The sequence below is a fragment of the Pseudoalteromonas sp. CH_XMU1449-3 genome (assembly GCF_037027245.1).
Classification (GTDB): Bacteria; Pseudomonadota; Gammaproteobacteria; order Enterobacterales; family Alteromonadaceae; genus Pseudoalteromonas; species Pseudoalteromonas shioyasakiensis.
This window is the reverse complement of record NZ_JAYMDY010000001.1, coordinates 173,015-288,357: the sequence shown is the minus strand read 5'-3', so window position 1 is coordinate 288,357 and position 115,343 is coordinate 173,015. Positions and strand designations below refer to the sequence as shown.

The window sequence follows — 115,343 nt, the reverse complement described above, 5'->3', positions numbered from 1 at the left end:
TTGGTGTTAACGATGCACTCAAAGGGCAATTACCCATGGCGATGATAGTGCTCAAAGACGATTATCTTGGCGATAGCAAAGAAGTTGAGCAACAGTTAGTGCACTCGGTAAGAAATCAAATTGGCGCCATTGCCTGCCTGAAAAACATTTTGCATGTTGAACGCCTCCCAAAAACCCGCTCAGGGAAAATACTCAGAAAGAACTTACGCCAATTGGTCGATGGTGAAGAACTGCAAATTCCATCAACCATTGATGATGCGAGTATATTTGATGAAATCAACCAACAACTTAACAATCGCTGATCTGCGTTTGTAATTTTGTAATGTTACCAAAGGCCTTGTTTAAGGCCTTTATTCGTTTTGGCCTATGGCTTGCAACTTTACATGTAAGTTAGCAAACGAAAAGGTGGTTAACATGGCTGTTATCGCAGGTTATATCCAATTCAATGAATTAGGCAAAACAGAATTTCATTATATTAATCAACTAGCTGATGTATTTAATCGCTATAAAAAAGCAGATGTTCAGCGCTTTGATTGCGATAATGGAGCTATTTTTCACTATGACTTTGATGCTTACCAACAAGCGAGTTGGTTGCAAACTGAGTCGCAAATTGCAACGCTGATTGGTCACCCTTTACTGAGCAGCTCGCGCTGTGATGATTTAAAAACCATGGCCAATACAGCTTCGCTCAACACTTGCTTACAGCAATGTGAAGGGGTATTTAGCTTTTGCCAGTTTAATAGCCAATTAGGCAGCTTAGTACTTGCCACCGACCCACTTGGCTTAAAACCGTTTTACACCTTAAAAACGGCGCAAGGCTTACTGTTTTCAACCAACTTGGGGATATTTAAACAGCTGAGTATTGAGCTTGAAAGCGATGCCGAAGCACTCACAGAGCTTGCTGTGCTTGGTTACCCGCTATTAGATCACACGCCTTACAAAAACATTAAATGCTCATACCCAGGCGAAATATTACGTTTCGATGCCAGCCACGGCGTGGTAAAACAGCGTTACTTTGATTGGGTCGCCCTTGCCAAACAAAACCGAGAGGTGACCGATGCAATTGAAGGCGTTACTCAGGCTTTTCGCAGTGTGGTAACAAAAGCGATGCACACCGATAAAAAAGTGCTGAGCACCTTGTCTGGCGGCCTTGATTCACGGTTAATTAACTGCGAGCTATTACGCCAAGGTGTTGAGCTTAAGTCGTTTAATTTTTCGCAATCAGATAGCCAAGATCTCTACTGCGCAAAACAATATGCTTCGCAAAATGCCCTTAAACTTGAAGTTGTGCAAGTACGCGACACGCAAACGCTCTCTGTTGAGCAGCGCCTTGGCAAATACTGGCGCAAAGCACATCACAATGAATATAAAACCGTTTCAAGACCACAAATTAGTTGGTCTGGTAATGGTGGCAGTGTTGGCTTAGGTGCCGTATTTTATGGCGACGCTATTTATGATGCGGCAAAAGAAAACAATCTTGATAAGCTCATTCAAGCTTATTTAGATCAGCAGTACGCTTATTTGCCAAAGTCAGTGGTACATAATGCGTCTATGCTGCAACAAAAACTAATTGATAACCTAAAACTTAGTTTTAAACCCTTGGCTGAATTACCACTCGAAAAAGCATTCCAATTGTTTTTACTACTCAATGATCAACACCATCATTTGAGCATTCCGAACGAGCAAGTTTGCGAGTTTAAAATGGAGTTCTTCCATCCGTTTTATTCGTGGAAGGTACTACAATATCCTTTAGCTGTCCCTGCTGAATATGTACGTAAACACCGCTTTTATCAGCGCTGGCTAAAAACCAGTTACCCACGAGCTATGCTTGCACCATGGCAAGCCTATCCGGGTCATATGCCTTGCCCTATCAAGGTAAATTACCAATCACAGTGGCAGTTTAACAATAACAATCTGATGCGTTTTGGCGAGCTGTTTAAGCTGTGGTACGAGATCATGCGCTTTGACCGCCATCAATTGATCAAACGCAGTCACTTTACCGCGTTATGCTTATTACAGTTAGCTCACCTAAAAAATGCGCAGCCAAATATTCGCATAGCTCAGCGGTTCTGTCAGTGGTAATTGATAGTCACAATGTCCTCATCTGAGGGCATTATTATGAAATACAAAAACTACTTTCTAAAAAATAATATTACAGGCTAGAATCAAGTCAGTTATTAATAATTTAAGCTGAGACTTTAATGAGAAAATGGACACTTCCTCTACTGCCATTAATCGTATTAGCAGGCTGTACCTCAGTCAGTAAAGATGAATGTTTACAAGCCAATTGGCATAGTATTGGTTATAAACATGGTGCAGATGGCACTGAGTATCGTGATGGCATCGATGCCTTATCACAATGCAGCGAATATGGCGTAAGTGCCGATATTGCTGAATATAAAGTGGGATACGATCAAGGTCTGACAGTGTATTGTGAGCCCGAAAATGGCTTTACTCTTGGTATGCAAGGGGCATCTTACAATGGCGTTTGTAACAGCACAGCGTTTCGTAAAGCATGGCAAGAAGGTAACGACAGATATCAAGTACAGCAAAGACTGATATACATTGATGACCGAATTGACGACATTGACCGCCGCCTAAAAGATATTCGTGCTGAGCTTAACAGCAATCAACTTGATAATGGCCAGCAAAAAGCGCTTTATCGAGAACGAAGAGATTTAGAAAACGAGCGCAAAGACTTACGCAAAGAGCGTGCTTTACTTCCGCTTTTAAATAAATTGCCGAGTGTCGAAATATCAACCGAGTGGTGATGCTTTATGTTTAAGCTTCATCTTGTACATTTGCTCGTCAGCAGTGGCGAGTAACTCTTTGGCATTTTTACCATCCTCTGGGTAAAGCGCGATACCAAAACTAGCACTCACAGGCACTTTGGTTGCGTAGCGCTTTGCTACGCCTTCAACTGCTTTTTGGCAGCGTCCAGCAATGTCTTGGCAAACAGAGAGTTTTGCTAACGTTGGCAACACAATCACAAACTCATCGCCACCAATGCGCGCTAATATGTCTTTATCACGCAGCTGAAGTGAAAGCTGCTCACTGATTTCTAGAAGTAGATTATCGCCCTGCTCGTGACCAAAGGTATCGTTCACCAGTTTAAAGTTATCAAGGTCGACATAAATCAACGAGAACTGGTTACCTTCATTCGCCGCATGATGAGAAAATGAGTGTAACTGAATATCTAAACCACGCCGATTTAACAGCTTAGTCAGTGGATCTTGATTGACTAATTCATCAAGCAGTTGGCGCTTTTCTACTGCCTGCGAAATATCATCAAATGCACCAATGTAATGACTCACTTGGCCATGTTCGTCATACATGGCATCTATGGTTAACAACTCAGGAAAAACTTCACCGGTTTTGCGCTTGTTCCATATTTCACCTTGCCAGCGCCCATTGCGTATTAAACGCTCCCACATCAATTCAAAGAACTCTGTGGGTTGCTGCTTAGCTGAAAGTATAGATGGGTTTTTATCAAGCACTTCTGCCTTACAAAAGCCTGTAATTTGCTCAAAAGCAGGGTTAACATCCACAATTTTAGGCTCAGGGGTGGTGATCAATATACCACGACTTGTTGTGGTAAATACCGCAGTAAGCAGCTGTATTTTTTCGTTGCTTTTAACTTCTTCAGTGACATCTTCTGAATAACCATTCCACTCAACACTGCCATTAGCACGGGCAATAGGTGAGGATTTTCCTTCAACCCAAATCACACCTTTAGTTGGATGATTAACTCTATATACCTCATGCCACTCGCATAATTCGACTCGCGATTTTTCAATGCTTTTTATAACGCGCTTTAAGTCATTTGGATGGATAATATGCATCATTAAATCAGCAGACTTTTTTATATCCTCTGCCGTGCAGCCATAAATGTTGAAGACTTTGGAGCTGGCAAAAGGGAAATATGCGGTGCCATCATTTTCGACCACATACTGATAAACAAACCCCGGTAAGTTATCAGTAAATTTTTGCAACTTAGCATGTAAAAACTCAATTTCACGCTCTTTTAACCACTGTTCAGTAATATCGATATGAACGCCTAACATCCACTGCGGGTTGCCATTTTCATCCCAACTTTGCACTTTGCCTTTATCGAGCACTTTAACCCAGTGCCCTTGTTTATGCTTCATTCGTGCTTCGCAAATATAGCGCTCAGAGTCACCTTTAAAGTGAGCGTTTAATAACTGTTCCGATTTTGACAGGTCGTCAGGGTGAGCAAAGCTGAGCCAAGTTTCAATTGAAACTGGCAATAATTCTTGCAGTGAATAACCGATAATATCGGCCCACTTATCATTAAAAATGGTTTCGCCTGTTTGTACATTCCAAAGCCAGATACCCGCATCCCCACTGTCGAGAATTAGCTGAGCAATGTCTAATCCAAGCTGCGATTTAATCGCATCATACCCTTCACTAAATGCCATAATTAGCCTTGTTAACTAGCTCACCAACAATAAAGGTAAGCCTTTATCATTATTTTAGTTAACAAAATAAAAAAACACTAAAAATCCGTGAAGAATATTGATCTAACGCAGGCTATTACATTTTTGGCCAATCCACCTCATCAACACTGTCGATTGTGCTTACGATGCTTTGATCTCCTTGCCATTTTCGAATGTAACGCGCCAGAGGATCATAAAGGGCTGTTTGCTTATTAATATGAAAATGTCGACCGCCTCTGGGGTCAACACCGACACCCGCAATATATTGCCAATTACCCCAGTTTGCAGCCACGTCGTAATCAATGAGTTGCTGTTCGAAATACGCTGCACCATAGCGCCAATCCAGTTCAAGCTCGTTAACTAAACAACTTGCCGCAATTTGCCGCGAGCGGTTAGAGATATAGCCTGTCGCATTAAGCTCATGCATTATTGCATTTACCAAAGCAAACGGCGTGCGACCTTGGCACCACGCATTAAAGCGCTGGCTATTAAAAGTCGTCAGCGGTGCACTGTGCTTTTGCCCTTTAAACTGGAAGAGTGTTGCGCCAGCCTGCGTTGCATGCCACTTAAAATATTCGCGCCACAGCAATTCAAACTTTATCCAATAGCTCGACTCATTCGCACCGTTTTGTAGCTCATACACTTCAACTTCTCGGTATAGCTGTTTTGCGCTAATTGTGCCACCAGCGAGCCATACACTGAACTTAGTACTGTTACTAAAGCCGTCTAACTCATTGCGTGTTTCTTTATAACTGCTCGGCGCCTGAGATGAAAAGTACGCATTACAATGCTGTTGGGCTGCAACTAAGCCACCTTTAAAACTTCCTGAGTGAACAGGAACATCATCTATAGTTTGCTCAGGGCATAGCTGAACTGGGTGAGGTAAGTAACTAGCAGCTTGTTGTGGCGCTGCTATAAAGGTTGGCTCAGCTTCTACCTTTTTGCGAAAGGCAGTAAAGTTTTTAGGTAGATCATCAAGCTGAAAAGGCAAGTCCGTTGCTTTAAACAAGGTATCTTGTTGATAAGTTTTCACTGTCACTTCTGGGCATAACTCTTTGATTTTATCGAGCTGTTTTTGCTCATAAACGCCAACTTGCTCGGTACAAACCAAAGTTTCAATATCGTACTTTTGTAATCGCTGACTGATTACTTGCTCAGGCTCACCACTTAGCACATGGAGTGTTTGCCCAAGCTTCTCAACAGCTTGTGCAAATGCTGCTAGGCTTTCACGTAAAAAATGGTGTCTATGCGTGCCATACGGTTTTGATTGATAGTTAGTTTGCCTAAACCAGCGCGGCTCAATCACAAACACTAAATCAAGCTCGCCATCAAAATCAGCTAACTCAGATAGAATTTCATTGTCGACTAGGCGTAAATCATTTTGCAGCCAATATAAAACACGCTTTTTCATTATTTACTCTATTAGAAACCTTAAGAAATCATACGTAAGTCAGCTATTTATCGATTAACTTCGCCACAGTTAGTTAGCATAACGTTTATTAATCATGCACTTACAATCTTCAATGAAGTTTAAGTTTTAGTTAAGTTTTTCTTAAGTTAGCGATTTTATGCTGATAACTGTAAAGAATTTAAAGGTTGATAAAGCCAAACATGCTGCGTCTCCTTGGTATTTAGTAGGCATAAAATGATGAATAAAATAACACCTGTTTTATTAATAACATGCACTGCTACAGGGACTGTTTATGCAAACGAGCCTTTAAGCTTAGATGTGGTTTGTGAAGTAAAAAGCAAAACCACTGCAGAATTAAGTGAAGACAAAGACATCACGGTTGATAAACTCAACATTGATACCCATACGATTTTCGATCCAAATGACCCTGAAACAACCGCCCTACATCGCTTTATAAACTGGCTGCACATAGATACCAAAAACAAAGTTGTTAGTGAGCAAATAACCTTTAAAGAAGGTGACCAAGTCAGTGAGCGTCAGCTACAAGAAGCTGAGCGTATTCTGCGCAGCAAAAAATACTTAAGAGATGCCAAGGTTAGCTATACAAAAGATTGCCTTGAAGATGAACCCCGCGTGGTGCAAATCGATACCTGGGATACCTGGAGTTTATTGCCAACCATTAATTTTGGCCGTAGTAGCGGCAATAATAAATACAGCTTAGGCTTTAAAGAAGAAAACTTTTTAGGCTACGGTATTCGCGCATCATTAAAGTACAAATCAGATCATGAACGCTCAGGCTACCACTCAGTGCTGCAAATGCCAGTGCCTTGGCAGCCTCATGCAACCCTCACTTTACAAGCTGATGATTACGATGACGGGCAAGTCTTTTTAGTGGATTATCATCAGCCTTTTTATCAACGCAGCAGTGACGCACTAATGCGCTACTTTGCTAAATCACAAAAGCAAAAAAGTTATATCTATCAAAATGGTATGACCCATTCAGAGTTCTTTACCGATGAATTAATCGCCCAGTTTGCTTACGGCGGAATTTTATCGCAAGACAGTCAGCAAACCTTTCACTGGCTTGCCGGGATTGATTACCAAGATATTAGTTACCGCCCTTTTGAAACAGAACCTTTGCTTGACGGTCTTAACGATTACACCATTGCAGCGCCTTGGGTCGGATTACATTGGCTAGAAGACAATTACGCCGTATTGCACGATATTGACCTAATAAACCACAACGAAGACGTTAACCTCGGTTGGGAGCTAAATTCAAAGTTTGCCATCGATACCGTAAATTTTGGCCAAGGCTTTTTATTTGATACAAATCTTACCAAAGCGTGGTTCAACAATAACACCTTGTATCGATTTGCCGCTGGAATGAAAGGCAATGTCGGAACTGAGCTTGATGACCGTTTAGCGCTTTATTCAAAAGCACAAATGAACTATCGCTGGTCAGACTCATTTGCCTTTTATGCGCATCTAAATGGTCATTGGCAAAACCATGAGTTTGCTGATAAACCACTGGCTGTTGGCGGTGAAGAAGGCATGCGTGGCTTCCCAGAAAGTTACCAACATGGTACTTCAAGCGTACAAGCGACGGCTGAACTAAGAATGTACCCTAACATCAATCTGTATCAGTTTGTAGATGTAGGCTTTGTTGGCTTTGTTGATGTAGGCCAAGCTTTTGGCAGCACTGAAACTGCGAATATTTCAGATTCAATGCTAACCAGTGCAGGCGTTGGTATTCGCCTATATTCATCGCGCTCAAGTAACGACAATGTGATCCATATCGACTTTAGTACGCCTCTGGGCAGTTACCAAGACGTTGATTCATGGCAAATAGGAATGTCGGTTGAAACCACTTTTTAAGCATCTTGCTCTTTACTCATAAGCTCGCCCATGCGCTGCATAAGTTCTTGTTCGGTTAGGTCTTCTTTGTGTGTGCCTATAGTCCAAATGTGACCAAAAGGGTCTTCTAAAGTCCCTGACCTATCACCATAAAATTGGTCATGTACTGGGCGTAGCTCTTTTGCCCCAAGCGACAAAGCTTTAGCAAAAACAGCATCGACATCTTCAACATACAGCATAATGCTCACCGGTGTACCGCCAAGTTGTTGCGGCGACTTAAATTGCACATCAGGGCAATTATCAGAAAGCATAATATGAGAGTCGGCTATTTTTATTTCAGCATGCGCCACCCCACCATCAGGCAGAGGCATTTGCATTACAAGTTCAGCAGCAAAAGCGTGTTTGTAGAACTCTATCGCCTTAGTGGCACCTTCAATAACCAAATACGGGGTTACCGCATGGAAACCTTTTGGGATTGCAGAAACAGCCATGTTACACCTCAACGTTTAATGTGTGAGTTATAAAGGTAGCAGTTGTAGCTAATTTCACTAATCTAATGGTAAAAACGCCAGCGAAATCTTTCGCTGGCGTTTTAAATATAAATACCAATCAACTTAACATAGCGGTGTATTATTCAGGCCAGCTTTGCGCGCCATCTATTGCAACCTCTGTTTGATTTAACGTGGTGCAATAACCTGTGGCAGATGAGGCATAGTAAACATCACCTAATACCGTGTAGTTTTTCGCTTTAACCTGCTGTTTTGCTTTGTCTGACGTTGCCATGCCCCACATGCTGAAATAGTTGCTCAAATCGAGCTCGGTTGCTTCTGAAAGCGCTATTAATAACCAATCATTGTTGCCTATGCTTTGTGCCTCCGACAAGCTGTAGCTTGAAAAGCCAAGTGCATCTTTTTGTGCCAGCCAATTAGTCTCGCTGTTATCAGCTTGATTAAACGCACGCTCCAAAATGTGTAAGCGAGGGTATAAATGCCAGCCGTTTTCAAGCTTATTGTGTGCCTGTGCGGCCATCATAATTTGTAAATAAATAGCGTGGCTTTGCGACCACTGAGACATTGCTAAATCTTGCATATAAGCAAATGCATCTGCGCTTTGTTTACTGGCTTGTAAATGATCAAACAAGTTCTCGAATGGCAAGTTTTGGCACGATGCCGAAAAGCCGGTTTCATCTTCAAACTTCGACTTACTGTAGTAGGAGTAAAAGTTGGTATTTGAATGGCCACCAAACCCTTCGATACGGAAGCGCCCTCTTTCAAGTCCATGTCCTAATTCATGGATATCGCCATGCCCAGTTGGATTAAAATTCCAACCTGCGTCATACGGATTACCAGAACAGCCCCAACCACAGGTCGGTTGGTCTGCATTCATATGTTTTACAATATCAATTGTTTGTACTTCAATATTGCGTTCACTCGCAAAGTCATGAATTTCGCTAACCACATCGATGCCCGGCCCTTTGAAACCAGCAAGTACATGCGGATAGTTATGGGTATAACGCTCTACTGCATGGGCGAAGTCAGACGCTACAGGCCAATAACCATCGTTAATTGAAATACGCATTTTCTCGAGCTTTGAATGCACTTCAAAGCCACCGGTTGCGACCTCGGCCCAATCATAGTCACCTTTTTCAAGCAACTCAGCAAAGCGCTCATCATCACTGCTGCTACGCCAATACGGGTGCTCCCCTACATTGCTAAATTCAAAGCTGACATCTAAATCATTTTGATCAAACTCAATTTGAATTGGCCCACCATAAGGTGACGTAAAATAAACCGTTTCATTTGTCTCTATAGGCACATGAACCGACTGCAATTTAGCGGGTCGATTATAGCCATTACTGCTCATGTAATGTGTTGCGCCATCGCGCAGAGTATTAACAAACACCTTGGTATTCACTGCTTGATTATCGGTGCGTTTAATAGCAAACGTTTGCCCCGGCAAGGCATACACACCCGTTGAGCGAAAATACGCCTTACTCTGCATATTCACGGTGACGGTTTTAGGTGTTACATGACTAAAATCACTACGGCTGAAATTACCCATATCAACTTGAAGTGGGTTAACTTTACGTATATTTAATACCGCATGATCAGTAAACAGGGCACGAAAGAAGCTTGTATTATCAGTGCTTAGCTTATCCATCGGGAAGCTTACAACTTGGCGATAATGATCTGCAAGCAGCGCCAGTAACTGATAAAAGCGATAGCCCTGCTCTGTAAAGATATCTGTTTTCGCTTGGTCAAAACCTCTAAAAACCGAATTAATGATAGTTGCCGCATCACTAAACTGTTGCTGATATTGGCTTTCAGCTGGGCAACTACGATTATCACATGCACTTAAATCAACACTAAATTCGCTGCTTTTAAAGCGACTAAGTAAGTCTTTAATAGTTTGCGCATCGGTTGGCAAGCTGTCGTTAATAGCAATTGGGTTCCACTGTGCCAATTCTAATCGGTGCCAATAGTTATCACCTGCAACACTCACATGGAGTAATTCAAATAACGCTCTACCTAGTGCAGTTTGGCTACCATCACGCTGAATATAGATCACCGCTATATCATTTGCTTGCGCTTGCTTTACTGCAGCTACAACATTATCAATATTTAATCCTTCACGCTCATGCTGAGAGATAATCAGTACATCCGTGTCAGTTGTTAAACACGCCGCTAAAGCGTCGTTGTCACAACTTGTATTGTCGTTATAGCTCACCATGCCTTCATATTGACTATTAAACCATTCTCGCGTTTTGCTCCTATCTTGAAAGTAATAGCTTTGATCAAGTTGCGCTAATACAAGTTTAAGTGGCTGCTCTGTGGTTATTTCTCTACCAGCTAACCATGTGGTGCTGTTTTTCAAAAACTGAGTCATTTGCTCGTTAATAGTATTTCGATATGGGTTACTACCAAATACTAAGTAACGGCCCTGCTCCCCATCACTAGTACCGACAACTGCAAGGTTTCTGACTTTTGTCTCGTAACCATCTTGCCAACTATTGTTGGTAAGTAGAACTGGCTCATTGAATGGATAAGTGGCATTTAATAACGTTGCATCCCATGTTGGATACCAGCTTAATTCATCAAGAGCGGAGCTTGAGCCAAAACCAAATAAGCTATTTTTAATGCTTTGAAAGCGCGCTTTGTGGGTATCAATTTCATTAATGGTCGCATCAAGTAGCAACTCACTGTTTGGAACAACCAGCGCATTGCCAGTTTCGAGTGCCTCGGCCACATAACTTTGGGTGATGTTTAACACAAACTCAAAGCTTGCCTGTACACGTGAATCAGAGGCTGTGATTGTGAGTTTATGTTCACCAAGGTCTTCATTACTCGCGGTGCCAGATAAGATGCTAGTTTGCTCATCAAAACTTAGCCACGTAGGTAAACCTGTTACGGTTAAGCTCACTTCATCGTTGTCTGCATCGGTGCTGATTAACTGCACACTCAAAGCCTGCTCAGCACGTGCTTCACTACTCAGTGGAGACACCACAGGCGCTGAGTTTGCTCTGGTAGCGATGTTAAATGTTTGCTCTGCCTGCTGCGTCACTTCGCCATCTGAATAACGAAAACGAATTTGCTGTTCGCCCGTATTCGCAAACAAGGGCGTGCCGCTAAAACTAAGGTTAGTCGCATCAAAGCTAAGCCAATCAGGTTTACTAACTTCACTTACTACCACAGTGTCATTTTGTGCATCAGTAAATGTTAGCTGGTAAGTATAAGCTTGGCCTTCATTGCTATCTGATGGGGTAGACGTGAGCGTTGCCGGTGTATTTTCAATAAGTTTGGCTTCTACATTAATATCAATCAAAAGCTGTGCAGAGAGCTGCCCATCAGTGACCGTAAACTCAATGTTTGCATACTTACCTACTTGCTCAGGCGTGCCACTGATACTTGCTGAGGCTTCATTAAAACTTAGCCAACTTGGTAAGTTTGTTACAGACAAAGTAAGTGGGTCATTATCTGGATCAGAGACTTCAGGGCTAAAACTCAAGGTTTCACCAACACGTAAAGTCTGTGATTGACCGCTGATTTGCGGCGCTTGATTTTGTGGTGTTTCAGTTACAGGAGGGGTTGTTGTTTGTTTTTCATCTGAGCCTGAGCCGCCACAAGCAGCAAGTGTTAGCAATACAGCCGAGCATAATAGCGAGCGTTTGCACAAAGAGTAAGGTGCGTTCATTGAGTTCTTATCGGTATGGTAAACAATTTTTTAACATTATAAGCCGATACTACAAACTATTATCTCGGAAAAAATACGTAAATTGATATCACTGTCATTAATTGTTAAAGCGTAAAAAGCCCCATAAAGGGGCTATTTAAGGGTTACGAGCTTGGGTTTGCAAAATCGGGTCTGGGTAACTTTTCGAGTATGGCGTATAAGTAAATCACCACAAGGCAAAGCCCTCCCGCTACTAAGAATAAGGTTGGGCCATCGTAATAATCTAAAATTAAACCACCACCGAGTGGTGCTAAAGCAAACCCTAAATCATAAAACGAAGCCGCGCCAAAGTAGGCTCCACGTAAGTGTGATGGTGCGAGCCTATCAAGGTGAACGTTCATCGTCGGAAACAAAATGGTTTCGGCCAAGCTCATCACCACTATCGCACCTATCCAGCCCCAGAATAAATCGATTGGATTAAGTGCGAGCCAAAACTGCGACACCATTAATAGCACCAAACCAATTTGTATTCGTACCGTTAGGCTAAATCGCGCCATCATTTTTAACAGCAGAAATTGACTTGAAATGATCACTATCGCATTGGTAAATATAAGCGCAGAAATCAATGCAAGTAGGTCGGGTGCCTCTGCACGAGTTAGGTATTGTATGAGTGAACTATCCATTTGCGCATAAATAAACATGCACAAAATATTGGCTAAAATTAAACATTGCAGCAGTTTATCTGCAAATAAAATACGTAAGATTTGCTTGCCCTGTATAGCTGGTTTTTTCTCTTCAGGCTCGTCGATTGCGGCAGTATTTTTTGCAGCTTTATCACTAAAATTAAAGCCCCAAACAAGCAGCACCAATAAAATAGCAAATGCCCCTGCGGTAATATAAAAGCTCGACTGCTCACCGGTTAAACCTAGCCATACTCCGGCTAATGGGCCCACCGCACAGCCCACATTAACAATAAAGTACAGCGACTGCATGGCCAACTCACGAGTTTGTGCATCATCAATAATATCGCCAATTGCCGCACTGGTTAGTGGTCGCCAAAGTGCAGTCGCAATCGAGCATAAGGTCATCACAATCACATAACCGGCCACGGTTTCTACCTCAGCCAACAGCGAGAAAGAAATAATATACAACACGCCGGTAATGTACATCAGCGTATGCCGGCCCACTTTATCTGAGAGGCTACTGCCAATAAAACTGGTAAACACAGAAATCACGGCTGCACTGGTAAGTACCAAACCAACTTCTGTCGCCGATAAAGCAAACTTTTCATACAAGATCACCGCAAGAAATGGCCACACCATGTAATAGCTGCCACGGGTAATAAACGAGCCAAATAAGAAGATCCACATAAGCACAGGAAACTGCTTAAAGCGCGCTAAAGAGATATCTGAATTCATTATTTTAATTTTTATGATGATGATTAAAACACTATACAGGAACTGAATCTGCCTTGGGTATTTAATCTAAAACTTGTTTGTAACAGCGTGTTATACCAACCCGCAATAATACTTAATCATTTTGAGGGATTAAACCTGTCGCTAACTGCGTTAAAAATTTCTCATTTAGAACAACTAAATAACGAAATTTTTGCCTTGCTATCAACGAGGTTTTATTGCCTCAAAATAGACTACTTAATTAAGCGGGTTGGTATTAATTAGCTAAAAAACAAACGCAACTTAATTGTGAATAATGTTAAGCCAACTTGAAAAAGATTAATCTAAATAAGAATAGTTATTGATTGTATTTTTCATTTGTGTAGTATACGCAGCGTTCCTCAAAGGGATAACCTACAAAAAGAACTGGAAACCTACAATGAAATCAATAAAACCAAGCTTACTGGCACTTGCCATAGCAACACATTTTTCAGCCTTTGCTGATGACGCTAAGCCGAAACAAGATATTGAACGATTAGTTATCACTGCAACAGGTTTTGAGCAAAAAGTTACCGAAGCACCTGCAAGTATTTCGATCATCACCAATGAAGATATTAAGTCTCATGCCTTCACCTCAGTACTTGATGCTGTGCAGTATTTAGAAGGTATCGACATTGGCACAACTCGTGATAAAACAGGCCAAGGCAGTGTAAGTATGCGTGGTTTAACAGGTGAATACACCCTGTTACTTATTGATGGTAAACGCCAAAATAACCATGGCGACATTTACCCAAACAATTTTGGTGGCAACGCGTTTAACCACGTACCACCGGTTGATGCGATTGAGCGAGTTGAAGTAATTCGCGGTCCTGCATCAACACTTTATGGTGCAGATGCGCTGGGTGGTGTAATTAATATCATCACTAAAAAGCACACAGACAGCTGGAGTGGTGCAGTATCTTTTAGCCGTTCATTACAACAAAACGATGATTTTGGTGATGACATTACCACTGACTTTAGTGTGATGGGTCCGCTTATCAAAGACGTATTAAGCTTAGGTGTACGCGGCAGCGTTTACGAGCAACAAGCATCATCGCCAACATTTGAACCAGCAACCGATCCTAATGGTGTTGTACATGCTCGTTCATTAGGTTTTGGTAGTGGCGGTCGTACCGTTGATAATACAAACGAGCAGTATGGTTTTACTTTAACTTATACACCGTTTGAGTCGCATCATTTACGTTTTGATTACGATAACTCAAGCCAAGTGTACGACAACACGCCAAGCTACGACATCGAATCAGGCACCATTACTTACCCGCTTGGTACTAAAGATAACATTGAATCAATTTGGCAAGACCGCCGCGGCCAAGTAAACCCGCGCGCAGGTTATGCGGCAGACCAAGAGTTTGACCGTGAATGGTGGTCACTCAGCTACGATGGTGAACTTAATTGGGCAACGGTTAAGGCCTCTGTATCTTATGTTGATACGCAAAACAATGGCCGTACTTTACCACTGAGTGTAAGCGAGCGATTAGAGCTACAAGCTATGTACGATGGTACAGGCGAATACGAGGGAATGGACGAACAAGCACGTAAAGACTTAGCCGAAGAAACATTCTTACCGCGCCCTGCTCGCCCACTTGAAAGCAGCCAATATACCTATGACTTACGCTTTGATATTCCTATCACGGGCAGCTTTGGTAGCCATAACCTAGCAATTGGTGGTCAGCTTATCGACGGTGAATTAAAAGACGGCGTATTTGGCCTTGAAAGTGACCAAGCAGGTCGAGTGCAAGAGCAAAACATGTACTCAATCTTTGCCGAAGATAACTGGATGGCAACTGACAACTTCACCTTTACATTGGGTGCTCGTTACGATGACCATGATGTATTTGGCAGCCAAGTATCACCGCGCGTTTACGGTGTATATAACCTCTCTGACACTTGGACCTTAAAAGGTGGTGTGAGTACAGGTTATAAAACGCCGCAAACCACCGATCTTTACGACGGTATCACCGGATTTGGTGGTCAGGGCACAAGCCCATTTGCGGGTAACCCAGATTTAGAACCAGAAACCAGTGTGAACTCTGAAGTTGCACTTTATTGGACTTCGCTTGATGGCGATCACAACATTAATGTGACTTACTACAACACCAAGTTTGAAGATAAAATTGCCCGCGGCGACACTATTTTAAGCTGTGAACAAACTAACGATGTACGCCCTTGTGTGAACTTAGGTCAGTACGATCAACTTGGCTACGATAGCTACAGCCAAAAGATCAATATCGACGAAGTAGACCTTCAAGGTGTTGAAATTGCTGGTCAATACACAATCACTAAAACAGTGTCTGTTAACGGTAACTACACGTGGACTGATAGCGAACAAAAGAGCGGTCCTGAACAAGGTCAACCATTAACTAACTCAGCTGAGCACATGGCAAACCTTACCCTAAACTGGGAAGCGACTGACTTTATGAACTTATACCTACAAGGTGTATATCGTTCAGACCGTTACCGCGGTTGGGATAACGTGCACGATAAAGCGCTGTATTACAAAAACTACAACCTACTTAATTTAGGTGCGCAGTTTTATGTAAATGAGTACGTGCAAATCAATGCCCGTGTAAACAACCTACTAGACGAAGATTTCACCTCATATAGCACAAGCTATACCGACCTAAATGGCGATGGTGAGTATGAATACCTAACAGGTCGCGGTGTAGTTAGCGAAGTCACATTCACAGACGACTACAACGTTAAAGATAAAGGCCGTAATTTCTGGATTGGCGTTACTGCTTACTTCTAAGAAAACTCCCTGAAAATAGACAGCATGCAGTCATGTGCTGTCTATTTTTCTAACTACACTATTACTCCTACTGTCAGTATTCTTTTTACTGTCACTAAACTGCCAACTTCACACACTAAGCTGATGATACCTGCGTAAGCTTATTTGTTAGTCTATGGAACATATCCTTACAGCCAGCGGTATCTGTATTAGTTATCAAGATGAAGGCGATAGTAATGCGCCGGTGATCATTTTAATTATTGGCTTAGGTGCTCAATTTACCGTTTGGCCAGAGTCGCTATATTTTGGCTTGGTAGAAAAAGGCTTTCGGGTTATTCGTTTTGATAATCGTGATGCAGGGCTATCCTCATCGTTAGATGAGTTAGGCAAGCCGAGTCTCGTAAAGCATTGGCTTAGCCGCCGATTGCCCATTCGCTCAAAGCTGCCCTATTCGCTCGATGACATGGCTCGCGATGTAAAAGAATTAATGGATGCACTTGCTATCAAAAAAGCGCACTTAGTGGGGGCTTCGATGGGTGGCATGATTGCGCAAATTGCCGCGGCAAAGTATAAAAAACGTGTGCTGAGCTTAACTTCAATTATGTCGAGTAGCTCGCCGTTATCGTTTTCGGGTTCAAACATTAATCTGCTAGTAAAGCTCGCTAAAATACGCCCCCGAAGCAGTAATAAAGAAGCCGCGATTGATTACAATGTTAGGCTCAACCAACTCATTGGCAGCCCAGCCTACCCACAAGATGAACACGCTTTATACGCCAACGCAGAACGCTATATTGAGCGGGCCCACACGAATCAAACAGGCTTTAAACGTCAGCTTGCAGCCATTGCCGCAACGCCTTATCGCGAGCAATTACTAAAAAAGATTAAAGCCCCCACATTAGTAATTCATGGCAGCGCTGATCCTGTTATGCCACTGTCTGCGGGTATCAACACCGCACTGTTAATAAAGCGCAGTAAGTTAAAAGTTGTGCCTGGTATGGGTCATGATTTTCCGCCCGCTTTAATGAAAAAAATGACTAAGTGGATTGCTAAACACGCAGCTAAAGTCAGCGCCAAAAAAGCCGCTAAAAAACCCTAAAAGCATGATAGAATTATCATACAATTTATAAGGTTAGCGTTTTATGTTGCGTGTATTTTTTAGTCTGTTTTTAATTATCCCTTGGTTAAGCTTTGCCGGTGTGTCACTAAGCGAGCAGCGCATTATTTATCAGGGCGAAATTAGTGCCAAAAACAATCAACATGTTGCACAGCTTTTGGCTGAGCAACCAAGCATAAACAGCATACAAATTACCAGTGGTGGCGGAAACGTTGATTTAGGTATGGACCTCGCCGAATTAATTTTAGCGCATAATTTAAAAGTTCATATAAAACAATTTTGCTTTTCGTCGTGTGCTAATTACGTATTGCTTGCAGGAAACCCTACCACCATAGCTAAGAACGCCATTGTCGGTTGGCACGGCGATGCCGCTTCAGCTCGCTGGCGAGATAGCGATATTGATGCCATGGTAAGCCATTTAAAAGAGCCAGAAAAAACAACCAAGTGGCAGGCTTTACGCACTCATTACGATAAAATAATCGCAAAAGCCGTGGCTCGTGAAAAAGCCTTTTATGCAAAACGCGGTGTTAAGCATGACTTGCTAACCATTGGTTTATCTGAAGAGCTAAAGCGTGCAGCTGTGGCACAAAAAGCCAGAGGCTGGAGCTACTCAAAAAAAGCACTCAATACACTGAATGTCAGCAATATTGAGTTTGCAGATTGGCAGCCCCGCTCGGCAAAGAACTTTCCGTTACTAATAATTAGTGAGCTTGGGGATTAGCTTTTGTAATCACGGATATAACGGTAATCAAATTCGGTGTCATCTAGAATGTCGCAATAATCACGAAAATCATTACTCTGCATTTGCTGAATATCGATGATCACCGACTGCTCTGTTACGAGCTTTTTAAAGCTTTGCAATAGCGTACGTCCTTGCTTTGCATCTATATGGCAACCGAATTGATAAATGTCATATAACCGAGCGAACTGATCACCGCTCTGTCTTGAGCTTGCCATGAGTGCTTCACCACGCTCAAAAGCAAGCATTCTTCCCAGAATAAATTGCGCTCTAGGTTCATTTTTATGTTCAACTAGATAACGTAAAATAGTTTCTGATTTAAATGTATCTTGCGGAAAATTCCCTTGATAAACGCCTCGTTCATCAAAGTGACGACCGGAATAATAGGCAAAAGCATAGCTAAATGCTTTTTTGTCAGACAAGGTTGCAAGAAACTCATCATCTGTCGGAATATGTTTTGCTCTAAACTTAGCAGCTTGATGTTGCTCTTGTTCTACCTGTTTTTCAATAGACAAATACTGCTGGTGAGCAAAGGCACCAACGGCGCCTGCAAAACTCAAACATGATGTAGCAATTAGGGTACTCGGTAATACTACCAACCAATGATTTTTAATTTTTTTATACCCTGCCAGCTCACCGGATTCATACACCTCAGCAAATAACTTATGGTCAATAAATGGAATGCTTTTACGTGCAATAAATGCTGCTGACCAAGAGCCAAGTGCAAATAACAAAGCATAAATTGATAAAGACAATGTACCACTGATCAAAACCTCTGAGCTGAGCGCAACAGCGATTACAGATAGGTATGCAATAAGTGAAATAACTGAAAAGATACGATCATAGCCACGCCCATGAATACGAACGGCTAGGCCAACGAGTACGCCGCTAATCACTAACATTACAGGCCCAATAGCACTTTTAATTGAAAATACTGTGATCCATAAAATAATGATTGGGATACTCCAGCAAGCTACGCCGATTGCGGCTGCAAGTGGACTTTGCTTAACTAGTTTTGCTTTAACTTGCTCTCGACTCTGCTCAGTAACAGACATATCAACTCCGTTTTCGTTTTATTATTTTTTCCTGTAAAACAAAGTGATTCTAACTAGAACAGCTGATTATAAAAAGAGGAACATAAATTTTCGTGGTACAAAAATAGCCACTTCGCAGTGGCTATTTTAAATAGGCTTTAACTAAACACTAAACTGATGCCATGGGCCTGTTATAGCAAGTGTTTTTGACGGTGAGTAAACGTTCACAAATAAAGTGCTACCATCTGGTGAAAAACAGGCACCTGCCAGCTCGGTTTGCGCCACTAAACGGGCAAAATTATAAACTTGCCCTTGTGGTGTCACACCGCGAAGATGATTATCAACCACATCGGTGTATTGGTCTTCACAGACAATTAAGTGACCATTAGGTGACACGGTTAGGTTATCGCCAAAGTTGTAGAGGGTTTTACTAGTACTTTCTACAAACAACGAGATTTTACCTGGTTGCTGTGCTTCTTTATCTGTGCCCTCAAATTCTGATGGCTGATATTTCATAACCTGACCAAGTTGTTTTTTACCGCCATTGGTACAGCAGAAATAAAGCTCTTTATCTCCCCAGTGAATACCTTCACCGCGAGCAAATAGTGCCGCACCTTGTTTGTATCCGCGCAGGCGCAGGTCGTCTTTCGGGCTTTCAGGGTTATCTAGATTGACCCACTCAACCTCACGCTCTTGATGTAGCCCCATAGCTTTATTATTCCAGTTACGGCTATCGAATTGTGGCTTACCTTTTACCACCATAGCTTGTAATTGCCCGCCTTTATGCAGCTTGCCATATTCATTTGGAATAAAACGATAAAAGACACTATCACCTTTATCTTCAGTTAAATAAACAATGCCGGTGCGCGGATCAACGGCAGCCGCTTCGTGATTAAATCGACCCATGGCTTTTAATGGCTCAGGTTTAATTAAGCCTTTGCTATTTGCGGGTACTTCAAAAATATAACCATGGTCTTGGTTAAATCCATCAGCTTTGGTATCTGTGGTTTCTTCGCACGTAAGCCAGGTGCCCCATGGCGTAATACCACCAGAACAATTACGAATAGTGCCGACCAATGACAAGTACTCTTGCTCTTTTTGATGGGTTTTTAAGTTATAAACGATATGACTCGTGCCACCCGGTAACGCCACACCGTCACTGTTAGTATCAAAAGCCAGCGGCGTTTTATGATTGGCAATACTTGCTTCAGCTTTCGCTAAGTCTTTTGGCTTTAGCTCATGGTTTCGCACTAATGCAACACGGTCATTACCAAGCGCTAGACAGCCCATGCCATCGGCTTTATCGGGTACCGTAAACCCATCAGACATTTTCTCACCTAGGCTTGAAACGACTTGATAACTAAAGCCCTCAGGTAAGTCGAGCAATTTATCTGGATCAGGAATTAACGGACCAAAGCCCACAGCCGTTGTTTTTAAATCACCTAACGACACTTTACCTATGGCACTTTTTGATAATCCTAAAAAGGCCAATGTGCCCGCCCCTACTAAAAATTCTCGACGTGAAACCATGCTAACTCCAAGCTAAAAACCAGCTTTATCATACAAATAAAAAAGGCATTATAAAGCAATGAAACGATAAAAAGTTACATTATCACAATATTCACGAAATTGTCATAAAGCACTACTCTTTGATGATTGCTAGTTGCTCATTAGGTAGCAGCACAATTAAGTAACCACGCTGCTCTAAGTTACAAAAATCAAATTCAAAACCTGCAATTTGTAAGTCACTAGCGCAATGAGTTAGCGGTATATAAGCTGTTGCTGTTGCTTCAGTTAATTCACTATTAGCAAGTTTATAGCTGTAGTTCGTATTGCCGATAAAACTAACCAGCCTAACCACAGGGTAATCACCACTACCTACAGCCTGAGTGCGTGCTAAAAAAGCCAGTTTCAGCGTTTCGCCATCCATATAAATGATCACATAATTAGCTATATCACTAACAACCCACTTTTGTAGATGAGCTTTTATTTCAGCATCATAAAAAGCTGCAAAGCCAACCTTTCCGACCACAGACCGCTTAAAGTTAAGCTTTTCAAAACCACCGTAGCCATCGATTGATTGTTGGAAGTTCTGCTCCTTATAAATTGCGCTTGTTGGTGTGTTATTTCGTAGGTTCATCATATAAAAATCAACCGGGTACTCGCTAAAGTTATAAACATAATAGTCACTTTCATAGACACCTTGGTATAAATCGTCTTCGTCAAACACTTCCTCTTCAGCGCTATTACAACCAGTAAGTAAGAGTAAAATGCATAATCTCAGTAGATAATTCATTGCTCATCCCTTTTTCTAAAAACGATAATTTATAGTTGCAGTGAATTGCTGCTTGGCAGTTTCTCCCACTAGCGGGCTTTTTTTGATAGTTGAGTCAAGTTGCTCATACCGCAAGCTCGTAAAAACAGACCACTGCTTATTAAAAACATAAGTCAGGTTTAGCGAGGTGAATGGGTTAAGGGCTGCACTTGGCTGATATTCATATCTGCCAAACTCAGGGGCGATATTGCCATTAGCTATGCCATACAGGTATTGAGTGTATTTTTTATCTTGCCAATAAAAACCGAGATCAGCACTTAGCTGTAACCCTAATCCTTGGCCATAAATCGGTAGGTTATAGCGGGCAAGAAACGTAAGTCCATCGGAATGATTCGAAATATCTTGCGCTAAACGAACAAAAAGCTGTTTATATTGCAGCTGAGTTCTGAAGGTTAGCTCACCTTTGCCGTCTTTATAGTCAGTGAAAACCTCATCATCCGACAACTCATCACTAAAGATTAAACTGCTATCGTAGGTTTCATCTCGGAAACTAAGCCCCATTGACGCTTCAAATTCTGCGCCTTGTAAAAAGGCATATTGCACTAAGCCATATTTAGGCCCAATGCGCCAGTTGCCTTTTCGGGCGTTGAAGTATGGCAAGACCATGGTTTGAATATCGTAATCTCGCCATGCTGTATCAATGGCCAATTGTGCAGCACCGACCTCCATTTGCCATTGCTGTGATTGCTCATCGGCCTTGGCATCATCAACAAATAATGCAGCTAAACAATAAGCTGTGATCAACAGATAAGAAAAAAGACTATTTCGCAGAAATTCATGTTTGGTCATGATAATGTCCCTATATTGGTGTTTTAATGCAGTTTAACGCCTCACCATTAGGGCTGACTTGCTGCAAATGTCACATATTTAATCGTGACATTTGTCATATACATAAACGAATAATTGCGGATTAAACTAAGCGTATGAACAAACTCTTGCAAACGTTGATACATCGAAGCGATTTCATACTCTCAGCTATCACCTGGGGGTTTGTGTTTATTTATACTCTGCACGCTTGGTCGCAAAGAGCAGAATCGGCGCAGCTAAGTTTTAGTACAATAAATACGTTTTTGATCAGTGTGTTATTTATAAGCTTTTTTGCTTTTTTAATTTATTTTGAGTTTTTCAGATCACGACTTAAGCACTATCAAACCCGTATTTTGAACTTCACTATCGCTAATGTTGTGCTATTGATGTGGCTATTTAATATTGGCTTTGTTGCAATTCTATTGATCATTTTCTTAGTTAAATTCAGCGATTACGAGCCAAACAAAGCCAGCCTCTATTTACTCATTTGCCTGCCCTTTTTGATGGCGCTGACGCTTCACTATGGCTTTGATAAGCAATTTGTATTGCTCAACGGGTTGGCTTTCACTTTATACAATAGCTTTGCCTATCGCTTTGCTACTCGGCTTATTTCTGAGCGTAAAGCCAAAGAACAAGCAGCCCATTTATTACGTGAATTAAAAGCAACTCAAGCACTTTTAAACGACACCGCAACTCGCGATGAACGTATTCGTATTGCCAGAGATTTACATGATACCCTTGGCCACCACCTTACAGGACTCAGTATTCACTTAGAAGTCGCCAATCATTGTGCTAACCATGAAGCACCAAAACACATAACTAAAGCACAGCAAATTACCCGCTTGTTATTAAATGATGTGCGTGACTCTGTCTCGTCAATGCGAGAAAACCAAACCATTGATTTACATGCATCGCTGAATTCATTGTGCAGCCATGTTACAGGCTTAAATGTCACACTCAACTACGATGAAAATATAAAAATAAGTGATACGTTATTAGCACAAACGTTATTTCATACTGTGCAAGAAGCGATTACGAATTGTATTAAGCACAGTGATGCGACCGAGCTGTCGGTAAGCTTAGACCTCCAAGCTGATTCAGTGCATCTCACTATTTATGATAACGGCGGCGAAATGCCCAAGCTGAACTTAGGCAATGGCTTAACAGGCATGCAAGAGCGCTTAGCTTTAGTGCGAGGGGCAATCGAGTTTGAACAAAATAATAATGGGTTTGCGATTGCTGCAACGTTACCTCATAAACTTAATCCACATACTTTGGCGTAAAAAATGATTAGGGTATTACTCGTTGATGACCAAACATTATTAAGAGAAGGCTTAAAAAGCTTACTCGCCCTTAAAGCAAATATTCAAGTCGTGGCTGAGGCTGACAATGGTCAAACGGCTCTTGAGATGCTCAAGCAACATTCTATTGATGTTGTACTCCTTGATATTCGCATGCCTATTCTAGACGGTATTGGCGTACTGAAAAGTATGCAAGCACAACAGCTGAGGCAACCTGTACTGGTACTCACGACCTTTGATGATAGTGAACAAGTGCTAGAATGTATTCGCTATGGCGCTAAGGGTTATGCGTTAAAAGATATTAATTTAGAGCGCTTGGTCAGCGCCATCGAAACACTTGCTAAAGGTGGCTCAGCGCTAGCTCCTGCGATCACCGAGCGAATTTTGAATAAGCCCACTAAAACAACCGATACTTCTTTAGCAACTCCTGATAAATTAAGTAAAAGCGAGCTTAGAGTGCTCAATTTAATCGCTGCAGGCTATTCAAATAGTGAAATCGCCGAGGCACTTTATAAGTCTGAAGGGACTATCCGTAATCAAGTGTCTTTTATTCTCAGAAAGCTAGATGTACGTGATAGAACCCGTGCAGCATTAAAAGCAATTGATCTAGGCTTGATATAATTGCAAATCATTTTTAATCTCATTAAGCTTTTATCATACAAGTAAATCGCTTAAACTAAGGCTTAATTTTATTTCAAGAAGCAACCGCTATGTTCCTAAAATCAAAAATATTTATTGCATTCTCATTGGCGCTTTTAAGCTTTAGCCAACACGCCTTTAGCTTACAGTTTGGCAATCCAGTCGACAGTGACAAACTCATTAAAATTTCGACGGTTATGGCCTCACCAGACGATTACCTTGCAAATCCAATTACCGTGGAAGGTACTATCACTGGGGTTTGCGAAAAACGTGGTTGCTGGATGACGCTTGCATCTGACAAACGCTTTGAAAACTTACGTATCAAAGTTGAAGATGGCGACATGGTATTCCCGATGACGGCTAAAGGCAGTAAAGCTATCGTAACTGGTAAGCTCGATAAAATTCAGCTTAGCCTTGGCCGCACTAAAGCGCTACTTGCTCACAAAGCGCAGCAAGCCGGCGAAAGCTTTGATGCAAACTCAGTGACTGAAGCAATGGCTATTTATCAGCTCGTACCGAGCGGAGTTGAAATCATTGAGTAATAAATCAAGTATCAACTGGTTTAAGTTAAACAGAAACTTACACCGCGATATTGGTTACTTTTGTGTTGGTTTAGTAATTATCTTTGCGGTTTCTGGCATTGCAGTGAACCACAAAGATGATTGGAACCCAAACTACAAAGTAAGCCACCAGCAAATCAGTGTGAGCGATGAAACTTGGCAATTAGATAATGACGAGTTGTTGATTGAGCAAATTATCTCCCATGCTGATGTAAGCGAGCCGGTAAAGGCTTCTTATTGGGTGTCGCCGCAAGAGTTTAAGGTGTTTTTAAAAAACGGTAACAACCTCAGCCTTAAACTCAATCAAGATATCATAAACTATGAAGCCATTGAGCCTCGTCATGTATTTCAAGCATTTAACCGCTTACACTTGAACGAGACAACCGCTTCGTGGGTGATTTTTTCTGATATTTTTGCTGGGCTGCTGCTGTTTTTGGCAATCAGCGGCTTGTTTATGATCAAGGGTAAAAATAGCCCATGGGGCAGCCGCTCTGTATTAGTCATTAGCGGTATGCTACTCCCAGCAGCTTATGTATTTTTATAACAATCATTACAAAAAAGGCACTAGCGCTTGCTAATGCCTTTTTCTCGAAAAGCTGAACCTAGAACCTAAATTCAAAGTTTACATTTGCTGCAGTCTCGCTTTCACTGCGATCAAACCAGTTCATCGATTTATAAACCGCTTCACCTGTAATAGCGAACCAATGCGTAAATGCATATTCAAGTGCAATGCTGACACCTGCATTATGACCATCGTAATCAGCACTAAAATCAAGGCACTGCTCTGGCGTATCACTACATGCTCCCGATAAAAATACATCACCTTCCTCTGTACGGTAATACATCTGGGTATAATTAACATCAATAGAGCCTTTTTGATAAAAGACACTGCCGTATAATAAGGCTTTTGAGCTTAAACGGTATCCTGAAATAAGTGCAATATCATAAGTATCGTGCGACAAATCCCAATCATAGGTATCGTCATCATAATTACCCGCTAATAGTGGACCATACCCCGCATCTTCACTGCGAATATAGCCTAGGCTGAGGGCCATAGAGAAGTTTTTCTCGACGGCCGATTCTAAAGGGCTGCCATAAAACTGATGCTTAATAGCGTATTTTTCATAATCATGATCGCCACCAATACCAACCCCTACGGTAAGCTCCGTCGAATAACCTAAGGTCATACTCATCGAAGTCGTTAACGCTGTACTCGTTGATGTACTCTCGCTGGTATCTTTCGCAATGATCTTGCTTGTATCTGTACCGACAGTTGCACGAAAATGAAAAGGATCACTGTTGATCTCTGGGCTCTCAAAGCGGGCCATCGATACACCTGTTTCGGTTGTCGATTGACAGCCTGCTAATAAACCTAAAGCTATAAACGCCAAAAAAGGCTTTAACGTTTTCACGTAATTTCCTTATATATTATTATTTTAACGCGAAGATTCTAGACTAAGGCCTTATAGCTCGCAATAAATTAATAACAAAAAAGGTACAAACTCTATTATTAAGCGCGTTCGTCCTTAGGTGATTCCATTACCACATGAGTTGTAATGGTACGTACCTGTGGTATTGAGCCTAGCACATCAGCATGAAACGCTTTATAGGATTTAAGATCCGCCGTCTCGACTCTCAGCAAATATTCAAACGAGCCAGTTACATTGTGGCACTCTTTTACTTCATCAATAAACTCAAGAGCGTGTTCGAATGCTCGCTGAGATACTGTTGAGTGCTCATTTAAACCAACCCCAACATAAGCGATAAATCCTAGGCCAACAGCCTGATTATTTATAACCGCCCGATACCCCGCAATAACCCCAAGCTTTTCTAGCTCTTGCACTCTACGAAGGCATGCCGAAGGTGATAAACCCACTTTATCTGCCAGCTCGGCATTGGCAATTCGGCCATTGCGCTTAAGCTCACGCAATATTCTGTCGTTAATTTTATCTTTTTTCATTTTTGATTGTGAAATTTAAATACACACAACAACATTAAGCGCAAAAATTGCGCGCATTACAACTTATAATTGCATCTAAATTCAAATGGAGAGATAGCGATGAGTTTTGAAATTTTAACAGCCTTGGCATTATTTGCTTTGGTGTCATCAATTACCCCAGGGCCAAATAACTTAATGTTGATGAGCTCAGGTGCTAACTTTGGCTTTAAAAGAACCACACCACACTTACTTGGCGTGACGCTTGGCTTTATGTTGATGCTGGTTTTAGTAGGCCTTGGCATCATGCAGCTATTTGACTTGTTTCCACCAAGCTATTTGATATTAAAAGTATTTTGTATTGCTTACTTACTCTATCTGGCGTTTAAAATTGCCACAAGTAACGCACAACAAAAAGCCAGTAGTGAGAGTAAGCCGTTTACTTTTATTCAGGCTGCACTATTTCAATGGGTAAACCCAAAGGCGTGGGCAATGGCATTAAGCGCGGTAAGCTTATATGCCCCAGACAAAAACCTCACCTCAGTGTTAATCGTAAGCCTCGTATTTGGTTTAATAAACCTGCCGTGCGTCAGCTCGTGGACACTACTTGGCGAAAAGCTACAACACTGGCTTGCCAGCCCAAAGCGCTTAAAAGCATTTAACTACCTAATGGCAATACTATTAATCGCTTCAGTGATGTTTAGTTTGTTTTAAATGATTATTAAGATTTAAATACCAATTCACTTGATTAAGTGAATTGGCTTGGAACTAAACTACATAAATTCAAACTGCTCAACAGTTGCGAGCTTTAATTTGTCTATGTCTTTTTTGGCCGCTTTACAATGACGACGTAACTTTGAAGGAACATCTTTATCTGCAACAAGGTTTTTTAGCATAGCTTGGTAACGCATCGATTGTGCATTGGCAATAATTTTACAATAGTACGCGACACCATCTAGCATACGCCCATCGACAGTATATTTATTTTGCCATAGCTTATTCGCTAATGCGTCTAGGTATTGCTCTTTGTAAACACCGATATTATAAAATTTCTTACCAAGGATTTGAGTTTCGGTACCATTAGCTTGGTTCACTACATCAACAAACTGATAATGTTCTTGGCTATTAACATTATAAGTTAACTTTGAATAAAACTGCCCATCTGCAGGTGACTTAACCATTTGAACACTGCCAAGATCTGTAAAATGAAATATCTGCATTTCAGGCTGGTTATTAAAAAAGCCTTTTTCAACATAACGAATATGATCAGGCTCACCTAACTTCTTAATAATAGCTTCCGCACTCAGTCCCTGCTCAAGAAAAAACAATGGGTTATCAAATGACTCTGTTGTGATAGCAACCTGCTTTTTAATAGTCGCTTGCGTTTTTGGCGGCTCGGGAAGTACAACTTTGCCCTTAACTAATTTGGCTATTACAGCTGCATTCTTATCAGGATCACCTTTTAAAACCACAGCATCAGATACTTGCTCACCAGCGCTATTTACAAGCCAAACAGACGAAAAGTCACTACTCAAATACCCCTTTACTAGATAGCTTTGCCCTGCTTCTGGAATAAAAGATACATCACCTGTAACGATGTAATTCGTTCCTGAGTTAAACATATAGTTAATAGGTGCGGCATGATGGACCTGCGCTACTAGTGTTAGTGTCATTTCCTCTGCTGGTACTTTTCGACTAAACCCAACAGGTGACAGAACCATACCTTGTCCATAAGTAGCTTGGTTTGTTGCCCTAATAGCGTTATTGACATCTTTGCCATTCACTTTACTCAAGTAAAAGAACCGTCCTGTACTAGTTGCCATGGTTCTGAAGGTGTCATTTATAGTTGCAGTTTCGCCCTGATACCCTTGTGGAACAGGGTTATAAGTTGTCATACAAGCAGCTAAAGTTGATACAAAGAATAAAATAGCAAAGATTTGTATTAATTTTTTCATATTTTTAAATTCTATATTTAATAGTAAATTCTAAATTAAAATGCTTAAGCTATGTGCATAGTGAGGCTTTAAGCATATTAAATACAAACAGAGGCATGATTCTATTTTTCTTAAAGAAAACGTGAGGGACTTACTTAAAAGTGGCACAAGTTGAAACATCCATGTTTTGCGCAACGTACTTTATCAGCTTTCAGCTGCTTGTTCACTAAAACCGTATAATCTAATAAACAATTCTAACCGTAATGAATTAAAGACTATTTTTCACACGGCACTAAAAAGTCGACATGGTAATGCTCATCATGTCGCACCCAGGATGGTTTAGTCGAAAACTGAATATGCTCTTTTAAATAGTCGGCATACTTAGTTTTATAAAGCCCAGCCTGCAAGGTTGGGTCAAAGATCACACGCCACAGATCGTAGCCTTTTACTGTAGCCGATTTATGCAGCTCAACGATATGAGCTGCTAAAGCGGTATAATCAATCTTAAACTGTTCAAACTGGCCTTGTTTATCAAATTCAATATCGTAGCCAAAACGATTAAACACATGTGTAGGCAAATGAACTGATAGCCCCTTTTCGTTAATAACAGGTGTCATAAAATCAACCGACAAACCATTTTGATGGGTTTTATGCGGGCTAAATTTCCCGCCATTTTCTAAGCCCGTTTCAGCGTATTTGTATCGTTTATCTGGATGGGATTTCTGGAGCGCTTGGTAGGCATCAACAATAATGTTTTTTACCTGCGAATGAACATACGTACGCCCTGCCAGCTCAGCCACTTTGCTGAAGCTGGTAAAGTTATCACCCTTGCTGGGTAGTTTTACTGCATTGCGTACATAGCCATTGGCAGTCGTTCCACCACAGACGCTATTAGCCAAAACCGACCCAGAGCAAAATAATAAGGCTAAAAATAAACATGTTTTCATTGCAGTAGCTTCTTTAAAAATTTAAAGCTTAGCTATCAATAAATGAACTAACGATTAAAGCATTTTTGAATCATAGATAGGATTTAAAGGTGAGTAATTTTTCCTGTGCTAAGCTTTATTTACCTAGAGCTTTTCAGTGTGACTCATGGCTAGTAACGTAGAGAATTACTTTTACCACGGCTTTTTTGTCTTCTTACTCATTACGGTAGTAACCTGCTCCATTATAGCCACGCGCCTGATGCGCAGTAGTTTTAATAACCGCTCGATTTACTTATTTAACCTGTTTTTTTACCTTGGTGTAATTGGCTTTGCATGGCTTTGGATCCAAGACTTATTAGACCTTACGCCAAGTTTTCGTTCTGGTGTGGTGATTTATATGATCTCCATGACATTACTGCAATTATCCATTTATAACCATGATGAACCCAGCCGCTTTAATAAGATAATCATTGCGCATGGTGCTATTTTTTCTGTATTTGCCCTCCTTACTCAAAATATAAATCAACTTGCCCTTGTTGAAGCCTGTTTTACGCTAAGCGTTCTACCTGCACTTATTTACTACACAACAAAGCGTGCTGTATGTGAGAAGAACATAGGTAATACAGTGTTGTCGATGGCGCAGTGTATTCTTCTTTTAGTGCCTATTTCGCAGCTGAGTATTATTACCCATGAACACAACTTAGCGACCTTATACTCTCTCACGGTTATTGCCCATGCAACCGTGTTTGTTATGACTGGCCTTGGTCTCATCACTACCCTGTTAGTGGATGAAAAAAAACGCTATTTGGAGCTGTCTTTAAAAGATCCACTTACCGGGCTTTACAATCGCCGCGGACTACAATTCATTATTGAACAGCAGCAACTATTCAGCCCGAGCCAAACTTCTAGCTTATTTGCTTGTGTTGTTGATATTGATTACTTCAAACGTATTAATGATAGTTACGGGCACGATGGCGGTGACCTAGTACTCGAAGTTTTCTCTGATCTAATGAAACACCATTTGAAAAAAGAAGATTTATGTTGCAGGCTCGGCGGTGAAGAATTTTTACTGTTGTTCTTTGCTACCGACATCAAGTCAGCGACACAATTTTTAGAAGGCCTTCGTAAAACCATCGAAGGCAGTCAAATAGCTTATCAAGAGCGCCGTATACCTGTCACCGCTAGCTTTGGTTTAACCAACTGGCAGTCAAATGACAGCTTTGAAAGCTTAGTAAACCGCGCAGACAAAGCTGTTTATGAGGCGAAAGATAATGGTCGAAACCAAATTAAAATAAACGCTTAAAGCATACTCTTTAGGGTCGCATCTTTATCTATAAAATGATGCTTAAGCGCCGCTAAAATATGGATTGAAAGAGCAGCTGATAACACATACCCAGATAAAATATGAATTTGCCAGCCAAAATCGCTTAACCAGGCGCTTGACGCAACGGCCTGACCCGCTTCATTATAATTACTAGCCACTAACTGCCATGAAAAAACCGCAATACCAAAGCCGCCGAAACCACTATAAAAAGCACCAGACAGTAACATTACAGCTAGCAAGATTAGCAAGCCCCAATGATATAAATGCAACCACTTAGTTAAGCTTGTTTGTACAGTAGATTGAAACGGCTGATAGAGCCTATAAACTATTCTTAACAGCCAGACGATGGCAATGATCACCGCAATTGATTTATGCCAATGATACAAACTGTAGTCAGTCACCCAGGTCATGTAGTAACCCAAAACAAGTACGCTAATGACTAATAGCGCACTGAGCCAATGCAAAAACTTATGTGTTTTCTGTGTCTTTATTGTCATGAACTTTATCCTTAAAAACTGTTTTCATGACTCAATAGTAAAGATTAAGCTTTTGTTTTAAATGAGATTGTGACGAAACTCATCATTCTGTGACGAATACACTTGGCTCACTTAATACATTTGCTAATGCTGGCTTAAAAGTTTTGCTAACAGGAATGCTAAACCCTAGTTTCATCTGTAAAGTTGCATTTGCTTTATGAAGATTAAAATCTTCAATATGGGCTAAGTTTACAAGGTAGCTGCGGTGCACTTGCTTAAATTCATTGCAAGGTAAGTGAGCTTGAATGTTTTTGATGGTCTCTCTTTTTAAAAAGCATTCGGCTAATGTTTGTATTTCTACATAGTTACCGGCAGCTTTAATAAATAATATTGATTCTGGGGAGAGTCTCTTAATAACCCCTTTATGGTTTATTTCAATATATTCAGATAGACCTTTCTCAGGCTTGTCGTTCTTTGCTTTTGACAAGAGCGACATGCTGCATACTCGCCATAAAGCCAATACCAAACAACATGCGATTAAGTACTTTGGTAAAAGCTGAATGAATGAAGCCGCAATTGCATAGCCATAAAAAGAGTAATCAACAAAAATACGTAACATCACCAAAGAACAAATAGTCACTGCGCACATAATAACAAAAACAAATAAGTTACTATTAATCCTGGCTTTTAAATCAACAAAAGCCACCAGAACAATATTTAAAGTACATAAAGCCCCCCACTCTTTAAGCCAAAAAATTTGTGAGTCAATAAACTGATATTGGCCTCCCGCAATTAAATGACGCCAAAAAAAGCAATATGCATTAAATAGAATAAAAAAAGCCCCCCATAAAAAAGCGGCCTTTTGCCAAAGTGTTGTTAATTGCTGCCAGTATTTATATATGCTCATAGCCACTCCATTTGAGTCATAAAAGGTAGCAAAAATAGCCGCTTCCCTAAAAAGGCTTTTTCATTATATGTTAAAGCCAGTTGATTGATGCAAATGCTGACTGGTAAATTCGAACTCTGCCACTATAATTAGCTCGTGCTTATACTTAACTTGCAATATGTAGTGCTATGCCTTTAAAAGTATTATTAAATTTTAAATTAAACTGGGTACTTTTGTGTGCCAGTTTTTGGCTTTTTGCCCTGCCAATTCAGGCTAAATATGTGGTAGCTGTTGTGGGTAAAACCAAAAACGATAGCTTTTATCAGCAAGCCTTTAAAGGGTGTGAGCAATTTGCAAAACAGCATCTCGATTTTGAATGTATTTACGACGGCCCCAAAGACTTTCAAGATATTCGCACGCAAGTATTAGTGATCACCGACCTAGTTCGCAGAAACAACATTAGTGGTTTATTAATCGCAACCACAGATTCCAATTACCTTGTTGAAAGAGCATTAAAAAAGCTTAAAGATAACAACATTCCTGTGATCACTTTTGACTCTGATCTGCTTGAGGAAGATCAGCAGTACCGTTTAGCCTATGTGGGTACCAATAATTTTGACTATGGTGTGGCCTTAGGTAACGAATTAAAAAAATTCACCAACAAAGAAAATAACCAAGTTTGTATTCAATCAGGGCACTCAACAACACCTAATTTAAACAAGCGCATTGAAGGTGTTCGCTATGCGTTATCTGGGCAAAAAGATAAACGTTTAAGCGGTGAAAATGGCTGGAGTGAGTTTGATCGATGCCCTTTATATAGCTTAGGCAAGCGAGAAGTCTCCCTCGGTCAACTCGACAAACTGCTTAACCTTGAAAATCCACCACTATTTTTAGCGGTAGCGGGTTTTGCTCAATTTAACTCTAACTATGCAAACGTGATTGCTAAACATAAACAACGCATTGCCAATCAAGAGGTGGTGATCGTTTCTGCTGATACTGAGCAAATGCAATTAGAAGTATTACAGCAAGGATTATCATCGGCCAATATTGGTCAAAACCCATTTGAAATGGGCCGACTTTCTGCAGAATTAATGTATCAATACCTCACTAAAGGTGAACGACCAGCTAAGTCTCACTATTATTTAGACTTTCATTATTGTCAGCAAAATAATGCAGGTACTTGCACCGTTAATCACTAAAACTTTGATCTCACTAAAGTGCAATTAACTCGATAAGCGCTAGACTTACCACAACTTGATTAATTGTAAGGATGTAGCCATGACACACCTAGTTAGTGATTTGATGACGCCAGACCCATTCGCCATAAGTGCGCAAAATACCCTGCATGATGCTCATAATCTAATGAAAGAGAAGAATGTCCGTCATATTCCAGTGATCAATGAGCACGGTGGCTTAGTTGGCATGTTAACGCAAAAAATCATGATTGCTCAGGTAATGAATATCATGGCTAATTACAGCGCCAGCGCCCTTGAACGCAAAGAAAAGCAAACTAAAGTAGTTGATATTATGGCTACCGATTTTACCAGTATCTCGCCAGAGCAACCGCTTCACGAAGTTGCTAAGTTTTTTGTTGAAAACCGTCATGGCTGCATGCCTGTGGTTGATAAAGATAATAACCTAGTGGGCATTCTAACTTCATCTGACTTTGTTCGTTTAGCGGCTGCATTACTTTCTTAAGTCGTAACTTTGTATCTGCACACTGAATTTTTTACAGAAGGTGTGCAGAGTTTTCATACTCATACCTCACCACAACCTCCCCACCTCAAAACAAAATTAAATTAAACATTTAAATTCATAAGGTTAAGGAAAAATCCATTTTAGGCACAACGCTTGCTTCTATATAACTACACACGCTTTTTAATTTAAAAGCGAAAGGAAATTTATAGATAATCTCGGAGGAGTAATGAGTAATTCATCATCAAAAATCGCAGAATTTACAGCACCCGGTGTTAAAGACCAAGCTGCAGCTGACACGATTGCTATTCTAGACCAGCGCATGGTCGCTTTAATCGATTTACACCTCACTTTAAAACACATTCATTGGAATGTTGTTGGTCCTAATTTTATTGGTGTACACGAAATGTTAGACCCGCAAGTAAGCGCAGTGCAAGAGATGACTGACACGATTGCAGAGCGTATTGCAACTATGGGCGGCGTACCTGTTGGCACACCACAATCAATTGTAGAACGCCGTACTTGGCAAGATTATTCAATTGGTAAAGGCTTAGTTACTGACCACCTAACAGCGCTTGATAAAGTGTATAACGGTGTTAATAAAGACCACCGTGCAGCTATCGATAAGCTTGGTGAGCTAGACCCAGTTTCTGAAGATATGATCACCGGCCAACTGGCTGACTTAGAACAATTCCAATGGTTTGTTCGTGCACATATCGAATCGTCTACCGGCGAATTGAAAGGTTAAACCCCCTAGGTCTATCCGAAGACCCCTTGCCCAGCATTTGCTGGGCTTTTTTACATTCAACTAACAGTACTAATAGTTATAATTAGATTAACATCTAAAAAATAACAATTGATACAATTAGATTAACACTTATATTAAAAGTTAGATTTATATAAGGTTAATCAAACATGGAACATTTCTATCACCTCATTGAGACAGAAGATACTATCGACATAGGTTCTGTTTCTATTGATGCCGAACAAGAACCAATCTCTTTCAGTGTTAATAAGCCAATGTCATTTAAAGGTGTTCTCATGCTGTTCACCAATGATGGTAAGCCAGTGTTTGAGCCGAATGCCTATATAATGAGTCGTCGTATTGTAGAAGGGATTAAAGACATAAAGCCCACATGTTTTCATATGCTGCGCTACTACCGATATCTACAAGCTAACCACCTATCTTGGAATGACCAAAACGAAGAGTTACAACGCTATCCAATCTTTCTTTACCGAGCCTTTTTGGATGGTGAGATAGAAAAAGGGAATATAAAACGTTCTGTAGCTGTAACAGCGTTATCGGTAGTTAGGCGATTCTATCTTTTCTGTTATCGGCATGGTTACATTTCGGATTTGCCCTTCGCTGTAACTGGTACAACAAAGTATGGTCAGGTCATTACTGATTGCTCTATTCGTAGTGAGTCAAGAGAAACTAATTTACAGCCACTCAACGACCTAGACCTTAAACATATTCGGGATAATTGGCGCTGCAATGGTTTGTCATTGGAGTTTCGGTTGATGATATCAGTAGCCCTTTGCTCTGGCCTGCGCTCTATTGAACTGACTCATATAAAACCAAAGCATTTTGCCATTCCAAAAGGGTTTGCAGGTAAAACACTCACAGGTATTTGGATTGGGCCATCTCATGAATGTAAAACTAAATATGACGTTGACCGACAAATTTCCATGCCAATATGGTTGATGAAAAAGATAAATGAATACCATCAAGGCGAACGTTATCTGGCAAGGAAAAAATTGTACTTCATGAATACTGGTGATGTGGATGCACCTGCTTTTATCAATAAAGATGGTGATATGTTCACCACCCAAAGTATCAATACGCAGTGGAGTAAACTGAGATCTGCTATACAGGAAAACAGCAATCCGCACTTCAAACATAAGGAGCACGATTGTAGAGCCACGTTTGGGGCGTACAAGCTTGAGTCGTTGGCGAACATTGATGGGCTGACGATGATGCAAGCGTTAACCATGCTCAAGGATGAAATGGGGCATAAGGATTTAGATACGACATTGTTGTACCTCAAACACTACGAGGGCAATCCTGAAAAGAATCTAGTGCCTGAAATCACCATGAACTTGCTAGAGGATGAAACATTATCGTGACGGATGCTATTACCACTGACAGCAAGGAAAACGCTCGTAGTTACCGCTCAATACCCACGAATGAAATGGTGACGGATAATACCCTAGCCAATATTACAAAGTGGAAGTATGTTTGGACAAACTGCCAGGGAGGCGACTCCACTATTGATTTTAAAGAGCTTAAAACGTATGCCACGGATAAACATATTCGGTTACTGATTTCTAAATTTGAGCAGTCAGGGTGGCGCGAGTCTACAAAGGTGGAGCAATTTAAGACTGTCCGAAATGTTTTGCGCCACGCGTTTGGTGCCCAAGATGGTAAGTCCAAAGTTGAATTTTCACCAGAGGCTTGCACTCAGTACATCCATGCAGCCTACCTTTCAATGGCAAGCAAGGGAATGGGGTTAAACGGCAAACCCGTCAGTGCAAAGACGCTCGGTTGGTTAGGTTCGAATTTAAACTCCATCTGTAAAAAGTTTGGCTTTGGCGTAATCCCAAAAGCAGCTCGCAATCTCGGTACCAGTTCAGCCTCGTTAGACTCCGACAATTATACCGCAAAGCAATTACGTTCGATTGCTTTTGCCTTGCTGACTGACCGAAAAGCCTTGCTGAAGCGTTACCATGATGAGTATTTAACTCCAGCTCAAAGAAAGCTTGCGTTTGATAGGCTGGTTTATAATGCCGCTTTTTTGACCATCTACTATCTGGGGACGGGTGAAACTGAAACCCTGAGTATGTTCTTGGACGATGAGTGGGAGTGCAAAAAAACGGGTGCAGGTCGTATCAGCATCGAAGGGTTTAAAACCCGTGGTAATAGCGTTGAGCTGCGCTCATTTACCCCAAGAGCGTCCTGTAAGGGCTTCTTTGAGTCGCATATTGCGCTCTCAAAGGCACATTCTGTCTCTCTAGGCTTAGATAAGCACTTCCTATTCAGAAAGACAAGCGGCAATGCACCAACAAATAATAACCTGAGTGGCTATGCAAAAGATTACTTACCGAAACACTCCAAGCGTATTCAAGACCTGATATGCAATAACCCTGATTTTCGTTTGACTACCAATCTTTTGAAGTCATCCATAAAGCAGTATGCAGAGCAAAAGTTGGGGAGAGATAAAGCTGCAACGAATACTCGTAATGCCCCTAGGACATATGATAACGCCAAGTATGGCAAAGTTTCTAAAGACGAAGCAAGGAGCCAACTGGCGCTTGGTTTAACGGCGTTGCATCATGTGGGTCAAAACCCAACAGGTGGAACGGTTGTCGCAGTAGCTAAGGCCAAACTAGCATCGGGTGAAGTCATTTCTCAGGATGAGTGGAAAGCCTTAAAAGAAAAAGACGAAGCGCAGCGTGTTGTTAAGAATTTAAACGGTGGTTTTTGTAAGGGTGAGGATACCCCGCAGAAAAAGGAGTTTCAAAAAAGCATAGAGAAAAGCAATGTACTCTCTGATGACGATAAGGGGGACTTAGGGTGCGGCTTTGTTGTGAAATGCTTTATCTGCACCAACTTTGGGGTGGTCGATGACCCGCATGATATTTGGCGATTGTTGTCTTTTGAGAAGCGATTGAATGAAGCGATGTTGGCACACCAGAATATTGAGCACTTCATTACCAATTTTGGTGAAGTCAAAGCAGAGTTGAATGCACTCAAGGCTCGCTTCAAAAAGTCCCATTTAAAGGCAGCAATAAAGCTGTTAGAGCGGGAGTGTCACCCGTTATGGGATGAAAACTCAGTTATGGATATATTCAGAGGCTAAGTAATGTATAGCGTCAGTTTCGATACCAATAAATTTGAACAGTATGCACTGCCATCACCAAGCAAGTCAGGCGAGTTTGTCATGCCTAATGATAGTACGGTGGTGAGCATTGATAAAGACGGTAACCCTGTATCCTATTTCGGTGATGATGTATGGGATTTCAATGCGTTTTTCAATCTTACGCAAGAGACGAAGTCAAAATATCGGATAAATTTCTTCCCAGAGAAGCATCAGCCTGAACTGCTTATTGAGTTAAAGCAGCGCATCTATTTTTTGATTTGGGGCGCTAAGGGCGATTTGCTTAATATGGACGGTGATACCTTCCGAAAATTTAGCCAGTGTCATGGAATTGCTGAGGTTACAGGTACTGTGTTGAGAATATTTAAAGAAACCTCCGTAGGGTCTTTTACCTTATTATCTAATGAATTAGTTTTTTGCCAACTGCTTCATGAGTTAAAGAAGCTTAGTGAAAAATCAGTCAAGATCCGATTAGATGCCTTGAGCGTCCTAACTCAACTCAACAAACACTTTCCAGAAAATCGGCATTTTAGGTTAGGTATCCCCGAAGGGAAGAGCCTAAGCCATATTGCCAAGCAATTTTCCAGCACAGGCCAGGGGCATTATCCCACCGTTATACCCGTGATTTATGAGCAACTGATGGGGCGCTTGGTGAAGGATGTGGAAACAGCTTACAGCAAGCTAAAAGACCTGTGTGATGTAAAGGCTTACGCTAAAAAATACAAAATAACAGAGCGCCAAGCTGTTGATGAGTTCAAGGTGATGGAGGCTGCTTGCTTTATGAGTCTATCGGCCTTCACTGGGATGCGTGTCAGCGAATTAACACAAATTGATTCAACCTCGTACAAGGAGGTTGACCTTGATGGTGTGACGTTGTGTACGCTGCGCTCATGGACTCGCAAGTTAGAAAAATTACCTAGAGAAGATGCGTGGGCGTGCGCCCCTATCTGTAAACAAGCACTCGAAATCTTAACGGTATTAAATGATGATTATCGGTCTGTGAAAGGTGATATTCACAGCTCACCACGCTTTAGTTTCGATGGTAGCGGTGTGGGTAATATTAGCCGCCAATTAGCCGATATTGTTCTTAATAAAACAAATTTACAAAGTCTTTTTGTAGCCTACTCAAAGCACCTTGATATTACTTATATCCCCGATGAGATGGATGAGGTGTATCGTTTGCTTAACCCTGTCGTGCCTACCAACTGCAACCCTATTAAAACAAGGGAAGATGGTTCGTTTTATTGGCATTTTTCAACGCACTCATTAAGACGTACCTTTGCCCATTTTGTGGTTGGCAATGGCTTGGTGACACTTGCTGCATTAAAGCATCAGTTTAAGCATATCAGCCTCGCCATGACTGCGATTTATGCCAGTCATGCTGAGGTATTAACGCTACTAGGTATAGAGAACCCAGCTAATGTGAAAAAATCCGTAGAAGAGGCTGAAATGGAAAGCCACAAAGCCTATTTGCGAGACATGATTGACCATCCAGAAGAGCAATCGGGTGGGTTTATGAAGGCGTTTGAGGGCGATCCAAAGGTGTTGACCGAGGAGCAATTTGAAAAGCTTGCCAAAGAGACCAAAGGGGCGAATAAGTCAATGGGCTTTGGTCGGTGCTTTGCTGGTTTTAAGTGTAGCATGGCTCACTTATTTGAACCGTCCAATTGTGTGGGTCGGGATTGTGAAAACCTCAATATTAACCAAGAGGAAGCCTTGCGTTGGCAGGAAAGGCATAAACGTATCGGTCATAAAATTCAGCAAATGAAAGAGATGGGGTTTTATAACCAAAACACCTTAGCGCGTGAGCTGACGGACATACGGGCGGCAGAAAAAGTCATGCGTGACCACGACATAGAATTTGAACAGTTTAGCTTGGGAGCTTTGTAATGGCAGATGTTAGAACCAAATTGCTTAACGCCTTCGAGGCACTTAAAAAAGAAGGTAAAAAAATCAGTCCGTTTGCCGTTGAAAAAAGGGCTGGTGTGGGTAATGGGTCTTGTAAGAATCACCCTGCAATACTGGATATGGTGATGGCGGAGAAGGCTCGATACCATCCTAACCCAGAGTTGGCAAAGCAGTCTAAGGCTGGTACAGGGAAAAAGCAGGTAGATAAGAAAAAGCTGGATGAGCATAAAGAGCGCAATAAGCGCTTAAGCAAGGAAAACGACCAGCTCAAACAAGAGATGAAAGTTATGGCAACATCGGTAGCTCAATTAACATGGGAGTTGCACCGCCATAAAACGGCAACCAAGATATCTAACGTGAAGCCGTTTCCCAAATAACGCGGTTTGAAAAGCGTAACAAAAATCAAACAACTTGAAATGTGTAACACTATTCAAAAGGATATTATTAATGGAAAAAGATAAATATTCCCCTGCTGGTCAAATGGACATGGCAGACACAGGGAATTGGTCGTTGGGACATGGTGTTAGACGTAATAATGCAGGCTGTAAAAAAGGCGAAGGCAGTAAATGTGGGAGGACATTAAAGTTTGAAACTTTTCTCTCATGCAGGACTGAATACTACGTGACGGAATAGCAAAGAAGTAATAATAAAGAGTGATATTTAGACTTAATCAACGTGCTTATCCAACGAAATGGTGACAACAAAGTTCGAAACTCATTTTTGGACAAAAACGAGTTATATATTTTAGTAAATTAGGAGGTAACGGATTAACTGAAGTATGGGAAAGTAACGTTTGGCTAAGGGGCGGGGTTTAGCCCGTCCCAGTGAGCGAAGCGAACGATTTGAGCCAGTTGTTAGCTGGCGGTTTTGCTGTGGTGGTAGTAAAGGTAGGCTAGCCCAATAGGGGCAATAAATATTGCAAAGCTCCAGCAAAGCAGCATTGTAAATATTTTCACGATGATCATGAGTATGGCATTTACAAAGAACACGTTATTTCCCATGATAAAGCCGACAACGCTCTCATAGACAAAACGCGAGTAAGGATAAAGAAGTGTGTTGATTGCAAGCAGCGCAATCATGCTGAATTGAATAGGCTTTCCACCGTTGATTACTACATAAATTATCAGGGCTGCAAATAGGGATCCAAAGAATAATTGGCGGATATAGTATTGAGCGGAAAGGCCGCCAAAGGTTTTTTTGATTATTTCTTGCATAATTTTCTCCTTGATTGGATTTTCCGCACTTTCCGAGGCTGAGGTTTCGTACAGCTAACGCCGAAGTTAAGTCGTGCCGCGAAGCGGCATCGGCTTGAACGCATTGTTAGACATCATTGCCGAGCACCTTGGTGATCTCGCTTTTCATGAAGTGAATAAATTCTTCCAACTTATCTGCGCGCAAGACCGAGCGATCTTCCTCTTGCCCAAGATAAGCCTGTCTAGCTTCAAGCAAGACAGACTGATGCTGGGCAGGTAGATGTTCCATTGCCCAGTTGGCAGCGACATCCTTCGGCGCGATTTTACCAGTTGCTGCGCTGTACCAAATGCGGGACAACGTAAGCACTACATTTCGCTCATCGCCGGCCCAGTCGGGCTGCGAGTTCCATAGCTTCAAGGTTTCATTCAGCGCCTTGATTAGATCTTGTTCAGGAACTGGATCAAAGAGTTCCTCCGCCGCCGGACCTACCAAAGCCACGCTATGTTCTCTCGCTTTCGTTAGCAAGATAGCCAGATCGATGTCGATCGTGGCTGGCTCGAAGATACCCGCAAGAATGTCATTGCGCTGCCATTCTCCAAATTGCAGTTCGCGCTTGGCTGGATAACGCCACGGCATAATGTCTTCGTGCACGACAATGGTGACTTCTATAGCGCGGAGAATCTCACTCTCGCCTGGGAAAGCCGAAACCTCCAAAAGATCGTTGAACAAAGCTCGCCGCGTTGTGTCATCAAGCCTTGCGGTCACAGTAACCAGCAAATCAATATCACTGTATGGCTTCAGGCCGCCATCCACTGCGGAGCCGTACAAATGTACGGCAAGCAACGTCGGTTCCAGATGGTGCTCGATAACACTAAGCACCTTGGATAGTTGCGTCGAAATTTCGGCGGTCACTGAGTCCCTCATGATGTCTAACGCCTTGTTAAGGGGTGAGTAACGCAATACCGATGCCGCCGCATACCACCTTAAACACTAAAACTAACGCATAGTAAAAATGCCACGCGTTGCGAATCCCTCTTGAACAATTTGTTAGCCCTTTGTCCAAATTTGGTACGTGTAATCAATATTTGAACTGAAACTTTGCTCAAATGTTTGCTTGAAACTCTGTGGAACTGAAGGGAAAAACACGTCGCCAGAGATGTGCTTATGAATCACTGAAAGATGGATAACATCTGCTTGTTCGATTAATGCTTTGTAAATTTCACCACCACCAGAAACAAAGACATGTGTTGTCGTGTTGTCTAAGTAAGCTAAAGCCGATTCAACGCTTGTGAAATAAACAACATCAGGATCATTCGAGACCATTTCAGTACGAGTAACCACAGCATATTTCCTATTCGGAAGTTTACCCATTGAGTCGAAAGTTTTACGACCGACTAAAAGCCAATGATTGTAAGTCATAGCTTTGAACAGGAGCTGCTCACCATATACATGCCAAGGTATATCCAATCCAGAGCCAATTACTCCATTCTCGGAAACAGCTGCCATAATGGATATTTTCATTTTTCCTCCTGAGGGCTAACATTCTTAATAACAGGCCGGCTCGTTTTCCCTCCAACCTAACTTACAATCAATCTAACATAAACCATTAAAAAATAAAGAATATACATAAATTTTATTATTTTACCTTCACATAAAAACGAGCCGGCCTGTTATCACTTTTTACGTGGCATGTTATCTTGGGGAGTTCTTGCTTCAACTTACCTATTAACAACGACTTACTAATTGCTCTACCGACAAAATGAGCCACTACTCCTGATAAAACAAGCCATTTTTCATACTCAAACTCCTTCTAACACCAATAAACTGTATAAAAAAACAGTTTTGGGAGGTGGGGAATGGCAAGCAAATTCATTGAAGAAATCCGTAGACACATGCGAATGCGAGGCTATAGCCTCAAAACAGAAAAGGCCTATATATACTGGATAAAATACTTCATTCGCTTTAATAAGCTAAAGCATCCTCAAGATATGGGAACGACTGAGGTAACAGCCTATCTGTCTTATCTTGCTAATGAACAACACGTCGCTATCAACACTCAAAAAGTCGCGCTTAATGCGATTGCGTTCCTTTACAACCAGTTTTTACAAAGACCGCTTGGTGATCTAGGTTTTACTTATGCTAAAAAGCAGCGCAAGGTTCCGAGCGTACTTACGCCAAATGAAGTCCAACTGATACTGTCACACCTTTCTGGTGTTAATCACATCATTTTTTCTCTGTTGTATGGTTCTGGACTTAGAGTTAATGAGTGTTTGAGAATTAGAGTTCAAGATCTTGATTTACAAAACCTATCTTTAACCGTGCGAGATGGGAAAGGGAAAAAAGATCGCGTAACTTTACTTAGCCCAACGTTAATTGGTTCTCTTCAATTGCAAATTCAGAAAGCGTCAAAAATACAAGAAGAAGATATCAAACAAGGCATCGGTCCCTCGCTTCCACACGCCCTTGGTAAAAAGTACCCGAACGCTTTTAAACAAATTGCTTGGATGTTTATCTTTCCTTCTTTAAGCATCTGTCGGCACCCACTGACTAATCAGCTTTGTCGGCATCATTTACACGATTCTGCACCAAGAAAGGCTCTCAAACGAGCGGTGCAACAGGCTAAAATCTTTAATAAACGAATAACATGCCATACCTTCCGTCATAGCTTCGCTACCGAACTGCTGCGCTCGGGGCAAGATATTCGTACAGTCCAAGAGCTATTAGGACATTCAGATGTAGCGACGACACAAATCTATACCCATGTTATTGGCGAACATTTTGCGGGTACTGTAAGCCCACTAAATAAAATCTTTATTGAAAACAATAAGGAAAATCAATGATCCTTGCCATGAACCAAACATAACAAAAATTAGGGCTTATTTGGAACAGATACTTGAGTGGAGTAAACAATCTAAATTGCTTTGGGGCAAAACCTTGTCAGCACAAACCACGAAAAATCAAAAGTTTCGATCTTTATTGTCATAGTTCTAGTTATTAATGTCTAGTTTCAAACTTTAATGTAAAACAACAGTAAAGCAATGCGCATACCGACTGCGCTAGTGCCTGCTGTTGAGCGGCTTATCATGGAGTATAAAGATCAAGTTAAAAGTTAGATAAATTACAGTGAGGATTTATCTAACTTTTAGCGTTTGTCTCATTCTTGTTTCACTGTCAAAGTTAGTGAAAAATTAGAGAAATTAGATAAAAGTTAGAAAACCACCTCGCAAGCTACGTTTTTACTGGGCTTTCTAATCTTTTAATCTAATTTTTAGTTATATGTATTTTTTTATGCTTTGTTACAACCAACCTTTATGTTTAAAGAACAAGTAAGGTGCAAAGCCAGACAGCAACATAATGCCAATTGCAAACGGGTAACCCCATGCCCATTGCAGTTCAGGCATGCTGTTAAAATTCATCCCATAGATACTGGCGACAACGGTCGGCGGTAAAAACACCACTGAGGCAATAGAGAAGGTTTTTATAATTTGGTTTTGTTCGATGTTAATAAAACCCTGAGTCGAGTCCATTAAAAAATTCACCTTATCAAACAAAAATGTACAGTGAGACATAAGGGTATCAATATCGAGTACAATTTCACGTAGTGATTCGCGGTCTTCTGTCGGCGCTCCTAGGTGGCGCAGTAAAAACGAGATATTCCGGCGCGTATCCATCAAACATAAACGCACTTTACCGTTATTATCTTCAAGGCGCGAAATTCGACTAACAGCTTCTTCTAAGTCTGAGTCATCCTCTTCAAGTACATAGGCACTGAGTTTTTCTAACTGGTGATGCATGTCTTCAAGCATATCAGCGTGGTTTTCGACTTTTTGGTCAAATAAAGTCACCAAAAGTTGCTTTGGATTATCACACGCTACCTGCCCTTTCCGAGCACGCAATCGTAAAAGACGAAAATCGGCTAGTTCATCATCGCGGATTGTCAGCAAGCAGTTGTCTTGTAGTAAACAAGCCACGGTTACCGTATTAAAGCGCCCTTCATTTGGTGACATGAAAAGCGCATGCACATGCAAGCCTTCATGGTCGATAAAACAACGGGAAGAGGCCTCGATTTCTTCAACATCATCAGCACCGGGTAAGGTGATATTAAGCGTGCTTGCCAGCGCTTGCCGTTCTTCTTCGGTCGGATTTATGGTATCAATCCAGTGGGCATTTTTAATAGAAGTAACAAGCGGTGTATCAACAGCTGGCTCAGTTTCTGTGATCACACCTTGGTCTATAGAAAAAAATCGTAACATGCGCCCTACCCTGAATAATCAATGTAAAGCAAATACTATAGCTGTTCACGTTAATGAACAATGACAATGCTACTAATTACAGGGTAAAGCAGAAAAATAATTTAAACCTAACATCAATTGCTTATTTCGCTTTTTTGAAACGCACCAAAAGCACACCTATCAAGATAATGCCAAGGCCTATTAAGCAAGGTACAAAAGCACTTTGCAAGGCAACATCAAACGCTAAAAAGTCGGGGTAACCGGTTTGCCAAAGCGTCCATTCATAACCGAGCTTTGATGCAATATGTTCACCGCCGCTACTAAGTACGATGATTGCATCATTGTTATCTGGGTTGATGCGAAGTGTGCTATTTATTGCTGGCTCATTCGCGCCATCATGGCCAAACACAAAATCTCCCGATGCTGTTGGTGCATAAAGCATGGTACCTAGCCCCCAAATTGGTGCGCCTAAGCTAATTGCCAAAGGCGCTCGCATGGTACTGATCATTTGCGGGCTTAACTGCCCTGTTTGAGGTGATGTTAATGCTTGCACTAAAGCGATTAAGTCATGGCTACTTGCCAGTAAGCCTGTTGCCGCTGCCGATGCGTATTGAAAATGCCCCGCAGCTTGCCCGCTTTTATCATAAGCAGGTGCGATGTTATCTAACTCAGTGAGTACATCGTAACTAGCATCAGTCATATTGACTGGCTTAAAGACGTTATCAGCCATCCAAGTTGCAAAGCGTTGATTCGTTTTTTCTTCTACCAGCAGCTCCAGCATCAAATAGCCGCCCCCAGAATACTGAAAATCGCCCACAGGCTTGGTGACTTTAATTTCCCGCACACCCGTTGATGATAGCGGCTTGTTTAGCGACGCAAGCAAGCTTGGTACGGTTTCATTTAGCTCAATATCAGCAAAGCCTAAACCATCACCAAGCCCCGCAGTATGAGACAACAGATGAGCAAGGCTAACAGTTTGATTACCAAACTCTGAATCAGGTAACTGCCAGCCCGTCAGTTGCTCATTAATCGCGTGATCTAAACGAATTTGTTGTTGCTCTGCCAGAGTCATCACGCCATAGGCGGTAATAAATTTACTGAGTGACGCCACTGGGAACAGAGTATTTGCGGTTATTTCATCTTTGCTTTTTGAGTAATCTTGAAAAACCACTTGGCCATTTTCAATCAAAACATAAGCAATGTTTGCGTGATTGTTGGCAATCAGTACCTGACTATTAGCAATAAATTGCTCAGTATTGCCCGTTTCGGCAATGGGTTTTAAAAACCAACCACTGACACCACCATATACACAGGTAGCAGCCCAAACAAATGACAAAAATAGCGTTAACAGAATCGTTTTAAACCAGCTCATACCCTATTCCTTGTGTTACAAAGCGCTGTTAAATCACTTCGATTTGCTCAGGTTTTTTGATAAAGAACACCATTAAAATTAATAATGCTGCTGGGAATAAAAACACATTCAAGTAAGCAAAAATCACCGTTAGCTGTAAGATGCACATTAGCAACAATAGGATAGAAAACACCGTTAGCAACGATGACATTCCATGGCGCTTTGTTAGTAATAACGCGGCTGTGATCAAACCTACTAAGGCATACAAGCCTAAACTCCCAGCCGAGACCACCATGGCAATAATTGAAATACTTTCTACTACATCATTCGATGCTTTATCACCAGCTACGGCAAGATAAACATCACATAACACAGTGGCATGAAAAGCTAATACCAACACCGCCAACACACATAACAGTATGCGTACACCTTCAACATCAAACATATCTTTTAGTGCCTTGCGTAAACTCAGGTACACGTAAATTTCAAGTGCACCGATGAGCACGAACACAAGGTCTGAAAAATTTAAGCTTTGTAAATCAAGCTTAACCGCCTCTCCTAAGCCATCGAGTGTTTCGCCAAATACTGAAATCCAGTACATGGGAAAAATGACAGCGAGTAATCCTGCTGCTATGCCGGGTAGTAAATAGTCACGGTTGAGCATATGCCCTCCAAAATCCTGTTGCGTTGAAAGTTATTCGCTATCGCGTTCGTACACCAAAATATCGCCGGGTTGGCAATTAAGCTCTTCACAAATAGCTTCAAGGGTACTAAAGCGGATCGCTTTCACTTTTCCGTTTTTTAGTAATGATAAATTGGTCATAGAAATATCAATGCGCTGAGATAGCTCTTTCAGCTGCATTTTGTTCTTTGCCAATTCTATATCTAGGTTGATTCGTATTTTCATAGTCTAAAAAGTACACAGCGGATTTATGATTGTCAAACTTTATTTTACGATTATCATAAAACAAAGAATGATAAACATAATAACTCAGTAAGTAATTAAACCCATATTTTGACCATTTCAGGCATAAAAAAAGCCAGTAAATACTGGCTTTTCGCTCTATTTATAAGTTAGACATTGGCTTGGTAAGCAGGGATAGCTATCGCCGCTACAATACCCAATAAAAATATGCCACCAATGATCAACACGCCCCAAAATGACCATTGTTTTTGTACTCGTTGAAAATGCTCAACGCTATCCCAACGTTTATTTTGCCATGCCATTTCTCGGCCTTTAAAACCCAGATAAATCGACACAATAAAACCAACATAAGGCACTAAGGCCAATAAGCCAATCCAAGTGCTGTTGCCAATTGCCCAAATCCAACTTAGCAAGAAAGCGCCCCAACTAAAGCCTTTAATGCCCTCGGGTAAATCGTCTACCTTCCCCTGCCCTGAGTTATTTTCAGATGCCATCTGAAGGCTTGCTTCAGGTGGTGTGTAATTATCTGCCATGAGTTTTTCCTTATTATTAATTAAACAGAAACCCTAACTTATAGTACTGGGTGTATTTTAAGCAAGCTAAAGATAAGTACCTAAAGCAGATAATTGTTAGCTGATGTGTTTTGTAACATTTATCTCGTTTCCTTTTCATTTTAAATCACCTAGTCTGGGCACATAACTGCAAGGAGAGAACAATGAAAGACTTACAAAAGTTAGTGGGTAATTTAAATAAATCAGGATTGATTTAAACCAAGCAATCTCTAAACACTACTTAGACACGCTCGCTAATCAATTATGCATTCCTAGTGAACTGGTAATGAGCATTTCACAGAGAGCTTGCCGAATACCAATAAAAATGGGGCGTCTTCGCCCCACTTTAACTCGTAACCAGTAATGATTAATGCGGTTTTTTAGTGCCGTAACGCACCATATCTTTACCGTTTTCATACACTTCACTAGTCACGTAACGGCCAAGTAAAAGTTGATGTTTATCATCAAGTACCGCAATAAATGGGCGGCCATCACTATTATTGGTTGCAAGAGCAACACCTGTTACATTCTCAAGCCCTAAACCGCCAGTTTCAACTAGGCGTAAAAATGTTTCTAACTCGTCTAAGGTTTCAATTACATCGTTATCGTTAATCATCTCAAATACTCAGTGATTGCTAATAGGCGTAGCATAGCAGGATTAAAAACAGGGTGCGAATAACAGCCCAAAAGTAGCTTAGATTTGGACTAAAAATTGACACGGCGCCATACAATTGATGATACTTTCGCTATCGACAGAGGCTGTGAAGTTTAATGAGTAACCATTTAACGCTCGAATTAATGACCCCAAAGGGCAATCTTGCCGATAGCATACAAGCCATTTGGTATGCCACAGCGCACTCTCAAGGAGAGCAATGGCTTGCCTGCGATGGTGCCACAGGGCTTATGTTTCCTGTTGCTGGTGAAGTTTTACTTGATGACAAGCCGCTTGCTGCCCCTTATGCAGTGCAAGAAACATCGACTCAAGCATCTAAAGTCACATTTTCACACGATGCGCAGTTTTGTGGTATTCGTTTTAACCCAACCGTATTGTCTGAACTAAAGCGTAATGCTCACCCACTCCTTGCAGAACAGTCCCTATGTGAAATTGCCGAAGATCTGCAAAATAAAGCCAACTTAGCCGCGTTTGTTGCACTTATTAGCCGCCACTTTACTGATAATAAAAACATTAACCACAGCAACAGGCACTCAAAACACCTAATCCGTAACCTTATTGAGTTAACGCCACTCGAAACTGCTTACCAACTTGCTCCACTCAGTCAACGCCAGCTCGAAAGACAAGTTAAGGATCAATGTGGCGTCACCCCTAAGTATTTTGAGCGTATCTACCGAGTAAAACTTGCTAAACAAGCAATTAAAGACAACCCTGAAATAAGCTTTGCAGATATTGCACTTGAATGTGGCTTTACCGATCAGCCTCATTTAATCAAAGAATTCAAAGCAATAATGCACATCACCCCAGCAAAATACCGCAAGTTATTAAAAAACTCTCAAACTAAACAAACAAAGCTTATTTTGCGCTAGTCATCCTCAAAACGCAGAATATCACCAGGCTGGCAACCTAAGTGCTTACAAATTGCATCTAAGGTCGTAAAGCGCACAGCTTTAGCTCGCCCAGCTCTAAGAACTGATAAGTTTTGTGGCGTAATACCTATCGCTTCAGCTAATTCTGCAGACTTCATTTTTCGCTTAGCTAACACTACATCTAAATCAATAATAATCGCCATTAAATCACTAACTCTTGCTCTTTTTGTAGCTGCTGCGCTTGACCCATGATCCAACCAATAACATAAATAATTAATCCCATCACTAAGCCTATAATATCAGTATCTTGTATAGCCACGACCCTTACGATATCTGATCCTGTTGCCAAGTTAAGAAGAGTTATAAGTAGTGACGGGTAGCACACAACTAGTACAAATTGCGCCAATAATACGCCACCTAACCATTTAAAACATTGTATATTTTCAATAGCGAAGAAGGATCCACGTCGGTAAAGTAAAAACAACCGAATCAGAATTATGTTGATCAGAATAAACGGTAGCAATTGCACAAGACCAAGCCATAAAACACTATCAAAACCATGCTCATTTAATGTTTGTGCTACTCCTTGCCAAGAGCCGCTGACTTCAAGACCAATCCACATATGCGCACCATTACTTTGTGTAAAACTTAAAACATTACTGTCATTGAAAAGCACAATAATGCTTGTTACTAACAAGCTAATAAGCGTAAAAATTAGCAGGCTTAGGATAAACGAACTCATCCAAACAATTTTTTTCATGACGATTTACTCAGTGTTATTTGTTTTAGAAGTTGCTCATAATGAGTCGCTAACAGCTTACCTGTTAACGCATTAGAATGATGCTTCCCTTTTGCAATGTAAATCTGCTTTTGCTGAGATTTTGCATGTTGATATAGTGATTTAGCTAACTCAGGTGGAGTTTGAGTGTCTTTTTCACCGGTAATTATTAATAGCGGTGCTTGATAAACTTGTAACGCTTTTAAATTATCGACTTGTTTAATCTCTTCACTAAACTCAACACTAACAAACGGTTTAGCAAACCACGGAATTCGTGCTGCTGTCATCTGTTCAACATTTGTCACACTCCCTTCGAGTACCAGAGCATCAACGTTACGCTGACTGGCAAGATAACCTGCAATCATACTTCCTAAAGAATGACCATGGATCACCACAGGCAAAGTATTTAGGTCTGATCTGCCTTTTACATAATCAAATACCTGTAATGCATCAGCTTGCAGATTAGCTACACTAGGTACTCCAGAGCTAAGCCCATAACCACGATGATCCATCATTAAAATATTAACTTGAAAAGGTAAAAGTAGCTTGGCAGGTTCCCCACCTGCGGCACTAACGCGAAACTGGTTACCACCGAAGTAAATGACCGTAGCACGAGCATCTGCAACTTTAATAAGGGTCCCCTTAAGTCTAGTACCCTCATCGGTGTTTAAAGTTATCTCCTGCTTTTTGGCGGTGGCATTAACACTTTGTATTTCCTGCATCGTTATTTTTTTATCAGGATATAAAAAGTGAGATTCCTCAACTTTAATTGTCGTACAACCAGTTAATAACAGCACAATCAGCGAAACCACTGCAATAGAACCAAATTTCATTTTCACGATCCTTCTAGTAAAAAAACTACTATGGCACTAGATAAGTTAAAAAACAAACTAAAATTATCGAAAAACGATAATTAATTATTTAATATCGAACATTAAAAGCCCTTCCTTTGAGAAATAACTTTGATCAAAAGCGCTATCTCCTTTAATTCATTATTTTTCAAATTCTGTGTTGAGCGATTTTATTTGCGCTCGGCATTTATCCATAGGATAGTTAACGCAAGCCTACTAAACGAGCTGTAACTAAATAGGATAATCATGAAAAAAGTTTTACTTGCCACCGGCTTAATCGCCTCGTCATTTACTGCATTTGCAGCCAATTTAACCGTTGAAGAACTGCGTATTGAAAAAGCCAGCAAAGCCATGCCAAAGGTGTTAAATGCTTTTTCTGATGAAGTAAAGCAATTTGAAAAACAGTGGCAAGCTGCCACAAGTTATCAGCAAGCAAGTGATCTTATTGATGCTTACGCCAAACAATTATGGCGCGACGCCAAAGCACGTATCATTGAAACCAATAGCTTCGACGACCGTGAACTGTATTGGGCGCGTTTACTTTCAAGCAAGATTATTCGTACCAGCAAACCCCAGTTTGCAATGACCGACAGCGAACAAACCGTGTTATTAACTATGCTTGAAAATGGCAGCCGTGGCCGCACCGACCTTGATTACAGTAAAAAAACCGACAAACGCATTTTAATTACAGGTTTTGATCCATTCTTATTAGATAGAAATATTAATCAAAGTAACCCATCCGGTGTTGCAGCATTATTACTTGATGGCCAAGTGATTAATTACAATGGCATAAGCGCCGAGATCAATACGGTGATGGTGCCAGTACGCTACGAAGACTTTGACCAAGGTATTATCGAATCATTACTTGCGCCATATTACGCACTTAACAATGTCGATATGATTGCCACTATTAGTATGGGCGGTAAAGACTTTGATCTTGAACGCTTTCCAGGTAAACGCCGTAGTGTAACGGCGCCCGATAACGCCAATATTGTGTATGGCGGCACAGCCACTGCACCGAAAATTTCGAGCCTTAACGACCGCCCTCTTCCAGGCAATGAGTTTGTAACGTTCAGCTTACCAGTTAAGCAGATGCAACAAGCCAAAGGGCCATTCCCAATCAACGACAATCACAAAGTCGTTACGCTTGAAAAAGCATTTGAGCCACAATCACTTAAAGAATTAGAAGGTGCGATTGCAGTAAAAGGCGGTGGCGGCGGCTACTTATCAAATGAAATTTCGTATCGTAGTATTCGCCTACGTGATGAGCTTAATTCAGACATTCCTACTGGGCATATTCACACCCCACGTATTCAGCAATTTGAGCCAGAAACTGAAGCTAAAATTGTTAAGCAAATTAAAGCAATGCTTGAGCAAAGCTTAGTTGCAATTTAAAGCGTTAAGCTCAGCTATAAAGCAATAGCTGAGCTTTTTCCAATTCACAATTGATACTTATTGTGGACCTGTACCGCCATTCACTTTACTGCCCAAAGAACTTGGATCATCTAATCGATATGGGTAAAGCTGAATATCACCGAATACTGTTGCCCCGCTATCTCGATATTGATCAGTTGCAGAACTTCCAGTGTAAACATTTCCTGAGGCACTAAAATAACCAGAGCCTTGATTCCAGTGAGGTTTCGCTGAATTTTCAAAGTAATTATTTTCCACTAAAACCTCAGCGCCATTCCCCGCACTAATTGAAAAATAAGTAATGTTCTTCCAGTAATTATTAAACATATGCACACGAGAGTTATAGCCATCTACTTTAGGGTTTCGCCCTGCAGCTGTATCCCAAAAATTGTGATGCGCTGTTATTTGAGAGTTTCTGAATAAATGAGTATACCAATGCTGGTTAGCGCAAACTTGAGGGTTATATCCATAAAAACGATTCCAACTTAAAGTAACGTTTTGACTATTGTCTACATCAATATATCCATCACTGATTTTATTAAATGCCATGTGATCAACCCATACATGACTACTATCATCTATTGAAATAGCATCACCTGCTTCTACAAGGGCTGGGTTAATACCCTCAAGCATAATGTTCTTAATAATAATATTTCGCTGCTTGCTAATAACGAGGCTAGCACCAATTATTTTCGAGTTTTTACCTAACCCTTGCAGCGTTTTATTTGATTGCACAATGATACGTCTATCATTACGGGTAACATTCACGGTTGAGTTTGAGCTACTTCCCAACTCACTACAGCTTTGATTACCAACGGGAATTCTGTACCACGTCTTACCGTAATCTCCCCATTGACCACAATCAAGTGGACAAGCTGGTACCGTTCTATTGGCGGTTCGACAATCAATCACGGTGTTATCTGGGACCTGAATAACCGCAGCAGAGCCTGAACTCAATGCAGTACTTAAATCATCACAGCTATATACTGTGATGGCAGTGTTATTACCACCACCGGTCGTTGTGCTCAATCCATCTTGACCTACTTGAGATGCAAAGCCTATTAAGTCACTGGGAGTGGTTCCAGTAGTCCCACAGTCGCCATTTACTGGATTAATAAACCATCTTTGTGAACTGATCCCAGCATCATCATTTTGATAAACATTTGCAGTATTATTTGAGCCTGCAACTGTCAAAGATTTACCAGTTAACTTATTGACGATATTGAAGCCGCCCGATGAAGATGCTTTTAACAACCAACGTTGATTAGCCCCTTGCCAATCATCATAAGCAATTATATTTGCACCATTTGATTGCGATGAGTTCAACACATCAAGAACTTTATTGTTAAATTTAGAGCGTATAATCCAATAGCCATCTGTTTCTTGAATAAGCTGAAACTTTTGGTTATTTCCACCCCAGTATTCGTAGCTAATAATATTCGGGGCTGAGCTAGAATCACTGGTATTTACATCAAGTGCAAGGCCAGAGCCTCTATTAATAATGGAATATACAGTGCCAGATTCAGGCATAGCACTACACTGTTGTGCATGAACAGCACTCTGAGCAAAACACGCAACTGCTAGTAGGCATAATGCTAACAGTTTAGTTTGGTTTAAAATCTTCAAGACTATCTCCTTTATTATATTTGTAATATAAAATTACACTATTAAAGAGATAGCTTAATTTATCCGTACCCAAAAGCACCCATTTATGTTTATTTAATGTAAACAAATGTTAAAAACTATCCAGCAACGCAGCAATTTCGACCTTGCTTTTTCGCTTTATAAAGCGCGTCATCCGCTATTTTAAACAAGCTATCTGAATCAAACGCCTCATTAGCAGCCTTACTGGCAACACCTATCGATAAAGTAACATAGCTTAAGTCTGCACGGCCTTGGTGAGTAATGTGAGCTGACGCAACAGCAGTTCGTAGCGTTTCAGCCACTTTGAGTGCCTCCTGCTTATCTGTATTGCTTAGCACAATTACAAATTCTTCGCCGCCATAGCGGGCAACAAAGTGACTGCCTGGATTGGTATTATCTTTAAGAAGATTGGCGACTTCACAAAGCGCTTTGTCACCTTGATCATGTCCATAATAGTCATTGTAGAGTTTAAAATGATCGATATCGGCGACAATCATTGAAATAGGCTGCGATGCTAAATCTGTATCGCTGGCAAGCATGGTAAAGTGTTTATCCAATGCCCGGCGATTGGCAAGCGTCGTCATTGAATCGGTATTGCTGATATGCTTTAACTTCTGGTGGCGCTCTAAAATTTCTGCGCGTTGATTTTCTATCAAAGTAAATAACTCATTCATACCTCGCCCGAGCTGGTGCAATTCGTTATTGCCAAAATACTCATCCCGAGCGCTAAAGTCGTTATTTCTGATTGCTGAATTTACCAATATGTAGAGCTTTCTGAGTGGCCTTAAAACCTGTTGATTTATATATAAATAAAACAAAATAAATACAGAACCAGAGATCAATAAACCGGTAATTAAAGAGCTATCAAACAAACTTCGGTCGTAAGTCCGTTCACGGGATGCGATAGATAGCACAAACAGTAAGTCTCCAGCTTGATCATTGACTCCTAAGTAAAGCCGCCGATTGTATTGAGTAGTCTCGAGTGCACTCCTTTTTTCACCAAACATCCTAATTAGATGTTCCTTATATTTTGGTGCTTCATCAGTGCCATAAAAGCTAATATCATTTGCTAACCCTGGTGTTAGATTTTCGACAAAGCCTTCATCAATAAAGCTCCAAAGCAGTAACGTAGCCACAAATTCACCGGAGCCATCAGACTTCGTTACATTGTAAGCGACGGTGACGGCAGGCGTTTTATCTATAGTAATAAACCGGACTTTATGGATTAACTCAGATTGGCTAGTGGTTATATCGTCAGATAAGATTATTAGGTCGTTTTTTATCAACAAATTGGGGCTTTCTAAAACCGTTGGTGAGTAAGGCTTATAATCATTATTAAAGCTGCCACCGCCAATAATATTTGCCTGTGTATCATATAAATACCAACCATTTACGTCTAACCGCTGTAGTGCGTCAGCGATAACATAATCACTATTAAACCACTGAGTATCACGTTGCTGTGCAGCTTTATACATGGTATCCCAAGCTGAGCTATCGAAGACCATTTTTGACAGGGCATCAATCTCTTGCTGAAGTTGTGACTCCACGCGCTGAATATCAATCCGATCATTTTGTTTTGTCATCGCTTCAAACGTTGGCAAAATCCAAAAATGCCGAATAATTGTTTGCGCCAACAAAATAGCAAAGCACGCCGCGGTGAAAGCAAGTAATAAGCGTTTTTTGAGCCTCGCACCAATCACCATAAAACATTAAACCCAGCAGAATCAAAAATACATTAGTACTAAAAAGTATAACCTTGTTTGGCCAGTTTGCTTGCTAGGCTTTAATTTTTCAGCAAATTTGAAACCTTATCCATACTAAAGTTCACCGGTGAAAAATTGTAATATCTCTCTTTACATCTAAACTTTTAGTATGAAGATTTATTGGGCTATCGTATGAAAGGTATTGTCTTTACCGAGTTTTTAGAAATGGTCGAAAATGAGTTTTCTTATGAAGTTGCAGACAAAATCATCGAAGAAAACTCACTTACTTCAAACGGCGCTTATACTAGCGTTGGCAATTACGATAATACAGAGCTGCTATTGTTGGTCAGCTCATTGAGCAAACATATAAATAAACCCATTGATGAACTGGTTCATGCTTACGGTAAGCATTTGTTAAAACGCTTTTTTGTTTTGTATCCACATTTCTTTGATAGTGTTGAAAATACTTTTGATTTCCTTGATACCATTGATCGACACGTACATATTGAGGTCAAAAAGCTCTACAACGATGCAGAATTGCCAAGCTTTGAAACAAAACGAATTAGTCACTGCGAAATGCAAATGTTTTATCGATCAGGTAACCCATTTGCATGTTTAGCTGAGGGCTTGATTGAAGGCGCCTGTGAGCATTTCAATGAAATTATTACCGTTAAAAGTGAGATTGACGATAACTATCAATCTGCCACTTTTACTCTAACAAAAGAAGCTTAATGTGGATGAAGAACTCTACAAACGTAGAATAGAACGAGAGCGCCAGGCTCGAAAACAAGCCGAAGCGCTTTTAGAACAGAAGTCCTTAGAGTTATATGAAGCAAATATGACGCTAAAACATGCCGCCGAAAATCTAGAAAAAGAAGTTATCCTTCGCACCCAAGATTTGAATAAAGCAAAAGAGATGGCCGATGCCGCCAACCAAGCTAAATCAATGTTTTTAGCGAATATGAGTCACGAAATCCGCACCCCTATGAATGCAATTTTAGGCATGGCACACCTCGCCCTCGATACTGAATTAACCGACAAGCAATATGATTACGTCGAGAAAATCCAACTGTCGGCCAAATCACTGCTTGGGATTATTAATGACATTCTCGATTTTTCTAAAATTGAAGCCAACAAGCTTGAACTTGAAAACAATGATTTTAACTTAAATGACTTTCTCGCTAACCTAGCTAATTTAGCCAGCAGCTTAATTGAGAAAAATAACATCGAAGTCATTTTTGATATTGACGATGACATACCCGAGTTTTTAATCGGTGATGCACTTAGACTCAATCAAGTATTATTAAATTTACTAAGCAATGCGATTAAATTTTCGAACCAGCAAAATGTCACGCTAAAAATGACAAGAGAGTCAAAAACCGATACCTCTATTTGTATTAATTTTCAGGTGATTGACCAAGGTATTGGCATGTCACAAGAGCAAGTTAATAGTGTGTTCAAGCCCTTTTCTCAAGCTGATGTTTCTACAACCCGTAAGTTTGGTGGTACGGGTCTTGGTCTTGTTATCAGTAAAAAGATCATCGAACTAATGGGTGGGCATATTGAGGTTAAAAGCCAATTAAACAAAGGAAGTTGCTTTAGTTTTGACGTGTCATTTGCGCTATCGGCTATGCAAAGCTGCCACGACAAAGACATTTTTAAACATAAACGTGCTCTTATTATTGAGCAAAGCGACAAACCTGAAACTATTTTACATGACATGCTCAAAGTATTAGACATCAATGTGCAGACGATTAATTGCCTAGATGAAAAGCTATCTAAGGTCGATATTAGCCATAATTACGACTTCATTTTTTTAGACTGGCACGTACTAAACTGTGAGCAAAATAACATTTTAGAGAACCTCAAAAAGCAGCTTTCTATCGATATTAAAAAAACCATTATTCTCGCATCTTTTGAAAACCAAGAAGTTAAAGACACGCTAAGTACACTTGATAAAACCGTTGAAGAAATATTATTAAAGCCAATTATTAAAGGAAACTTACTAAAAACCCTCGAGCATGTGATGGGTATCGCTACGAAAAAAGAGACCAGAGTCGACAATACATGCTTTAAAAAGCTCGCCGGCTCAAAAATACTGCTAGTTGAAGACAACCCGCTTAACCAACAAGTTGCATCGCAAATACTACGCTCAAATGGCTTTATTGTTGATATTGCCGAAGATGGCATAGCAGCGATTGAAGCTGTAGAAAAAGGCACTTTCGATTGTATTTTGATGGACTGCCAAATGCCAAGAATGGATGGTTATACCGCAGCGAATAAAATCAAACAGCAATCAAAGTTTGCCCATATTCCAATCATCGCCATGACCGCCAACACCATGGAAGCCGACCTAACTAAAGCTAAAGAATCAGGAATGCAAGGCTATATAGCCAAGCCAATAGAAGTGCAAACCATGTTTGAGGTCATTGCTGAGCATTTAACGCAAAAGCCACTGTAACTTCTAGTCAGTAAGCTCTAAGACTTTTTGTTCAACTAATGAGTTGTTCTGCTTACGAAACTCATTTGGGTTAACCCCAACAATGCTTTTAAAAACACGGTTAAAGGTAGCAAGCGAAGAAAAACCACTTTCCATTGCAATACTTAAAATGCTCCAATGACTTGCTTCGTCCTTAAGTAGCAGCCCTTGTGCATGCTTTACTCGGTACTGATTAATAAATAAATTAAAATTAGATGCTTTAAAATGATGGCGAATAGTGCGGCTAATCTTATACTCAGGTACTGCTAATGCTTGTGCAAAGTCAGAAATTTTCAAATTAGTTTGCAAATAAACCTGCTTATTGATCAGTGCTTCTATATCAGTAATAAGCTCAGGCTCTACCTCTTTATTTTCAGATTGTTCAGCCTGATGGGTAGCTTTCACTACCTTTTCAGAGTTCACCACTTTACTATCAACAGCTTCAGGCACGCTACTGTGGGGAGGGTTTTGCAAAAACATTACTAGCTGCATTGCAAATACAATCAACAATGCAGATGAGGTAATTATAAGTGGCTCAAATTGTTGAAATTCGCTTTCACTGAATAAAAACTTAGGCAGTATGCTGGCATTAAATACCGCTAAAAAGTAGCAACTAGCAAAAATACTTGCCTGTAACTTTTGCGTTTGTGATTTCTCTTTATAGCCCCGTAACGCTTCCCAAAAAGACAACACCAGAATACTTGAAGATAGCAACACCGTTATTTCGGCCATACCTTGCTTTAAACGCCACAAGAATTGGCTATCAGGGAAAACTTGCACATCAATACTCACCAAATAATGCCAAGTTTGGTTAAACATAATTAAACCCGCAATAGCAACAGCCACGGCAATATGTACCGTAGAAATAGGCTTATGCTTACGAAACAAAGTGCGTGATATAAGCCAAGACATATTACAGGTTGCGCAGGTAAATAATCCGATTAAATAACTGTAAACACCAATACTTGGTGCACTGATTTTTTGCACCCCAACCATGCAAAGCGAACCGCAAAATACTGCAAACAGATAATGAATAAGCTGCTTCTCTTTTTTCATACCATTTAGCAGCATGAGCCCCATACAAACAAAAACGAGTAAGTAATAAGGAGAAGTATTTTGCATAACTCTACATACCTTAAATTGGGAGTTTGATGAATTATTTACCAATCAGATAAGTTTACTTTTTCAAGATCAACATAGCAAAAAGAGTTTGTTAGTGAATATGTCAAACCCTGTGTGAATTCTCATAAATAAACACAATATTTCATTGATCAAATTTCGAATTTGAGAAGAAATCTTGCTCTAGCCCTTTATATTAGCGGTATTAGAAAAATGTAATGGAATTGATGATGTTTAACAAAGATAGCAAACTCACACCTTTAAAAGCGCTCGAATACAGTAAAAAGCTTTGGTTTATTAGCCTGCTAATGGCGCAAACTTGCTTTGTGATTTACCTCATTCTTGGTTATGGAATGACAGGGTTAACTACAGGCCTATCAGATTGGAACCGACTTAATAACACCGCCTATGTTGCTAATGATGCCACAGGGAATTTCATGTATGCAGTGCATGTATTATTTGCGGTAGTGATGATCCTTGGCGGAAGCTTACAACTCATTGAAAAACTGAGGGCAAAATACAGAGCATTCCATCGCTACAATGGCCGCGTATTTGTTGTTTTAGCTTGCTGTATTTCATTTGCTGGCATGTATTTAATGATTGTAAGAGGAACGGTTGGTAATACACTGATGCATGCACTGACAATGTTTGGCGGTTTAGTTGTTATCGTATCAAGTATATTTGCAGTGAAAACAGCACGGGTTCGTAACTTCAACGCTCATCAAAGGTGGGCTATACGGTTATATCTTGCTGCTAATGGTGTGTTGTTTTTTAGATTACTGATATTTGCATGGTTTTTAGTATTTGGCACCTTAGGCGTCGATACCGCAACATTCACAGGTCCTGCCGTACTTGCTGTTAGCCTTTGCTCTTACTTAGTACCACTTTTAATAGCCGAGCTTGTCCGCTATGCAGCTCGTACGAATATTACGTTTATCACTATCGGCACTGCCTGTTTAATGACGCTAATATCAATCGTGTTCTTAATCGGCTTATTTGGAGTGACGCTGGCAAACTGGTACCCCGCTATTCTTGGCTAACTAACTCTCATACAATAAAGCCACCTAAGTTGGTGGCTTTATGAACTTAATTTACGTCACTATAAAATTAATACAGTTCAAATAGCGGACGACCATTTTCGTCGTATTTCACTTCCATAACTCGAGCGTGACGATTTGGATCGTAAAGCGGATCTTTTACAATCTCTTCTAGTGGACGGGTGTCTGTTTTTGGCACCACACTTGGTTCACCAACTGCGTGCTCATAGTCACGAGCATGGTAAATACACAGTGGCGTTTCACCATCTTCAGCTACTGTAAAACAGTTATGACCTGGGCCGAAAATGTTTTTTTCAACACTTGTTTCAAGCACTGGCATACGTGTTTTAGTCCACGAGTTACGATCAAGTAAATCGCTGTTTTCGTCTGCTTCCATATAACCCATGCAGTAACATGCACCTGTTGCGCTTGCAGAGAAAGCAATGAAGATTTTACCGTTATTTTTAAGTACTGCCGGGCCTTCGTTTACCCAAAAGTCGACACGTTCCCAATCGTAATCTGGTGTCGTCAGCATAAACTGTGCTGTTTTTAACTTAATTGGAGATTCCATCTCCGCTAAATACAGGTTTGATGCAGCAAATTGACCGCCGGTTTTCTCTGCCCAGCAAAAGTAACGCTTACCGTTGTTTTCAAAAATGGTGGCATCTAAAGAAAAATCAGTGAACGACTTTTCATCGCCCTCAGCCGCTTGCATCATGCCAAGTTCAACCCACTCATCATTTAGCGGATCTTGACCTTTACACTCAAGCACATACGGGCGTAATGCCCAAATATCATCTTCTTCACTGGCAGCAAAGTAGATATACCATTTGCCATCGAGGTAATGAATTTCAGGTGCCCAGATATGACGGCTCATTGGGCCGCTGTCATGTTTAAACCAAATATCAAAGGTTTCAGCGTCTTTTAAGCCCTCTAATGTCGCAGACTTACGAAGTTCAATGCGATCATACGTTGGTACAGAACCTGTAAAATAATAAAAACCATCGCTGTGCTTATGCACAAACGGATCGGCACGCTGCTCTACTAACGGACTATTTGTTTGTAATGTCATCTTGAAACCTGATCGTTAAATTTTAATTTGTATTATTTTATTACTTTTGAGTAAGAACACAAATATAACATTATTTTTAACAGACAGTGAAAAGAAATGTAAGGACAAGCTATAAGATGCCCAAGCTTTATTGGCGAAAGTTAAGGAATAGCATTACATGGAATAGGTTTAATATGGAGCAGCAAGCTTAAGGCTTCTCAGATAAACCTCAAACTTGCTTGAATAAAAAGGGGGATCCCCATCCACCCTTGATTTAGATATCGCTAGAGCGATTTGGCTTTATATATTTTCTTTGCTTTTTTCGAGAGCACTACATCAACAGGCATAACATCTCCCGATACTTTTTTAACCGTTAAGGTATGCGCTCCAGCTGCTAAATCATGTTTTTCGAACACAATACTTTGAACTTGACGGTAGTTGTTACCATCAAAAATAGAGTATATGCCTTGTGATTTACCATCTAAGAAAACCTCAACGTCACCATGGTTAATATCTTTTGAGGTCGCAAAGACAATACTCGAACCACTAAAGTCATAACTAAACGACGCACCATTGACAGTAGTCATATGCAAATCTTGCTTATATTCGCCAGTATTTGTTTGCTCAGATCTCACCCAGTTGCCATTTTCGCTATACTGAATTCGAGGATCATCATCGTTTACAAGCTCTAAGCCTGAATAAGTGGTGTCAGATGTTGTACCAACCGTGTTTCCTACCGTTTGAATTTGCACTAAGCGGTCAACTATCCAGCTGCCGTTTGGATTAATAGCCACATCTAAAGTTGTGACACCCCCAGCCCTTGCGATGTATTTTACTCGGTTTGCTACCTCATTATTACTGTATTTTAAGCTGCGCTTAACTTGCCCCCAGCCACCAAATAATGGATCTTCTTGCGAGGTATACGTAAAGCCATGCCATTGCACTTTTGTACCGAGCGCCGTGGTTACTTCACCTGATTTTGGAATAGGCGGTAGCTCATTATGCTCACCTTGGGTGTAGTTACTTTGTGGGTCATTCGGAATAAAGCTGTACTCAAAACCATCACTAATAGTAATCACTGCATTCGGGTTACCACTACGCACTGATTTCGCTAGCTGATCAGCTACTGGGTAGTCATTATTAGCCGCAAGTTCTTGCTGCGATTCATCTGCTTGATACCAACCATCAAACCACCAACCGGCAATATTATCACCCCAGGTTTGGGCTCTTTCACTCACAAAGCCATTGATAAACCAGTCTGGGTATGGCGCTTTCACTTTTTTGCCCGTCCATCTATCACCTAAGTGTGAAGGTAGATATGCAATTAGCTTGATGCCTTTTGCTTTAAGCGCCAGCGCCATATCCAGAACAAGGTCACGGGTTGGCGTATAATCAGCCTGATTAGAATTAACTTGTGTGATACAACCCGGTGCAATATGTTTACTCGGACATGCAGGTGAGTGTAAATCGTAAATATCACTGGTCGTAGATAAGTAACCACGGTTTTGGGTAATGGTAAAAATTACATAACGATAACCAAGCTTGGCGGCTTTATCAGCATAATCGTTGACATCAAAACCATTAACGTAGTTATTCCACTCGTTATAGTCTGTAATTTGGTACCACGCATTATCCATAGTGCCACCAGCAAGATAGTGATGACTAATCCCCCACTTGGCATCTTGCATCCATTTAACTTCTTTAGGTAACTCTGCAGCACCCACATTAATACTACTTGCTAAGGCAACACCAGATAGGATTTTATGGATTTTACTATTCATAGCAACTAAACCACATGAAAATAAGGAATGTAACGAGCTTATTAAATTTACAAACGAGCAACAATTAAATTACACAAAAACAAGCAACTACCATTCATTCGTTTCATATTTAACGCTTTAAAATTATTGGTATTTTAAAAATGAAATATTCTTATCAATATGAATTTTCTTATTTACCAATTAAAAAATGTTAATAAAAAAGCCATACGATGCTTATTTAAAAACAACGTATGGCTTGCGACACAACTAGGAGTTTAAATTGTTATACTTCTTGCCTTAATGAGGCTATCACTTTCGGCATTTTACGCTTTACAACCCAACCAGAGGCCACAATCACAATTAAGTAATAGCCAAAGGTTTGCCAATCTTCAAATAAGGCATTACCAATACCGAGCAGTAGCGAGTAAATAAATGCAATACTCGCAACACAAGCAATAGCGTTATCTTTAATCCCCGCCGCGATTGGTTCAATGCCTGTTAAATCTCTGACTTTTTTCCAGCCGCGGCCGTGGATTTTTAAGCGACTATAAAACTCAATGGTTTTTGGGCTTGGGGTTTTACTTGAGGTCATTAGGGTAACAACTAAGCACACAACCAAGGTTGTCATCGTGGTTGCTAGCATGCGCACGGCAAACCACTTAGCCTCGCCTTCATCGGGTAATATGTACATCATCGCATTACCGACAATAACGGCAGTAATAAGCGCGCTAATTTCAGACCACACATTTATTCGCCACCAATACCAGCGAGCGATAAGTACCACAGAGATTGGAATGATGATTACCGAAATATATTCATAAGCGCCTAGAATACTTTCAAGTTGAGTCGTTACAATCAGAGCAACCAAAGTAAGGGCTAACATGCTGATCCGAGCAGCCTTAATGTAATGTGCTTTTTCTCGGCCTTTAACTAAGTAAGGCTCGTAAACATCATTGACTAAATAAGACGAGCCCCAGTTAAGTTGAGTATCGAGCGTACTCATAAAAGCAGCAAGTAAAGAGGCGACCATAATGCCTTTTAAACCAACTGGTAAGAATTCATCTATCATCATTGGGTATGATTGCTCTGCATCTACCAACGATGGAAAGTAAACCAAAGAGGCAACACCCACGATAATCCAAGGCCAACTTCTTAACACGAGATGGCAAAAAGCAAACCAATATAAGCTCAACATGGCATCTTTCTCACTGCGGGCAGCAAGTGTGCGCTGTAAGAAAAAACCAAACCCGGGCGCGTAATTTAGCCAACCAATACAAACTAAAATAACAAAAGTTGCGGTTTTTAGATCCCATTCAAAGTCGGGGATCATTTTGAGTGTATCGCTATTAAACCCAGGAGATGCCTCAACCGCAGCAACGATGCCACCGTGATCTTGTAAGTCGACATAGACAATAATAGCTAATACCACAGAACCCACTATTGCCAAGGCAAATTGAATTAAATCGGTATATACAACGCCATATAAACCAGACATCGCGGTATACACCACAGCAGCAATAGCAAGCACAATCAAAATAAGCGTAGTCGCGGTGATTGGGCCAAACAGAGGGATTTCGAACAAGGGCTCAGCCGAAAGGCCTAAAATCACCACAATAATTTTCGACATAGCGAGAGTAACAGATGCGATGATAATGCAGTTAACAAACACGCCATCAAAAATAGCTTTAAAAATTCTTAAAAAATCAGTGGCTTTACTCTTATCATATCGCTGTGAGATAAGCTCAATTTCGGTCAGTGCTTTTGATCTTCGCCATAAATTAGCAAAGAAGAACACCGAAATTATCACGCCAATTACACTTACCCACCAAATCCAGTTTGCGTAAATGCCTTGCTCTCGCACAGCCCCTGCTACAAACAAGGGTGTATCAGATGAAAAGGTGGTGGCCACCATGGATGTGCCCGCGATATACCAAGGTAAAGATCGCCCTGCGACAAAAAAATCAGCCGTACTTTCACTGGCCTTTTTTGTAAAGAGCATCCCGATAACAACCGCTGCTACTACATAAAATGCAACTATTAACCAATCAATTAAGACCATGTGAATCCCCCGATGTGTTTTAATTTTTATTTAGGTAGCTATCAAATTTTTTCCATGTTTCTGTCATATCGATAATCGAACCTGTTTGCCTAGCTTCATCTAACTTGATGGCGGTCAGCCCCGCTTGCAAAGCGTCAACAATGGATACCGGTAAAGGAGTCCCTCTTTCAAAAAAGGCAATCCAATCTGCCGCCATTTCTTCTTCAGCGCCGTAGTGCATCGAAATTGAATCATCGTGTAAGTACGTTTTATCAATCAATGCCCCTGAGGTAATACAGTCATGCACTTTGAAATAGTTACGCACAAAGTCACCTTCAGCCATACCGAGTGTGCCAAATACACTAAAGTGTCGGTAATCGTTCGGTACATTTAAGTTAGTATGAAAACTCAGATTTATGCCATTTTCATATTGAATGAGTGCGGTTTGGTGATCCACCAGCTCAGAATCGTTATCAAACACTTCATCTATGCCATTCCAACGTGACTTGCGTTGATGGTATACAGAGTGTTTGCCTAAGTGCTTGTTCTCAGGCGTGAAGGTTCTTCGACCGCCAAAACTGGCAAGTTTAGCTGGGCGACTTTTCACAATGCCCTGATAAAGATCTAAGTCGTGACAGCATTTTTCTAATAAGAAGCCGCCCGAAAGTCCCTGATGTCTGCGCCAATCTCGCATAAAAAACGCACCATGCTCTGGCGGAATATGCTCTGATGCCTCAATACTGGTGATTTCACCCAGTAATTTAGATGATAAGGCTGCGACCAAATCTTTATACAAAGGCGCATAACGAAGCACCATACCCACTAAAATTTTATCGAAGGCATTATGTTTAGCGATAAGCTCAAGCACGTCGTAGGTCTGCTGCTCAGACATCACAATAGGTTTCTCTGCAAAAATGAGTAACCCTGCTTCAATGCCAAGGCGTAAGTGCTCTAAATGCATATGATTTGGAGAGCCGATCATCAACATATCAAGCTGCTCATTTTGCAACATATCTGCAAGTTCGTCATAAGCGCGCATCGAGATACCATGCGACTGCATGTACTCAACTTTTACAGATTCAGGGTCGGCATAAGCCACCAAATCAAAATTTGGAATAAGCTCATGCATCACTTTGGCAACATAACTTAACCGGTCGCCTAAACCACAAATTCCTACTTTCACAATTTTATTCCTACAAGGTACATTAATAACTCAAGTTAGTTACCTTGCACTTGAACAGTCAATCACTTGTCTGCGCTTTGTGAATGGGATTTTTTTTATGAAATTCGGCTCAACATGGGTTTTACATACAAAACAATCTTCAATTAATAAAGGTTCTAGTTAGCTGTACGTAAAATAATATTTATTATCGAGAGGCACTATATTCACTCACTTTGATAACAAAAACTTTACGTGAATCATTGTTCAAAAATAAATTCAACTACTTAATTTTCAAATAAAAATCAGAAAACCTTTATTGACCAAAACAAAACAGTTGGGATATACAAGCTACTTTATTACCAAATTCAGGTGATATTTCAGTGCATAAGCGCTCTTTGAGACTACACTTATGTATAAGGTTTTAATCTAAGAATAAGTAATTAGAAGTACCCGATGACAGAGAAAGAAACTAAATATAAAGCGCCCGCTCTTGAGAAAGGCATGGCGATTATAGAATTACTCGCAAGAACCCCGGAAGGGTTAAATCTGACACAAATTTCTGACTCATTAGGGAAATCAAAAGCTGAAATTTTTCGTATGGTGGCGGTTCTTAATGATCTCCACTACCTTGAGTTTTTTCAAACTGAACGCGTTTATAGGCTCTCACTCAAGCTTTATCGGCTTACTCACCGCTACGCGCCAGTTCACCACCTAAATAATGTTGCCTTTCCTATCATCCAAGAATTGTGTAGTGAAATTCAACAATCTTGCCACTTAGTGGTGTATTCAGACGGTGGTGGATTAATCTTGTCTCACCAAGATTATGATACCAACAGCAACTGCTTAACCCTACCTGTTGGAGGAAGAGGCCCCCTTACCGATAACTGTGCAGGACATGTGCTATTAGCATTTGCATCGTACGACAACCGTGAACGAATGCTCAAAGCATACCAAGAAAATCACCCTGACTTGTCTCTTGATTTAATGGCACTGCGAAATATTTGGCTGCGCGTAAAAGAACAAGGTCATGAAGCCATGCCAAGCCCTGTTCTTGCTGGCGTATATGATATAGGCGTGCCCATTTTCGATTATTACCATAATGCCGTCGCTGTGCTGCTCACCTCAATTCTGATGTACCGTGACGAATCGCGTAATGCTGATTTCGAGCATGTGATAAATAAGTTAAAAGAAACCTCACTTCAAATTTCACAGAAAATGGGTTTTGACGAAGAGACCTAAACCATGGTGCTTTTCTTATGACTTTCCACTCATACAAATATTCAAGCAATATACTGGTCTTTTGGTATGCGCAATTCTTTTGGTGAATACGCAACTAGCTAATACTATTTTAGGAATTTTCCCAAAATAAACATTAACATAAATTCAACCATTTTGTTTCATTTATAAAACATCATTCTTGGCGAAATTTTAACTAAGAAACCTAGCTAACGCAGTCAGCAAAGCGCGTTGACGGATTTTTAGTCTTTATATATCACTGAATGGACATTTGAACATTCACGAGAATAATTCGCCAAGAGCGATGGGGGTCAATATGATGAAATTCACCAAAAGCCAAATAGCCTTATCTGTTGCTTTATCCCTGATGGGTAGCACAGCAATGGCAGAGGAACAAAGTACAGCTAAGGATGTTGCACAAGATGATATTGAAGTAATCGCTGTCAGCGGTGTGAGACTGAGTTTGAAAGAAGCTATCGCCACCAAGCGTGGCTCTGACAAAATTCTTGACTCAATTGCCGCTGAAGATATGGGTAAATTCCCTGATGAAAACGTCGCGCAGTCTTTGCAACGTGTTCCTGGTATTTCAATTGACCGTCCTCGCGGTAGCCCAAATGGCGGCACCAATGGCAGTACCGATGGCCGACTAGGTGGTCAATATGTACAAATCCGTGGCTTACCAGTTGATTTTACACAGGTTACTTTAAATGGCCGCTCTTTAGCATCAGGTCGCAGTATTGGTCGTCAATTTTCTTTAGATGTACTGCCTTCAGAGCTAATTGGTCAGCTAGACGTTTATAAAACAGTATCAGCAGATCAACTCGAAGGCGGTATTGGTGGTAATGCTGACATCAAAACTCGTAAACCGCTTGATGCAGATGAAGTTGGCTTTTCTGGTGCTTGGTCAGCTGAAGGTGTGTACAGTGAGCTGCCAGATTCAATCGACCCGCGTATTTCAGGCATTGTGAACTGGAAATCAGACGATGAAAAACTCGGTGTCCTCGTTGGTGTAACCTACTCAGAGCGTCAAACCCGTGAAGACGAATATTTTTCTTGGGGTAATGTAAACTTTGGTCCAGGCACTGGCGATGGTGTTGAAATTCGCCCTGACCTTGCAACCGTTCCTGGTGGTACAGATGATGGTAGTATCGATTACCCTAATTCTCTTTACCCTATCGAACCCCTTACTCAATACTATGGTGATGAGCGAACTCGTACTGGCTTAAATGCAGTAATCGAGTTTCAACCTAGCGACGAGTTAAACATCACATTTGATGGTTTATATGCAACATTCGATGTAGATGAAACAGCGCTACAGTTACCTGCTCGATTCCAGTTCCGTGGCCCACAAGACCCTAGCCTGTGGGTTGCAGCCGACCTAAATGACCCAAACGGTCGTGGTGTAGGCGGTATTTTCCCATTCCTCGTAACCGAAGCTGTGGTAGAAAACGATAACCTGGTTTATGCCGTTGCACCGCAAACTCAGTTTAGAAGCGTATCTGAATTAACTAAGATAGAATCAGACACGCTTGCTTTAGGTACTCATGTAAATTGGGCGCCAAATGATGATTGGGAACTTGATTTTGATATTGGTTATTCTAAAGGTGAGCAAACACGCGACCTTAAAAGCGTGCTTTTACAAGCATTTGCTGACGTAGTGTATGATGCGCGTAATCCAGATAATGGTATTCCTGACCTTTATGTTACTGGTACTGACTTAAATGACCCTGATAACTACCGTGTAGCGTTTGGTAACTCAAATGCACGTGACGTAAAAGATACATCTCTGTCGTTTTCTGTTGACGCTAAGTACTTCTTAGACAATGAGTACTTCACAAGCCTAGAAACAGGTGTACGTTACACACAACGTTCAAAAGAAATCAAAGCCTATGTAGGTAACAGCTTTACAGGCTCAAATGGGGTACCTGATGTACTACCAACATCTGCAATTAATCTACTTGATTTCCCGGTTGATGACTTTTTAGGTGAAGCACCAAACGCTAATGTTATCCGCAGCTTTGTGATTGGTGATCCAATTGATTTCCATAACAAATACGGTGTTGAGCAACAGTTTGATAGCATCAGCTCATTCAAAGTTGAAGAAGATATTGCAGCGGCATACGTAAAAGCGAACATGGCCTTTGATGTTGCAGACATTCCAGTAAAAGGTAATGTGGGTGTGCGTGCAGTAACTACCGACGTTGAAGCAACGGGTGCATTACCTGTTGAAATCGTTATCCGCAGTGCTGGTGACTTCGATGTAGTTGGTGAAACCAGCTCAACAGGCAGTAGCTACACCAATGTGTTACCAAGCTTAAGCTTAAATGCTGAATTAACTGACGAAGTGTACTTACGCTTTGGGGCTAGCAAAACAGTAACGCGTCCTACACTTTCGCAGTTATCGCCACGCTTTACATTTAGTACGACCACACTGACAGGCTCTGCGGGTAACCCGGCTCTTGAACCATTTGAGTCTGATTCACTCGACTTATCACTTGAGTGGTACTTCAACGATACAGGTTTAGCGAGTGTTGCTTTGTTCCAAAAAGACATTGATGGCTTTGTATTTAACTCAAGCTCACCAGAAACAATTGCCGGAATTGATTGGGCATCGGTAGACCGTCCACGTAATGCGGCATCGGCAACAATCAATGGTGCAGAGCTTAGCTTCCAAACTGCTTTTGATTTCTTACCTGCCCCATTCGATGGTCTAGGTATGTTAGCAAACTATACTTACACAGACAGTGACACTGACTTTGGTGATGGCTTTGAAGGTCAAACATTCAGCTACACTGGCTTGTCTAAAAATGTATATAATCTAGTTGGTTACTATGAAAAAGGCCCAGCGTCAGTACGTTTATCTTACAACTATCGTGAGAAATACTTACTAGAACCTTCGTTCGGTTTCTTCGCTGGTCCTCGTCATGTAAACGACTACCAACAGCTTGATTTAAGTACGTCTTACAAAATCAATGACAACTACTCATTGACCTTTAATGTGACCAACTTAACCAATGAGCGTTTCGACCGTTACTTCAATAACGACGAATCAATCATTGCGACAACCAACTTTACAGGTCGCCAGTACTTCGTAGGTATTCGCGGAACCTTCTAACCCATTATGTTGTTGTAGGTGATGAACCTAACCCAAAGCCTCCTAACGGAGGCTTTTTTTATGAAACCAACTAAAAAAATGCTGCACCAACATCATTGGTACAGCACCTTACAATTTAAGTACTAAAAAAGTACCTGTTTATACTTTAAATTTACGTCTACAGGCAACCATAGCAAGTAATAAAGACATTAAGTAGTAAAGACTACCGCCTGAGTCTGAGCTGGAATCAGAGCTTGATCCTGAATTATCTGCTTTACCAATAATGTTTATAACTACTGTTTTAGTATCTGATGAAGCAAATCTATCTTTTGCTCGATAACTAAAGTTTACTGAGTAAGAAGACTCCCCTGTCGGTTCGTATACAAATAATCCAGTATCTTTATCAAAACTAAGCTCACCAGAACTTGGGCTCGTTACTAGTTCAAATTCTAACTTATCATTATCTTCGTCATTACCAATAAAACGACCATTAACTACCGTTGAGTAATATGTTTCATAACTTAAATCTGTAGCCGTCGGTGTTGTATTTGTTAATTCAACAACAACATTGGCAAGCGCAGTCTCTTCAAGCGAGTCCTTCGCGGTAAAAGTAATTGAAACAGGCTGTAAAGATTCACCACTCGGCGTGTATTTTATTTCACCCGTATTTTTATCAAGTAATTCAATTTGACCATGTTGAGGCTCATTTTTTACAGTGAAAATAAGTGGCTCATCATCTGCATCTGAGGCAGGCAAATTAAGAATCAAAGGCGTATTCCAGTGCGTTGTGATCGTAGAATTATCAACTACTGGCGACTGATTAGTTAACGTAGCTGTAAACTTTGCAAGCTCAGAACGTGAACGACCTTTTACTGTATAAAACGCTAATTCATCAACACCGACAGTGCCGTGAGGCGTATATGTGAACTGTCCTGTTTGACGGTCAATAAACGTCAACTGGCCAAGGCTAGGACTATTTTCAAAAACCACAAAGTCAATATCACTCAAATTAAGGTTAACTTCGAGTGGCGAAAGCACATGGGATGTTACCTCGCTATCTTGCGGTTTAGCTAAAGGAGCTGGGGCTTCATTTGAGAAAACCTCTATAGATTTTCCTGAAAGCAATGAATAATCCACACCATTATAAGTTGCACTTACTATAGAACTGCGTTGATTTGCACGCGCTACTTCATAAAGCAGCTCATCATTATTTAAATCGTACTCTCCAAACTTATCTTCACAACTAAATAAGATGAAGCCTGCACGTGTAGATACTATATTGTTTAATGAATTGTCACATAATTTAGCAACTTCAGACTTTTCTCCAGTTTCCGTCAAAGAGAATAAAAGGCCATATTGATTGGCAGCATAAAGCGCTTTTTCACCATTGATAACAACCCCCTCTAGCGACTTAAAACGGTCGTTTAAAGAGTAATTAGTTACACTATTATCAGTGTAGTTATATTTAACAAATTGGTTACCTGTTAAAGCAAATAACTCTTTACTGCTTTGTTGTGTATCTATGCCTGCGACTATGCCAGAAACCCCACCCCAAAAGTCCTGTAAACGAGGTGAGCGCTTAATAAGTTCACCGGTTTGTCCGTTAAAAACTCGTATATAAGAGCCTTCACTTCCGGTGTGCGATGCGCCATTACCAACAATTAGCTCTAAGAAACCATCTTGATTAATATCATAGGCTTCAATCGTTGAAATTTGGTCGCCACTTTCAAAAGGTACTGTATACAGTAAATTTCCATTATCTGGGGAAAATACTTGTATGTTTCCTTTGTAAGATTTTGATCCTGCAACGATTAAATAATTTTTATCATCATTGAATAAATCAGCAGCAATCACATACTGGTAGTCATTCCAGCCATCGGTTAAATCGACACTAGATAGTAATTGCTCGTTTGTTTCGATATCAACAACTTGAAGTTTATTTGTGCCATTTTCAGAAAAAATAACATCAATTCCACCTTTACCATCAATATCAGCAAGGCCTAATAAAAACTGTGAATAACTATAGATCGTTTGCGACCATTGCTTAGACTTATCTTCTACAGTATGAATATGAAACCCATCATCACCTGAAGACGTATAACCAGCTCCCCACGCAATATCTGTTTTACCATCAAGATTAAAATCGTCTACCAAAATACTTGAAACACTGTGTTCAGGGTTATTGATCTGCCAAAACTCCTGACCAGTACTTAAAGATAAAGCATGGATTTGCCCCCATTGACCATCTCCATATACTAGGTCTTGAGCGCCATCATTATTAATATCTGCGACTATAATTCTTGAAATGTCTAACTCGCTATTAGCTGTCCACATGACACTGTCTGTGTTTGGACTAATTAATTCAATCGAATACCAACCATTACCATTGATTACTTCATCTAAACCATCTTGGTTAGTATCAACACTTTGTAAATGGATACCTGTTAGTTGCGTACTCAATGTTTTTATATAATTTATTGAATTTTCAGAGATACGATACAATTTTCCATCTTCAAGCATTAATTCGTGAACATTTTGTTCGGTAAACGAACCAACAACAAATTTGTTACCGTAATACTCAAGTTGAGAAATAACAGACAGGTCTGACTGGTCTAGTACCAAGATCTGACTATTGGCAATTGCAATGAGCTCGTCCTGACCGTCGTTATTAATATCTCTTGCCATTACTGATTGGCTAGAAAATACCTCCTTTGTACTTTCGACTTTCATTGTTAGTAAATTAATTTTTACTATCTGATTGCTCGTCATAAGTATTAAATAATAAGTATCATCGGCAATGCTTTTTAACAATGTACTATCTGTGATGTAATCCTGAGAATCGAAACCTTCAACGACTGAATATTGATTATCTTTATACTCAATAATATTAAAATCGTTTTGTTGCACCGAAATAATTTGCTTATTACCGTTACCGAGCAAGTCTACAGAATAAAGGCCATTTAGACCTGTTGAATTACCTAAAGAGTAACGACGAAATACAGATGTTAAATCTAAGCTTTCATCTACAGTGGTATTGGATAAGTTAATCCCTGAAGCTCTGTCTAAATCTGCTTGCGAATTGTTTTTATCGCGGCTAGTAAAATAAGTTTTTTCGTAATTAATCTGTTGCGAATTTAAAAGTGTCGCATCACCATATTGGTTATAATGTGCAGTATTTTCTGTGGCTAAAAGTGATTGCGAGCAAAATAGCAACGCAAGGTATGGTAGCTTGGTCATTTCCCTATCCTAAACAACTTATAATTTTTATTTTACTCACAACAAAAAACTGTTTTCTTATTATGAGATTAAGCAGACGATTTTCCTCTATTAGAGACATTTATTCAAGAATTAGATTATGAACTCTTAACTAAAAGTATCTAATTAAAAGCAAGCTATTGTTCGACTAATTTTCTTAATGAAGTCACTTCACGGCTCGTTTCAGAAAGCCCTACCTTTGTGGCACCACCCACTAGCCAAATTTCGCCGTTTAACGTAACAGCTCCTAAACCGTGGCGAGGTGTTTGCCATTCGAAAGTTTTGCGCCATTGCTGCTTGGACAAATCATAGCTAAAAACCTCACGATCAACTCCTTTGTGATGTTCACCGCCAAACACATAGATAGCATTATCAATAACTGCTGCCGCATGCCCTGCTCGTGCTTTAGGGAGTGCTGCATGTACTTGCCAGGTGTTTGTTTCGGGTAGGTATTCGAGCATGTCAGTGATAGGCTCGCCGCCAACGGTTCTGCCACCTAGTACAAACCAACGGCCGTTTACTTGTGCACTTGCCGTACTGTTTCTAGCCGAAGGTAAGGGTGCAGCTTCTTTGAAGGTGAAGCTTTTAGGATCAAAAATTAAATGCGTACTCACATCTAAACTATGCTGCCATTGGCCATTTTTCTCACTGCTAGGGCTACGTCCACCTGCTAAGTGCACTTTACCATTAAGCACTGCGCCCACAGTCTCACTTAACGCAAAAGGCAAACTCGCCACCTTTTGCCATGCTTTGGCGCCTTTATCTAGCATTAGCACATCACGGCTATTGGTCCATTGGCCTTGGCTATTAACAAAACCACCAAAGGCAAATAGTCTGTTTTCTACTGCGATTAAATACGTGTGATGACGCCCTTCAGGCAAACTAGGTGCTGATTGCCAACTAACATACTTAGGTGACCAATAATGGACTTTTGCAGTCATCTTACCCGTTGATGCTGGCAGCTCAGTAGAGATACCACCCGCAACCCAAATCTGTTGATTCATGACTGTTGGGTAAATTTCTTGTATAGCCTCAGGGAGCTTTGGTGCTAACAGCTCTTTTGCCGATAACGTATAAGGTAAACAAGTAATAGAAAATGCTAACAACAGTTTGGCTAAACGCATATAAATCCTTAATAAGCAGTCAATTAGCTAAAGATTAAGCCAGTTGTACCGGTTAGTACACTGCCAAATAGTCTTACTTATTCTGTAATGTTGCTATCAGGAAATAGCATTGCTTGACTACCAGAATAGACATATCTACTGGCCGAGAAAGAGTAGAAGTCCTCGCTCGTATCTATTCAAATACTTCGTTTTACGGGGCAGTTTTAATTGCTTTCTTAAACTAACCTGGTTGTTTTCATCCTTTTTACATAAATCAATAAGCGCCGGGTGAATATAAGAATTACGGGCTATCGTTGGCGTATTACCCAAATGGCTCGATACCGTTTCTAGCATGTCGCACAATGGGAGCTTTTTCTTTGCATTATAAAAAGCTTCGAATGCTAAAACACTCGCACGCCAGGTTCTAAAGTGTTTTGCGCTAAACTCCTCTCCCATTACATTCTGGATAAATTGATTAACTTCACGTGAAGTCACGGGAATACATTCACCATCCTCTTTGTATTGAAACAGGTTTTGTCCGGGTAAATCTTGCAACTCTTTAATAATAGAGCTCAAAACGCGATCTGTAAGGTTAACCTCTCTCACTTTGCCAGATTTAGCTTTATATTCTAAGCGAATATTTTTCCCTGTTATCTTCGCATGGCGGCGACGTAAGGTTGTCGCTCCGAAACTATTATTTTCTTTCGCGTTACGTTTAGATCCTATCCTTAAAGAGCCTAAATCCATCAATCTAACAACTGCAGCTATTGTCCTTTGATAATCAAGTGTATTACCTTCTAAGTATTCAGCTAACTTTGCTCTTAGTAAGGGTAATTTATTTCCGAAAAGCTCACACACTTCGAACTTTTTTAGCTCCTGCTGCTCTCTGAAATCTGGGTGATAAAGGTATTGTTTTCTCCCTTTTGTATCGTAACCAGTTGCTAAAATATGGCCATTTTCTTCAGGACAAAACCAAACATCTTTGTATGCAGGAGGGAATGCTAGTGCATCTAAACGGGCGATTTCACTTTTATCATTAATCCGCTTACCTGTTGGGTCGTAGTAAAGCCAACATTTAGAGTGACTTTTTCGAGTAATACCAGGCAAATTATCATCAACATAAATTAATTTCACTGCACCTTCTCACTATATAATTATTACTCAAGGCGAGTAGCCCTCGCCTTGAAAAATGAGTTATCGTTGCCAATAACGAAGTTGTGTTAGTGTCTGAAGAAAGTCACATGCCTTGCACGTTTCTAGGTTAATGATGCCGTCGTCTTGGTCTTCATTTAAGCCAACAGCTTTTAACAACTCCATTGAGCTTTCAGTAAAACCAATAAATTTTTTGTGTGAGTACGCATCAGAAACGAAATCTCTCGCCTCTGGAATTTTAATTAACTCTTTAGCACCTTCCTCTGATGTCAGTAAAACAACTGCATCATATAAAACAGAAGGGCCGCCGTTAATAACTTGCTCTGCTCCAAGGTGAACACCAGTAGCGCTTTTCGCTCCACCGATCTGGGCTGCAATGACTTCAAAGTTCGCACCTTGCTCGTTTAGTTCGCTAACTAATGAATTAAATAGCTGATCGTCAAAGTCATCACTAACGAGAATACCGAGCTTCCTTCCCTCAAAAGTAGCCAAAGCACTTTTTTGAATACTCAGTGCATCAGATACAGGTAAATCTTGGCGAGTTTTTAGTGCAGCCTCAGCAGGTTCAGGCATTGTTTGCAAACCCAAACCAGAGGCCACTAACTTAGCTAATTCGCTATCAATATTTAGTAAATGAGACACCACACGCTCCCTAATAGCTAAATGTTCCACTTTTGACAGTTCAAAAATCAATGCGTCCTGGATATGTGATTGCTCTATCTTAGTTTGACTTAGATAAAACTGCCTAGCTTGGCTGTAATGATCACTGAAGGTTTCTGATCGATACCTTAGCTTGCTACCTTGCGCTTCATCATCAGAGCTTTTAAAGCCATGAACAGGACATTCTCTTGGATTGTTTTCATCACTTTGCCAAGAGTTTGGCTCATAATTTACTCTTCCTTTGGGGTTATGCATTGCCATGTGACCATCTTGGTGAAAGTGGTGCATTGGACATTTAGGTGCATTAATAGGGATATGAGTGAAATTTGGCCCTCCTAATCGCTTTGTTTGCGTATCTAAATATGAGAAGTTACGCCCTTGTAATAGTGGATCTGGTGTAAAATCGATTCCGGGAACTATGTTTTGTGTGCAAAAAGCAACCTGCTCTGTTTCTGCAAAAAAATTATCAACCACTCTATCTAAAACCATTCGACCAATGATCTTAACGGGTACTTGCTCTTCAGGGATAAGCTTTGTGGGATCAAATACATCAAACTCAAAGTCATCGGCAAAAGCTTGATCAAATACCTGTACGCCAAGTTCCCACTCAGGGTAATCGCCATTTTGAATTGATTCCCACATATCGCGACGATGAAAGTCAGGATCTGCTCCATTAATTTTAACAGCTTCATTCCAAACCACTGATTGCATGCCTGATTTAGGTTTCCAATGGAATTTAACGTACTTTTGCTCACCATTTTTATTGATAAACTTAAATGTGTGAACGCCAAACCCTTCAATAAAGCGTAATGAACGTGGAATAGCTCTATCAGACATCGCCCACATGACCATATGCATAGATTCAGGCGATAAGCTAATAAAGTCCCAAAAATTATCATGAGCCGTTTGAGCTTGCGGAAAACCACGATCAGGCTCAGCTTTAGCGCTATGGATCAAGTCTGGGAATTTCATCGCATCTTGGATAAAAAACACAGGAATGTTATTACCAACTAAATCCCAGTTTCCCTCTTTTGTATAAAATTTAACAGCAAATCCGCGCACATCCCTAGCTAAGTCAGGCGAGCCCTTGCTACCAGCGACCGTTGAAAACCGAGTGAATACAGGTGTTTTTTCGCCTTTTCGTTGAAATATATCCGCGCATGTCAGCTCTTCAAGTGTTTCGTAAGTTTCAAAGTAACCGTGTGCCCCATAACCTCTAGCATGCACAACCCTCTCAGGAATACGCTCATGATCGAAATGAAACATTTTTTCACGGAAAATATGGTCCTCCATTAATGTTGGACCACGCTTCCCTGCTGACAAGGAATTTTGATTATCACTAACAGGACAACCTTGTGCTGTAGTCATTGTTGAATACTGATTATTTGCATGTTGATGTAGCTCACCACCATGCCCCTTTTGACCTGAATATTTAAATGACTCCGGCATAAGTTTCCCTTTATTTTAAACTCGTTAAATTGTTATTACGTAAATTTAGGAAACCTAGTAAGCAAGTAAAAAGCCAAAATTAAAACAAACAATATCAATAAGTTAAAATTAAATTAAATAACCTGTAATTAAACTTATTACACAATTTGTGTAATTTTTTCTAACTAAAACAATCTAAACCACCTACTTTAGATTTATCCTCACCACCATAAAATACACTCAACATTCGGCATTTATTAACTTTGTCTTTTTAGGTAAGCACACAGCAAAAGCTCAGCTTTCACTAATAAAAATCAATGCGATAGCGTATTACACTTCACTACCGTGAACTTTTATCTTGCATTAACACATAACAACTATTCCTAACCGCCCCTTTATTGATATATTATAACAAAACATTTATCGTATTTGTTTAATCTAATTAAGGGTCACTACTATGAGCAAACTTCCCGTCACCGTGCTCTCTGGCTTTTTAGGTGCAGGTAAAACCACTGTGCTCAGCCATATTTTAAATAACCGTGAAGACAAAAAAGTGGCTGTAATCGTCAATGATATGAGCGAAATAAATATCGATGCAGCAACAGTTAAAAACGATGTTTCGCTTAGCCGCGGCGAAGAAAAACTAGTAGAAATGAGCAATGGTTGTATCTGCTGCACACTGCGTGAAGACTTACTCATTGAAGTACGCACTTTAGCGCAAACGGGCCAATTTGATTATTTGGTTATTGAGTCAACGGGTATTTCTGAGCCCCTTCCTGTTGCCGAAACATTTACCTTTGCCGATGAAGATGGCGTGTCACTTTCTGATGTTGCAAGGCTTGATACCATGGTCACGGTCGTTGATGCCGTTAACTTTTTAAACGACTTTAACGAAGCCAAATTTTTACAAGAAACCAACGAGCATTTAGGTGATGAAGATGAGCGAAGCGTAGCAGACTTACTTATTGATCAAGTTGAGTTTGCTGATGTTATTTTAATTAGTAAAACAGACTTAATTAGCGCCGATGAACTTGAGAGTTTAAAAGCCATTTTAAGCTCATTAAATACTTCAGCAGAGCTTATTGCCATTGAAAATGGCCAAGTTGATATCAATAAAATTCTCGGCACGGGCCTGTTTAACTTTGAAAAAGCTCAGCAAGCACCTGGCTGGCTAAAAGAGCTGCGCGGCGAGCATACCCCAGAAACCGAAGAGTACGGCATTAGCAGCTTTACTTACCAAGCCCGCCGCCCTTTTCACCCTGAAAAATTTTATAACTTTATTCATAACAATCAACGCGAAGGCAAACTACTTCGCTCTAAAGGCTATTTTTGGTTAGCCTCTCGACCACAATTTGCTTGCCAATGGAATCAAGCTGGCGGCATAGCCCGCTATGGTTTTGGCGGGATATTTTGGAAAGCCTTACCGAAAGATCAGTGGCCAACAGATAGCGACTACTTAGACTCAATTAACCAAGTATGGCAAGAACCCTTTGGTGATATGCGCCAAGAGCTGGTTTTTATTGGCCAAAACCTCAATCAAGCAGCGATCATTCAAGCTCTCGATAACTGCTTACTCAGCGACGAAGAACTATTAGCAGGCAAAGCGCTTTGGCAAACCCTGCCCGACCCATTTCCTGTTTGGGAGGAAGCATAATGACAGCTTACGCATTTGAACATGATACTGATAACCTCCCAACAACAGTAGCAACGGCATTAAGCCCTGTGGTGTTTTCGCAAATTTATAAACCAGAGCAGAACATTGCAATTTGGCAGCGTAACTTAACTGAACAGCTGCAATCAGAAGTAGCTGAGAGTATTACAGCCAACCCAGAGCTCAGTATTAACGCTGTGATCAATCAAAATACCATTGTGGCTGACATAAATAAGGCCCTTGAAAAACTACCTCAAGCAGAAGAGCTTAAAGCCGACCTCGCTCAGCTTGTTGATATGTTTTGTTATTTATTTGAGTTAAAGCGCACCGGATTACGCCTAAGAGTACTGGAACGTGCCATGTGCCCACGTTTTCATGTTGACAGAGTCCCTTGTCGGTTAGTCAGCACCTATTGTGGTAGTGGCTCACAGTGGTTGCAAAATGCAGGACTTGATCGGACTAAACTTGGCGCAGGTCACCAAGGATTAAGTGATGAAAAGTCAGGATTAATGACAGCTAATACTAAAATTCACTCTCTTAATGTGGGTGATGTAGCCCTATTAAAAGGCGAAACTTGGCAAAATAACGAAGGCAAAGGCCTTGTGCACCGCTCACCAGCACTCGCTGCTGGCGAAAAACGGTTACTTGTAACCCTTGACTTTATTGCTTAATACGAGCGTACCAACTGCGTCTATTAATTCTAATAGGCGCTATTTCATTCAAGAACACACTACAACTGCTCATGGCTTTAAATTAACGAACAGCATACTGAGCGCACTTGCAATTGCCGATAGGGCAAACATCCTTAGTAACAAAATTAAGGCATTCCTTGCACCACCAGCAAAAGTGCCTTTAAAGCTTAATGGGTAGCCATGAAAAACCATTAAATATAACACGTTAAAAAGCCCTACCCGCATCCCGTCAATTTCATGGGTATCACCATTTTTTAAGTGAATTTCACACACATGCAAAGTGGGTAATCTAATTCGTCGTTCGCCAAACTTTCGTTTGCGTTTTAGATCCATCGTGTAGTGAAACAAAACCTCTGCGATTTGGTTTTTAGCAATGGTGAGAGTGTGATTTTGGTGCTCTTTAAAAGTCAATTTATCAATTTTGAGCTCACCCTTGCTTATGCTCATTGCCCATTTAGAACCAAAGCCATACTTCTTGTAAGTCATGATGCGTTTGGTAATAAACACCAATAAAAAGCTTATAAGGCAAATTAAAAAAGCCAACCATGGGTTAAAAGCATCGACTAAATAAAAACTAGATAGCGAAATTGCGCATACCATAAGCGCGAATAACACTTCGGCCCACCCAGATAACGTCGCTAAGCCTGGGAGAGATTCTAGTTCTGTTATTGACTCTTCAGTTAGTGACGATTTTCCTTTAAAGGCAGCATATCGAAACCATTTTTTATCATTTAAATCCAGTTCTAGTGAGTGCTTAGCCATCGAGCCCATAAAAATCCCTTTTGTATTAATGCTTAATAGAAGCAACCCTTTTGTTCCTTAAACTTATACACAACCAAAGCTCGCACGTAAATACTCAAAGAACTAATAAGTTAAGTCCCCTTAGCTAATGGCCGTGCTGTATTTAATCAAAAACCAGCTAAGCTTCGTATAATAAAGAAATTAATTTGTGTGAGTTGATATGGAGCGCCTTTTTCAAAATAGCCGGTTTTTAGTCATCATCGCGATTATCACTACAGCAATTTCATCGTTACTTGTTTATATAACCTGTGTGAACATCGTTTTTAATGTTGTTAAAGCAACGGTTATATCTTTGCCTGACTCTGCTAAGGGAGGGAAAGAGATGATAGTCGAGCTTTTAAAAATTCTGGACTTATTACTGATTGGTATTACTCTTCAAGTTATTACCATCAGCCTTTACCGGCTATTCATTTCGCCTGCAACCACAAAGAGTAGCCAGTTTTTGGCCGCCTTTCATATCGAAGATTTTCATGACTTAAAAATTACCTTAGTGCAGGTAACATCCGTCATTTTAGTGATTCTGTTTTTAGAACACGCTGTTGAATTCGGCGGCACAATAGAAACCCTCTACCTTGGTATTTCTATTGCGATTGTGGTTGCCGCTTCGACCTTTGCATGGCGCTCAATGAAGTAGTGAACACTCACATACGTATGTTTACGTTTTTAGGGTAACGTAGCTGATCTTGAATCTTCATTGCGGTATTAAGCTGCTCTTTTGGCTATCTTCAGCTAGTTCGAGAAAATCAATTTTTGAGCACTAAAAAAGGCGTAACAGCTTATGTTACGCCTTTAAATTTAAGCGCTAAAGTGCAAGCGCTAATATTTGCTTAACTTTAGCTAAGTCAATATCACCATGTTCACCTAGCGTAGTTATCTCATTCTTTTCTAAGTTTTTAACAACCGCGTCTATTGCTTGTTCATCAAGTTCATAGTCAGCAAGGCGCGTTTTCACAGCCATTGCTTCGAAGAAGTCTTGCACTGCTTTAATCGTTTTATCGATTTGCTCAGCTTCATCGCTATAATTAAAACCAAACACTCGCTCACCAAGTTGCTGTATTTTAATAGACTTTTGCTCTTTTTGAACATGCATTAGCGCAGGTAAAACAATCGCCAGCGTTTGTGCGTGATCAAGGTTATAAAGGGCCGTTAATTCATGACCAATCATATGCGTAGACCAATCTTGCGGTACACCCTGACCAATCAAACCATTCAGTGCCATTGTAGCCGACCACATAACATTGGCTCTTACATCATAGTTTTGCGGCTCGCTCAGCGCTTTAGGGCCTTCGCTGATCAAGGTTTGTAAAATACCTTCTGCAAAGCGGTCTTGTAATGGCGCATTTACTGGGTAAGTTAAGTACTGCTCAATAACGTGTACAAACGCATCTACAACACCATTACTTACTTGGCGTTCTGGTAATGAAAAAGTATATTCAGGATCAAGCACTGCAAAAACAGGTTGCACACTAGGTGATGAAAAAGCACGTTTTTGCGCAGTCTCTTTTTTTGTAACCACTGAGTTACCGTTACTCTCAGAGCCAGTTGCAGGTAAAGTTAAAACTGCACCAATAGGAAGCGGGTTACTAAACTCAGCACCTTTAACAAGGATATCCCACGGCTCACCTGCAAAGTTATAAGCTGCTGCAACAAACTTAGCGCCATCAATAACGCTGCCACCGCCAACAGCTAGAATAAAATTAACATTCTGCTCTTTAGCAGTTGCCACAGCTTGCATCAGCGTTTCGTATGTTGGGTTAGGTTCAACACCACCAAACTCAATCACGTCAACATCGGCTAATGTACTCATTGCTTGGTCGTATACGCCATTTTTCTTTATTGAGCCACCACCAAAAAGTAATAGTACTTTAGCGTTTTCTGGTAAAAGTGACGTGATCTCACTCATTTGACCTTTACCAAACAAAATTTCGGTTTGATTTTTATAAATAAAGTTCAACATTTAAATGCCCCTTAAATTAGGTTTAAATTGCTAATTAGCTAATTTACTTAGCTAACATTTCTAAAAGTTTTTCTGCTAATAATTTATCTGAAAACGGGTTTTGCCCCGTAATCAGTTCGCGGTCAACAACTACGTTTGGCTGCCACTCACTAGCGAATGCCATATTTCCACCGGCTTTTTCCATTGCCATAGCAGGATAAAACTTAAGCTTTTTACCTTCTAAACTGTTCTCAAAAACACGCTCTTCAGGGTTTGAAAAAATAGTCATTTTGTAGCCATCATAAATCCAGTTGTTGGCCGCTGCCTTTTCGCCATCTTTTATCGCTTGATAATAAGAATTTGGCTGAACTTGTGCCGACAACAACGTAATTGGGCCATGGCAAATTGCCGCTGTTGGTTTACCTTGCTTATTAAAATGACGCAAAATTTCACCCACTTCTGGGTTGTTTGCTAAATCAATTAAAGGCGCATGGCCGCCTGGGATAAACACAGCCTCATATTGGCTTAAGTCACCCGCTAAAATTTCGCTTAAACTTGCGGTATCTTTGATATCTGGTAGCGATGCTACAAAACGCTGAATGCTCTGCATTTTAGCTTCATTACCATCAAAGTAGTCGGTACTCACTGATTTTTTATCTACTTGAGGCGCATTACCTTTGGGTGTTGCAAGTACAAGCTCATAACCCGCATCGACCAATGCTTTCGCTGGCACACCAAACTCATTTAGGTAGTAGCCTGTTTCAATGCTCTGGCCGTCAGCTAAATCCATGGTTGTTTCACTTGATAAAATAACCAAAACTTCGCCTTCACCCGCCACTGCAAACATCGACATAGTTGATGCAGCAACAAGCGTTAGTCGCTGTAATATCTTTTTCATAAATCATCCTCTTAGAAAGTGCAGCCATCATAGTTGGTTTGCGGGGCGAGTAGAATTCGGATAAATTAAGAGGAGCAATCAGAATATTTATGGCTCGTACAGTTACATGTCTTATCTCACGCAATTAAAAACCTTTGTTGAAGTTTATCGTTGTAAAAATATTACGAAGGCAGCGGCTAATTTAGGCTTATCTCAGCCTTCGGTGACCTCACACATTCAAGCAATGGAAGCTGTAGTTGGTAAACCTTTATTTGAGCGCAAAGCCCGCGGTGTTACCCCCACTGCAGCGGCACATGATTTAGCGCTGCAGGTTTCTGGTCATATCGATATATTAGAGCAAAAGATCATGTCGATACGGGCACGTTCTGATGCCGCACATGGCACTATAAATATCGCAGGACCTGCCGAATATATTAGTAGTGTGTCAGGGCCACAAATTGCCAACTTACTACAATCTGGCAATGTAAATCTTGTTCTGCATATTGGTAATAAAGTGAGAATTTTTGATGCCTTGCAATCAGGAACTGCAGATATTGCTATTGCCGCATCAGCGCCTGATCCAGCACTATTCGATAGCCTAGTGCTCGACAAAGAAAAACTAATTTTGGTAATGAACCGTCTACATGGAAGAGAAATCAAAGACAGCACCATTACCGCAGATTTACTCTCAAGCTACAATGTCGTTGCTTATGATGAAGAGCTGCCTTTAATAAGACAATACTTTGAAGCTGTATTCAACGCAAAATGCCACTCAAACGTCATTGCTATTTGCCCAGATATACGTGCTATTAGCAATATTATTCGCTCAGGCATTGGCTATTCTGTATTACCCGATTATCTTTGTCGCGATCAGATAAAAGCCGGAGAGCTTGTGCAACTAGGGCCCGAAGGCCCAGAAAACATAATTTACTTAGTTTGGAACAAAGGGGCATTAAAACACCCCAGAATTGCATTTGCCAAAGATGTTATTTCGGCCTTTGCAAATATTAATTACTTTGCAAACTAAGCAAGGCTTGCTTTGCGTCTAGCAGTTTTACTCGTGGGGCAAGCGCATTTAGTGCGATTAAATGTAGCATTTCAGATACTGTTGTACTCACATCCGTTAAAACTGCCACATCGTACTCTTTAGCTTGCTCTGAGATAGCTGTATGAGTCACACAGTTTTGCGTCATCATGCCTGCGATCAAAAGTTTTTTAATACCATGCTGCTTTAAGACATCTTCTAAATTAGTTTGATGAAAGCTGTCTGCATAGTGTTTTACAACCACATGGGCACCTGGTGCTGCATTTAAAATATCAGGATGAATATCAACACCTTTTGTACCTTCATTAAAAAATGGCGCTAAACCCTGAGAAGGATCAGCAACATGCTGAATATGAATAGGTAAAACCCCGCGCTCTGTGGCTTGTTTTATCACATCGACGAGCTGATCTTTTACTTGTTTAGCCTGCCATAAAGGAAACGCGCCATCTTCAAAGTAATCATTCTGTAAGTCGATAATTAGTAATGCTGTGTTTGTCATTGTATAAACCCTTTTTCATTGTATTGACGCCTAGTTTGCTGAATTTTTAACGTATCAAACAGTGACCCAAACACCATTTATCGATAATATTGGGCCAAAGTGTTTGATAAGGCTTTACCATGAATGTTGCAGTATTTGCATTTCCTAATATCAGCCCATTTCATCTTGCAGTACCATGTATGGTGTTTGGTGAGGGCGCTCGCTCGGCAGGTATCAAAGAATTTAATTTAACAGTGTGCAGCGAATGTGAACAGGTAATGCCCTCAAGTGCGGGGTTTGATATTCAAGCGCACCACTCAATAACAAAATTTGATCAGGCAGATATTATAATTATTCCGTCTTGGCCATCCCCTGAAACTGCCCCCTCTAAAGAATTAGCAACCAGTTTGCTAAACGCTCATAGCCGTGGCGCTATTATTGTAGGGCTTTGTTTAGGAGCTTATGCGTTAGCACACATTGGGCTTTTAGATAATATTGAAGCAACCACCCACTGGGCATACAGCGATGACTTTAAAGCTCGCTTTGCAAAAGTGAAACTTAACAATCAAGTACTTTACCTTGAACATGACCAGCTTTATACATCGGCAGGAACAGCTGCAGCTATTGATTGCTGCTTATATTTGGTTCGCAAATTTTTAGGAAGCGAGCAAACTAATGCTATTGCCAGAATGATGGTAACGGCTCCGTATCGCACTGGTGGGCAGACACAATTTATTGCCCTACCCGTCCCCGAAAGTGTTGCTGATGAGCGCTTAGCAAGCTTACTTGAACAGATGCAAAAAAACTTAGCCTGCAACCATACGATTGATAAACTCGCAGAGCAAATGCACATGAGCCGGCGCACCTTTACCCGCCACTTTCAATCGCTTACAGGACAGAGCGTTGGGCAATGGCTATTAAATCAACGTTTAAACCACGCGCAGCGACTACTTGAGTCAACTGATTTACCATTAGAACATTTAGCCGAGCAATGCGGTTTTGGCTCATCTGTTACTTTACGCCACCATTTTCGCTCTCAGTTTGGTTTATCACCGCGAGACTGGCGTAATGCATTCCGCCAAGCGTAAAGCTTAGGTATAATCTGTTTTTCGACTCGATTTTGGTTTTTAAATGAAAAAGCTTTCTAAAGTACAATTAAAACAGCAAGCCCTTGTATTAAATGTTGCCGACGCCCTTGAAGAGCAAGGTCGCGCAGAGCTCGAAGGCATGTTGCAATGCTGGTTTGATGTGGAGTACCACTTATTCCCAGGCTCATTGCTATTATGTTTTCAATTTGAAAACCAGCAAACACTCGATGCAGCGACCCCAGAGCTATTAAAATGGCAAAAACGCCTTAGTGGCGCAATGCTGAAAAAAGGCGTGATTTTAAAAGACATGCGCAGGCATTTAGTGTTTACCCTAAAAGGCCCAGACGATTAAATGGGTAAGTTGCGGGTTAGCAAGTTAGCAAGTTAGCAAGTTAGCAAGTTAGCAAGTTAAAAACACCAGAGTGACTACCACTTGTGTCAAGTAACTAGCTAACTCGTTGAGTTTTTAATCTGACTTCTAACGACTGATATCTAATAGCTTCATTTTTGTTCGGCGTTAAAACGCCTCCTATAACTCGCATCTCGTCCCTCGATACTCGTATCTTTCCCCTTTACTCTTTCCCCTAACAACTCGCTAACTTGGGTATTTTTATTCTGAGAACGCGGGGTAAACCCGCTGCTACCAGTGCTGCGTTAAAACGTCTCGTATCTCGTCCCTCGGAACTCGTACCTTTCCCCTTTACTCTTGCTAACTCGCTAACTTTACTGTTTCTAACTAGCTAACTTATTCCAACACCTGCGTACTTAACACCAGATAACAACGCCATATCTTTGTGCCATGTTGCTAAATCATTAGCATTAAACTTAGCTAAAGAGTCATGACCACATGCCCTAGCCATTACCGACATTAACTCAGTTGAAGCTTCAAAAAAGTTCTTTAATTGATTTGCTGACTTTTCAATATTTAAGCGCTGACGTAAGTCTTGCTTTTGTGTCGCAATCCCTGCTGGGCAGTTATTGGTGTTACACATGCGTGCAGCAACGCAGCCAATTGCTTGCATTGCACTATTCGAAATCGCCACCCCATCGGCACCAAGAGCAAGCGCTTTTACAAAATCAATTGATAAACGTAAACCACCTGTAATGATCAAAGTAACATCACTTGCGCCTTGTTCATCTAGATACTTTCTTGCTCTGGCAAGTGCAGGAATAGTCGGTACGCTAATATGATCCCTAAAGATCTCAGGGGCTGCGCCTGTACCGCCTCCACGACCATCAAGAATGATGTAATCGGCACTCGCATCGAGCGCAAATTGAATATCTTCCTCAATATGATTAGCACTCAGTTTAAAACCGATTGGAATACCGCCCGTTACCTCGCGTACTCTGTCAGCAAACTTTTTGAAATCGGCGGCACTGTGTAAGTCTTTAAATGTTGGTGGTGAAATCGCCGAAGTGCCCGCTTCAATTCCTCTAACCTCAGATATTTTGCCAACATTCTTATTGCCGGGCAAATGCCCACCAGTGCCCGTTTTTGCGCCTTGTCCACCTTTAAAGTGAAAGGCCTGCACATTCTTTAATTTATCTTCGCTATAACCAAAGCCTGCACTTGCTAACTCATAAAAATACCGTGAATTGGCTTGCTGCTCTTCAGGAAGCATCCCCCCTTCACCCGAACAAATACCTGTACCAGCAAGTTCTGCTCCTTTTGCTAAAGATACTTTAGCTTCTTCAGATAAAGCCCCAAAACTCATATCAGAAACAAATAATGGAATAGCCAGCTTTAATGGCTTTTTCGCTCGCGGGCCAATCACAAGCTCAGTATTAACAGCAACATCTTCCATTAAAGGTTGCGTTGCCATTTGCGCCACCATTAGCTGTAAGTCATCCCATTTAGGTAATTGATATCGTGGCACGCCCATCGACACCATAGGGCCATGGTGCCCAAGCTTAGATAATCCTTCACGTGCTAATTGATGGATAAGCTCAACGGTGGGTTCCTCTTTGGTTGCTGTAGCAACTGGCAAATCAGAGGCTTGAATTTGCACGCCAGGCCCTTCTTGACCAACTTGGCTTTGATCAAATTGTTTGTGACTGCCATCACAAAACGGCGCATTGGCAGTGTGCTTACATTGGCATAAATAGGCATCGCCCGACTCTTCTGCTGTAAATGCTTTGGGCTTGAAATCGGTTCCGGCATGTGAGCCATCACAAAATGGCTGGTTTTTAGACCGCCCACAGGCACAAAAATAGTATTCTTGCCCCTGCTCTAAGGTGACTTTTTTCGGCGAAACGGCTGCAATTATGGGTTTGCTCATTATTGTTCCCTCACGGTTGCTACATTACATTGCTATGTTCAAGGTACTGCGATTGAGGTAAGTATTCATTCTAGGCTTACTTGCTTTACAAAGGGTAGTTCAGCTCAGTTAAATAACGAGCTTTTAAGCGCCTAGAAGTTCACTTAGCTATCGCTAATCGACTATATAACCGCAACAAGCAGCCAAGATATCAGCCATTTCGTATTTTAAGGTAAGAGGTTAATCGGTTTGTAAGCCGCTTTAGGGTAATTATCACAAAGAGGAAAAGAGGCGCTGCGTTTAAGAGGAATTATTAAAAGCAAACTTCACAGATATAACCCATTGTAGATCTTTATTTATGGCGAAAAGCAATCGTTAACACTCACGGGCTGAAGCCCGACTTACAAATTACCTCTTTGATAATAACCATCGCGCGAAATAAATTTCACGCCTACGGGCAAGTTTCAGCTTGTTTGTTGGGTTTTAAATCTTATAGCTTAAAGCTCTTTTGATTTAATCTGATTCTAACGACTGATATCTAATATCTCTATTTTTGTTCTGCGTTAAAACGCCTCCTACAACTCGCATCTCGTTCCTCGAAACTCGTATCTTTCCCCTTTACCCTTTACCCTTTACCCTTTCCCCTTTACTCTTTCCCCTTGCGACTCGCTAACTCGTTGAGTTTTTAATCTGACTTCTAACGACTGATATCTAATATCTCTATTTTTGTTCTGCGTTAAAACGCCTCCTACAACTCGCATCTCGTTCCTCAGAACTCGTACCTTTCCCTTTAACTCGCTAACTTTACTCTAGAAACTCGCAAACTCATTCCACTCCCATTTGCTTCACATGCTCAACAAGCTCGGGAAAGAATGCTAAAAATACCGCGTCTAATTGTTGGTAGTGACGGGCTATATCGTCAGCAGCTCCTGCAAAATTATTAGCAAAACGAATACGCTTGGCGATGTTATCAAGGGCAAGGCCGACCCCATCGAGGGTTTCATATTCTTTAAACCAATCATTGTTGGTCATACTGGTCACAACTTGCTGCATACGCGAAGGCATCATGGCTTGCCTGGCATTTAAAAGCCCATAACTGTGCTGTTTGAAATCAGCCAATGGTTGGTCATTAAAGCGCTGCCAATGCTGAATAAGAAAATGATCGAACGCCACATCAATCGCGACACTTGCAAAGCGTTTACGTGCTGGCGAAAAGTACTGCTTAGCCTCTTTTACAAGGGGATGTGAGTCAGTAAACCTATCAACCAAATAATGATTTTCAAGGCCATTTTTAACCGTATTGGGTAACTGCGCAGAATACCGACGCCCGCCAAAATCCCCCAGCAAATTACCAAAATGTGAATCAGCCGTCGGTTGTGCTAAATAAAGGTGAGCCAAGTAGTTCAACGCATTCTCTAAATTAAGTCATTTTATGCATTGTAAAAGAATACAGGTGAAAGGGTCTAGGGGCAGGAGTTGCGAGTTAGCAAGTTAGCAAGTTAGCAAGTTAGCAAGTTAGCAAGTTAGCAAGTTAGCAAAATTGTGGCAGCGGTTTTATATCGCGTAATCAAATGCCTGGTAGGCGTTATGCTTGCATGGCACGTTTTAAATAGATCATCGCGCGAAATAAATTTCACACCTACAGTGCTAGGTGCTAGGTGCTAGGTGCTAGGTGCTAGGTGCTAGGTGCTAACAGCATAGTGTTGGTTTTGGATTCGTAAAGGGGGCTCCCTATCCAATCTACTTTTTTCGGCGTTAAAACGCCTCCTACAACTCGTATCTCCTCCCTCGAAACTCGTACCTTTCCCCTTGTAACTCGCTAACATTACGGGCTAAAGCCCGACCTACAACTCACCCGTTGATTTAAGAAATATCGCGCGAAATAAATTTCACGCCTACGGGTATGCATTTCAATTTAACTATGTGCTGGCACAATCCAATCTAACTTCTAACCACTGATATCTAATATCTTCTAACGCCTCCCACACCTCGTATCTCGCTAACTTTTTCGTCTGATAGCTGATGGCTGAAAGCTGACGGCTCCAAACGTTGAGTTTAAATCGCTCTAACCAACCTACCAGCTAATAGCCATAAAATAACTCACCTTTATGACTTTAAATTAAATGCCAACATTAAAAGAGCCGAAATGATCGCAGAAAGAGAAATTAACCGCATAATCAAAATAACTATATTACCTGCACCGCCTGAAGTTGTACCTCTGAATAGTAGCGGGTATTCGTGGAATTTTAAAAGATACAGCACATCAAAAAGACCTACTCGCATACTATCTAGCGTAACAACATCGCCACTTTTCTGATGAATTTCACAAGCGTGTAAATTGGCCGTTTTTTCGTTCACAATATGACCACTTCTACCGTGAAAAGTATAATTAAAAATGACTTCTTGGATATCGCCCTTAGCGATTTGCAAAACTTTTGAAGCTTTACCCTCTATTGCTTGCCTATCTATTTCGAGTGAGTCTTTAGATATACTCATAACCCACTTACGACCAAATCCAAATTTGTTATAAATCACAATTCGCTTGATAACAAATACACAGAGATAACAACTCACACAAGTTACAAAAGCAGGTATCGGCTGCATCGTTTCTTGAAGCACTAGGCTCATTACAGCAATAGCGATAGTCATAAAGAAAAATAAAAATTCAGCTCCGCCCGACAGCACAGCTAGGCCCGGTAGCGACTTTAGTTTTGTATTGGAATCAGCCTGCAATACTGGCTTTTTATAGAAAGTTGAATATCTAAACCAAACTCGGTCGCTCAGGTTTAAATCTAGGGAGTGCTTCGAAAGTGGCTGATTATAGTCCATTATTTAACTTTCCATTTTTAAAACACAATTTTGCCATTACTTTCCCATTAAGCCAACATTCCTACTTAATGATATATTTCCTTTACGTTCAAGTACTAAACTAACTGCCCCAAGGCGCTTCGCGCTACATAGAGAAAAACAAAATTTATTACGCGCGAAATAAATTTCACGCCTACAGTAACGTGTTAAGCCATAGTGATGTGCAGGAACAATCAACTCAAAACTTATAGCTTAAAGCTTACAGCTCTTTTGTTTTAATCTGACTTCTAACGACTGATATCTAATATCTCCATTTTTGTTCAGCGTTAAAACGCCTACACTCGTATCTAGCCCCTCGAAACTCGTACTTTTCCCCTTTACTCTTTCTAACTTGCTAACTTGCTAACTTTTCAATCTGATAGCTGAAAGCTGATAGCTCCTTCTCCTAGCTACTCACTAACTTGTTGGGCTTCGCTCAGCTCCACCCAACATACGATAAGAGCTATCCTTTACTCCCCAGCAAATTTTAACATTCGCGTTTGGTCGGTAAGTTCAATATCCACCAGCTCATATGGGGCTTTGGCTGCTTGAGTGACTGCAAAAGGCATGGTGAAACTGCCGTAACTATCAATCTGTTTAGCAACTTCAACCGTTGCCAGTTTGATGCGCTCACCTTTATTACCTTTGCCAGTTAACGTAGCACGAATAGCATAGCGGCCAGAGTCAGTCACTTGCACTGGCACCTTGGCTTGGTATTTGTTATTACCAAGCACAGTGACTTTGGCTTTATCCATACTGATGGTTTGTGAGCTATGTACAAATGGCATTTTTATAGAGCGTTTTACCGTTTGACCATTCACTTTAGTGTCTACACTGGCCTCAAGCTCATAGTAACCATTTACGGCACCTAAGGTCTCAAGCGGGTAATTAAATACCGCTTCACCATTTTCGTAACGTACATCTAACTTTTCGCCATCAGGGCTTGAAAGCGTTAACTTCACATCACTATCTTTAAAGCGCTTTTTACCCATACTAAGCTGCATAGCAACACGTTGGTGCTGATCTTTCACTTTAAACTGCGATTTAGCATGTAAAGCATTGCTCGAGCCTTTTTCAATCACGTGCAGCAAGTAAGTGTCGTCGTCGTTAAGGGCTTGGCTTGTTCTTAACATTGCTTTGCCATTTACCTGACCAAGCTTCAATCCAACACTACCATCGCTAAATCCTGCATTTTCCATTTGCTTACGTGCAACCATGGCTTGCATTGGCATTTGTCTAAAGTTGTCATCTCGCACCGACAGCTTATCAAGCTGTAAGCCATGAGGCTTAAATACTTCGCCACTATCAAAGCGTGCTTTTGGTGCAATGCGAATAAAGTTATCAGCTTGGTTTACAAAGACAGGCACACCGCGCTTAAGCTCTTTACCCGAAACTTTCTGCCAATATTCAACACTGTCTTTTTCAAGTGTTTGTAGTTGAGCGCTTGATGCTGGTTGAACTTGAGGGAATTGATAAACCGTTTGCTCATTAGCTTTCGCTGCTGTGCTTACAAGCACTATTGCAGCTGCAATTGTGGTTAACTTATTAATCATAGCGGGCTCCTAAATTCGGTTTTTAAGCATGTTTGGCAAGCCAAAACAGTTACGTCGACTTTGCTGATGACTTAAAGGCTCACCACCTTGGGTTCGTGATTTATCGGTAAACCACACCACCCCAGCTAACGACTGAGAACTGCAATTTAAAAAGCCATCTGAGCAGCTATCTAACCAGTTTTGCGTTACTTCAAGGCCCACTTGATTTTGATAACCGCCACAATAGCTATCGCTATCCCATACAGCTGATTCAACATCACTGCCCACCACGGTTTCGAATCGAGACGGTAAATTTGGGCGGTTCGGTGTGCCATACAGCCACTGTGCGTTATACGATTCCATCCAGGATACTTGTTGTTGTTTTACTGCATCGCTGCCGTAACCTAAAAGCCAACCCAAGCTTTGCTCGAACGAATTACCCGCAATAACCGCATCAGCCAACGGCGTACCACCACTTGAAGGAGCCAGAGCAATAGTACGCGTGACTTTGCTAATAATATTTGGATAGCGGCTATCCCATGTTGGGTTAGATAAAATCCAACGCACTACATTACCGCCATTAGAATGGGTGATCAGGGTTAAATCAGTGATGTTTTTATTATTGATAAATGTAGTGAGCTGCCCTGCTAAACAGCCAGATGCCGCGTCTGCCCACATGTATTGATCAAAGTCACAATTAATGACCGTGTAATTACTACTGTTTGGTAAACCTTGACGAACCGTGTCGACAAAACTGCCTGTCCAATAGTCATTATACGCATCGCTTTGCTGGCCTGTACCGTGCACAAATGCGACTCCTTGCGCAGCAAAAGCACTGTGGCTGATACCCGCTGCCAACATTAAAGCTGGCACTAGTGAGAGTGTTTTTATTTTCATGTGTGTTCCTGTTGATTGTCATTTTATCTATCAGGTTGGAGGAGTGACCTCCGACCAAAAACATAGACCAAACAGGTACGAAAGCAAGAATGAATTTACATTAATTTAACTTTTGTGCGTTTTTTAAGTACAAATTATTAGGTTTTAGGAGAAAAAGAAGGGGTGAGATGCGAGATGCGAGGTGCGAGGTGCGAGGTGCGAGGTGCGAGGTGCGAGGTGCGAGTAAACTTTCCCCTTTACTCTTTCTAACTTGCTAACTTTCAATCTGATAGCTCTTTTGTTCATCGCGCGAAATAAATTTCACGCCTACGGATGAGCATTTCAATTTAACTACTCGCAGGCACAATCTAATCTAACTTCTAACAACTGATACCTAATATCTCCATTTTTTGTTCGGCGTTAAAACGCCTCCTACACCTCGTATCTCGCAAACTTTCCCCTTTACTCTTTCTAACTTGCTAACTTTCAATCTGATAGCTGACGGCTGAAAGCTGATAGCTCCTTTACCCTTTCCCCTTGTATCTCGCTAATTAGTTGGGTTTCGCTCCGCTCTACCCAACCTACCAGCTCGCTAACTTATGCTTTTACGAACCATATAGCGCTTTCATCAATTGGCGCAGGTTCTTTTGATTAGTTTCCGTCTTAACCAGTGCTTTTAAACGGCTTTTAACCTCTGGTTTTGACTTCGCTTGTTGACTTAACGCCGATATAGCGGCACTTCGAATATCTTTCGGGTTACTAGCGTCAGCAAAGGCATAAATACTATCTAATTGTTCTGCGTCTAACTCATTATTACCCATTGCCTTTAAAATCGCCCCTTGCGTTTTACTATCAGTTTCTTGATTTAGTTGATTACTCAAGTAATTCAAACTGGTTTTACTTGGCATTTTTGCCAATGCCTCTGCCGCATTTAGGCGTAATCTTGCACTGTCGCCAGCTAAATAATCTCCAATAAGCTGTTGATGATCATAGTCTCCACTATTGCCCAGTGCGGTGATTAGGGCTGATGCTTTTTGCTCCGTTGCACTTGAACTTAATGAATCAGCTAACTTTTCTGTTAACTGACTCGAAAACTCACTGCCCTGCTGATTTTTTGCAATCGCCCCCATTACCATTAAAGCACTATGAGCCAGCTTTGAATTTTCTTCATCAAGACCATATGACATGGAATACTCAAAAATCGCCTCAACCTGCATGTCAGTTAAGGGTTTTTCACTGTATTTTAGTGCCATTAAACTTCTAAAGCGCTGATTTGGAGAAAATAAACCAGGCTCAACAAATACCTCTGTCAGTAATTGTTTTGAATTAACTGAGTCATGCTTACCTAGGTACATAAACAATTTACTTTCCAAAGGATCTGCAATTGATTTAGTTGAAATAAGCTCTTTTAAGCTCATCAAATACTGATCATTGTCATAAAGAAATTGCAGAAGCGTTTTTCGGTCTCCCTCTAGCCAATCCATACTTTTTAAAGCTGTGATAAACGTTTCAGTATTTTTTAAGGGTTGAGGCGGCGCTTTAGGGTAAACCCAATCTGTGCTTAAATTCTCCCATTGATTAGGGTCTTCAGGTAATTGTAGTAACCTTGCATCACCGGGTATCGATTGATTTGAGCGATTTAAACTTAGTGTTTGCAGTACTTCAATATTCATACTTCCATCACTACTACTGACTTGAATATGACTATTTCCGAGGGTTTTTGTTAACCAGCACTTATCGTTTTCAAAAGTAAACTCATCACTAATAATGTTCGCCGCTTCCAACTGCATTAGCTTTTTCGCAGCATTAGTGCTTTGCCTAGTGTCGGTTGGTACTAAATAACTGAGTTTATTTCGCTTTAGTTTGTTATCAGCTAACACTGTGTAGAGTGATTTGTACTGACCAATATCATCACGCTCTTTAACCCAGTACTTATCCCCCTGTAAATTTTCAGGGGGTTTTGCACGGTGAAAGGCACGGTATAAAGCAATCAGCTTTTGTTGATCGGCCACTTTTAATTTAGCGTTAAACCGATAATCTAAAACTTCACCTGAGCTATTGCTAATTTTCACAGCAAAAGGCACTGCATACTCATTGCTGGTACTCACTGTTTTATTCAACTTTGCTTGAGCTTGGTACAGCTCAAAACCCAACCAGTGAAATTTCTCTGCAACTAACAAAGGCCGATAAATTAACCGCCCTAGCAAGTCAAACTGGCTTTTTGAGGGGCTATTCATCGAAACAATATTAGTATCTGCTTTTGATTGAAGTTCACCCCAAACAGTACAATGAGGCACTGCATAAGCGGCCGAAGCATAGCCTAATAAAGTGCCAAATAATAAACTCAGTTTAATTAAACGCATTATACCTTTGCCTTCATACTAATAATTTAAGGTTGCTGATTCGTCTAAAATTGTCCAGCTTTTATCGTACAAGGTACTGGTATCGTAGATAGTTTGAGTTTTGGTTTTTGTCTTAATCTTGCAACACCACTTGTATTTAGGGTATTTCACATAAACATAAAATTCACCGGAAATAGCCTCAATATCATTTGTTACATCAATTCCTAAGGTTATTTTAGAATCAGTGATAGCTTTAGCTAAATCCGCATAAAGTGTGGCATTAAATGTATCTGCAATAATTAAGAAGTCGATACCAACACCGCCACTTGCAACGCCCAAATTTATTTCTGCAGTAGCATATGCATCCATGCTGGCAGTAACAATATCTCCCCCTAAGTCAATTCGGCTATTGCTATAAGTTAAACCAACTCCTAAATCCAAGCTGCCAGTGACGCCAGCCTCCACTGTCACCGGAACAATTACAATGGTGAACGTCGTTTCAACCACTTTTTGCTCTTCGCTCCAGCTATATCCTAAAGACTTGTCTAAGGCCGTTAACGTGTCACCCTCGTCAATTAAAGTGTCACCCAGCACACTAAAGTTTGCTGCATAAGTAATCTCACCATCACTTACATTTGCACTCGCTTCAGCACTGGCACTAACCAAACTCGCTGATTTATCAAATAGGTAAAGATCTAAATCTGCTTCAACTAGCCCCTCGGCTGAACCACCATTACTAGAAGAAACATTCATATAGCTATAAAAAGAAGGGCTGATTGCTACAGCATCACTGTCACCATAAGTAGCACTCCAACTGCCAACTTTTGCCAACGTTGTTGCTGCTGAAGCTGTAGTCTGCATCGCTGATGCTGACGCTATTGTTGTTTTATTACTATTTAGCTCTACCGATTCTGCAGTACTCACTTCATCATGATAAAGCGCATAAGGTACTTCAACGGTAATACTATTATTTTCGCTATGAGCTTCAATTTCATCAGAGTTGTCGTGGAAGGTAAATGTCATGCTAAAACTGTTTTCACCACCATCGTGATCAAAATTATCGTGTATCGCTTTTAGCAATACGCCATTTACTGCAACATCCCAAGGAAAGTAATGAGATTGCTCATGGTCAGGAAACTTAATACGCATCGTCTCCATATAAGCTTGCGCTTGCTCATTCCATAAGTGAGCATGATAAGTGGTTTCGCCGATGGTTATTGTTGCACTGATGTCAGCCTCGTTGACTGAATTACCAAATTTGGTGGCATTAATAAAGCCTATTAAATCAGGTACTTTCTGTGTTGGTTCACCAGTACCTGTGGTATCTCGTTTACCCGGACCAGGAAAAATAGCAAAGCCGTCGCCAACTTTAAGTTTATCTAAAACAAAATCATGATAATGACCATCGCTAATGGTTACTGAGCTGTAGGTTGTTTCGTCACCAGACTCAATGCCACGCGACTTATTATCTGTAACATCAACTTCACTTGAGATCACACCACTTGTATCAACAAAAGCGGCAATAATAAATTCACCCGAAACGAGATCTTCATTTGGCAAAATTAATGTTGCCGTATGATTTTGCTCGCCTTCTTGTAACTGCTCAATATAAAACTCACCCAAATCGTAGCCATCAGGCTCATCTTCAGTTTCGAGCTCAGCGACTTTACTTCTTTCAATTAAAATAAATGAAACACCAACATGTTCATTCGTTAATAAGGTTGTTTCGGTACTGAAATCAACTGTGATCTGTTGCCCTGGTTGATAAACGTCATCAGACACTGGGCTCATAGATTTCAAAGCGACATTAGCAACAGCTTCTTGTTCGGTAGAGTCATCATCAGAACACCCAACTATTGAAAGTAGGGATAAAGCCAACACAGCACTAATCCTTTTACACTGATTCATATTACGATTCCTAATTATTGATTGTAATTTCGACAAACTATTAATTAATAAAACTCATACTTCTACTCAAAGTCCGACCGACTTATTTTCGAAACGGTTAAGCTTTAACCCACCCAAATTGGGGTACAAAAGGTTCATATTTCAAAGGGTAAATCACAATAATGGATGAATTATGGAGGGATAAAAATTTTTAATAGGTGCGAGGGACGAGGTGCGAAGTGCGAGATGTAGGAGATGCTTTAACGCCGTACAAAAAGGAGATATTAGATATCAGTCATTAAAAGTTAGATGGAAAATACAAGTTTGCGAGTTAGAAAGAGTAAAGGGGAAAGAGACGAAATTCGAGTCGTAGGAGGCGTTTTAACGCCGAAAAAAGAGTTATTAGATATCAGTCGTTAGAAGTTAGATGGAAAATACAAGTTTGCGAGTTAGAAAGAGTAAAGGGAAAGAGACGAAATTCGAGTCGTAGGAGGCGTTTTAACGCCGAAAAAAGAGTTATTAGATATCAGTCGTTAGAAGTTAGATTAGATTGTGCCCGCACATAGTTAAATTGAAATGCTCATCCGTAGGCGTGAAATTTATTTCGCGCGATAAACATAAGAGCTATCAGATTAAGAACAAAAGTTAGCGAGTTAGCAAAGGGAAAGTTTGCGAGTTCGGGGAAATTTATCCTTTCCCCTTTCCTCTCGCTAACTTATCGAGCTTCGCAGTGCTCTGCCCAACACGCTGTTATTAATACCCTTCAAACCTTGTTGCACAACCTATGCCTATGCACTCAACACCACTGTCGAGTTCTAACAGCTCTAAATTATAGCTTTTGCTTACATCTACTTTTTTTAGTGGGTTATTAAAAAGGCTGATATCTACTAAATTTGCATGTTCACGTAAATCAATGTTTTTTAATTTGTTATTTGACAAAAAGAGCACTTGAAGCATAGGGTTTGCTGTTAAATCGATAGTGCTTAAGTGGTTATTACTGGCGTAAAGTGCAGTTAACTTTTTATTATGGCTGATGTCTAAAGAGCTAAGCTGGTTGGCATCTAGGTTTAGTTCGCTGAGCATCTTGAACTTGCTTAAATCTAGGTTTTTTAACTGATTATTTGCAAGCTCAAGGTTACGAATACCACTCGGTATATTTACTTTTGTGAGCTTATTGCCCGACAGATTAAGTTGATACAGTTCAGAATTAACAAGCGTCAATTCGCCTGTCAGCTTATTATCTTTAAGATCAAGCCATGTAAGTTTACTGTTAGTGCTTACATCAAGCTTTGAAAGCTTATTACCACCCAGCATTAAAGTCTCTAACTCTTCGTTGTTACTTACATCAATACTCGTAAGGCTGTTTTGGCTTAAATCAACACGGAAAAGCTGGCTGTTGTGACTTATGTCGATTTCGGTCAGCTGGTTTGGCACTTTCTTATCGGCAGGCCTGCTTGTAATGCCACCAATTTCACCAACTATGAAGCTATCTCCTTCATTACTGAGGACGAGTTTTGTTAAGTTACTGAAATGCTCAACCCCTTTGGCTGAAGTAATACCGCGATCTCTGCAATGTATTTTTGTCACCTCCCCCACAGTTTTATAGCCACTTTCTTGTAAACACGTTAAGAAATTAGCATCTGCAACCACGGCCTCTATTGGTGTATCGTCATTAGCCGAAGCACCAGCAACCCCAAGATTTAACACAAGCAAACAGGCCAAAGCCCTTTTAATGCGCACAAAGTTCCCTTTTAACATTCTTTCACCTTAAATTTTCAACAACATAATCAGGTGGTTAAGTAAGAGGTTTCGCCACCCAATAGCAAAGCATGCATAATACAGGTTATTTGATGTTTGTACCCATATAAATACAGAAATTCTTCCGAAGTTGTTTTTTAATGGGTTCGCGCGAAATAAATTTCACGCCTACAGCGCTAGGTGCAAGGTGCAAGGTGCAAGGTGCAAGGTGCAAGGTGCAAGGTGCAAGGTGCAAGGTGCAAACAGCATAGTGTCGGGATTAGGATTGGTAAATAGGTTAGGCAAAAAGAAAGACCTGACCCCATAGCTTCCGCCCGCTTTCTTTTCTGTATAGCGCCTCATCGGCTTGAGAACACTTGGGGTCTTGCATTTTTCCTGGACCAAACACCAATCTCACGTTTAATACTCTCCCCCGTCATCACGCCCTGAAAATAAGTAATTGATGAGTAGTTCATTTCATGGATGAAATCAAAGCCGTGACTTCGCCATGGATGGCGATTACACGGCGTTTACGTTCACATCAATTAATTATTTGAAGGATTAAGCGTGATGCTCGGGTGGCGCTGGGAGAGTCCTGAGAGGGGTCAGCGGCAGCCCCTCTTTGGCTGCCGTCGCCAGCGCGACAAAACCTTGAATAAGGTTTTTAATGTAGGTCGCGGATTTATCCCGATATATTCCTAAAAATACTTTCAGGCTAAAATCTGACAACAAACGCTATTGAACGCGAAATAAATTTTACGCTAAATAGATTCCAGTATAGTTAACTTTTTCTCAAAAACGCTTTCACTCATTAATTTAGGATAGTTCTTTAACAAGAACTTAGTGATTTCTTCTTGGTTATCAATAACATTATTTTCAGCGCTAATACTCATAAACCCATAGTCTATGATAGTTTTTAAATCACCAATGTAAGTAACCGTATTTTCTTTGACTTCAAAACCTTCATTTCTATCCAGTAGGAAGTAGTGGTTACCAAATACTATTTGCCACCATTTATAATGACCAACTGGAAGTTTGAAAATATTATGATCGCTATTTTTATCAGGTGTGAATTCTACTTTTTTTGAAAGACCGGCATCATTACTTTCCCCTTGGTAAACCGCTATATATTTTAAATGAGGAACAAATATGTTACCAACTTCATCTGTATTTGAAATTAAATTTGTAACAACTATTCCTTCAGAATTACTTATACTCTGCCCATCTATATGTTTTTCTTGAATCATAGAACATGCTGATAAAAGAAGCATAGCAATAACAAATATTGTACTTTTTAGAGATCTCATCATATTTTAAAGTTTTAATTATTTTGCGTTAATAGTACCCAATACGTAACAATAATAAAATACTGAAATTAAGAAATACATAGCTGCCTTAGACCACAACCCGTGAGCCTGCATTCACACTCCCCTAAGTCAAACATCAACCTCACATTTACGTTCACATCAATTATATTTTCAAGGAAATAGCGTGATGCTTGGGTGACTAGTGACCGAAACGAAGTTTCGCAGCGCGAGGAAGTGGAAGCATGGATGCTGACAGGAACCCTGCTTTAGGGATGAATTATTTACAGCAGAATTAAATTGGAAAACTCGCCCCTTGGTTGCCGCCAGCAATCTGGCAAAAACCTTGAATAAGGTTTTTAATGTAGGTCGCGGATTTATCCCGACAAAAGTTAGCAGTAGGAATCATCAGCCAAGGTGATACAATTTTTGGGCTATAGCCGACTCCTACAACAATATTGAGCTCGGTGTAGCATGAAGCGCCTCTGTGGTGAAATAAATTTATTTTTCGCCCTAAAGGACGACCTACAACAAACTATTGCGAGCGAAATAAATTTCACGCCTACGGTATCGAATTCAGCCATAGCAATATACGGGCACAAACAACTTATTACTTACAGCTCTTTTGATTTAATCTGATAGCTCCTTTCCCCCTTTCCCCTCGCTAACTGTCCCCTCGCTAACTTGTTGAGTTTCGCTCCGCTCTACCCAATCTACCCGCCGCTTTCTTCACGCCACAAAAAAGCCGTTGCTTTGCGGCAACGGCTTTTATAATCATTTGAAAATTATAAAAAATTAATCTCTATAATTCTCGATTGGGGCACAGCTACAAACTAGGTTACGGTCGCCGTATACGTCATCGATACGGGTTACTGTAGGCCAGAATTTGTCTTTTGCTACGCTTGGTACTGGGAATGCTGCGTAGAAACGGTCGTATGCGCGATCCCACTCATTGCCTAGTACGTCTGCTTGTGTGTGCGGTGCAAACACTAGCGGGTTGTTTTCAATTGACCATTCGCCAGATGCGATACGGTCGATTTCTGACTTGATTGACACCATTGCTTCGATGAAACGGTCGATCTCAACTTTAGACTCAGACTCAGTTGGCTCAATCATTAGTGTGCCAGCTACTGGGAATGACATAGTTGGTGAATGGAAGCCGTAATCTTGTAGACGTTTAGCTACATCCATTTCAGTGATGCCTGTTTGCTCTTTAAGTGGGCGTAGGTCAACAATACACTCGTGCGCAACGCGGTTGTTACGGCCACGGTATAAAATTGGGTAGTGCTCGCTTAGCTTCTCAGATAAGTAGTTAGCGTTCACGATAGCCATTTCTGTTGCTTGTTTTAAGCCTTCAGAGCCCATCATGGCGATGTATGCCCACGAGATTGGTAAAATAGCCGCTGAGCCGTAAGGGGCAGCAGAAACCGCACCGTTACCGATGTTTGTGCCAGCAACATTAATTACGCTGTGGTTAGGCATAAATGGCGCTAGGTGAGATTTAACACCGATTGGGCCAACACCTGGACCACCACCACCGTGTGGAATACAGAATGTTTTGTGTAGGTTAAGGTGCGATACGTCAGAACCGATTGAACCTGGGCTTGTAACACCTACTTGCGCGTTCATGTTTGCGCCGTCCATGTACACTTGACCGCCGTGCTGGTGCACGATGTCACAGATTTCACGAATTGTTTCTTCGTAAACACCGTGTGTAGATGGGTAAGTGATCATGATACAAGATAGGTTTTCAGATACCTCTTCGGCTTTCGCTTTAAGGTCTGCCATATCAACGTTACCGTTTTTATCACAGTCAACAACCACGATTTTCATGCTTGCCATTTGTGCAGACGCTGGGTTTGTACCGTGCGCTGAACTTGGGATCAAACATACGTTACGGTGACCTTCACCGCGTGACTCGTGGTATTTACGAATCGCGATTAAGCCTGCGTATTCACCTTGTGCACCTGAGTTAGGTTGTAGTGAAACTGCATCGTAACCTGTGATGTTTACTAACCAATCATGTAGCTCAGTCATCATGATTTGGTAACCCGCTGCCTGATCAAGTGGGCAGAATGGGTGTAAATTTGCAAACTCAGGCCAAGTGATTGGGATCATCTCAGCTGTCGCATTAAGTTTCATCGTACATGAACCTAATGAGATCATTGAGTGGTTAAGCGCTAAGTCTTTGTTCTCTAGGCGCTTGATGTAACGCAACATTTCAGTCTCGCTGTGGTACGAGTTGAAGTTAGGGTGCGTTAAAATTTCGTCATCGCGTACTAGGCTTGCAGGAATAGAGTTGCTGCCGTTTACTTCGATTTCGTTTGCTAGCGCATCAACGCTTAGGCCGTGATCTTCACCTAAAATGATGTCGAATAGCTCAGCTACGTCTGCACGCGTTGTTGTTTCTGATACAGAAATTGAGTATTCACCTGCGCGGTTAGACGCAAAGTTAACGCCGTGCTCTACTGCACGTGCAACGATTTCGTCTTTATTATCTGCAACAACAGTCAGTGTATCGAACCATGTGTCGTGCTTAAGGTTTACACCTTTCGCTTTTAAGCCTGCCGCTAAGATATCTGCAAAACGGTGGATACGCTCAGCGATAGTTTTAAGGCCCTGTGGACCGTGGTAAACCGCGTAGAACGCTGCCATGTTCGCTAGTAGTACTTGCGCTGTACAGATGTTTGAGTTGGCTTTTTCACGACGAATGTGTTGTTCACGTGTTTGCATTGCCATACGTAGTGCGTCGTTACCTAAACGGTCTTTAGAAACACCGATAATACGACCTGGTAGTGAACGCTTGTACTTGTCGCGTGTTGCGAAGAATGCAGCGTGTGGACCACCGTAACCCATAGGTACACCAAAACGCTGTGCTGAACCAAGTACTACGTCTGCACCTAATTTGCCTGGCGCTTTAAGCATTAATAAGCTCATGATGTCTGCAGCAACACAGGCAATCGCTTTTTTGTCTTGTACTTGTGCGATTAGGTCAGTTACGTCAGTGATTTCACCAGTTGTTGATGGGTATTGGAATAACGCACCAAAAATCTCATGATTAGCCGCTTCGCTTGCAGGACCAACAACAACTTCAAAACCAAACTGGTCTGCACGTGTAGCAACAACGTCGATTGTTTGTGTATGTACGTCATCAGCAATGAAGAAGATGTTAGCTTTTTTAGCTTTAGCAACACGCTTTGCAAGGCCCATTGCTTCTGCAGCAGCCGTTGACTCGTCAAGTAATGACGCGCTTGCTAAATCAAGACCAGTTAGGTCTAGGGTCATAGTCTGGAAGTTTAATAATGATTCTAAACGACCTTGTGCAATCTCTGGTTGGTATGGTGTATACGCAGTGTACCAGCCTGGGTTCTCAAGTACGTTACGTAAAATTACGTGTGGTACGTGAGTTGGGTGGTAACCTTGACCGATGTATGATTTGAACACTTTATTTTTGCTTGCTACTGATTTTAAGTAGCTTAGTGTTTCAACTTCAGTGCGGCTTTCGCCAATTGATAAACCTTGCTCTAAGCGAATGCTTGCAGGTACCGTTTGACCGATCAGCTCTTCAACACTCGATACTCCAAGAGCGCTCAGCATGTCGCTTACTTGCGCTGGGCTTGGCCCAATGTGGCGGCGAATAAAATCTTGCTTTTGCTCTAATTGTTCAAGAGATTTGGCGTTTGACATTTGTCCAGATTCCTATGATCCAAAAAAAAGTGGTTACTGCCAATGGGTAACTGGCAATAACTTAAAAACAGGTTGATTCAGTAACTTACAGCGTATGGAAAAGTAAGCTATAAAATCATAAAAGCCCCTGTGAAACCCAAGCAGCGCATTTAATTAGCTGGGGATCTAGACGGGGCTTTTAGTCGGCGTGACTAATTAATTAGTCTTCGTCGATTGTGTTAGCGTAGCCTTCAGCGTCTAACAGGTTATCAAGCTCTGATGTGTCAGATGCTTTGATACGGAATAACCAACCGTCAGTGTACGGGTCGTTATTTACTGTTTCAGGCGAATCTTCAAGCTCTTCGTTGATTGCAACGATTTCACCGCCGATTGGTGCGTAGATGTCTGATGCTGCTTTTACAGACTCAGCTACTGCGCAGTCTTCACCCGCGTCAACTTCATCACCAACTTCTGGTAATTCAACGAATACCATGTCGCCAAGAAGTTCTTGTGCGTGCTCAGTGATACCTACAGTAAACGTACCGTCACCTTCGTCGCGAACCCACTCGTGTGAAGTAGCATATTTTAATTCGCTTGGGATATTGCTCATCTTTTTGTTCCTTTGGTTTATATTGGGTGATAACACCAAATTTTTTATAGTTTAGATAACTGATTTGCCGTTACGTACAAAGCAAGGTTTAACAACCTTAACGTTAACCAGTTTTTTACGCATCTCTACTTGGGCTGTTTCGCCAGTTGAACGCGGAACGCGTGCTAGCGCAACACTGTGACCAAGGGTTGGTGAGAATGTACCAGAGGTAATCACCCCTTCACCACCTTCAACGATGACTTTTAAACCGCTACGCAATACGCCTTTTTCTTCAAGCACTAAGCCAACTAGTTTGTCTGTGCTCTTATCAGCGCGTTGCTGCTCTAATACTTCACGACCGATAAACTTACGATCTTCTGGCTCCCATGCGATTGTCCACGCCATGTTTGCAGCAAGTGGAGAAACACTTTCGTCCATATCTAGGCCGTATAGGTTCATACCCGCTTCAAGACGTAACGTATCACGCGCACCTAGACCTGCTGGCGCTACGCCTGCGTCTAGAAGTTGTTGCCATAAATCAGCAGCTTGATCGTTAGGCACTACGATTTCATAACCATCTTCGCCAGTATAGCCTGTTGTCGCAATAAATAAATCACCTGCTTGCACACCAAAGAAAGGCTTCATACCTTCAACAGCAGCTTGTTGCTCTGCATTAAGTACTGCTGCTGTTTTAGCACGTGCGTTAGGGCCTTGAACGGCAATCATTGCAAACTCAGGACGCTCAGTAACCGTTACGGCGAAATCAGCCGAAACTTTAGCTAAATGCGCTAAATCTTTTTCACGTGTTGCTGAGTTAACTACTAAACGGTAGTTCGTTTCTGAGAAGAAGTAGATGATTAGGTCGTCGATTACGCCGCCTTCTTCGTTAAGCATACCTGTGTAAAGTGCTTTACCTGGTACAGTTAACTTAGCAACGTCGTTTGCAACTAGCTTACGTAAGAACGCTTGTGCTTGCTCGCCTTGAATATCGACAATAGTCATGTGAGATACGTCAAACATACCTGCATCTGTGCGAACCGCATTATGCTCTTCGATTTGTGAGCCGTAGTTGATTGGCATTTCCCAGCCGTGGAAATCAACCATTTTTGCGCCAGCTTCAAGGTGCTTAGCATGTAAAACTGTTTTAGAAGTCATAATATTCCTTCACTTTTAAATTAACCCACAAGTTGTGGGGCGTGGCCTCAATTTAATGAGGGGGAATAACATGGGCGGCGATTATACATTAGTTGCACAGTTGTCACACCCAAATTGCGATTTTGTAACTAAAAAACAGCTAAACACCCAAGTGCGTAGCTGTTTTAAAAATTTTATATTTTAAGCAACGTTGGCTAAGGCTAAATCAAAGCCGAGCTGCTGTAAGTGCGTTTGCCATTTATCAAGCTCTGCTTGGCGCGCCACCAGCTGAAATTGCTGTGTTGCTTGGTTATCTATGGCGGTAATAAATACCTCACCACTTTGTGCACCATAACAACTGCGCATGTCTGATAAACGCAGCCCCGGCGTTAGCTTAAAGCTGTCGACCAAGGCATCAAACGCTTGCTCACCACTTAGGGTTAGTGCGCTTAAATCGTCACGCATTACATAATCAATGTCGTAACGTAGTTGTTGCTCATTAATAAGCGACTGTAATTGCACGCAGGCATCTTTACCTAATACAAAACGAAATGCAGTTTCGTTAAAGTAATACAGGGCATAAGCGTAGCTGCTTGTTAGGTCATCGTCTAATGAACTACGTAAGCCTAAACCGCTGGCGGTTAGCTTATTAATATCAAGACCTAAAATAGCCGTTAAAAATGGGATTGCTTCAGTGCCACTAAAATCCATAATGGCAGTATCGCTATTTGCTTGTAGCACGTTGTCTGCTGGGGTCTCAGCTTGGCTGTGGCGAGCAAACATTATTGGCGTAAAAGTCATATGTGACACCTATCAATCGTTAATGCTTGAAGTATATTGCGCCGTGCTAGCAACAACAAATTGTAATTATTTATCAATTGATAAATAATGCTTATATACATAGCCCTATAAATAGAATTTTTTAATGAAAAACATTTCTACCGATAGTTTACGTACTTTAGTCACTGTTGTTGAAGTTGGCGGGTTTGCCAAAGCAGGTGAATTATTGGGGCTATCGCAACCGGCTGTGAGCTTACAAATAAAGCGCCTAGAAGACATGCTGGGCCATAAGCTGTTTAAAAAGCAAGGCCAGCGCCAAGTGCTTAATCAATATGGCGAACTGCTTATGCCATTAGCTAAGCAAATGCTGCAACAAAACGATGCCATTTTGCAGCAGTTCACCAGCGAAAACGTGACCGGTAAAGTGCGCTTGGGGATCCCCAGTGAATTTGCCGCTCGTATTTTACCGTCGATCATTGGTGACTTCGTGGCCCTCTACCCTGACGTATCGCTCGAAGTGCGCTCTCGTTTGAGTAAGCATTTATTGTCGGTCTCGCGCCAAGATCAATTCGATTTAGTACTGGCATTAAACGAAGAGCTAGAATCTGCCAAATTCCCTATTTTTATGCAAGACCAACTAGTATGGGTGGGTGATTTAAACCTTGCACAGAACGATGTGGTAACGCTTGTAACCGCCCCCGAGGGATGTATTTATCGCCGCCGCGCAATCGAGGCGCTACAAAGTGCGGGTATTAAATACCGCATTGCCTACAGTAATGCCGACTTAACCGGCCTAACTGCGGCATTAAAAGAAGGCTTAGGCATTACGGTGCTTGCAAAAAGCACCGTACCGAATGAGCTTAATTACCAAATACAAACCAAGGACCTCCCCGAGCTTGGTCAAATCGGTATTAGTTTAATTAAACGCACCGACGATCCCGGCACCGCCGTAGATAAACTCGCCGAATTCATTGCCCTACGTTTGACTTAGGATTGAGTTGCGAGTTGCGAGTTGCGAGTTGCGAGTTAGCAAGTTAGCAAGTTAGCAAGTTAGCAAGTTAGCAAGATTGTAGCAGCGATTTTATATCGCGTAGGAATTTAGCTAGGTGCTAGGTGCTAGGTGCTAGGTGCTAACAGCATAGACTTTTTTCGGCGTTAAAACGCCTCCTACAACTCGCATCTCGTTCCTCGTATCTCGCAAACTTTCCCCTTTACTCTTTCTAACTCGCTAACTTTTAATCTGATAGCTAACGGTTGAAAGCTGATGGCTCCAAACGTTAGGCTTAGATAAGCATCGCGCGAAATAAATTTCACGCCTACGGGTATGCATTTCACTGAGACTGCGTGCAGGCTGATCTGACTTATAGCTTAAAGCTTACAGCTCTGTTGTTTTAATCTAACTTCTAACCACTGATATCTAATAACTCTTTTTTCGGCGTTAAAACGCCTCCTACATCTCGCATCTCGTTCCTCTTATCTCGCAAACTTTCCCCTTTACTCTTTCTAACTCGCTAACTTTTAATCTGATAGCTGACGGCTGAAAGCTAATGGCTCCACCCTATTAAGTTTTACTTAACACCTCCCCAAAACCAATATCGTAATACAATACTACTGTATTTCTTATATCTTATTTATTTCAAAAACTTACAGTTCAGAGCTGTTTTATTACAAATAGGATTGATTCGCATTATTTTACATGTTTTAATTGCGCCGGTTAAAAAAATCTAAACATATACAGGACACACAATGACACCTAAGTTTATTGTTTCTACGCTTTCGACTGCGGTCGCTTTATCTTTAAGCGCTAATGCTTTTGCAAAAGATGTAACTAAAGAAGAGAAGAACTTCGAGCAAATCACTGTAATTGGCTCTGCATCTGCAATTAACGATATTCCTGGCTCTGCTACTTTTATTGATGAGCAAGAACTAGAAAAGTTTGAATATACTGATATATCTCGTGTTTTAAGTGCTGTACCGGGTGTATATGTACAAGAAGAAGACGGCTACGGCCTTCGTCCTAACATCGGTATGCGTGGTACGGGTACAGGTCGTAACGACAAAATCTCAGTAATGGAAGATGGTGTACTTGTAGCACCAGCACCTTACTCAGCGCCTTCTGCTTACTACTTCCCTACTATGGGTCGTATGGAGTCTATCGAAGTACTTAAAGGTGCAGCTTCTGTAAAGTATGGCCCGCGTACAACAGGCGGTGTTTTAAACTTAGTTTCTCGTAGCTTACCAACTGAAGGGTCTAAAGGTTTACTTAACGCCGAGCTTGGTAGCGACGGTTTCTACAAAGGTCATGCTTACTTCGGTAAAAAGAAAAACAATGCTGCGGGCCTTGTAGAAGTATTTACTTACGGTGCAGATGGCTTTAAAGATTTACCTGTAGGTAGCGACAACACAGGATTTGAAAAGAACGATTTCTTATTAAAGTTTGGCTTTGACTTTGGTGACAACGAAGCACACAGCCTAGAAATGAAGTTAAAATACTCAGACGAGCGCTCTGACGAAACGTACATGGGCTTAACTGACGCTGATTACCAAGCAAACCCTTACCGTCGTTATGCTGCATCGCAAAACGATGAAATGAACACACAACACAATGCATACCAAATCAACTATGCATACCGCTTTGGTAAAGGTTACGAGTTACTTGCTACAGCTTACCTGAACGATTTCCACCGTAACTGGTATAAAGCAAGCAAAGTAAGCAGCAGCTACCTTGAGCAATACAGCGAGTTTGAAGCAAACCCAACGAGCGAAGGTATTGAAGGTGTTGGCGTAAAAGCGAATAACCGTGATTACCAAGCGAAAGGCTTACAAACTGAATTCCATATCCCAGCGGGCAACCACTACATCACTGTGGGTGCACGTTACCACGAAGATGAAATGGATCGTTTCCAATGGGAAGACAAGTACACGCTTAACCAAGACCTATCAATGACGCTTACAGAAAAAGGCGTTCCAGGTTCAAACAGCAACCGTTTAGATAGCGCAGAAGCGACTACCCTTTTCATTCAAGATGAGTGGTCACTTGATGCATTAGTTATTAGCGCAGGTCTTCGCTACGAAGACATCACAATCAAACGTGTTGAATGGGCTAAGTCTGATCCTAACCGTGAAAATGGCCTAACAAAAGATATCAGCAACGACACTGAGATCTTAGTACCATCACTAGGTGCTACTTACACTGTTAGCGATAACCTAACGCTTCTTGCTGGTATTCAAAAAGGTTACGCACCAGCAGCCCCTGGTAATGCGGATCAAGAAGAAGAAGAGAGTGTTAACATTGAGCTAGGTGGTCGTTACGATTACGCAGGCATTCAAGGTGAAGTAATTTACTTTAACTCTGACTACACAAACATGCACGGTAACTGTACTGCGGCTGTAGGTTGTAGCGATGACAACATCGGCGACCAATACAACTATGGTGAAGTATCTGTGTCTGGCTTTGAGCTAAGTGCAGGTAAAGTATTTGCTACTAATGCAGCTTCGTTCCCAGTTCGCTTAACTTACACTTACACGGATTCTGAGTTCGACAACGCGTTTGAATCAGATCTTTGGGGTAGCGTAGAAAAAGGCGATGCAATGCCATACGTGCCTGAAAACCAATTAGCGCTTTCAGTGGGTGCTGAGTTCTCAAGCTTTGTATTCGATACACAAATGCGTTATGTGTCTGATGCACACGCAGACTTAACTAGCTCAGGTCGCAATGCAATCGACAGCCGCGTTGTATGGGATTTAGCTGCTAAATACCTAATCGACGACAAACAAAAAGTATACTTAACAGTAGACAACCTGTTTGACAAAACCTACGTTGCAAACCGTGCAAATGGCGGTATTCAACCGGGTAAACCACGTACCCTACAACTAGGTTACAGCTACTCGTTCTAATAAAACGACTTAGCGAAATATCAAAAGCCGTGTGATGATAATCCCACGGCTTTTTTGTGGGTGAGAGTTGCGAGTTGCGAGTTGCGAGTTGCGAGTTTTCAAAATTGTAGCAGCGATTTTATGTTGCGTAGGAATGGTTAAAGGTGCTAGGTGCTAGGTGCTAGGTGCTAGGTGCTAGGTGCTAACAGCATAGTGTTTTTTTGGGTTGGAATACCTCCCCCCTTTGACTTTTTTCGGCGTTAAAACGCCTCCTACACCTCGCATCTCGGCCCTCGAAACTCGTACCTTTACTCTTTCTAACTCGCTAACTTTTCAATCTGATAGCTGACGACTGATGGCTCCAAGCGTTGGGTTTCGCTCCGCTCTTCCCAACCTACGAGCTAATAAATCAAGCAATGTAAGTCGTCATTTATGGCGACACATAATCACTAACATCGACGGGCTAAAGCCCGACCTACGACTTACCCGTTGGTTTGAGAAGCATCGCGCGAAATAAATTTCACGCCTACAGGTGAGCATTTCAGCTCTTTTGTTTTCAATCTGATAGCTGAAGGCTGAAAGCTGATAGCTTTAGTTTAAGATCAAAAAAGCCGCGGTGATGGGCGTACCGCGGCTTTGCCTAACTTGAAAATAATCTACTGGATTACTTCCAGCTTCTCATCTTATGGCCTTTTAGGGCATAGAATAAAATGAATACATAACTTGGGATCATAACAACATAAGCGCCTTGTGCACCTAGGCCTGCTACGTTTCCTAAACCGATTAATAATGGGCCTAGTGCACCACCAGCAATGCCCATGATCAATAAGCCTGATGCAGTGCCTGTTAAGCGACCTAAGCCAGCTAAAGCCAGTGGCCAAATTGCAGGCCAAACCATGGCATTAGCAAAGCCTAATAACGCAATGCATAACAATGGGTCTGGTAATTGTGGGCCACCAAATGGCACTAATAATAGGTTTGAAATAATAAACGAGTCATTACTACCAAGTACCACTAACAACACGGTGATAATACCAGCAATACCCGACATTAATAACGCCGTTTGTTGGCTCATAAAGCGTGGAATAGTCAAAATACCAATCGCGTAACCAATCAACATACACGCCATAGTGTAAGAGGTCATAACTGAGTAGTCGGCAACGCCAATTTGTAAAGCGTACGAGCCAATGGTATCTGCTGCAATAACTTCAACAGCAACGTATAAAGCAATACCCACGACACCTAAAACTAAGTGAGGATGTGCTAGGGTTTCTTTAATTTCACCTTTACCGTTTGATGTTTCGTCTTCATCAAACACTAAATCAGGTAATGGTGCAAATTTCGCAAAGGCAGCAAATAACATGATTAACGCAGCAATCAATACATAAGGCATGATAAGGCTATTTGCCATAATATCTTTTTGTTCTTGCGATAATTTACCTGCGCCATCAACCACACCGCTTACTACTACAGCTGCAAAAATCACAGGCACGATAACACCCGCAAATTTGTTTAATAAGCCCATGATACACACGCGCACAGCGGCTGATTTTTCAGAGCCCATTTTCACCACATATGGGTTAACAGCGGTTTGTAGCACGGTTTGTCCAACACCTATCATTAACTGTGCGAACAAGAAAATTTCGATCATTTGCAGTTTCGCAGCCGGAATATACATCAGCGCCGATAAAGCCATAATCGCACAGCCAATCGCCATACCATTCTTATAACCAACGCGCTTGATCAGCATAGCCGATGGGATACCGGCAACTGTTACCGCAATATAAAAAGAAGAGATGATAAACGAAGCTTGTAACGGCGAAAGCTCAAGCATTTGCTGCAAAAACGGTGTGATTGCACCATTAAGCCACGTTATACACCCTAAGATAAAAAACATTGAGCCGGCCAATACCATTGGCAGCCAGATGCTTTGTTTTGTGTTGTTGTCACACTCAACCGTTGCTTCCATAATTGTTCTCTTAGTTTAATTATTTTTATTTGGTTGGAATCTAGTATACAACTCAACAGAGTTGTTTAATTTCCATACCAATCACAAAAATTTAATCATACACTAACAAAAATGACAGCGCTATCATTTTGCGTTCATATAAGTGCAAAAAAGCCGCAGCTAATTGCTTAACTGCGGCTTAAACTAAGTAGTAACAACTAGTTAGGTGTTATTTACCAATTGCTTCTTTTGCGAACAAATGTTTAATTGGGCCAAGGTTGTCTACAAGGCTTAAACCAACGCCACGTACAAGTTTTTTCAGTGGGTTAGCGCCTGCAAATAGCTCTTTTAAGCCTTGCATCATAGCAATGTGCTTTTGTGCATCAAGCTTACGAGTACGTTCATAATCACGCAGCGTGCGTGCACTTGCAAACTCGCCTTGCTCATTACTTAATAGCTCAATTAAATAAGCGGCGTCTTTTAGGCCAAGGTTCATACCTAAACCAGCTAATGGATGAATGGTATGCGCTGCATCGCCCATTAATACCACTTTACCCGACACCCACTGCTGGGCATAACGCATCTTAAGTGGAAACGCCATGCGCTCACTTTGCACTTCACATAAACCACATTGGCCATCGAGAGCTGCCATAACCGCTTTATTAAAGTTGCTATCATCAAGCGCTAGAAGTGTTTCACAATGCTCTGGGCTTGTTGACCAAACAATTGAGTGCGTATGTTTATCTGGCAAGGGTAAAAACGCCAGCGGCCCAGTGGGCAAAAACACTTGGCGTGCCGTGTTGTTATGCTCATCAGCGGTTCTAACTGTGGCAACAATGGCGTGATGGTCATAATCTTTAAAAGTAATTGGCATGTTGAACTGCTTACGAATAGCCGAGTTAGCCCCATCAGCCGCCACTAATAACTTAGCAATTACAGGCTCGCCGCTTTCAAGAGTAATAAACACATCAGAATCAGTTTGATGAATTTGCTGATAGCGGGTTTCGAACAATAAAGTGGCATTACTTTGCTTTTCAAGTTCGCTAATTAAAGCGTAGCGAATAATGTCGTTTTCAACGATATGACCTAACTGCGGCAAATCGAGATCGTTATGATCAAAATGGATTTTGCCAAAGCTGTCTTGATCACGTACATCCATCGAGGTATACGGTGTAGCACGTTGTTTAATGATCTCTGGCCATACATTTAAAGACTCAAATAAGCTCTGACTAGCTAAGCTTAATGCGCTCACGCGAAGTGCGTAATCATCACCCGGTAAGGTTTGATTTTTACTCGCATCAATCACCACAACGCTGATATCTGCTTTTGCTAAACCTAGTGCTAGCGTAAGGCCAACACAGCCACCACCGACAATACAAACTTGTGCTTGTTTCATATCCGTTTACCTTGCTTAACCTGACCCATAAGCTGTTTTGCCAGCGGGGTTTTTAACGAGGAGAATAAATCCATTGAGAAAAGACCAATGCTGCGACCAAGCGCAAGCAATCGTGATGAGTTAGAGAACAAACGCACTAGGCTGTCTGTGAGTGTCATCACGGTAGTAATATCTTTACTGCGAGTTTGGCTGTAATAACGGGTAAAGGTGTAATCACCAAGGTCGTCTCTATTTGCCATATCACACAGTAGTTGCACATCACGCAGGCCTAAATTAAAG

95 protein-coding genes (2 of these 95 running past the window's edge) are annotated in these 115,343 nt (G+C 41.1%); 37 read left to right on the top strand and 58 right to left on the bottom strand.

Features of this window, described 5'->3' with window-relative positions; all coding sequences use genetic code 11:
- The 3 genes from WA256_RS01285 to WA256_RS01275 all read left to right on the top strand — a co-directional run.
- Positions 1-302 carry the end of an acetate--CoA ligase gene (locus tag WA256_RS01285; RefSeq protein ID WP_062565051.1) on the top strand. Its footprint begins 1,582 nt before the window's first position, so 302 of the gene's 1,884 nt are visible here — the last part of the coding sequence; its start codon lies off the left edge, out of view; it ends in the stop codon at positions 300-302.
- A gap of 112 nt (positions 303-414) precedes the next feature.
- Positions 415-2,082 (top strand): asparagine synthase-related protein, encoded by a 1,668-nt coding sequence (locus WA256_RS01280; protein ID WP_335988445.1) that lies wholly within the window; start codon positions 415-417, stop codon positions 2,080-2,082.
- 119 nt (positions 2,083-2,201) lie between these two features.
- The gene (locus WA256_RS01275) at positions 2,202-2,771 is read left to right on the top strand and encodes a DUF2799 domain-containing protein (RefSeq protein WP_335988443.1); all 570 of its coding nucleotides are present in this window, start codon (positions 2,202-2,204) and stop codon (positions 2,769-2,771) included.
- Here the strand turns inward: WA256_RS01275 and WA256_RS01270 are convergent.
- Together WA256_RS01270 and WA256_RS01265 are read right to left on the bottom strand one after the other, a co-directional pair.
- Complete coding sequence (locus tag WA256_RS01270; protein ID WP_335988441.1) at positions 2,757-4,439, bottom strand: sensor domain-containing diguanylate cyclase; 1,683 nt, start codon at positions 4,437-4,439, stop codon at positions 2,757-2,759. The genes WA256_RS01275 and WA256_RS01270 overlap by 15 nt on opposite strands.
- Positions 4,440-4,554: 115 nt before the next feature.
- The gene (locus WA256_RS01265; protein ID WP_130166923.1) at positions 4,555-5,868 is read right to left on the bottom strand and encodes a DASH family cryptochrome; all 1,314 of its coding nucleotides are present in this window, start codon (positions 5,866-5,868) and stop codon (positions 4,555-4,557) included.
- 234 nt (positions 5,869-6,102) lie between these two features.
- Here WA256_RS01265 and WA256_RS01260 point away from each other — a divergent pair, with 234 nt between their 5' ends.
- Complete coding sequence (locus WA256_RS01260; RefSeq protein WP_130166922.1) at positions 6,103-7,743, top strand: hypothetical protein; 1,641 nt, start codon at positions 6,103-6,105, stop codon at positions 7,741-7,743.
- On the opposite strand, the gene WA256_RS01255 is transcribed toward WA256_RS01260, so the two are convergent.
- The 3 genes from WA256_RS01255 to WA256_RS01245 all read right to left on the bottom strand — a co-directional run bounded on the left by WA256_RS01255 (position 7,740) and on the right by WA256_RS01245 (position 13,310).
- Complete coding sequence (locus tag WA256_RS01255) at positions 7,740-8,213, bottom strand: VOC family protein (RefSeq protein WP_335988436.1); 474 nt, start codon at positions 8,211-8,213, stop codon at positions 7,740-7,742. The genes WA256_RS01260 and WA256_RS01255 overlap by 4 nt on opposite strands.
- Before the next feature lie 139 nt (positions 8,214-8,352).
- On the bottom strand, positions 8,353-11,913 hold the full coding sequence (locus WA256_RS01250; protein WP_335988434.1) for an ImpA family metalloprotease: 3,561 nt from the start codon (positions 11,911-11,913) through the stop codon (positions 8,353-8,355).
- A 143-nt stretch (positions 11,914-12,056) separates the two neighbouring features.
- Complete coding sequence (locus WA256_RS01245; protein WP_335988432.1) at positions 12,057-13,310, bottom strand: MFS transporter; 1,254 nt, start codon at positions 13,308-13,310, stop codon at positions 12,057-12,059.
- A gap of 415 nt (positions 13,311-13,725) precedes the next feature.
- Between WA256_RS01245 and WA256_RS01240 the strand changes: the two genes are divergently transcribed.
- The 3 genes from WA256_RS01240 to WA256_RS01230 all read left to right on the top strand — a co-directional run bounded on the left by WA256_RS01240 (position 13,726) and on the right by WA256_RS01230 (position 17,909).
- Positions 13,726-16,095 (top strand): TonB-dependent receptor domain-containing protein, encoded by a 2,370-nt coding sequence (locus tag WA256_RS01240; protein WP_335988430.1) that lies wholly within the window; start codon positions 13,726-13,728, stop codon positions 16,093-16,095.
- Positions 16,096-16,249: 154 nt separating this feature from the next.
- Positions 16,250-17,170, top strand: a complete 921-nt coding sequence (locus WA256_RS01235; protein WP_335988429.1) for an alpha/beta fold hydrolase — start codon at positions 16,250-16,252, stop codon at positions 17,168-17,170.
- Positions 17,171-17,213: 43 nt separating this feature from the next.
- The gene (locus tag WA256_RS01230) at positions 17,214-17,909 is read left to right on the top strand and encodes an ATP-dependent Clp protease proteolytic subunit (protein ID WP_269407488.1); all 696 of its coding nucleotides are present in this window, start codon (positions 17,214-17,216) and stop codon (positions 17,907-17,909) included.
- On the opposite strand, the gene WA256_RS01225 is transcribed toward WA256_RS01230, so the two are convergent.
- From WA256_RS01225 to WA256_RS01210, 4 genes are all read right to left on the bottom strand, one after another.
- On the bottom strand, positions 17,906-18,982 hold the full coding sequence (locus WA256_RS01225) for a hypothetical protein (protein ID WP_130166915.1): 1,077 nt from the start codon (positions 18,980-18,982) through the stop codon (positions 17,906-17,908). The two genes, WA256_RS01230 and WA256_RS01225, sit on opposite strands and share 4 nt — an antisense overlap.
- Positions 18,983-19,123: 141 nt before the next feature.
- On the bottom strand, positions 19,124-20,491 hold the full coding sequence (locus WA256_RS01220; RefSeq protein WP_335988426.1) for an alkaline phosphatase PhoX: 1,368 nt from the start codon (positions 20,489-20,491) through the stop codon (positions 19,124-19,126).
- A 112-nt stretch (positions 20,492-20,603) separates the two neighbouring features.
- Positions 20,604-21,257, bottom strand: coding sequence for a hypothetical protein (locus WA256_RS01215; RefSeq protein WP_304637458.1), 654 nt, complete (start codon positions 21,255-21,257; stop codon positions 20,604-20,606).
- Between the two features lie 15 nt (positions 21,258-21,272).
- On the bottom strand, positions 21,273-22,085 hold the full coding sequence (locus WA256_RS01210; RefSeq protein ID WP_063700417.1) for a MipA/OmpV family protein: 813 nt from the start codon (positions 22,083-22,085) through the stop codon (positions 21,273-21,275).
- 404 nt (positions 22,086-22,489) lie between these two features.
- Here WA256_RS01210 and WA256_RS01205 point away from each other — a divergent pair, with 404 nt between their 5' ends.
- From WA256_RS01205 to WA256_RS01190, 4 genes are all read left to right on the top strand, one after another.
- Positions 22,490-23,386, top strand: a complete 897-nt coding sequence (locus tag WA256_RS01205; protein ID WP_160316759.1) for a sensor histidine kinase — start codon at positions 22,490-22,492, stop codon at positions 23,384-23,386.
- A gap of 3 nt (positions 23,387-23,389) precedes the next feature.
- Positions 23,390-24,025, top strand: a complete 636-nt coding sequence (locus WA256_RS01200) for a response regulator (protein ID WP_054560701.1) — start codon at positions 23,390-23,392, stop codon at positions 24,023-24,025.
- Positions 24,026-24,114: 89 nt separating this feature from the next.
- Entirely contained in the window at positions 24,115-24,585 is a 471-nt protein-coding gene (locus tag WA256_RS01195; protein WP_138625090.1) for a DUF4920 domain-containing protein, read from the top strand.
- Complete coding sequence (locus WA256_RS01190; protein ID WP_054561184.1) at positions 24,578-25,147, top strand: PepSY-associated TM helix domain-containing protein; 570 nt, start codon at positions 24,578-24,580, stop codon at positions 25,145-25,147. Before WA256_RS01195 ends, WA256_RS01190 begins: the two co-directional genes overlap by 8 nt.
- A 58-nt stretch (positions 25,148-25,205) precedes the next feature.
- Here WA256_RS01190 and WA256_RS01185 read toward each other — a convergent pair whose 3' ends face one another.
- Both WA256_RS01185 and WA256_RS01180 read right to left on the bottom strand, forming a co-directional pair.
- Complete coding sequence (locus WA256_RS01185; protein WP_335988417.1) at positions 25,206-26,015, bottom strand: hypothetical protein; 810 nt, start codon at positions 26,013-26,015, stop codon at positions 25,206-25,208.
- Positions 26,016-26,113: 98 nt separating this feature from the next.
- Positions 26,114-26,563, bottom strand: a complete 450-nt coding sequence (locus WA256_RS01180; protein ID WP_062565028.1) for an Lrp/AsnC family transcriptional regulator — start codon at positions 26,561-26,563, stop codon at positions 26,114-26,116.
- A 99-nt stretch (positions 26,564-26,662) separates the two neighbouring features.
- Here WA256_RS01180 and WA256_RS01175 point away from each other — a divergent pair, with 99 nt between their 5' ends.
- Positions 26,663-27,253, top strand: coding sequence for a LysE family translocator (locus tag WA256_RS01175; RefSeq protein WP_055198399.1), 591 nt, complete (start codon positions 26,663-26,665; stop codon positions 27,251-27,253).
- Positions 27,254-27,312: 59 nt separating this feature from the next.
- Here WA256_RS01175 and WA256_RS01170 read toward each other — a convergent pair whose 3' ends face one another.
- Both WA256_RS01170 and WA256_RS01165 read right to left on the bottom strand, forming a co-directional pair.
- Positions 27,313-28,494, bottom strand: a complete 1,182-nt coding sequence (locus WA256_RS01170; RefSeq protein WP_130166907.1) for a hypothetical protein — start codon at positions 28,492-28,494, stop codon at positions 27,313-27,315.
- A 254-nt stretch (positions 28,495-28,748) separates the two neighbouring features.
- Positions 28,749-29,420, bottom strand: a complete 672-nt coding sequence (locus WA256_RS01165; protein WP_130166906.1) for a penicillin-insensitive murein endopeptidase — start codon at positions 29,418-29,420, stop codon at positions 28,749-28,751.
- Positions 29,421-29,658: 238 nt separating this feature from the next.
- On the opposite strand from WA256_RS01165, the gene WA256_RS01160 reads away from it, so the two are divergent.
- Positions 29,659-30,702: a GGDEF domain-containing protein gene (locus WA256_RS01160; protein WP_335988412.1), complete on the top strand. Its 1,044-nt coding sequence runs from the start codon at positions 29,659-29,661 to the stop codon at positions 30,700-30,702.
- Here the strand turns inward: WA256_RS01160 and WA256_RS01155 are convergent.
- Both WA256_RS01155 and WA256_RS01150 read right to left on the bottom strand, forming a co-directional pair.
- Entirely contained in the window at positions 30,699-31,220 is a 522-nt protein-coding gene (locus WA256_RS01155) for a cytochrome b (protein ID WP_304637472.1), read from the bottom strand. The genes WA256_RS01160 and WA256_RS01155 overlap by 4 nt on opposite strands.
- Before the next feature lie 82 nt (positions 31,221-31,302).
- Complete coding sequence (locus tag WA256_RS01150; protein ID WP_269407475.1) at positions 31,303-32,106, bottom strand: LytR/AlgR family response regulator transcription factor; 804 nt, start codon at positions 32,104-32,106, stop codon at positions 31,303-31,305.
- Between the two features lie 167 nt (positions 32,107-32,273).
- Here WA256_RS01150 and WA256_RS01145 point away from each other — a divergent pair, with 167 nt between their 5' ends.
- The 8 genes from WA256_RS01145 (at position 32,274) to WA256_RS01110 (ending at position 40,199) form a co-directional block, all read left to right on the top strand.
- A complete protein-coding gene (locus WA256_RS01145; protein ID WP_062565024.1) occupies positions 32,274-33,284 on the top strand; it encodes a substrate-binding domain-containing protein in 1,011 nt (336 codons plus the stop codon).
- 79 nt (positions 33,285-33,363) lie between these two features.
- Positions 33,364-33,783 carry a CBS domain-containing protein gene (locus WA256_RS01140; RefSeq protein WP_054551886.1) on the top strand — a complete coding sequence of 140 codons (420 nt, stop codon included), beginning with the start codon at positions 33,364-33,366 and terminating at the stop codon, positions 33,781-33,783.
- 226 nt (positions 33,784-34,009) lie between these two features.
- The gene (dps, locus tag WA256_RS01135; RefSeq protein WP_054551887.1) at positions 34,010-34,528 is read left to right on the top strand and encodes a DNA starvation/stationary phase protection protein Dps; all 519 of its coding nucleotides are present in this window, start codon (positions 34,010-34,012) and stop codon (positions 34,526-34,528) included.
- 167 nt (positions 34,529-34,695) lie between these two features.
- On the top strand, positions 34,696-35,907 hold the full coding sequence (locus WA256_RS01130) for a site-specific integrase (RefSeq protein WP_335988408.1): 1,212 nt from the start codon (positions 34,696-34,698) through the stop codon (positions 35,905-35,907).
- Positions 35,904-37,640, top strand: coding sequence for a hypothetical protein (locus WA256_RS01125; RefSeq protein ID WP_335988407.1), 1,737 nt, complete (start codon positions 35,904-35,906; stop codon positions 37,638-37,640). Before WA256_RS01130 ends, WA256_RS01125 begins: the two co-directional genes overlap by 4 nt.
- A gap of 3 nt (positions 37,641-37,643) precedes the next feature.
- A complete protein-coding gene (locus WA256_RS01120) occupies positions 37,644-39,548 on the top strand; it encodes a site-specific integrase (RefSeq protein WP_335988405.1) in 1,905 nt (634 codons plus the stop codon).
- Positions 39,548-39,943: a hypothetical protein gene (locus WA256_RS01115; RefSeq protein WP_335988403.1), complete on the top strand. Its 396-nt coding sequence runs from the start codon at positions 39,548-39,550 to the stop codon at positions 39,941-39,943. Before WA256_RS01120 ends, WA256_RS01115 begins: the two co-directional genes overlap by 1 nt.
- Before the next feature lie 70 nt (positions 39,944-40,013).
- Complete coding sequence (locus WA256_RS01110) at positions 40,014-40,199, top strand: hypothetical protein (protein ID WP_335988401.1); 186 nt, start codon at positions 40,014-40,016, stop codon at positions 40,197-40,199.
- Positions 40,200-40,420: 221 nt separating this feature from the next.
- Here WA256_RS01110 and WA256_RS01105 read toward each other — a convergent pair whose 3' ends face one another.
- From WA256_RS01105 to dfrA46, 3 genes are all read right to left on the bottom strand, one after another.
- On the bottom strand, positions 40,421-40,780 hold the full coding sequence (locus tag WA256_RS01105; RefSeq protein WP_105903770.1) for a hypothetical protein: 360 nt from the start codon (positions 40,778-40,780) through the stop codon (positions 40,421-40,423).
- Between the two features lie 106 nt (positions 40,781-40,886).
- The gene (locus tag WA256_RS01100) at positions 40,887-41,684 is read right to left on the bottom strand and encodes an ANT(3'')-Ia family aminoglycoside nucleotidyltransferase AadA13 (RefSeq protein ID WP_001424636.1); all 798 of its coding nucleotides are present in this window, start codon (positions 41,682-41,684) and stop codon (positions 40,887-40,889) included.
- Positions 41,685-41,807: 123 nt separating this feature from the next.
- Positions 41,808-42,281 (bottom strand): trimethoprim-resistant dihydrofolate reductase DfrA46, encoded by a 474-nt coding sequence (dfrA46, locus tag WA256_RS01095; protein ID WP_101905916.1) that lies wholly within the window; start codon positions 42,279-42,281, stop codon positions 41,808-41,810.
- A 335-nt stretch (positions 42,282-42,616) separates the two neighbouring features.
- Here dfrA46 and WA256_RS01090 point away from each other — a divergent pair, with 335 nt between their 5' ends.
- Positions 42,617-43,600, top strand: a complete 984-nt coding sequence (locus tag WA256_RS01090; RefSeq protein ID WP_222760222.1) for an integron integrase — start codon at positions 42,617-42,619, stop codon at positions 43,598-43,600.
- A 456-nt stretch (positions 43,601-44,056) separates the two neighbouring features.
- Here the strand turns inward: WA256_RS01090 and corA are convergent, their stop codons facing one another.
- The 6 genes from corA to WA256_RS01060 form a co-directional block, all read right to left on the bottom strand.
- On the bottom strand, positions 44,057-45,013 hold the full coding sequence (corA, locus tag WA256_RS01085; RefSeq protein ID WP_062565023.1) for a magnesium/cobalt transporter CorA: 957 nt from the start codon (positions 45,011-45,013) through the stop codon (positions 44,057-44,059).
- A 121-nt stretch (positions 45,014-45,134) separates the two neighbouring features.
- On the bottom strand, positions 45,135-46,364 hold the full coding sequence (locus WA256_RS01080; RefSeq protein WP_062565022.1) for a serine hydrolase domain-containing protein: 1,230 nt from the start codon (positions 46,362-46,364) through the stop codon (positions 45,135-45,137).
- A gap of 28 nt (positions 46,365-46,392) precedes the next feature.
- A complete protein-coding gene (locus WA256_RS01075) occupies positions 46,393-47,007 on the bottom strand; it encodes a hypothetical protein (RefSeq protein ID WP_335988385.1) in 615 nt (204 codons plus the stop codon).
- A 30-nt stretch (positions 47,008-47,037) separates the two neighbouring features.
- Positions 47,038-47,250 (bottom strand): helix-turn-helix domain-containing protein, encoded by a 213-nt coding sequence (locus WA256_RS01070; protein ID WP_054560716.1) that lies wholly within the window; start codon positions 47,248-47,250, stop codon positions 47,038-47,040.
- A 167-nt stretch (positions 47,251-47,417) separates the two neighbouring features.
- Complete coding sequence (locus tag WA256_RS01065; protein WP_055021296.1) at positions 47,418-47,801, bottom strand: hypothetical protein; 384 nt, start codon at positions 47,799-47,801, stop codon at positions 47,418-47,420.
- A gap of 385 nt (positions 47,802-48,186) precedes the next feature.
- On the bottom strand, positions 48,187-48,435 hold the full coding sequence (locus tag WA256_RS01060) for a hypothetical protein (protein ID WP_054560719.1): 249 nt from the start codon (positions 48,433-48,435) through the stop codon (positions 48,187-48,189).
- A 155-nt stretch (positions 48,436-48,590) separates the two neighbouring features.
- Between WA256_RS01060 and WA256_RS01055 the strand changes: the two genes are divergently transcribed.
- Positions 48,591-49,361, top strand: coding sequence for an AraC family transcriptional regulator (locus tag WA256_RS01055; protein WP_335988379.1), 771 nt, complete (start codon positions 48,591-48,593; stop codon positions 49,359-49,361).
- On the opposite strand, the gene WA256_RS01050 is transcribed toward WA256_RS01055, so the two are convergent.
- The 3 genes from WA256_RS01050 to WA256_RS01040 are packed head-to-tail and all read right to left on the bottom strand — an operon-like array spanning position 49,358 to position 50,972.
- On the bottom strand, positions 49,358-49,564 hold the full coding sequence (locus WA256_RS01050) for a helix-turn-helix domain-containing protein (protein WP_054560721.1): 207 nt from the start codon (positions 49,562-49,564) through the stop codon (positions 49,358-49,360). The genes WA256_RS01055 and WA256_RS01050 overlap by 4 nt on opposite strands.
- Complete coding sequence (locus WA256_RS01045; RefSeq protein ID WP_335988375.1) at positions 49,564-50,121, bottom strand: DUF2975 domain-containing protein; 558 nt, start codon at positions 50,119-50,121, stop codon at positions 49,564-49,566. The genes WA256_RS01050 and WA256_RS01045 overlap by 1 nt, the downstream gene beginning before the upstream one ends.
- Entirely contained in the window at positions 50,118-50,972 is an 855-nt protein-coding gene (locus WA256_RS01040) for an alpha/beta hydrolase (protein ID WP_335988373.1), read from the bottom strand. The genes WA256_RS01045 and WA256_RS01040 overlap by 4 nt, the downstream gene beginning before the upstream one ends.
- 264 nt (positions 50,973-51,236) lie before the next feature.
- Here WA256_RS01040 and WA256_RS01035 point away from each other — a divergent pair, with 264 nt between their 5' ends.
- Positions 51,237-52,385, top strand: coding sequence for a hypothetical protein (locus tag WA256_RS01035; protein ID WP_335988371.1), 1,149 nt, complete (start codon positions 51,237-51,239; stop codon positions 52,383-52,385).
- A gap of 57 nt (positions 52,386-52,442) precedes the next feature.
- On the opposite strand, the gene WA256_RS01030 is transcribed toward WA256_RS01035, so the two are convergent.
- Both WA256_RS01030 and WA256_RS01025 read right to left on the bottom strand, forming a co-directional pair.
- Entirely contained in the window at positions 52,443-54,029 is a 1,587-nt protein-coding gene (locus WA256_RS01030; protein ID WP_335988370.1) for an RICIN domain-containing protein, read from the bottom strand.
- 116 nt (positions 54,030-54,145) lie between these two features.
- A complete protein-coding gene (locus tag WA256_RS01025; RefSeq protein WP_335988367.1) occupies positions 54,146-55,750 on the bottom strand; it encodes a sensor domain-containing diguanylate cyclase in 1,605 nt (534 codons plus the stop codon).
- A gap of 192 nt (positions 55,751-55,942) precedes the next feature.
- On the opposite strand from WA256_RS01025, the gene WA256_RS01020 reads away from it, so the two are divergent.
- Positions 55,943-56,482, top strand: coding sequence for a heme NO-binding domain-containing protein (locus tag WA256_RS01020; RefSeq protein ID WP_062565013.1), 540 nt, complete (start codon positions 55,943-55,945; stop codon positions 56,480-56,482).
- 1 nt (position 56,483) lies between these two features.
- Positions 56,484-58,211, top strand: a complete 1,728-nt coding sequence (locus WA256_RS01015; RefSeq protein ID WP_062565012.1) for a response regulator — start codon at positions 56,484-56,486, stop codon at positions 58,209-58,211.
- A 3-nt stretch (positions 58,212-58,214) separates the two neighbouring features.
- Here the strand turns inward: WA256_RS01015 and WA256_RS01010 are convergent, their stop codons facing one another.
- Entirely contained in the window at positions 58,215-59,351 is a 1,137-nt protein-coding gene (locus WA256_RS01010; protein WP_269408769.1) for a helix-turn-helix domain-containing protein, read from the bottom strand.
- Between the two features lie 224 nt (positions 59,352-59,575).
- Here WA256_RS01010 and WA256_RS01005 point away from each other — a divergent pair, with 224 nt between their 5' ends.
- Complete coding sequence (locus WA256_RS01005; protein ID WP_269408770.1) at positions 59,576-60,388, top strand: DUF2306 domain-containing protein; 813 nt, start codon at positions 59,576-59,578, stop codon at positions 60,386-60,388.
- Between the two features lie 67 nt (positions 60,389-60,455).
- On the opposite strand, the gene WA256_RS01000 is transcribed toward WA256_RS01005, so the two are convergent.
- The 4 genes from WA256_RS01000 to WA256_RS00985 all read right to left on the bottom strand — a co-directional run bounded on the left by WA256_RS01000 (position 60,456) and on the right by WA256_RS00985 (position 66,417).
- The gene (locus WA256_RS01000; RefSeq protein WP_058585593.1) at positions 60,456-61,457 is read right to left on the bottom strand and encodes a family 43 glycosylhydrolase; all 1,002 of its coding nucleotides are present in this window, start codon (positions 61,455-61,457) and stop codon (positions 60,456-60,458) included.
- A gap of 263 nt (positions 61,458-61,720) precedes the next feature.
- Positions 61,721-63,217 (bottom strand): hypothetical protein, encoded by a 1,497-nt coding sequence (locus WA256_RS00995; RefSeq protein ID WP_335988359.1) that lies wholly within the window; start codon positions 63,215-63,217, stop codon positions 61,721-61,723.
- A gap of 262 nt (positions 63,218-63,479) precedes the next feature.
- Positions 63,480-65,255 (bottom strand): sodium:solute symporter family protein, encoded by a 1,776-nt coding sequence (locus tag WA256_RS00990; protein ID WP_335988357.1) that lies wholly within the window; start codon positions 65,253-65,255, stop codon positions 63,480-63,482.
- A 19-nt stretch (positions 65,256-65,274) separates the two neighbouring features.
- Positions 65,275-66,417 (bottom strand): Gfo/Idh/MocA family protein, encoded by a 1,143-nt coding sequence (locus WA256_RS00985; RefSeq protein ID WP_063528836.1) that lies wholly within the window; start codon positions 66,415-66,417, stop codon positions 65,275-65,277.
- Positions 66,418-66,849: 432 nt separating this feature from the next.
- Between WA256_RS00985 and WA256_RS00980 the strand changes: the two genes are divergently transcribed.
- Together WA256_RS00980 and WA256_RS00975 are read left to right on the top strand one after the other, a co-directional pair.
- Entirely contained in the window at positions 66,850-67,635 is a 786-nt protein-coding gene (locus WA256_RS00980) for an IclR family transcriptional regulator (protein WP_335988353.1), read from the top strand.
- Positions 67,636-67,948: 313 nt separating this feature from the next.
- Positions 67,949-70,747, top strand: a complete 2,799-nt coding sequence (locus tag WA256_RS00975) for a TonB-dependent receptor (RefSeq protein WP_335988350.1) — start codon at positions 67,949-67,951, stop codon at positions 70,745-70,747.
- A 138-nt stretch (positions 70,748-70,885) separates the two neighbouring features.
- Here the strand turns inward: WA256_RS00975 and WA256_RS00970 are convergent, their stop codons facing one another.
- The 4 genes from WA256_RS00970 to WA256_RS00955 form a co-directional block, all read right to left on the bottom strand.
- Entirely contained in the window at positions 70,886-73,963 is a 3,078-nt protein-coding gene (locus WA256_RS00970; protein ID WP_335988348.1) for an Ig-like domain-containing protein, read from the bottom strand.
- A 155-nt stretch (positions 73,964-74,118) separates the two neighbouring features.
- The gene (locus WA256_RS00965) at positions 74,119-75,105 is read right to left on the bottom strand and encodes a Kelch repeat-containing protein (protein ID WP_335988346.1); all 987 of its coding nucleotides are present in this window, start codon (positions 75,103-75,105) and stop codon (positions 74,119-74,121) included.
- Between the two features lie 135 nt (positions 75,106-75,240).
- Positions 75,241-76,218, bottom strand: a complete 978-nt coding sequence (locus tag WA256_RS00960) for a DNA topoisomerase IB (RefSeq protein ID WP_063528716.1) — start codon at positions 76,216-76,218, stop codon at positions 75,241-75,243.
- Positions 76,219-76,278: 60 nt separating this feature from the next.
- Positions 76,279-78,345, bottom strand: coding sequence for a catalase (locus WA256_RS00955; RefSeq protein WP_335988343.1), 2,067 nt, complete (start codon positions 78,343-78,345; stop codon positions 76,279-76,281).
- Positions 78,346-78,781: 436 nt separating this feature from the next.
- Here WA256_RS00955 and zigA point away from each other — a divergent pair, with 436 nt between their 5' ends.
- Positions 78,782-79,978, top strand: a complete 1,197-nt coding sequence (zigA, locus tag WA256_RS00950; protein ID WP_335988341.1) for a zinc metallochaperone GTPase ZigA — start codon at positions 78,782-78,784, stop codon at positions 79,976-79,978.
- A complete protein-coding gene (locus WA256_RS00945; protein WP_335988339.1) occupies positions 79,978-80,646 on the top strand; it encodes a DUF1826 domain-containing protein in 669 nt (222 codons plus the stop codon). Before zigA ends, WA256_RS00945 begins: the two co-directional genes overlap by 1 nt.
- 69 nt (positions 80,647-80,715) lie before the next feature.
- Here the strand turns inward: WA256_RS00945 and WA256_RS00940 are convergent, their stop codons facing one another.
- Positions 80,716-81,429, bottom strand: a complete 714-nt coding sequence (locus tag WA256_RS00940; protein WP_335988337.1) for a hypothetical protein — start codon at positions 81,427-81,429, stop codon at positions 80,716-80,718.
- Positions 81,430-81,628: 199 nt separating this feature from the next.
- Here WA256_RS00940 and WA256_RS00935 point away from each other — a divergent pair, with 199 nt between their 5' ends.
- Complete coding sequence (locus WA256_RS00935; RefSeq protein WP_285220772.1) at positions 81,629-82,102, top strand: YqhA family protein; 474 nt, start codon at positions 81,629-81,631, stop codon at positions 82,100-82,102.
- A 168-nt stretch (positions 82,103-82,270) separates the two neighbouring features.
- Here the strand turns inward: WA256_RS00935 and WA256_RS00930 are convergent, their stop codons facing one another.
- Both WA256_RS00930 and WA256_RS00925 read right to left on the bottom strand, forming a co-directional pair.
- Complete coding sequence (locus WA256_RS00930) at positions 82,271-83,425, bottom strand: iron-containing alcohol dehydrogenase (RefSeq protein ID WP_335988333.1); 1,155 nt, start codon at positions 83,423-83,425, stop codon at positions 82,271-82,273.
- Positions 83,426-83,468: 43 nt separating this feature from the next.
- Positions 83,469-84,302, bottom strand: coding sequence for a type 1 glutamine amidotransferase domain-containing protein (locus WA256_RS00925; RefSeq protein WP_335988331.1), 834 nt, complete (start codon positions 84,300-84,302; stop codon positions 83,469-83,471).
- Positions 84,303-84,408: 106 nt separating this feature from the next.
- On the opposite strand from WA256_RS00925, the gene WA256_RS00920 reads away from it, so the two are divergent.
- Complete coding sequence (locus tag WA256_RS00920; protein WP_335988329.1) at positions 84,409-85,308, top strand: LysR family transcriptional regulator; 900 nt, start codon at positions 84,409-84,411, stop codon at positions 85,306-85,308.
- Here WA256_RS00920 and WA256_RS00915 read toward each other — a convergent pair.
- Positions 85,289-85,825 carry a cysteine hydrolase family protein gene (locus WA256_RS00915; protein ID WP_335988327.1) on the bottom strand — a complete coding sequence of 179 codons (537 nt, stop codon included), beginning with the start codon at positions 85,823-85,825 and terminating at the stop codon, positions 85,289-85,291. The two genes, WA256_RS00920 and WA256_RS00915, sit on opposite strands and share 20 nt — an antisense overlap.
- A gap of 119 nt (positions 85,826-85,944) precedes the next feature.
- On the opposite strand from WA256_RS00915, the gene WA256_RS00910 reads away from it, so the two are divergent.
- Together WA256_RS00910 and WA256_RS00905 are read left to right on the top strand one after the other, a co-directional pair.
- A complete protein-coding gene (locus WA256_RS00910; protein WP_335988325.1) occupies positions 85,945-86,892 on the top strand; it encodes a GlxA family transcriptional regulator in 948 nt (315 codons plus the stop codon).
- Positions 86,893-86,935: 43 nt separating this feature from the next.
- Positions 86,936-87,244: a hypothetical protein gene (locus tag WA256_RS00905; protein WP_054560743.1), complete on the top strand. Its 309-nt coding sequence runs from the start codon at positions 86,936-86,938 to the stop codon at positions 87,242-87,244.
- Between the two features lie 388 nt (positions 87,245-87,632).
- On the opposite strand, the gene WA256_RS00900 is transcribed toward WA256_RS00905, so the two are convergent.
- From WA256_RS00900 to WA256_RS00840, 13 genes are all read right to left on the bottom strand, one after another.
- Positions 87,633-89,171, bottom strand: a complete 1,539-nt coding sequence (locus WA256_RS00900; protein ID WP_335988322.1) for a glutamate synthase-related protein — start codon at positions 89,169-89,171, stop codon at positions 87,633-87,635.
- An 804-nt stretch (positions 89,172-89,975) separates the two neighbouring features.
- Positions 89,976-90,557: an acyl carrier protein phosphodiesterase gene (locus tag WA256_RS00895; protein ID WP_175083627.1), complete on the bottom strand. Its 582-nt coding sequence runs from the start codon at positions 90,555-90,557 to the stop codon at positions 89,976-89,978.
- 699 nt (positions 90,558-91,256) lie between these two features.
- The gene (locus WA256_RS00890; protein WP_335988318.1) at positions 91,257-91,979 is read right to left on the bottom strand and encodes a hypothetical protein; all 723 of its coding nucleotides are present in this window, start codon (positions 91,977-91,979) and stop codon (positions 91,257-91,259) included.
- Positions 91,980-92,467: 488 nt separating this feature from the next.
- Positions 92,468-93,550: a DUF4785 domain-containing protein gene (locus tag WA256_RS00885; protein ID WP_335988316.1), complete on the bottom strand. Its 1,083-nt coding sequence runs from the start codon at positions 93,548-93,550 to the stop codon at positions 92,468-92,470.
- Between the two features lie 9 nt (positions 93,551-93,559).
- Complete coding sequence (locus WA256_RS00880) at positions 93,560-94,426, bottom strand: hypothetical protein (RefSeq protein ID WP_220094672.1); 867 nt, start codon at positions 94,424-94,426, stop codon at positions 93,560-93,562.
- 584 nt (positions 94,427-95,010) lie between these two features.
- A complete protein-coding gene (locus WA256_RS00875) occupies positions 95,011-96,768 on the bottom strand; it encodes a HEAT repeat domain-containing protein (protein ID WP_335988312.1) in 1,758 nt (585 codons plus the stop codon).
- Positions 96,769-96,786: 18 nt separating this feature from the next.
- Positions 96,787-98,655, bottom strand: coding sequence for a hypothetical protein (locus WA256_RS00870; RefSeq protein ID WP_335988310.1), 1,869 nt, complete (start codon positions 98,653-98,655; stop codon positions 96,787-96,789).
- 732 nt (positions 98,656-99,387) lie between these two features.
- Complete coding sequence (locus tag WA256_RS00865; RefSeq protein ID WP_335988308.1) at positions 99,388-100,392, bottom strand: leucine-rich repeat domain-containing protein; 1,005 nt, start codon at positions 100,390-100,392, stop codon at positions 99,388-99,390.
- Positions 100,393-101,132: 740 nt separating this feature from the next.
- Entirely contained in the window at positions 101,133-101,618 is a 486-nt protein-coding gene (locus tag WA256_RS00860) for a hypothetical protein (RefSeq protein ID WP_335988305.1), read from the bottom strand.
- An 852-nt stretch (positions 101,619-102,470) separates the two neighbouring features.
- On the bottom strand, positions 102,471-105,362 hold the full coding sequence (gcvP, locus tag WA256_RS00855) for an aminomethyl-transferring glycine dehydrogenase (protein WP_335988303.1): 2,892 nt from the start codon (positions 105,360-105,362) through the stop codon (positions 102,471-102,473).
- A gap of 199 nt (positions 105,363-105,561) precedes the next feature.
- Positions 105,562-105,951: a glycine cleavage system protein GcvH gene (gene gcvH, locus WA256_RS00850; RefSeq protein ID WP_054551324.1), complete on the bottom strand. Its 390-nt coding sequence runs from the start codon at positions 105,949-105,951 to the stop codon at positions 105,562-105,564.
- A gap of 51 nt (positions 105,952-106,002) precedes the next feature.
- On the bottom strand, positions 106,003-107,085 hold the full coding sequence (gene gcvT / locus WA256_RS00845; protein ID WP_335988300.1) for a glycine cleavage system aminomethyltransferase GcvT: 1,083 nt from the start codon (positions 107,083-107,085) through the stop codon (positions 106,003-106,005).
- A 180-nt stretch (positions 107,086-107,265) separates the two neighbouring features.
- On the bottom strand, positions 107,266-107,865 hold the full coding sequence (locus WA256_RS00840) for a hypothetical protein (RefSeq protein ID WP_335988298.1): 600 nt from the start codon (positions 107,863-107,865) through the stop codon (positions 107,266-107,268).
- Between the two features lie 124 nt (positions 107,866-107,989).
- Between WA256_RS00840 and WA256_RS00835 the strand changes: the two genes are divergently transcribed.
- Together WA256_RS00835 and WA256_RS00830 are read left to right on the top strand one after the other, a co-directional pair.
- On the top strand, positions 107,990-108,835 hold the full coding sequence (locus WA256_RS00835; RefSeq protein ID WP_054551321.1) for a LysR family transcriptional regulator: 846 nt from the start codon (positions 107,990-107,992) through the stop codon (positions 108,833-108,835).
- Positions 108,836-109,590: 755 nt separating this feature from the next.
- A complete protein-coding gene (locus WA256_RS00830) occupies positions 109,591-111,741 on the top strand; it encodes a TonB-dependent receptor family protein (RefSeq protein ID WP_335988294.1) in 2,151 nt (716 codons plus the stop codon).
- 643 nt (positions 111,742-112,384) lie between these two features.
- Here the strand turns inward: WA256_RS00830 and nagP are convergent.
- From nagP to ubiH, 3 genes are all read right to left on the bottom strand, one after another.
- A complete protein-coding gene (gene nagP / locus WA256_RS00825) occupies positions 112,385-113,689 on the bottom strand; it encodes an N-acetylglucosamine MFS transporter NagP (RefSeq protein WP_269408838.1) in 1,305 nt (434 codons plus the stop codon).
- Positions 113,690-113,897: 208 nt separating this feature from the next.
- Entirely contained in the window at positions 113,898-115,064 is a 1,167-nt protein-coding gene (locus WA256_RS00820) for an FAD-dependent monooxygenase (RefSeq protein ID WP_062564943.1), read from the bottom strand.
- A protein-coding gene (ubiH, locus tag WA256_RS00815) for a 2-octaprenyl-6-methoxyphenyl hydroxylase (RefSeq protein WP_130166876.1) crosses the window boundary here: on the bottom strand, positions 115,061-115,343 show its 3' end. It continues 899 nt past the right edge of the window; the window shows 283 of its 1,182 coding nt (coding positions 900-1,182); the start codon falls outside the window, past its right edge; the stop codon is at positions 115,061-115,063. The genes WA256_RS00820 and ubiH overlap by 4 nt, the downstream gene beginning before the upstream one ends.

Coding starts and splice junctions, on each gene's coding strand:
- WA256_RS00990 (WP_335988357.1), bottom strand. CDS start 65,255: ATGGTCTTAATTGATTGGTTAATAGTTGCATTTTATGTAGTAGCAGCG.
- WA256_RS01040 (WP_335988373.1), bottom strand. CDS start 50,972: ATGAAATTTGGTTCTATTGCAGTGGTTTCGCTGATTGTGCTGTTATTA.
- WA256_RS01275 (WP_335988443.1), top strand. CDS start 2,202: ATGAGAAAATGGACACTTCCTCTACTGCCATTAATCGTATTAGCAGGC.
- WA256_RS01265 (WP_130166923.1), bottom strand. CDS start 5,868: ATGAAAAAGCGTGTTTTATATTGGCTGCAAAATGATTTACGCCTAGTC.
- WA256_RS01155 (WP_304637472.1), bottom strand. CDS start 31,220: ATGACAATAAAGACACAGAAAACACATAAGTTTTTGCATTGGCTCAGT.
- WA256_RS01150 (WP_269407475.1), bottom strand. CDS start 32,106: ATGAGCATATATAAATACTGGCAGCAATTAACAACACTTTGGCAAAAG.
- WA256_RS00980 (WP_335988353.1), top strand. CDS start 66,850: ATGACAGAGAAAGAAACTAAATATAAAGCGCCCGCTCTTGAGAAAGGC.
- WA256_RS00910 (WP_335988325.1), top strand. CDS start 85,945: ATGAATGTTGCAGTATTTGCATTTCCTAATATCAGCCCATTTCATCTT.
- WA256_RS01090 (WP_222760222.1), top strand. CDS start 42,617: ATGGCAAGCAAATTCATTGAAGAAATCCGTAGACACATGCGAATGCGA.
- WA256_RS00900 (WP_335988322.1), bottom strand. CDS start 89,171: ATGAGCAAACCCATAATTGCAGCCGTTTCGCCGAAAAAAGTCACCTTA.
- WA256_RS00965 (WP_335988346.1), bottom strand. CDS start 75,105: ATGCGTTTAGCCAAACTGTTGTTAGCATTTTCTATTACTTGTTTACCT.
- WA256_RS01175 (WP_055198399.1), top strand. CDS start 26,663: ATGAGTTTTGAAATTTTAACAGCCTTGGCATTATTTGCTTTGGTGTCA.
- WA256_RS00995 (WP_335988359.1), bottom strand. CDS start 63,217: ATGAATAGTAAAATCCATAAAATCCTATCTGGTGTTGCCTTAGCAAGT.
- WA256_RS01045 (WP_335988375.1), bottom strand. CDS start 50,121: ATGAAAAAAATTGTTTGGATGAGTTCGTTTATCCTAAGCCTGCTAATT.
- WA256_RS01055 (WP_335988379.1), top strand. CDS start 48,591: ATGAGTAACCATTTAACGCTCGAATTAATGACCCCAAAGGGCAATCTT.
- WA256_RS01050 (WP_054560721.1), bottom strand. CDS start 49,564: ATGGCGATTATTATTGATTTAGATGTAGTGTTAGCTAAGCGAAAAATG.
- gcvH (WP_054551324.1), bottom strand. CDS start 105,951: ATGAGCAATATCCCAAGCGAATTAAAATATGCTACTTCACACGAGTGG.
- WA256_RS00860 (WP_335988305.1), bottom strand. CDS start 101,618: ATGATTCAAGAAAAACATATAGATGGGCAGAGTATAAGTAATTCTGAA.
- WA256_RS01220 (WP_335988426.1), bottom strand. CDS start 20,491: ATGGTTTCACGTCGAGAATTTTTAGTAGGGGCGGGCACATTGGCCTTT.
- WA256_RS01235 (WP_335988429.1), top strand. CDS start 16,250: ATGGAACATATCCTTACAGCCAGCGGTATCTGTATTAGTTATCAAGAT.
- WA256_RS00830 (WP_335988294.1), top strand. CDS start 109,591: ATGACACCTAAGTTTATTGTTTCTACGCTTTCGACTGCGGTCGCTTTA.
- WA256_RS01025 (WP_335988367.1), bottom strand. CDS start 55,750: ATGGTGATTGGTGCGAGGCTCAAAAAACGCTTATTACTTGCTTTCACC.
- WA256_RS01140 (WP_054551886.1), top strand. CDS start 33,364: ATGACACACCTAGTTAGTGATTTGATGACGCCAGACCCATTCGCCATA.
- WA256_RS00885 (WP_335988316.1), bottom strand. CDS start 93,550: ATGATTAATAAGTTAACCACAATTGCAGCTGCAATAGTGCTTGTAAGC.
- WA256_RS01260 (WP_130166922.1), top strand. CDS start 6,103: ATGATGAATAAAATAACACCTGTTTTATTAATAACATGCACTGCTACA.
- WA256_RS00955 (WP_335988343.1), bottom strand. CDS start 78,345: ATGCCGGAGTCATTTAAATATTCAGGTCAAAAGGGGCATGGTGGTGAG.
- WA256_RS01060 (WP_054560719.1), bottom strand. CDS start 48,435: ATGATTAACGATAACGATGTAATTGAAACCTTAGACGAGTTAGAAACA.
- WA256_RS00920 (WP_335988329.1), top strand. CDS start 84,409: ATGTCTTATCTCACGCAATTAAAAACCTTTGTTGAAGTTTATCGTTGT.
- WA256_RS01270 (WP_335988441.1), bottom strand. CDS start 4,439: ATGGCATTTAGTGAAGGGTATGATGCGATTAAATCGCAGCTTGGATTA.
- WA256_RS01075 (WP_335988385.1), bottom strand. CDS start 47,007: ATGCTCAACCGTGACTATTTACTACCCGGCATAGCAGCAGGATTACTC.
- gcvT (WP_335988300.1), bottom strand. CDS start 107,085: ATGACTTCTAAAACAGTTTTACATGCTAAGCACCTTGAAGCTGGCGCA.
- WA256_RS01130 (WP_335988408.1), top strand. CDS start 34,696: ATGGAACATTTCTATCACCTCATTGAGACAGAAGATACTATCGACATA.
- WA256_RS00835 (WP_054551321.1), top strand. CDS start 107,990: ATGAAAAACATTTCTACCGATAGTTTACGTACTTTAGTCACTGTTGTT.
- WA256_RS01280 (WP_335988445.1), top strand. CDS start 415: ATGGCTGTTATCGCAGGTTATATCCAATTCAATGAATTAGGCAAAACA.
- WA256_RS01165 (WP_130166906.1), bottom strand. CDS start 29,420: ATGAAAACATGTTTATTTTTAGCCTTATTATTTTGCTCTGGGTCGGTT.
- WA256_RS01170 (WP_130166907.1), bottom strand. CDS start 28,494: ATGAAAAAATTAATACAAATCTTTGCTATTTTATTCTTTGTATCAACT.
- WA256_RS01255 (WP_335988436.1), bottom strand. CDS start 8,213: ATGGCTGTTTCTGCAATCCCAAAAGGTTTCCATGCGGTAACCCCGTAT.
- WA256_RS01000 (WP_058585593.1), bottom strand. CDS start 61,457: ATGACATTACAAACAAATAGTCCGTTAGTAGAGCAGCGTGCCGATCCG.
- WA256_RS01240 (WP_335988430.1), top strand. CDS start 13,726: ATGAAATCAATAAAACCAAGCTTACTGGCACTTGCCATAGCAACACAT.
- WA256_RS01205 (WP_160316759.1), top strand. CDS start 22,490: ATGTGGCTATTTAATATTGGCTTTGTTGCAATTCTATTGATCATTTTC.
- WA256_RS00915 (WP_335988327.1), bottom strand. CDS start 85,825: ATGACAAACACAGCATTACTAATTATCGACTTACAGAATGATTACTTT.
- WA256_RS00905 (WP_054560743.1), top strand. CDS start 86,936: ATGAAAAAGCTTTCTAAAGTACAATTAAAACAGCAAGCCCTTGTATTA.
- WA256_RS00890 (WP_335988318.1), bottom strand. CDS start 91,979: ATGGACTATAATCAGCCACTTTCGAAGCACTCCCTAGATTTAAACCTG.
- WA256_RS01035 (WP_335988371.1), top strand. CDS start 51,237: ATGAAAAAAGTTTTACTTGCCACCGGCTTAATCGCCTCGTCATTTACT.
- WA256_RS00975 (WP_335988350.1), top strand. CDS start 67,949: ATGATGAAATTCACCAAAAGCCAAATAGCCTTATCTGTTGCTTTATCC.
- WA256_RS01230 (WP_269407488.1), top strand. CDS start 17,214: ATGTTGCGTGTATTTTTTAGTCTGTTTTTAATTATCCCTTGGTTAAGC.
- WA256_RS01160 (WP_335988412.1), top strand. CDS start 29,659: ATGCGCAGTAGTTTTAATAACCGCTCGATTTACTTATTTAACCTGTTT.
- WA256_RS01020 (WP_062565013.1), top strand. CDS start 55,943: ATGAAAGGTATTGTCTTTACCGAGTTTTTAGAAATGGTCGAAAATGAG.
- WA256_RS00865 (WP_335988308.1), bottom strand. CDS start 100,392: ATGTTAAAAGGGAACTTTGTGCGCATTAAAAGGGCTTTGGCCTGTTTG.
- WA256_RS01115 (WP_335988403.1), top strand. CDS start 39,548: ATGGCAGATGTTAGAACCAAATTGCTTAACGCCTTCGAGGCACTTAAA.
- WA256_RS00870 (WP_335988310.1), bottom strand. CDS start 98,655: ATGAATCAGTGTAAAAGGATTAGTGCTGTGTTGGCTTTATCCCTACTT.
- WA256_RS01200 (WP_054560701.1), top strand. CDS start 23,390: ATGATTAGGGTATTACTCGTTGATGACCAAACATTATTAAGAGAAGGC.
- WA256_RS01070 (WP_054560716.1), bottom strand. CDS start 47,250: ATGAAAATACGAATCAACCTAGATATAGAATTGGCAAAGAACAAAATG.
- WA256_RS01180 (WP_062565028.1), bottom strand. CDS start 26,563: ATGAAAAAAGATAAAATTAACGACAGAATATTGCGTGAGCTTAAGCGC.
- WA256_RS01225 (WP_130166915.1), bottom strand. CDS start 18,982: ATGTCTGTTACTGAGCAGAGTCGAGAGCAAGTTAAAGCAAAACTAGTT.
- corA (WP_062565023.1), bottom strand. CDS start 45,013: ATGTTACGATTTTTTTCTATAGACCAAGGTGTGATCACAGAAACTGAG.
- WA256_RS01245 (WP_335988432.1), bottom strand. CDS start 13,310: ATGAATTCAGATATCTCTTTAGCGCGCTTTAAGCAGTTTCCTGTGCTT.
- WA256_RS00880 (WP_220094672.1), bottom strand. CDS start 94,426: ATGAAAATAAAAACACTCTCACTAGTGCCAGCTTTAATGTTGGCAGCG.
- dfrA46 (WP_101905916.1), bottom strand. CDS start 42,281: ATGAAAATATCCATTATGGCAGCTGTTTCCGAGAATGGAGTAATTGGC.
- WA256_RS01065 (WP_055021296.1), bottom strand. CDS start 47,801: ATGGCAGATAATTACACACCACCTGAAGCAAGCCTTCAGATGGCATCT.
- WA256_RS00875 (WP_335988312.1), bottom strand. CDS start 96,768: ATGCGTTTAATTAAACTGAGTTTATTATTTGGCACTTTATTAGGCTAT.
- WA256_RS01010 (WP_269408769.1), bottom strand. CDS start 59,351: ATGCAAAATACTTCTCCTTATTACTTACTCGTTTTTGTTTGTATGGGG.
- WA256_RS00970 (WP_335988348.1), bottom strand. CDS start 73,963: ATGACCAAGCTACCATACCTTGCGTTGCTATTTTGCTCGCAATCACTT.
- WA256_RS00930 (WP_335988333.1), bottom strand. CDS start 83,425: ATGTTGAACTTTATTTATAAAAATCAAACCGAAATTTTGTTTGGTAAA.
- WA256_RS00945 (WP_335988339.1), top strand. CDS start 79,978: ATGACAGCTTACGCATTTGAACATGATACTGATAACCTCCCAACAACA.
- WA256_RS01120 (WP_335988405.1), top strand. CDS start 37,644: ATGTATAGCGTCAGTTTCGATACCAATAAATTTGAACAGTATGCACTG.
- WA256_RS00940 (WP_335988337.1), bottom strand. CDS start 81,429: ATGGCTAAGCACTCACTAGAACTGGATTTAAATGATAAAAAATGGTTT.
- WA256_RS01145 (WP_062565024.1), top strand. CDS start 32,274: ATGCCTTTAAAAGTATTATTAAATTTTAAATTAAACTGGGTACTTTTG.
- dps (WP_054551887.1), top strand. CDS start 34,010: ATGAGTAATTCATCATCAAAAATCGCAGAATTTACAGCACCCGGTGTT.
- WA256_RS01210 (WP_063700417.1), bottom strand. CDS start 22,085: ATGACCAAACATGAATTTCTGCGAAATAGTCTTTTTTCTTATCTGTTG.
- WA256_RS01110 (WP_335988401.1), top strand. CDS start 40,014: ATGGAAAAAGATAAATATTCCCCTGCTGGTCAAATGGACATGGCAGAC.
- WA256_RS00925 (WP_335988331.1), bottom strand. CDS start 84,302: ATGAAAAAGATATTACAGCGACTAACGCTTGTTGCTGCATCAACTATG.
- gcvP (WP_335988303.1), bottom strand. CDS start 105,362: ATGTCAAACGCCAAATCTCTTGAACAATTAGAGCAAAAGCAAGATTTT.
- nagP (WP_269408838.1), bottom strand. CDS start 113,689: ATGGAAGCAACGGTTGAGTGTGACAACAACACAAAACAAAGCATCTGG.
- WA256_RS01100 (WP_001424636.1), bottom strand. CDS start 41,684: ATGAGGGACTCAGTGACCGCCGAAATTTCGACGCAACTATCCAAGGTG.
- WA256_RS00840 (WP_335988298.1), bottom strand. CDS start 107,865: ATGACTTTTACGCCAATAATGTTTGCTCGCCACAGCCAAGCTGAGACC.
- WA256_RS01215 (WP_304637458.1), bottom strand. CDS start 21,257: ATGAATTATCTACTGAGATTATGCATTTTACTCTTACTTACTGGTTGT.
- WA256_RS00820 (WP_062564943.1), bottom strand. CDS start 115,064: ATGAAACAAGCACAAGTTTGTATTGTCGGTGGTGGCTGTGTTGGCCTT.
- WA256_RS01195 (WP_138625090.1), top strand. CDS start 24,115: ATGTTCCTAAAATCAAAAATATTTATTGCATTCTCATTGGCGCTTTTA.
- WA256_RS01105 (WP_105903770.1), bottom strand. CDS start 40,780: ATGCAAGAAATAATCAAAAAAACCTTTGGCGGCCTTTCCGCTCAATAC.
- WA256_RS01250 (WP_335988434.1), bottom strand. CDS start 11,913: ATGAACGCACCTTACTCTTTGTGCAAACGCTCGCTATTATGCTCGGCT.
- WA256_RS01080 (WP_062565022.1), bottom strand. CDS start 46,364: ATGAGCTGGTTTAAAACGATTCTGTTAACGCTATTTTTGTCATTTGTT.
- WA256_RS00935 (WP_285220772.1), top strand. CDS start 81,629: ATGGAGCGCCTTTTTCAAAATAGCCGGTTTTTAGTCATCATCGCGATT.
- zigA (WP_335988341.1), top strand. CDS start 78,782: ATGAGCAAACTTCCCGTCACCGTGCTCTCTGGCTTTTTAGGTGCAGGT.
- WA256_RS01005 (WP_269408770.1), top strand. CDS start 59,576: ATGATGTTTAACAAAGATAGCAAACTCACACCTTTAAAAGCGCTCGAA.